This is a genomic window from Streptomyces sp. NPDC019890, from assembly GCF_044903445.1.
In the GTDB taxonomy this organism is placed as follows: domain Bacteria; phylum Actinomycetota; class Actinomycetes; order Streptomycetales; family Streptomycetaceae; genus Streptomyces.
The window spans coordinates 1-83384 of record NZ_JBJDQK010000016.1 but is presented as its reverse complement, the minus strand read 5'-3'; the positions used below and the strand labels follow the sequence as shown (position 1 = coordinate 83384).

General features: G+C 69.5%; 66 protein-coding genes and 1 tRNA gene. 24 read left to right on the top strand and 43 right to left on the bottom strand.

The window, feature by feature from the left end; translation table 11 throughout:
* Positions 1 to 149 precede the first annotated feature (149 nt).
* Both ACI2LP_RS31055 and ACI2LP_RS31050 read left to right on the top strand, forming a co-directional pair.
* On the top strand, positions 150 to 2330 hold the full coding sequence (locus tag ACI2LP_RS31055; RefSeq protein WP_404727858.1) for a RecQ family ATP-dependent DNA helicase: 2181 nt from the start codon (positions 150 to 152) through the stop codon (positions 2328 to 2330).
* A 228-nt stretch (positions 2331 to 2558) separates the two neighbouring features.
* Positions 2559 to 3188, top strand: a complete 630-nt coding sequence (locus tag ACI2LP_RS31050) for a hypothetical protein (RefSeq protein WP_404727857.1) — start codon at positions 2559 to 2561, stop codon at positions 3186 to 3188.
* Between the two features lie 198 nt (positions 3189 to 3386).
* Here ACI2LP_RS31050 and ACI2LP_RS31045 read toward each other — a convergent pair whose 3' ends face one another.
* The 3 genes from ACI2LP_RS31045 to ACI2LP_RS31035 all read right to left on the bottom strand — a co-directional run bounded on the left by ACI2LP_RS31045 (position 3387) and on the right by ACI2LP_RS31035 (position 5482).
* On the bottom strand, positions 3387 to 4001 hold the full coding sequence (locus tag ACI2LP_RS31045) for a hypothetical protein (RefSeq protein WP_404727856.1): 615 nt from the start codon (positions 3999 to 4001) through the stop codon (positions 3387 to 3389).
* Positions 4002 to 4081: 80 nt separating this feature from the next.
* The gene (locus ACI2LP_RS31040) at positions 4082 to 4783 is read right to left on the bottom strand and encodes a ribonuclease HII (RefSeq protein WP_404727855.1); all 702 of its coding nucleotides are present in this window, start codon (positions 4781 to 4783) and stop codon (positions 4082 to 4084) included.
* Between the two features lie 72 nt (positions 4784 to 4855).
* Positions 4856 to 5482 (bottom strand): TetR/AcrR family transcriptional regulator, encoded by a 627-nt coding sequence (locus ACI2LP_RS31035; protein ID WP_404727854.1) that lies wholly within the window; start codon positions 5480 to 5482, stop codon positions 4856 to 4858.
* A 121-nt stretch (positions 5483 to 5603) separates the two neighbouring features.
* Between ACI2LP_RS31035 and ACI2LP_RS31030 the strand changes: the two genes are divergently transcribed.
* Complete coding sequence (locus ACI2LP_RS31030; RefSeq protein WP_404727853.1) at positions 5604 to 7157, top strand: MFS transporter; 1554 nt, start codon at positions 5604 to 5606, stop codon at positions 7155 to 7157.
* A gap of 126 nt (positions 7158 to 7283) precedes the next feature.
* On the opposite strand, the gene ACI2LP_RS31025 is transcribed toward ACI2LP_RS31030, so the two are convergent.
* The 5 genes from ACI2LP_RS31025 to ACI2LP_RS31005 form a co-directional block, all read right to left on the bottom strand.
* Positions 7284 to 8900: a DUF4153 domain-containing protein gene (locus ACI2LP_RS31025; protein WP_404727863.1), complete on the bottom strand. Its 1617-nt coding sequence runs from the start codon at positions 8898 to 8900 to the stop codon at positions 7284 to 7286.
* A gap of 171 nt (positions 8901 to 9071) precedes the next feature.
* The gene (locus tag ACI2LP_RS31020) at positions 9072 to 9980 is read right to left on the bottom strand and encodes an ADP-ribosylglycohydrolase family protein (protein ID WP_404727852.1); all 909 of its coding nucleotides are present in this window, start codon (positions 9978 to 9980) and stop codon (positions 9072 to 9074) included.
* 12 nt (positions 9981 to 9992) lie between these two features.
* Positions 9993 to 10652 carry a histidine phosphatase family protein gene (locus tag ACI2LP_RS31015; RefSeq protein ID WP_404727851.1) on the bottom strand — a complete coding sequence of 220 codons (660 nt, stop codon included), beginning with the start codon at positions 10650 to 10652 and terminating at the stop codon, positions 9993 to 9995.
* Between the two features lie 222 nt (positions 10653 to 10874).
* The gene (locus tag ACI2LP_RS31010) at positions 10875 to 11480 is read right to left on the bottom strand and encodes a YdbC family protein (protein WP_404727850.1); all 606 of its coding nucleotides are present in this window, start codon (positions 11478 to 11480) and stop codon (positions 10875 to 10877) included.
* Between the two features lie 175 nt (positions 11481 to 11655).
* Positions 11656 to 12546: an arylamine N-acetyltransferase gene (locus ACI2LP_RS31005; RefSeq protein WP_404727849.1), complete on the bottom strand. Its 891-nt coding sequence runs from the start codon at positions 12544 to 12546 to the stop codon at positions 11656 to 11658.
* Positions 12547 to 12678: 132 nt separating this feature from the next.
* Between ACI2LP_RS31005 and ACI2LP_RS31000 the strand changes: the two genes are divergently transcribed.
* On the top strand, positions 12679 to 13200 hold the full coding sequence (locus ACI2LP_RS31000; RefSeq protein ID WP_404727848.1) for a TerD family protein: 522 nt from the start codon (positions 12679 to 12681) through the stop codon (positions 13198 to 13200).
* Between the two features lie 97 nt (positions 13201 to 13297).
* On the opposite strand, the gene ACI2LP_RS30995 is transcribed toward ACI2LP_RS31000, so the two are convergent.
* Together ACI2LP_RS30995 and nrdR are read right to left on the bottom strand one after the other, a co-directional pair.
* On the bottom strand, positions 13298 to 16186 hold the full coding sequence (locus ACI2LP_RS30995) for a vitamin B12-dependent ribonucleotide reductase (protein ID WP_404727847.1): 2889 nt from the start codon (positions 16184 to 16186) through the stop codon (positions 13298 to 13300).
* 171 nt (positions 16187 to 16357) lie between these two features.
* Complete coding sequence (nrdR, locus tag ACI2LP_RS30990) at positions 16358 to 16870, bottom strand: transcriptional regulator NrdR (protein ID WP_404727846.1); 513 nt, start codon at positions 16868 to 16870, stop codon at positions 16358 to 16360.
* A 588-nt stretch (positions 16871 to 17458) separates the two neighbouring features.
* Between nrdR and lexA the strand changes: the two genes are divergently transcribed.
* A complete protein-coding gene (gene lexA / locus ACI2LP_RS30985; RefSeq protein WP_404727845.1) occupies positions 17459 to 18244 on the top strand; it encodes a transcriptional repressor LexA in 786 nt (261 codons plus the stop codon).
* Between the two features lie 141 nt (positions 18245 to 18385).
* Here lexA and ACI2LP_RS30980 read toward each other — a convergent pair whose 3' ends face one another.
* The 5 genes from ACI2LP_RS30980 to ACI2LP_RS30960 all read right to left on the bottom strand — a co-directional run bounded on the left by ACI2LP_RS30980 (position 18386) and on the right by ACI2LP_RS30960 (position 26468).
* Positions 18386 to 20380: an ATP-dependent DNA helicase gene (locus ACI2LP_RS30980; protein ID WP_404727844.1), complete on the bottom strand. Its 1995-nt coding sequence runs from the start codon at positions 20378 to 20380 to the stop codon at positions 18386 to 18388.
* A gap of 76 nt (positions 20381 to 20456) precedes the next feature.
* Positions 20457 to 22286: an IucA/IucC family protein gene (locus tag ACI2LP_RS30975; protein ID WP_404727843.1), complete on the bottom strand. Its 1830-nt coding sequence runs from the start codon at positions 22284 to 22286 to the stop codon at positions 20457 to 20459.
* A gap of 59 nt (positions 22287 to 22345) precedes the next feature.
* Entirely contained in the window at positions 22346 to 23110 is a 765-nt protein-coding gene (locus ACI2LP_RS30970; RefSeq protein ID WP_404727842.1) for a GNAT family N-acetyltransferase, read from the bottom strand.
* A 41-nt stretch (positions 23111 to 23151) separates the two neighbouring features.
* Positions 23152 to 25065, bottom strand: a complete 1914-nt coding sequence (locus tag ACI2LP_RS30965) for an IucA/IucC family protein (protein ID WP_404727841.1) — start codon at positions 25063 to 25065, stop codon at positions 23152 to 23154.
* A 26-nt stretch (positions 25066 to 25091) separates the two neighbouring features.
* On the bottom strand, positions 25092 to 26468 hold the full coding sequence (locus ACI2LP_RS30960; RefSeq protein WP_404727840.1) for a diaminobutyrate--2-oxoglutarate transaminase family protein: 1377 nt from the start codon (positions 26466 to 26468) through the stop codon (positions 25092 to 25094).
* 267 nt (positions 26469 to 26735) lie between these two features.
* Between ACI2LP_RS30960 and ACI2LP_RS30955 the strand changes: the two genes are divergently transcribed.
* Together ACI2LP_RS30955 and ACI2LP_RS30950 are read left to right on the top strand one after the other, a co-directional pair.
* A complete protein-coding gene (locus ACI2LP_RS30955) occupies positions 26736 to 27911 on the top strand; it encodes a trypsin-like serine peptidase (protein ID WP_404727839.1) in 1176 nt (391 codons plus the stop codon).
* A 249-nt stretch (positions 27912 to 28160) separates the two neighbouring features.
* Positions 28161 to 29324, top strand: a complete 1164-nt coding sequence (locus tag ACI2LP_RS30950; protein WP_404727838.1) for a trypsin-like serine peptidase — start codon at positions 28161 to 28163, stop codon at positions 29322 to 29324.
* A 69-nt stretch (positions 29325 to 29393) separates the two neighbouring features.
* On the opposite strand, the gene hflX is transcribed toward ACI2LP_RS30950, so the two are convergent.
* The 6 genes from hflX to miaA all read right to left on the bottom strand — a co-directional run bounded on the left by hflX (position 29394) and on the right by miaA (position 37419).
* Positions 29394 to 30884, bottom strand: coding sequence for a GTPase HflX (hflX, locus tag ACI2LP_RS30945; protein ID WP_404727837.1), 1491 nt, complete (start codon positions 30882 to 30884; stop codon positions 29394 to 29396).
* Between the two features lie 182 nt (positions 30885 to 31066).
* Positions 31067 to 32536: a M1 family metallopeptidase gene (locus tag ACI2LP_RS30940; RefSeq protein WP_404727836.1), complete on the bottom strand. Its 1470-nt coding sequence runs from the start codon at positions 32534 to 32536 to the stop codon at positions 31067 to 31069.
* Between the two features lie 66 nt (positions 32537 to 32602).
* The gene (locus tag ACI2LP_RS30935) at positions 32603 to 34681 is read right to left on the bottom strand and encodes a RelA/SpoT family protein (RefSeq protein ID WP_404727835.1); all 2079 of its coding nucleotides are present in this window, start codon (positions 34679 to 34681) and stop codon (positions 32603 to 32605) included.
* A gap of 198 nt (positions 34682 to 34879) precedes the next feature.
* Complete coding sequence (gene dapF / locus ACI2LP_RS30930; RefSeq protein ID WP_404727862.1) at positions 34880 to 35797, bottom strand: diaminopimelate epimerase; 918 nt, start codon at positions 35795 to 35797, stop codon at positions 34880 to 34882.
* Positions 35798 to 35919: 122 nt separating this feature from the next.
* Positions 35920 to 36375 (bottom strand): hypothetical protein, encoded by a 456-nt coding sequence (locus ACI2LP_RS30925; protein WP_404727861.1) that lies wholly within the window; start codon positions 36373 to 36375, stop codon positions 35920 to 35922.
* 105 nt (positions 36376 to 36480) lie between these two features.
* Positions 36481 to 37419 carry a tRNA (adenosine(37)-N6)-dimethylallyltransferase MiaA gene (gene miaA, locus ACI2LP_RS30920; RefSeq protein ID WP_404727834.1) on the bottom strand — a complete coding sequence of 313 codons (939 nt, stop codon included), beginning with the start codon at positions 37417 to 37419 and terminating at the stop codon, positions 36481 to 36483.
* 182 nt (positions 37420 to 37601) lie between these two features.
* Between miaA and ACI2LP_RS30915 the strand changes: the two genes are divergently transcribed.
* Together ACI2LP_RS30915 and ACI2LP_RS30910 are read left to right on the top strand one after the other, a co-directional pair.
* The gene (locus ACI2LP_RS30915) at positions 37602 to 37865 is read left to right on the top strand and encodes a hypothetical protein (RefSeq protein WP_404727833.1); all 264 of its coding nucleotides are present in this window, start codon (positions 37602 to 37604) and stop codon (positions 37863 to 37865) included.
* 23 nt (positions 37866 to 37888) lie between these two features.
* Positions 37889 to 38140: an antitoxin gene (locus ACI2LP_RS30910; RefSeq protein ID WP_404727832.1), complete on the top strand. Its 252-nt coding sequence runs from the start codon at positions 37889 to 37891 to the stop codon at positions 38138 to 38140.
* Positions 38141 to 38263: 123 nt separating this feature from the next.
* Here ACI2LP_RS30910 and ACI2LP_RS30905 read toward each other — a convergent pair whose 3' ends face one another.
* Together ACI2LP_RS30905 and miaB are read right to left on the bottom strand one after the other, a co-directional pair.
* Complete coding sequence (locus ACI2LP_RS30905) at positions 38264 to 38971, bottom strand: class III extradiol dioxygenase subunit B-like domain-containing protein (protein WP_404727831.1); 708 nt, start codon at positions 38969 to 38971, stop codon at positions 38264 to 38266.
* 134 nt (positions 38972 to 39105) lie between these two features.
* On the bottom strand, positions 39106 to 40734 hold the full coding sequence (miaB, locus tag ACI2LP_RS30900; protein ID WP_404727830.1) for a tRNA (N6-isopentenyl adenosine(37)-C2)-methylthiotransferase MiaB: 1629 nt from the start codon (positions 40732 to 40734) through the stop codon (positions 39106 to 39108).
* A 296-nt stretch (positions 40735 to 41030) separates the two neighbouring features.
* Here miaB and ACI2LP_RS30895 point away from each other — a divergent pair, with 296 nt between their 5' ends.
* Positions 41031 to 42386: a hypothetical protein gene (locus ACI2LP_RS30895; RefSeq protein ID WP_404727829.1), complete on the top strand. Its 1356-nt coding sequence runs from the start codon at positions 41031 to 41033 to the stop codon at positions 42384 to 42386.
* 234 nt (positions 42387 to 42620) lie between these two features.
* Positions 42621 to 43619, top strand: coding sequence for a TAXI family TRAP transporter solute-binding subunit (locus ACI2LP_RS30890; protein WP_404727828.1), 999 nt, complete (start codon positions 42621 to 42623; stop codon positions 43617 to 43619).
* Positions 43620 to 43655: 36 nt separating this feature from the next.
* Here the strand turns inward: ACI2LP_RS30890 and ACI2LP_RS30885 are convergent, their stop codons facing one another.
* Entirely contained in the window at positions 43656 to 45050 is a 1395-nt protein-coding gene (locus tag ACI2LP_RS30885) for an ATP-binding protein (protein WP_404727827.1), read from the bottom strand.
* A 15-nt stretch (positions 45051 to 45065) separates the two neighbouring features.
* Positions 45066 to 45773, bottom strand: a complete 708-nt coding sequence (locus ACI2LP_RS30880; RefSeq protein WP_404727826.1) for a response regulator transcription factor — start codon at positions 45771 to 45773, stop codon at positions 45066 to 45068.
* A gap of 329 nt (positions 45774 to 46102) precedes the next feature.
* Between ACI2LP_RS30880 and ACI2LP_RS30875 the strand changes: the two genes are divergently transcribed.
* From ACI2LP_RS30875 to ACI2LP_RS30840, 8 genes are all read left to right on the top strand, one after another.
* Entirely contained in the window at positions 46103 to 46888 is a 786-nt protein-coding gene (locus tag ACI2LP_RS30875) for an amino acid ABC transporter ATP-binding protein (RefSeq protein ID WP_404727825.1), read from the top strand.
* A gap of 50 nt (positions 46889 to 46938) precedes the next feature.
* Positions 46939 to 47787 carry a glutamate ABC transporter substrate-binding protein gene (locus tag ACI2LP_RS30870; protein ID WP_404727824.1) on the top strand — a complete coding sequence of 283 codons (849 nt, stop codon included), beginning with the start codon at positions 46939 to 46941 and terminating at the stop codon, positions 47785 to 47787.
* An 83-nt stretch (positions 47788 to 47870) separates the two neighbouring features.
* Entirely contained in the window at positions 47871 to 48536 is a 666-nt protein-coding gene (locus ACI2LP_RS30865) for an amino acid ABC transporter permease (protein WP_404727823.1), read from the top strand.
* A complete protein-coding gene (locus tag ACI2LP_RS30860) occupies positions 48533 to 49450 on the top strand; it encodes an amino acid ABC transporter permease (RefSeq protein ID WP_404727822.1) in 918 nt (305 codons plus the stop codon). Before ACI2LP_RS30865 ends, ACI2LP_RS30860 begins: the two co-directional genes overlap by 4 nt.
* 155 nt (positions 49451 to 49605) lie before the next feature.
* Positions 49606 to 51201, top strand: a complete 1596-nt coding sequence (locus ACI2LP_RS30855; protein WP_404727821.1) for an FAD-dependent monooxygenase — start codon at positions 49606 to 49608, stop codon at positions 51199 to 51201.
* Between the two features lie 71 nt (positions 51202 to 51272).
* Complete coding sequence (locus ACI2LP_RS30850; protein ID WP_309506048.1) at positions 51273 to 51320, top strand: hypothetical protein; 48 nt, start codon at positions 51273 to 51275, stop codon at positions 51318 to 51320.
* Between the two features lie 69 nt (positions 51321 to 51389).
* Positions 51390 to 51923 carry a cysteine dioxygenase gene (locus ACI2LP_RS30845; protein WP_404727820.1) on the top strand — a complete coding sequence of 178 codons (534 nt, stop codon included), beginning with the start codon at positions 51390 to 51392 and terminating at the stop codon, positions 51921 to 51923.
* Positions 51920 to 52306 (top strand): rhodanese-like domain-containing protein, encoded by a 387-nt coding sequence (locus tag ACI2LP_RS30840; protein WP_404727819.1) that lies wholly within the window; start codon positions 51920 to 51922, stop codon positions 52304 to 52306. Before ACI2LP_RS30845 ends, ACI2LP_RS30840 begins: the two co-directional genes overlap by 4 nt.
* Positions 52307 to 52368: 62 nt before the next feature.
* Here ACI2LP_RS30840 and recX read toward each other — a convergent pair whose 3' ends face one another.
* From recX to ACI2LP_RS30820, 4 genes are all read right to left on the bottom strand, one after another.
* Complete coding sequence (recX, locus tag ACI2LP_RS30835; protein WP_404727818.1) at positions 52369 to 52941, bottom strand: recombination regulator RecX; 573 nt, start codon at positions 52939 to 52941, stop codon at positions 52369 to 52371.
* Between the two features lie 3 nt (positions 52942 to 52944).
* Positions 52945 to 54084, bottom strand: a complete 1140-nt coding sequence (gene recA, locus ACI2LP_RS30830; protein ID WP_404727817.1) for a recombinase RecA — start codon at positions 54082 to 54084, stop codon at positions 52945 to 52947.
* 198 nt (positions 54085 to 54282) lie between these two features.
* A complete protein-coding gene (locus tag ACI2LP_RS30825) occupies positions 54283 to 55470 on the bottom strand; it encodes an AI-2E family transporter (RefSeq protein ID WP_404727860.1) in 1188 nt (395 codons plus the stop codon).
* Between the two features lie 265 nt (positions 55471 to 55735).
* Positions 55736 to 55930: a DUF3046 domain-containing protein gene (locus ACI2LP_RS30820; RefSeq protein WP_404727816.1), complete on the bottom strand. Its 195-nt coding sequence runs from the start codon at positions 55928 to 55930 to the stop codon at positions 55736 to 55738.
* A 79-nt stretch (positions 55931 to 56009) separates the two neighbouring features.
* Between ACI2LP_RS30820 and ACI2LP_RS30815 the strand changes: the two genes are divergently transcribed.
* Positions 56010 to 56945: a hypothetical protein gene (locus tag ACI2LP_RS30815; RefSeq protein WP_404727815.1), complete on the top strand. Its 936-nt coding sequence runs from the start codon at positions 56010 to 56012 to the stop codon at positions 56943 to 56945.
* 35 nt (positions 56946 to 56980) lie between these two features.
* On the opposite strand, the gene ACI2LP_RS30810 is transcribed toward ACI2LP_RS30815, so the two are convergent.
* The 3 genes from ACI2LP_RS30810 to ACI2LP_RS30800 all read right to left on the bottom strand — a co-directional run bounded on the left by ACI2LP_RS30810 (position 56981) and on the right by ACI2LP_RS30800 (position 59035).
* Positions 56981 to 57289 (bottom strand): AzlD domain-containing protein, encoded by a 309-nt coding sequence (locus ACI2LP_RS30810; protein ID WP_404727814.1) that lies wholly within the window; start codon positions 57287 to 57289, stop codon positions 56981 to 56983.
* Positions 57286 to 58107, bottom strand: coding sequence for an AzlC family ABC transporter permease (locus tag ACI2LP_RS30805; protein WP_404727813.1), 822 nt, complete (start codon positions 58105 to 58107; stop codon positions 57286 to 57288). Before ACI2LP_RS30805 ends, ACI2LP_RS30810 begins: the two co-directional genes overlap by 4 nt.
* A 67-nt stretch (positions 58108 to 58174) precedes the next feature.
* Entirely contained in the window at positions 58175 to 59035 is an 861-nt protein-coding gene (locus ACI2LP_RS30800; protein WP_404727812.1) for an AraC family ligand binding domain-containing protein, read from the bottom strand.
* A gap of 91 nt (positions 59036 to 59126) precedes the next feature.
* Between ACI2LP_RS30800 and ACI2LP_RS30795 the strand changes: the two genes are divergently transcribed.
* The 3 genes from ACI2LP_RS30795 to ACI2LP_RS30785 all read left to right on the top strand — a co-directional run bounded on the left by ACI2LP_RS30795 (position 59127) and on the right by ACI2LP_RS30785 (position 65582).
* Positions 59127 to 63761 carry an ATP-dependent helicase gene (locus ACI2LP_RS30795; RefSeq protein WP_404727811.1) on the top strand — a complete coding sequence of 1545 codons (4635 nt, stop codon included), beginning with the start codon at positions 59127 to 59129 and terminating at the stop codon, positions 63759 to 63761.
* 202 nt (positions 63762 to 63963) lie between these two features.
* The gene (locus tag ACI2LP_RS30790) at positions 63964 to 64785 is read left to right on the top strand and encodes an Fpg/Nei family DNA glycosylase (RefSeq protein ID WP_404727810.1); all 822 of its coding nucleotides are present in this window, start codon (positions 63964 to 63966) and stop codon (positions 64783 to 64785) included.
* A 32-nt stretch (positions 64786 to 64817) separates the two neighbouring features.
* The gene (locus ACI2LP_RS30785) at positions 64818 to 65582 is read left to right on the top strand and encodes an SDR family NAD(P)-dependent oxidoreductase (RefSeq protein ID WP_404727809.1); all 765 of its coding nucleotides are present in this window, start codon (positions 64818 to 64820) and stop codon (positions 65580 to 65582) included.
* Here the strand turns inward: ACI2LP_RS30785 and ACI2LP_RS30780 are convergent.
* The 10 genes from ACI2LP_RS30780 to ACI2LP_RS30735 all read right to left on the bottom strand — a co-directional run bounded on the left by ACI2LP_RS30780 (position 65530) and on the right by ACI2LP_RS30735 (position 80079).
* Complete coding sequence (locus tag ACI2LP_RS30780) at positions 65530 to 65838, bottom strand: hypothetical protein (RefSeq protein ID WP_404727808.1); 309 nt, start codon at positions 65836 to 65838, stop codon at positions 65530 to 65532. The two genes, ACI2LP_RS30785 and ACI2LP_RS30780, sit on opposite strands and share 53 nt — an antisense overlap.
* A 108-nt stretch (positions 65839 to 65946) precedes the next feature.
* Positions 65947 to 66417, bottom strand: a complete 471-nt coding sequence (locus ACI2LP_RS30775; RefSeq protein WP_360882346.1) for a DNA starvation/stationary phase protection protein — start codon at positions 66415 to 66417, stop codon at positions 65947 to 65949.
* A gap of 163 nt (positions 66418 to 66580) precedes the next feature.
* Positions 66581 to 66964 carry a helix-turn-helix domain-containing protein gene (locus ACI2LP_RS30770; RefSeq protein WP_019889909.1) on the bottom strand — a complete coding sequence of 128 codons (384 nt, stop codon included), beginning with the start codon at positions 66962 to 66964 and terminating at the stop codon, positions 66581 to 66583.
* 109 nt (positions 66965 to 67073) lie between these two features.
* Entirely contained in the window at positions 67074 to 67583 is a 510-nt protein-coding gene (locus ACI2LP_RS30765) for a CinA family protein (RefSeq protein ID WP_404727807.1), read from the bottom strand.
* On the bottom strand, positions 67580 to 68242 hold the full coding sequence (gene pgsA / locus ACI2LP_RS30760; RefSeq protein WP_404727806.1) for a CDP-diacylglycerol--glycerol-3-phosphate 3-phosphatidyltransferase: 663 nt from the start codon (positions 68240 to 68242) through the stop codon (positions 67580 to 67582). The genes ACI2LP_RS30765 and pgsA overlap by 4 nt, the downstream gene beginning before the upstream one ends.
* A complete protein-coding gene (gene rimO / locus ACI2LP_RS30755) occupies positions 68239 to 69693 on the bottom strand; it encodes a 30S ribosomal protein S12 methylthiotransferase RimO (protein ID WP_404727805.1) in 1455 nt (484 codons plus the stop codon). Before rimO ends, pgsA begins: the two co-directional genes overlap by 4 nt.
* A 72-nt stretch (positions 69694 to 69765) precedes the next feature.
* Positions 69766 to 70608: a helix-turn-helix domain-containing protein gene (locus ACI2LP_RS30750; protein WP_404727804.1), complete on the bottom strand. Its 843-nt coding sequence runs from the start codon at positions 70606 to 70608 to the stop codon at positions 69766 to 69768.
* A 189-nt stretch (positions 70609 to 70797) separates the two neighbouring features.
* On the bottom strand, positions 70798 to 73554 hold the full coding sequence (locus ACI2LP_RS30745; RefSeq protein ID WP_404727859.1) for a DNA translocase FtsK: 2757 nt from the start codon (positions 73552 to 73554) through the stop codon (positions 70798 to 70800).
* Positions 73555 to 73670: 116 nt separating this feature from the next.
* Positions 73671 to 74354 carry a two-component system response regulator gene (locus ACI2LP_RS30740; RefSeq protein WP_404727803.1) on the bottom strand — a complete coding sequence of 228 codons (684 nt, stop codon included), beginning with the start codon at positions 74352 to 74354 and terminating at the stop codon, positions 73671 to 73673.
* 244 nt (positions 74355 to 74598) lie between these two features.
* Positions 74599 to 80079 (bottom strand): HAMP domain-containing protein, encoded by a 5481-nt coding sequence (locus tag ACI2LP_RS30735; protein WP_404727802.1) that lies wholly within the window; start codon positions 80077 to 80079, stop codon positions 74599 to 74601.
* Between the two features lie 268 nt (positions 80080 to 80347).
* Between ACI2LP_RS30735 and ACI2LP_RS30730 the strand changes: the two genes are divergently transcribed.
* A complete protein-coding gene (locus ACI2LP_RS30730) occupies positions 80348 to 83002 on the top strand; it encodes a SpoIIE family protein phosphatase (protein ID WP_404727801.1) in 2655 nt (884 codons plus the stop codon).
* Positions 83003 to 83048: 46 nt separating this feature from the next.
* Here the strand turns inward: ACI2LP_RS30730 and ACI2LP_RS30725 are convergent.
* A tRNA-Thr gene (locus ACI2LP_RS30725) sits at positions 83049 to 83121 on the bottom strand.
* Between the last annotated feature and the right edge of the window lie 263 nt (positions 83122 to 83384).

Sequence of the window (83384 nt, the reverse complement as noted above, 5' to 3'; positions counted from 1 at the left end):
CCGTTGCGTGGAGACACGCACGGCGGGTTCGGCGAGCGGCACGGAGAAACGGACCGGTGGCAACACCGGCACCGCGCTCCGTGCCGACTCAACCCACAGGCTTGCGGCCTCGTTCGCGCTTTGTCGGTGTCATCGGGTTGCATGGGGTCATGACCAACGCAGACCTAGCAGATCCCGCAGAGCTCAGGGCCTCGGCCGACTCCGTCCTCGCGCGCCTCGTCTCGGACACCACCGGCACCGCCCGGCTGCGCGAGGACCAGTGGCGGGCGATCGAGGCACTCGTCGCCGACAAGCGCCGGGCGCTGGTCGTGCAGCGGACCGGCTGGGGCAAGTCCGCGGTGTATTTCGTCGCGACGTCGCTGCTGCGCGAGCGCGGCAGCGGTCCGACCGTGATCGTCTCTCCCCTGCTTGCGCTCATGCGCAACCAGGTGGAGGCGGCGGCGCGAGCCGGCATCCGGGCCCGGACCATCAACTCCTCCAACACGGAGGAGTGGGACACGGTCCAGGCCGAAGTGGCCGCGGGCGAGGTGGATGTGCTGCTGGTCAGCCCCGAGCGGCTCAACAACCCCGACTTCCGCGACCAGGTGCTGCCCAAGCTGGCCGCCGCCACCGGGCTTCTGGTGGTGGACGAGGCGCACTGCATCTCCGACTGGGGCCATGACTTCCGGCCCGACTACCGACGGCTGCGCACGATGCTGGCGGAGCTGCCGGCCGGAGTGCCGGTACTCGCCACCACCGCGACCGCCAATGCCCGCGTCACCGCGGACGTCGCCGAGCAGCTGGGCACAGGGGCGGGCACGGACGCGCTCGTGCTGCGCGGCGCGCTGGACCGGGAGAGCCTCAGCCTGAGCGTGCTCCAGCTTCCCGATGCCGCGACCCGGCTGGCCTGGCTGGCCGATCACCTCGGCGAGCTGCCCGGCTCCGGGATCATCTACACCCTCACGGTCGCGGCTGCCGAGGAGGTCACCGCGTATCTGCGGCACTGCGGGCACACGGTGGCCTCGTACACCGGCCGCACGGAAAACGCCGACCGGCAGCAGGCCGAGGAGGATCTGCTGGCCAACCGCGTCAAGGCATTGGTCGCCACGTCCGCGCTCGGTATGGGCTTCGACAAGCCCGATCTCGGATTCGTCGTGCACCTGGGCTCGCCTTCGTCCCCCATCGCGTACTACCAGCAGGTGGGCCGTGCGGGGCGCGGCGTGAAGCACGCGGAGGTACTGCTGCTGCCGGGCCGGGAGGACGAGGCGATCTGGCAGTACTTCGCCTCGGTGGCCTTCCCGCCCGAGGAGCTGGTGCGGCGCACGCTCGACGTGCTGGGGCAGGCGGGCAGGCCGCTCTCGCTGCCGGCACTCGAGCCGCTTGTCGAGCTGCGCCGCACCCGGCTGGAGACCATGCTCAAGGTGCTCGACGTGGACGGCGCAGTGCGCCGGGTGAAGGGCGGTTGGACGACCACAGGTGAGCCCTGGTCGTACGACTCCGAACGCTATGCGTGGGTCGCGCGGCAGCGGGAGACCGAGCAGCAGGCGATGCGTGACTACGCGCGCTCGACAAGCTGCCGGATGGAGTTCCTGAGGCGGCAGTTGGACGACGAGGAAGCGGCTCCGTGCGGGCGCTGTGACAACTGCTCGGGTGTCCGATTCAGCGACAAGGTCTCCGCCACGGCACTGGACGCAGCGCGCGGGGAGCTGAGCAGGCCTGGGGTGGAAGTGGAGCCCCGCAAGATGTGGCCGACCGGGCTGGCGGCGGTGGGCGTCAGCCTCAAGGGCCGAATCCCGGAAGCGGAGCAGCCCTTCGTGGGCCGGGCACTGGGCAGGCTCTCCGATATCGGCTGGGGCAACAGGCTCCGCCCGATGCTCGCGGCACAGGCTTCGGACGGTCCGGTTCCGGACGATGTGGTGAAGGCTGTGGTGACGGTTCTTGCCGACTGGGCGAAGGGTCCTGGCGGATGGGCATCCGGTGCCCCGGACGCGCCGCCGCGGCCGGCCGGTGTGGTCACCGTCGCCTCGCACGGCAGGCCGCAGCTGGTCGGATCCCTCGGTGCCCGGATCGCCGAGGTGGGCCGGATGCCCTTGCTGGGGACCGTCGAGTACGCGCCCGAGGCGCTGGACGCACGGATCTCGCGCACCAACAGCGCCCAGCGAGTACGGGGGTTGCACGAGGCATTCGCCGTGCCGCCCCGGCTGGCCGAGGCGCTGGTCGCGGCCGACGGACCCGTACTGCTCGTGGATGACCTTTCGGACAGCGGTTGGACTTTGGCCGTGGCGGCGCGATTGCTGCGCAGGTCCGGCGCCAAGGGGGTGTTTCCGCTGGTCCTTGCGGTTCAGACGTGACTTGAGGGGGCATCGGAGGTGCAACTGGGCAGAGATAGGGCAGGGATATGAGCGTCATACCCGCCGATTCCTGCCGGTGCCGCCAAATTGCTCGTTGCCGCACGCCGACGGGGCAGCAAGAATTGGAACGCTCCCCGCGCGGCCCGTTCGCGGTCCGAAAGGGCCATGCCGCGGTGCGCCCTCACCCGACCCTGCCCGCACTGTGGGCGCGTATGCGAAGGGAGGACCGTGACCTTCGGATTCGCCCCGTCCGCAGCCACATCGCTCAGCACGGCAGCCAACTCGGCCAGCCGCCTCGCCAGAATGCTCGAGCCCGCCGAGTGGGCAGCGGCGGGGATCCCGCTGCTGCGCAACCCCCGCGAGGTGGTCAGCGGTCTGCACACCCGGCACCGGCCGACGCCGGCGTCCGCCGTCGTCGCTGTTCTCGACCACGAGGAACGGCTCACGGCCAGTGCTTCGTTCGCCCGGCGCTCCGCGCCCGTGGACGGCTGGGAGTTCCGCAACGTGCTGCTGGCCCATCTTCGCCGGGTCATTCCGCACGATCTGCGTCGCCGCACTCCCGTGCGCACCGCCGTGCTGCTCTACTGCCGCGAGGGCGACGAGCGTTGGACGGAGGAGGACGGGGCGTGGATGTGGGGGCTGCGGGACGCGTGCACCCTGCACGGGCTGCGCTGTGGTGCGTACATCACGCTGACCCGGGGTGGCTGGCAGGTGCTGGGCGAGGGCAGGGGCGGCCGTCGGCCCAACTCCCTGTCGTCGCCCGGCGATCTCAGCGACATCGTGACCGACAGTGAACCGCTGCCGCTGCGTACCGCGAGCGGCGCGACCGAGGCGCTTCGGCGCACGGCGGCTCGCTGACGGTGCCACCTTCCGGCTGCCCAGGGCCTGGGCAGCCGGATCACGACCGGACAGCGGGTCGAGGGCCGAGTGATCCGCAAGGACCCTGTGGTCCGCAGGCCCTACGGTCCGCGGGGACCGAAGGGTCCACGAAGACGGAGCGGTTCCCAAGGACCGAACGGTCCGCGAATGCCGGACGGGCGGTATTTCCCGTACGGCTCAGATGCCCGTGCCGAGCACGGTGTTGATCCGCTTGGGTTCGCCGCACACGATCAGCAGCGCGGTCGCCTTCGCCAGGGCCGCCGGCAGTGCGCGGGCGGCCTCGTCGTCGGCGCCACCGTTGATCGCGACAACCACCACGGGACGGGCCGAGGCCCGGTCGGCCGCAGCGGCGTCCGCGTAGAAGACGTCGTCCCGGGCGTCGTGCTGGGCCCAGTAGGCGGCTTCGCCGAAGGACAGCTCGTGCGCCGCCCAGGGGTGCTGTTCACCGGTCGTGAGCACCAGGACCTCGCCCGGGGCACGGCCTGAGTCGAGCAGCAGGTCGACCGCCTCGCCGGCGGCGTCGAGCGCGCCGTCCGCGGGGGCGGGGATCAGCTGGATCTGCGGTCCTGCGGGCTTCTCCGGCCGGGAAGGCTGGGACTGCCCGGCGGAGGTATGCGTACGCGGCGGCGCGGGCCGGGCGGAACCGGGGCCCGGATGTCCGGGACGCGGTGAGGCCGCGGTACGCGGACCGGGTACGGGACGGGGGGTCGGCGCGGTGCGGCCTGCGGCCGGAGTGGCGCGGGGACCCTGGGCACTCTCGTGAATCTGAGGCTCCTCGGGGATGAGAGGCATGAGTGGATGTCTATCAAATGCCGGTGCGACGAGCATCGGCGGGTGGGCACATAGGTGCGAGGCCCTGATGGGGGGCGGGTTCAGAATTCGAAGCCGAGCTGGCCCCCGCTTTCGAGTTCGGCCGCCTCTGCGGAGATGCGGACCTTCTTGAGATGCCGCCACTGGGGCAGCGCGTCGAGATAGGCCCACGAGAGCCGGTGGTGGGGCGTCGGCCCCAGCAGTGCCAGCGCCGCCTTGTGCACGGGAGAGGGATAGCCGACGTTGGCGTCGAAGCCGTAGTCGGCGAACTCCCCCTGCAACCCGGCCATCATCGCGTCCCTGCGCACCTTGGCGATCACCGAGGCGGCCGCGACCGCCACGCACGACTGGTCCCCCTTGATGACCGTACGGACCTGCCAAGGGGATCCCAGATAGTTGTGCTTGCCGTCGAGGATGACCGCGTCCGGACGGACCGGAAGCGCATCCAGCGCGCGGACGGCGGCCAGCCGCAGCGCCGCTGTCATGCCCAGCTCGTCGATCTCCTCCGGCGAGGCATGCCCCAGGGCATGCGCCGTGACCCACGACTCCAGCAGCCCGGCCAGCTCCGCACGCCGCTTCGGGGCGATCAGCTTGGAATCCGTGAGACCGGCGGGCGGCCTGCGCAGTCCGGTGATCGCCGCGCACACCGTGACCGGACCGGCCCACGCCCCGCGTCCGACCTCGTCGACACCTGCGACGATCTTGGCGCCGGTGGTGGCTCTGATCGAGCGCTCGACTGTGTGGGTGGGTGGTTCGTAGGGCATGGCGCCAGCAAGGTTACGCCGCCCCACCCCGCCGGCGACACCCGGATTCGGATCAGTGACCGTACCCGGCAGTCAGCCGCTGCTCGGGCGGAGCAGCGGCACCATCACCTGGTCGATCATCTCGGCGATGTCCTCGTCGGGCCATTCGCTCCCGCACACCTTCGAGCGGTACATCATCAGGCCCGGAATCACATCGAGGACCAGCTCGGATGTGATGTCGGCGCGTACGTCGCCACGGGTGACACCACGGCACACCACCTCACGGAAGAGCCGGTTCGACGGCTCGATGACGCCGCGCACGATCACACCATGGAACCGCTCGGCGGTGGTGGTGTCGCATTCGTGAAGTACCGAACGCATGGCAAAGCCGGCCCTCGAGTACATCGCATCCCGCACGCGCCGGCAGAGCTCGAAGAGGTCCTGTCGGATGCTTCCGTGGTCGGCGGCTTCGTCCAGCGTCGGCAGTCCGGACTGCAGAGCGTCGGCGACGAGGTCTTCCTTCGACGGCCAGCGCCGGTACACGGCGGCCTTGCCCGTCTGAGCCCCGGAGGCGACACCTTCCATGGTGAGCCCGCTCCAGCCGACCGTACTCAACTGCTCCAGCGCGGCCTCAAGGATCGCGCGTTCCAGCACGGGTCCTCGACGGCGCAGCGAGACCGGGGGCGTCTCTGCGGCGGCAGTCCAGCGCGAATTGGCCATGTTCATCTCTCCGTTGGGGACTGGAGGTTCAGTGAACGCTTGCGTTCACTGACGGGGATTCTCTACGGTGGACAAGACAGTGAACGGATGCGTTCACTAACGCACTTGTGGGGGACCCATAGTGACAACCTCTCAGTTAACAGCTCCAAGCAAGCCAGGGGCGGCCCGCAGACAGGGACGCCCCGGGGTTGCCCTCGCCGTCATCGCCGCTCTGCAGCTCATGGTGGTCCTCGACACGACCATTGTGAATATCGCCCTCCCGCACATCCAAGGGGCACTTGAGTTCACCACGACCCAGCTGTCCTGGGTGGTCAACGCCTACACCCTCACCTTCGGCGGGCTGTTGCTGCTCGGCGGCCGGGCGGGCGACATCCTCGGCCGCCGCAGGGTGTTCATCTTCGGTGTGCTGCTCTTCACCTTCGCCTCGCTGCTGTGCGGCGTCGCGCAGGAACCCTGGCAGATGCTCGCCGCCCGTGCGCTCCAGGGCGTCGGCGGCGCCATAGCCTCACCCACGGCGCTCGCGCTCATCACCACGACCTTCCGCGAAGGCCCCGAGCGCAACCGCGCGTTCGGCATCTTCGCGGCGGTCTCGGCCAGTGGCGCGGCCATCGGCCTGCTCGCCGGTGGCATGCTCACCGAGTGGCTGAACTGGCGCTGGGTGTTCTACGTCAATCTGCCGATCGGCATTCTGATCGCTGTCCTCGCGCCGGTGTTCATCAATGAGTCCGAGCGGCACACCGGCCGGTTCGACATCGCGGGCGCGCTCACCTCGACCGTGGGCATGGCGTCCCTGGTCTATGGCTTCATCCGGGCGTCCGAGGACGGCTGGACCGACAAGCTCACCCTTGGCGCCTTCGCGGCGGCGGTCGTACTTCTCACGGCGTTCGTACTGACCGAGCGGCGGGCGCGGGAACCGATCACTCCGCTGCGGATGTTCGCCGACCGCAACCGTTCAGGCACATATCTGATCATGATGAGCCTCGCCGCGGCGATGTTCGGCATGTTCTTCTTCATCGTGCTGTTCGTGCAGAACGTGCTGGACTACAGCCCCATCGCCTCCGGTCTCGCATTCCTCCCGGTCACCGTGATGATCGTGACCGCCGCCGGTATTTCCTCGAAGTTGCTGCCGAAGCTCGGGCCCAAGCCGTTCCTTACCGCGGGTGCGGTGCTCACCGGGAGCGGCATGGCGTGGCTGACCGCACTGGACCCGGGCAGCTCGTATCCGGGCGGGGTACTGGGGCCGATGCTGCTCTTCGGATTCGGCATGGGTCTGGTGTTCGTGACGGCGACGCTCACAGCAGTCTCGGGCGTTGCGCAGCACGAGTCGGGTGCGGCCTCCAGTCTGCTCAACGCCACACAGATGGTGGGTGGTTCCCTGGGGCTGTCGATTCTTATGACGGTCTTCAGCACTGCCGGCCGCGATGAGGCGAAGCGTCAACTTCCGTCGTTCCTGGCAGATTCGACGCCGGCCCAGAAGGCAGCCTTCGCGAAGACGCACGAGCTGCCGCCGCCGTGGGGGCACGAAGTGCTCGCCGAAGGCATCGCGACGGCGTTCTGGGCGGGGGTGGGTCTGGTCGGACTCGCCGTGTTGACCGCCCTGTTCGTCATCAAGGTGCGCAAGAGCGACCTGGAGGCGCTCAGCGGGTCGGCGGGCGCGGGCACAACCGCCGCCTGAGCCTGAGCCGGCCGCCCGCGAGCAGCCGCACGGAGCTGGTCGCCGTACAAGGTCAAGGTGCGGGCCGTACACCGGGGATACGGCCCGCACCTCATCTCTGTTCTCAGTCGTCAGTTGTCGTTCGCCCTAGTTGTTGTAGTCGTACGGCCCGATCTCGCCGTCCTGATCGAATTCGGCGTCTTCGTCGTACTGCCGGCGGTCTTTCTCGGCGCACGCGTACCTATAGGTGTCGATTTTCCGTTCCGCCAGGATCTTCCGTGCCCGCCACTCGCCCCAACTGGTTGCGTACCAGGGCTTGTCGATGTCCTCGAGGTTCCTCGCGATACCGTCGAGCGCGCAGGAGCGCATCGGCTCCGGCAGCTTGTCGAGGGCCGGAACAGCGTCGGCGGACAGCCCCTCGAAGTAACTGACGTCGATTTTCCCGGTGTTCTGGTAGCGCTGTACGTTCCGCTCGGCGATCATCCCGTCCGGGGACAGCAGGCCGAATACGAGGACGGCGGCCGCAGCGCTCGCGGCGACGGCGCGCGGCAGCCACTTCGCGCCGAAGAACCCGGCCGCGATGATCAGGACGATCACCAGACCGAGCCACCACTCCATCGCCGCCACCGAAACCCGCAGCCTCGTAAGCCCGTACGCGTCGACGTACAGATCCATCCGGCGCAGCGCCGACGCCACCACGACGAGCGTGAGCAGGCACAGGGTTCCGAGGACGGCTCGGACCAGGGTGCGGTCGCGGGCACCGTCGCGCGGCGCCCAGCGCAGCGCGAGCGCGATCACGAGCAGCGTGAGCAGGGTCGCCAGGAGCAGCTGCCAGAAGCCCTGGCGTGCGTACTGCGAGTACGTCAGTCCGGTCTCCCGCAGCACCGTCTCGTATCCGCCGAAGAGCACTGCGAGCTGGACGGCGATGAAGACTGCGAAGAGGAGGTCGAGCACGATGAGCGGCAACGCCCACTCCCAGCGGGCGCGGGGTCGGCCGGGGCGCACAGAGATGCGGTCCCAGCGCATCGGTGCCGCCGCGGTGTGCGCGGCAGCCAGCGCTCCCACCAGACCGAGAGCGAAGAGGAAGAAGCGCCAGGGGCCGTCGGCCACCGAGACGTCGGGGATCAGCCCGTCGAGCAAATCGGCGAAGGCGGCGTCGGCGCCCGCGAAGAGCGCGCCGAAGACGATGAGCAGCACAGCGGCCACCGCCACCGTACGCACCACGGGGCCCCACCGGCCCTGCGAGCTGCCCGCCCGCTCGCGCATTCCCGACCATCCCCAGGCCATGCCCGGCACGAGCGAGTCCAGCAGGCCGAGCGAACCGAGAAGTACGCCCGGCCAGGTACGGCCGCCGTGCAGCGCGAGAGATCCCGCAGCAAGCGCGCTGACGACCGCGAGAAAGGTCGGCCAGCCCGCGTCCCTCAGTACCGGCACGACGAGCAGCGCGAGCCCGGCAACCGCCCATACAAGGGTCCAGGGGCGGAGCCGGCGGCCTGCCGCGCGGGCCGCGAAGTGCGCAGCGAGGGCGGCAGGCACCGCCACGACCAGCAGGTTCAGTCCCAGCCCTTCGCCCAGCAGAAGTGCGCTGAACAGAGCGGTGGCCACGGCAGACCAGAGCGTCGCGGCAGGCACGGGGGCCGGTGAGCCGGGGCGTATCCGTGCACGCTTCGGCGGAAGATCTTCCGGCTCCTTGCTCTGACCGGGCTCGGAAACCGGCGGCTCTGTGGACCGTACGTCTGACACGGGACCCCCTCCCGACCGGATCGCCGCGCATGCCTGGAGGGCGGACGTACGACCGGTGTCTCGTCTGCGTACTCTCCTGATGATCAGCTCGCAGTACGTGACGGACAGGCTAGCGGCGGGGTGCCGGGCCGACTCCCCGGGGGCGCCGCCGAGGCCGGACCGCCACCCGGCCACCCCTACGACGTCAACGGCTCACTGCGCCCGGTCGGGCAGCCACTCCGGCAGGGCTTCGGTCTGCTCCAGCCAGTCGACCGGGGGCTGCCCCGACTTGCCCGCGGCGACGACTCCGCAGGCGATGGCGCAGGTGGTGTCCACGTCACCGCCCGCCTGGGCGGTCGTCCAGAAGACGCTCTCGAAGTCGCCGAGCGAACGGGCCGCCGACCACAGCGCGAACGGCACGGTGTCATGTGCACTGGATCGCCGACCGCTGCCGAGTACGGCGGCGACGGTCACGGCGTCGCCGTAGTCGAGCATGTCGCGTGCCCGGCGCAGGCCTGCCCCCACCGCGCTGCGCGGCACCAGTGCGACGACGCCGTCGAGCAGGTCCGCGGGCTCCGGCGGCCCGGCCGGATCCGCGACGAGCGCGGCAGCCGCCGCCACCGCCATGGCGCCGACCACGGCCTCACGGTGCTGATGCGTGGTGTACGAGGAGATCTCGGCCTGGTGCGTGGCCTGCTCCGGATCGCCCGCGTACCAGGCGCCGAGCGGTGCGACACGCATCGCGGAGCCGTTGCCCCACGAGCCCTGCCCCTTGAACAGCGTGGCTGCCAGCTCGCGCCAGTCGCCGCCCTCCCCGATCAGCCGGAGCAGCCGGCTGACGGCGCGGCCGTAGCCGCGATCGAAGTCGTAGTGCTCGGCGAAGGACCGGGCGAGCGCGTCCTGGTCCACCCGGTCGTGGGCCGCGAGGACGGCCAGCACCGAGCAGGCCATCTCGGTGTCGTCGGACCACTGCCAGGCTCCTGGGGGCAGCTCGCGCCGCTTCACCAGCGGATAGTTCGAGGGAACGAAGAACCGGGAGCCCAGGGCGTCCCCCACGGACAGTCCGCGCAGGCTGTCCAGGGCGCGTTCGAAGCGCCGTTCGCGAGAGGAGTCGTCGGTCATCTTCCTGCCACTCTATCCGGTGACGCCGTACGGCTCAGGGGTGCGCCAGCGTTTGAACGGCTGGTCAAGCGTGTAGCGACCGTCCTCGCCGAGCTGCAGAATCCGCATCTCGGCGTTGTCCGGGTTCGACAGCGACTCGAATTCCGCGACCGACCAGTGGAACCAGCGCATGCAGAACAGGCGCATGGTCAGTCCGTGCGTGACCAGCAGGACGTTCGGCGGATGGTCCGGCGCCTCGAAGCTCCGGTGCAGACTCTCCAGAAAGGACCCGACCCGGTCGTACACATCCGCGCCCGACTCACCCTGCGCAAAGCGGTAGAAGAAGTGTCCGTAGGCGTCCCGGTACGCCTTCTGCAGCCGTACGTCGTCCCTGTCCTGCCAGTTCCCCCAGTCCTGCTCACGCAGCCGGGGCTCCTCCCGGATCCGTACCAGCTCCGGGTCGAGGGCGAAGGCACGGAAGGTCTCATGGGTCCGGCGGTAGGGCGAGACATAGACGCTGACACGCTCGCGCCCGAACAGCTCACGCAGTCGTGCGCCCGTCTTCTCGGCCTGGGCCCAGCCGGTCGGGGTCAGCGGCAGCGCATGGTCGGGCTCGCGTTCGTACACGGTGTCATCGGCATTTCCCTCCGACTCGCCGTGCCGGACGAGGACGATGCGTCGCGGTCGTGCCATGTCTTGACAGTAGATCGGTCCGGACGACGCCGAGCAGTCGGGTCCGAGTCCATCCTGCCTATCGGCAGCTGAGGCGGGGCAGCAGATGGGCGGTCGCGGGACGCGGGGGCCCGCCGCCCCAGCGACGGACCTCAGGTGAGGCGGGCGGAGTCCGCGGTCCGCTGCGGCCGCCGGTGAGGCGGGTGGTGGCCGGTCCTCGGAGCGGGCGGCCACCACCCGGCCTCAGACCGTCCACGAGGGCTCGAGCTCCACCACATCACCGGCCAGCGCCACGACATCCGCCTCCGTCTGCGCGCGCAGCAGCAGCCGCTCCACCCGCTCCCTGCGGTACTTCCCGTGCTCGGCCGCCGACTGCCACATCGACATCACCAGGAACTCGCTCCCCGGCGCCTCCCCGAACAACCCGCGCACCATCCCGGGCGACCCCGCCATGGCCGGGTTCCACACCTTCTCCTGCATCAGCGCGTAGTGCTCGACCCGGTCCTCGCGAACCCGGCAGTGCGCGACCCGCACCACGTCCGCGTCGGTGAACCGCGGCTCGAACCCCGTCTTCACGTCAAAGCGGTAGTCGAACAGCTTCACCTGTATGTCCTTGTACGTCCCCGACTGCCCGGCCGCCAGCCGGTCATGGGAACGCGCCATGAACGAGTCGTAGAACGCCCGGCTCTCCCAGAAGCCGAAGACATGCGCGACATTCTGCCGCCCTCTGCTCCACCCACCGCCCTGTCCCCGGAATCCCGGCTCACCCAGCAGCCCCGCCCACTTCCGCTGTCCCCGCTCGAACCCACGACGGTCCACCACGGTGCAGCGAATCCACTTGACCAGCACCGCGCCATCGTACGGCGCGCAACGTGGCCCCGGTCACTCTCCTGCGGAGTGCACTCTTACCCGGTCGAGCGATTCCTCGACATTCAGTTCGATCCCGAAACACAGCAGCCAGGATCCGCACCAACTCCCCCGCCGGAACCTCAACGCGACTGCCCGCTCCGCTCGCTCCGCGCGTTCAGGACACTTCATTCAGCTCGCCCAGGGCACGCAGCCGCGCGGCATCCTCGGTATCCAGCCCGATGCCGAAGATCTCGTCCAGTACGGAGATCAGCTCACCCGGCGGCACTCTGCGCCTCTCATGCGTCCCGTTCGTGTGCGAGACACTCAATTCGCCGCGCAGCAAGGTATGACGCACCTGAGGGCCGGGCTTCTGCGCCACCACCTGACCGACGAACCGCGACTGCGGATGTGTCGAGCTGTAGTGGTTCATGACCGTGAAATCTTCGGGATAGAGCGTTTGGGGAGCGAACGCATACGCATCGGCCCACCCTTCGGGACCGAGAGTCCGCAATACGTGAATCCCTTCGTCCTCCATGGTGATCCCGTAGGTCCACCCTCCCTGCTGCACCACGACGCCATCCCGCAAGCGCACCGGCTCCAGGATTCCCCCAGCGCCGAACCCCGTATCGGCGAGCCAGGGTTCGCCGTCCACCGTGACCACCAGGACGGCGTGCGTCACAGGTCGCCTCCTGGCTGCGTTCGCGCGGACCCGGGCCCCGCGCCCGGACACCTGGAAGCCGATACGCTCCAGCACGGCGGCGAACAGGGAGTTCTGCTCGTAGCAGTAGCCACCGCGCCGCCGGCCGACCAGCTTCGCCTGCAGGCTCTTCAGATCCAGCGGCACATGGCGACCGAGCGCCACTTCCAGGTTCTCGAAGGGAATCGCCGCGACATGCGCCCGCTGAAGCTCCCGCAGCGTCTCCAGGTCCGCCGCGACCGGCCCTGCGTACCCGATACGTGCCAAGTACGCGTCCAGATCCAGCTCTTCGCTGCTCCAGATCATGATCTCCACCCCCGTGAACAATCCGGCGGCCCCGAGCGGTGCCGCCATCCCAATGATCGCCATGACGGCGCTGCACACCAATCCTTTGTCTGCCCGGGACGCGGCACGCCCTGATGCGGAGGCGTGGACGTGACAGCATGGTCAACCGATGCAGATCACCTGGCAGTTCGGTGAATCACGGGAAAGGGGAGTCCGGTGAGCAGTTTCAACAAGGGGGTCCGGAAGGCCGAGGTAACCCTGAGGTGGGATCCGAGCCCCCTCGGTCAGCCCGCGCATGATCTCGACATCGTCGCCGCGACGTACCGCGCGGACGCCCCGCACGGCGAGCCCGCGTACGTCGTGCATTTCGACAGCCGGTCGCCGGACGGCACCATCATTCTGGTCAGGGACAGCAAGACGGGTCAGGGCTTCGGCTCGGACGAGGTCATGACGCTGGAGTTCGACCGGCTGGCGGCCGCGTACGGGCGCGTCCTCGTGGGCGTGTGCATCCAGCAGCGGGACGGTCGGACAGTGTTCGCCGATGTCGCGAACGCCCTCGTGCGCGTTCTGGAGGGGCACATCGAGCTGGGCAGCAGTGACTTCGCCGCCGTCGCGGGATCCACGGCCGCCGTCGTCGGCGAGTTCACACGGAGTGAGGCGGGCGAATGGGAGTTCCACCGCACCGTCCGCGGATTCGACGCGGAGCCGCAGGAGTTCGTCGCCCTGATGGGCGGCTGACCGGCGGCTGACGGCATCAGTAGTTACTGAGCACGAGAGGGGCGCCGGCACCATGCCGACGCCCCTTCTCTCAGCTATTGCGTACCACCGCTCGCGATCAGCTGCAGCCGCTGGTCGAGCCGCAGCCCTCGCAGATGTAGCAGGAGCCCGCCCGCTGCATCTTCGTCCCGCAGGAGAAGCACAGCGGCGCGTCCGCGCTGATGCCCAGCTGCATCTCGACGAGCTCCGCCGAGGTGTGTGCCTGCTTCGGGGCCGGAACCTCCACCGGGGGAGCTGCGGCGACGGCCTTCAGGGGCTCCTGGTGACGCGGGGCGGACTGGGCCAGACCCTCCACGTCCATGTCCTCGTCGGACGGCTCGTACGAACCGGTCTCCAGGTGACGCTGACGCTCCTCGGCCGAGTGGATGCCGAGCGCCGAGCGCGTCTCGAAGGGCAGGAAGTCCAGCGCCAGGCGGCGGAAGATGTAGTCGACGATCGACTGCGCCATCCGCACGTCCGGGTCGTCCGTCATACCGGCCGGCTCGAAGCGCATGTTGGTGAACTTGGAGACGTACGTCTCCAGCGGAACGCCGTACTGCAGACCCACCGAGACGGCGATCGAGAAGGCGTCCATCATGCCCGCGAGGGTCGAGCCCTGCTTCGACATCTTCAGGAAGACCTCGCCGAGACCGTCGTCCGGGTAGGAGTTGGCGGTCATGTAGCCCTCGGCGCCGCCCACCGTGAAGGAGGTGGTGATGCCGGGACGGCCCTTGGGGAGGCGCTTGCGGACGGGGCGGTACTCGACGACCTTCTCGACCGCGGCCCGGATCGTCTCCTCGGCCTTCTCGGTGACCTCGGCCTTCTCCTTGTCCTTGGTCTTGGCGGAGAGGGGCTGGCCGACCTTGCAGTTGTCGCGGTAGATCGCGAGCGCCTTGACGCCCATCTTCCACGCCTCGAAGTAGATCTCCTCGACCTCTTCGACGGTCGCCGACTCGGGCATGTTGACCGTCTTGGAGAGGGCGCCGGAGATCCATGGCTGGATGGCCGCCATCATGCGGACGTGGCCCATCGCGGAGATGGAGCGCTCGCCCATGGCGCAGTCGAAGACCTCGTAGTGCTCGGTCCGCAGACCGGGAGCGTCGATCACATTGCCGTTCTCGGCGATGTGGGCGACGATCGCCTCGATCTGCTCCTGCTGGTAGCCGAGGCGGCGCAGCGCCTGCGGGACCGTGCCGTTGACGATCTGCATCGAGCCGCCGCCGACCAGCTTCTTGAACTTGACCAGGGCGAGGTCGGGCTCGAGGCCCGTGGTGTCGCAGGACATCGCGAGACCGATGGTGCCGGTCGGGGCGATGACGGATGCCTGGGAGTTACGGAAACCGTTCTTCTCGCCGAGGCGGATCACGTCCTGCCAGGCCTCGGTGGCGGCGGCCCAGATCGGCGTGTCCAGGTCGTCCATGCGGACGGCCTCGGCGTTGGCGTCGGCGTGCTGCTTCATGACGCGCTTGTGCGGCGCGGCGTTGCGGGCGTAGCCGTCGTACGGGCCGACGACCGCGGCGAGCTCGGCGGAGCGCCGGTACGAGGTACCCGTCATCAGTGAGGTGATGGCACCGGCGAGCGCGCGGCCGCCGTGGGAGTCGTACGCGTGGCCCGTGGCCATCAGCAGGGCGCCGAGGTTGGCGTAGCCGATGCCCAACTGGCGGAAGGCCCGGGTGTTCTCACCGATCTTCTGCGTCGGGAAGTCCGCGAAGCAGATCGAGATGTCCATCGCGGTGATGACCAGCTCGACGACCTTGGCGAAGCGCTCGACGTCGAAGGACTGGTGGCCCTCGCCGTCGTCCTTGAGGAACTTCATCAGGTTCAGCGAGGCGAGGTTGCACGAGGTGTTGTCCAGGTGCATGTACTCGCTGCACGGGTTCGAGCCGTTGATCCGGCCGGACTCGGGGCAGGTGTGCCAGTGGTTGATGGTGTCGTCGTACTGGATGCCGGGGTCGGCGCAGGCCCAGGCGGCCTCGGCCATCTTGCGGAAGAGCGTCTTGGCCTCGACCTCCTCGATGACGTCGCCGGTCATCCGGGCACGCAGGCCGAACCTGCCACCGGTTTCGACGGCCTTCATGAACTCGTCGTTCACACGGACCGAGTTGTTGGCGTTCTGGTACTGGACGGACGTGATGTCGTCGCCGCCCAGGTCCATGTCGAAGCCCGCGTCACGCAGAGCGCGGATCTTCTCCTCTTCCTTCACCTTGGTCTCGATGAAGCCCTCGATGTCGGGGTGGTCGACGTCGAGGATGACCATCTTGGCCGCGCGCCGGGTCGCACCGCCCGACTTGATCGTCCCCGCGGACGCGTCGGCGCCGCGCATGAAGGACACGGGGCCGGAGGCGTTGCCGCCGGAGGAGAGCAGTTCCTTGGAGGAACGGATCCGGGAGAGGTTCAGACCGGCGCCCGAGCCGCCCTTGAAGATCATCCCCTCTTCCTTGTACCAGTCGAGGATCGACTCCATGGAGTCGTCGACCGCCAGGATGAAGCAGGCCGAGACCTGCTGCGGCTGGGGCGTGCCGACGTTGAACCACACCGGCGAGTTGAAGCTGAAGATCTGGTGCAGGAGGGCGTACGCCAGCTCGTGCTCGAAGATCTCGGCGTCGGCGGGCGAGGCGAAGTAGTTGTAGTCCTCGCCGGCCTTCCGGTACGTCTTCACGATCCGGTCGATCAGCTGCTTGAGACCGGTCTCGCGCTGCGGGGTACCGACGGCCCCGCGGAAGTACTTGCTGGTGACGATGTTGACCGCGTTCACCGACCAGAAGTCGGGGAACTCGACGCCACGCTGCTCGAAGTTGACCGAGCCGTCGCGCCAGTTGGTCATGACGACGTCACGACGCTCCCAGACCACCTCGTCGTACGGATGCACGCCGGGGGTGGTGTGGATTCGCTCGATACGCAGACCCTTGCTCACCTTGGATCCCTTGGCTCGGGACCCTCGTGCCGGGCCGCTCGTCGTCTCTGTCATGCCGCCTCCCATATACGGGCAAAAACGCTCTGAAGTGCCCAGATCTTCCCGTGGCACAGTCTTGTCTGATGCCGCGGGCGCCGCGCACGGCGCCCGTGACAGGTCTTCTTGCCGCCCTGCTGCCGATCGGCGGGCCGATGAGGCGGGCCCTGGGGATCGGCGCGGTCGTGCTCAGTCGGCGGCGGTGGCGGGCACCGGGACCTCAAGGGTCTCGCCGGTCCCGCGCTCCTCTGCGGGAGGCCGCTCTTCGCGGAGTTCCGCGATGGCGGCCTCGAAGTCTTCGAGCGAGTCGAAAGCCCGGTACACGGACGCGAATCGCAGGTACGCGACGAGGTCGAGTTCCTGCAGGGGGCCGAGTATGGCCAGACCCACATCATGGGTGGTCAGCTCGGCGCTGCCGGTGGCGCGAACCGCCTCCTCGACCCGCTGGCCGAGCTTGGCGAGGGCGTCCTCGGTGACCGGTCGCCCCTGGCAAGCCTTGCGCACGCCGGAGATGACCTTGGTGCGGCTGAAGGGCTCGGTCACGCCGCTGCGCTTGATCACCATCAGCGAGGCGGTTTCCACCGTCGTGAAGCGGCGGGAGCAGTCGGGGCACTGCCGACGGCGTCGGATCGACGTTCCGTCGTCGGTGGTGCGACTGTCGACGACACGGCTGTCGGGGTGCCTGCAGAAGGGGCAGTGCATGGCTCTCCCAACCCTCCTTCACAGCACGACTGAATAGCCTCGACCGGCTTGTCGAAGCCCTTCGAAGCAGCCCCAAGCATAGGCGATGGCCGCGGTCTTGGCGGACCGGGGACCACAACTTCTGGGCGGCGGACACAATCCAACCACTAGATCTGGGGTTGGGTCGCGTTTTTCCGGCTCAGCGCGTGTCGCGCGGCGACGGTCGCCTACGGGAGGCGTACGAGTGGTGGCGCCGTGTCATCAAGGCGGCGCGGGACCGGCCTCGGACGGACCGAAGGCGGGCCGCGCAGGGGCCGCAGACAGGCCGACGAGCGACCAGGAACCGGCCAGGAGAGTACGGGAAAAGCACGGCTCCCTGGATTCCGGGCCGCCGGGTGCAAGACTGGAATCACCCCACCCCTCGGCACCCCGCCGGTGGAGGCTACCGCACTGGCCCGCATTGCCTTACGGTCTCATCGTTCGCACATACACCCAGGCAGGCGCCTGCGTCAGGCAATCTGCGATTTTTCACTCGAACGTGTGTTTGGCGCAACCTTTCGAAACCCACTACCGTTGTCCAGCTAGGGAGACCATTCGAGAGGGGCCGACGTGACCACCACCGCAGACAGTGCCGCCATCACTGCCCAGGACCGCTCCCAGAACCGATTCGAGCCGGTGCATGCCATGAATGACGCAGCCACGCCCTCCGAGGGGCAGAAGCCCACGCGTTCGCTGCCCGGCCGACCTCCAGGTATCCGGGCCGACAGCTCCGGACTCACGGATCGGCAGCGGCGCGTCATCGAGGTGATCCGCGACTCCGTGCAGCGTCGGGGATACCCGCCGTCGATGCGTGAGATCGGCCAGGCTGTCGGGCTGTCCAGCACCTCCTCCGTCGCACATCAGCTGATGGCGCTGGAGCGCAAGGGCTTCCTGCGCCGGGACCCGCACCGCCCCAGGGCGTATGAGGTACGCGGCTCCGACCAGCCCAGCACCCAGCCGACGGACACCAGCGGCAAGCCCGCCGCGTCGTACGTTCCGCTGGTCGGCAGGATCGCCGCCGGTGGCCCGATCCTCGCCGAGGAGTCGGTCGAGGATGTGTTCCCGCTCCCCCGCCAGCTTGTCGGCGACGGCGAGCTGTTCGTACTCAAGGTCGTGGGCGACTCGATGATCGAGGCCGCGATCTGCGACGGGGACTGGGTGACGGTCCGCCGCCAGCCCGTCGCGGAGAACGGGGACATCGTGGCCGCGATGCTGGAGGGTGAGGCCACGGTCAAGCGCTTCAAGCGGGAGAACGGCCATGTGTGGCTCCTCCCGCACAATGCGGCGTATCAGCCCATTCCGGGTGACGAGGCGACGATTCTCGGCAAGGTGGTGGCTGTGCTTCGGCGGGTGTGAGGCACCCGCCGGCTCTGACCGGGCCCCGGGACCCACTGCGCCGGTCCCGGGGCCCTGCTGTGCCCGCGAGCCCAGCCGTACGGCCTGCTGTCCTGCCGTACGGCTTGACCTGTCCTGCGCACGGCTTGACGCCCGGCCGTACTACTTGCCGTCGGCCTTGGCGGCGGCGTCGATCGCGGCCAGCGAGCGACGCACCTGGTTGCGGTCCGTGGTGTACCAGAAGTCCGGCAGCGAGGCGCGCAGATAGCTGCCGTAGCGGGCGTTGGCCAGCCGCGGGTCGAGTACGGCGACGACGCCGCGGTCGCCCGTGGCGCGTACGAGACGGCCCGCGCCCTGGGCCATCAACAGCGCGGCGTGCGTGGCGGCAACGGCCATGAAGCCATTGCCGCCGGCCTCCTCCACGGCCTTCTGCCGGGCGCTCATCAGCGGATCGTCGGGACGCGGGAACGGGATCCGGTCCATGACGACCAGCTGGCTGCTGGGCCCCGGGACATCGACGCCCTGCCACAGGGAGAGCGTGCCGAACAGGCAGGTCTCGGGGGAGGCGGCGAAGGACTTGATCAGCTCACCCAGAGTTTCCTCGCCCTGGAGCAGAATCGGCTTGTCGAGCCTGCCGCGCAGCTCCTCCGCCGCAGCCTGGGCGGCCCGCATGGAGGAAAAGAGGCCGAGCGTACGACCGCCGGCCGCCTCCACCAGGTCAGCAAGTTCGTCCATCATGTCGCCACGGGAACCTTCCCGCCCCGGCGTCGCCAGATGGCGGGCGACATAGAGAATGCCCTGCTTCGGATAGTCGAACGGCGAGCCGACGTCGAGCCCCTTCCACTGCGGACTCACGACATCAGCGGCTCCGCCGAGGGCATCGCCTGCGGTGCCCTCGGGAGCCAGGCCCAGCGAGGCCCCGACCCCGTTGAAGTCGCCGCCGAGTTTCAGCGTCGCAGAGGTCAGTACCACGGACCGTTCGGCGAAAAGCTTCTCGCGCAGCAGACCGGAGACCGAGAGCGGGGCCACCCTCAGGGACGCGCCGAAACGGTCGTGGCGCTCGTACCAGACGACGTCGTACTCGGAGCCTTGCGTGATGCGCTCGGCCACGTCGTGGATGTTCTCAACCGAGGCGAGGGCCTGCTTGCGTACGGCGTCCTCGTCCTGGACGGACTTGTCGCGGGTGCTGCCGAGGGCCGAGATGACCGTGCGGGCAGCGTCCCGCAGAGCCATCAAGGCGTACCCCAGGTCCTCGGGGATCTCCTCGAGTCGGCCGGGCAGCGCGAGCTCCATCAGCCGCTCGAAGGTCTCGGCGGCGGTCTGCAGAGCGTCCGCCGCCTTCTCGTTGACCAGCTTGGCGGCGCGGCGCACGGCACGGTTGACCTGGCCCGGCGTGAGCTCGCCGGTGGCAACGCCGGTGACCCGGGAGACCAGCTCGTGGGCCTCGTCGACGATCAGCACCTCGTGCTGCGGGAGCACAGGAGCGCCCTCGATGGCGTCGATGGCCAGCAGCGCGTGATTGGTGACGACGACATCGGCGAGCTTGGCGCGCTCGCGGGCCGCCTCGGCGAAGCACTCGGCGCCGTACGCGCACTTCGAGGCGCCGAGGCACTCCCGGGAGGAGACGGAGACCTGCGCCCACGCCCGGTCCGAGACTCCCGGGGTGAGATCGTCCCGGTCCCCGGTCTCGGTCTCGTCGGACCAGTCACGCATCCGCAGCAGATCCTGGCCGAGCTTGCTGGTGGGCGCGGCAGCCTCGAACTGGTCGAAGAGCCCGTCCTCCTCTTCCTGCGGTACCCCCTCATGCAGGCGGTGCAGACAGAGATAGTTGGAACGACCCTTGAGCATGGCGAACTCGGGGCGGCGGCGCAGCAGCGGGTGCAACGCCTCGACCGTACGCGGAAGATCACGCTCCACGAGCTGCCGCTGCAGGGCCAGCGTGGCCGTGGCCACGACCACACGCTCCCCGTGCGCCAGGGCGGGCACCAGATAGCCGAGGGACTTTCCGGTGCCGGTGCCGGCCTGGACAAGCAGGTGGGAATTGTCGTCGACAGCCTCGGCGACGGCCTCGGCCATGGTGACCTGGCCTGGTCGTTCCACACCGCCGACGGCGGTGACGGCGGCGTGAAGGAGCTCGGGGAGGGATGGCTTCGTCATAGCCGGACCAGCCTACGGGGCACCACTGACAACGCGATCGCACATCGGTTCATCGCCCGGTTCGTCCACGGGTTCATCAGACGGTGCCCAGCGGATTGGGGACCGTGCCGTGCACGGCGGCGTGGGGGCGGTCAGGGCGATCCCGGTAGCCGTCGAGATGCAACCGGTTGCGGTTCAGGCAGAGACGCTCGATACGCGGAGTGAGCAGGTCGAACGTCTCGAAACGCTCCTTGAGCTCCGGGAAACTGGCCTGGTGGCGCAGGATCTCGGCCCGTACGAGCGAGAAGAACTGCTTCTCCGGAACGCCGAGTTGTTCCTCGCAGAGGGGCGCAAGATAGCGGAAGACCCCGATGAAGAGCCCTGCGTGGATGAACTGCGTGAGGAAGGCGGGCTCCTCGGTGAGCAGGATCTGCCGCACCTCGTCGGGCATGGAAGCGTGCTCGGGCAGCGGCTGGGCGCTGACGTTCACATCATCGACGAAGTCCTTGATCGCCAGCCGTACCGGCACATCGTTGTCGTCGAAAACGACGATCGCGTTCTCTCCGTGCGGGGAGAAGACGGTGCCATAGCGGTAGAGGAAGTGCAGCAGCGGCGGGAGCAGCGCGGAGAAGAGCCGCCGGAGCCAGGCAGCCGGGGCGAGCCCGGAGCGGGCGACGAGTTCGGCGGTGAACGCCCGGCCGTGGGGGTCGGTGTGCAGCAGCGAGGCGAGGGTGCGGGCCCGCTCGCCAGGGGCGAGGCGGGGCCCCAGCGGCTCGCGCCAGATCGCTCCGAGGAGCTCCTTGTACTGGTAGGGCACCTCGGGAAGGTGGTCGTAGAGAGGGTGCTCGACGGTGACGGACGCGACCTCCCCGAGCAGGATCACGCCGCATTCGTCGCGAAGAAAAGGGTCCGTGTCGCGCAGGCCGTGCACCCAGGCGGTGACTGCGGGGGCCGCGAGGGTGCGTTCGGTCGGCAGGCCACGCCAGACCAGGGTGTTGAGGATGGACAGCGGCAGTTTGAGGGTGTGCCTGTCTGCATGATCGACGTTCACGAAGGTGCGGATGGACTGCTGCGGCAGCCGCAGGTCACCGTCCGAGGCAAGCGGAACGATGTCTCCTCGCGCGACGGCCGGGGCGAAGAGGGGCAAGAGTACCTCGTCCCACTGCCAGGGGTGCACGGGGAGAAAGAGGTACGAATCGGGGTCGAGGCCCCTGCCGCGCAGCGTGGTGGCGAAGGACTCGCGTACGGAGGCGTCCAGTTCACGGGCGTACAGATCGTCGGGTCCGGCGAGCCCGGGGACTCCACGGTAGTCGGCGAGGCTGCGGCTGACCGCGAGCCAGGGGAGCCGGGCCGGCCTGCGGGCCTCCGGCGACCAGCGGGCGGTGTCGGTGGCGGAGAAGCCGATACGGCCCTTGTTGAGCACGAGCCAGGGGTGGCCGGTCTGGTGGCCTTCGATTTCGGCGTAGCCGAGGTCGGCGAGCTCGCCTGCGGTCAGCGCGCTGTGATCGAGCCCGGTGTCGGAGAGAAGCGTGACGGTCAGCTCGCGCAGGAGGTGACCGAGGGTGGCGCCGTCGAGAGCGAGCAGGCGATGGGCCCGGGAGAGGAAGGCGAGCGGATCGGTGAAGCGCCGGGAGTCGTGCTCGATGGAGTCAGGATCGACGCGCCAGCCTCCGTACGCTCCGCGCCTGGCCCGAAAGGAGAGGCTGCTGCCGTCGTCGATCGTGAGCGTGTAGCGGCCGACGCGGGATGCCGGGACCGGCTCCGTGACCTCTTCAGGCTTGATGATCTCTTCGTAGGCGAACTCGCCGAGCATCTTGGCCAGCAGGCGGCCGGCAGCCAGGTCCCATGCCTGCGAGGTCAGGCCCGGCGGCGTGAACGGGACCACGTGCGGCTGTTCGGAGTCGTGGGTGGCAGGGAACTTCGGCACGGGGACTCCTCGAGTGGAACCGATGCGGGTCGAGCGGGGTAAGGAGGGCAGCGGGTCATTCACAGCAGGTTGCGAAGGGCGCGGTCGCGGACCATGAGCGCGGCTCGCTTGTCAGGAAGGTCGACTTCGGCGGAGAAGCGGAAGCCGGCGCTCAAGAAGGCCGAGACGGAAGGGGTGTTGCGCAGATCGGGTTCAGCGATGACGCGTGCGCATCGAGGGCGATGGTCGAGAACGAGATCGGTGACGGCTCTGAGGAGGGTCGAGCCGATACCGCGGCCGCGGTCTGCCACGCCACCGATGAGGAGGTGGATGCCGGTGTCATGCGGACGGGCGGGATAGTGCCGTGCCAGTGGGTCGAGATCGGCGCGGTAGAGCTCGAAGTAACTCATGGGGATGCCACCGAGCACCCCGAGACAGGGGACGCTGCGGCCGTCACCGTCGAGCTGGGTGCGCAGATGGGCGGCGGTGACGGAGTCGGGTCCCGCCATTTCCCAGAAGGCAGCCACGGCGGGGTCGTTCATCCAGCGGGTCATCAGTGCCAGGTCACGTTCGATGCGCACGGGGACGAGCTGGAAGGCTCCGAGCGGGGTGGTTACGGGTCCCCACTCGGCCGGGGCGTCCAGCAGGTCGCCGGCGGCCGCGGTGTCCGCCTGCTCGGGGCCGGCGGACACCTCGTCCTCCCGGAACAGTGCGAGGAACTCCTCTGGAAGCCGCAGGTCCAAGGTGTCCTCGACGCCCCCCGCGAGCTGCGGTGCGGGACCGCCCCCCGCGAGCTGGGGTGGGGGACCGGCTCCGGTGTCGGTGCTCGCATCGGTGGGAGGCACGGTGGCGCTCTCCTCTCGCAGGTCGGTCGGGTTGTGTTGCCTCAAGAACGAAGAGGGTTGGTGATGGTGACGTAGACGGACTGGGTGTCGACCGGGCCGACGAGCTCGTCGAGGCCGCGCAGCCGGGTGAGCAGATTGGCCTTGCAGCGGAGCGTGGGGGCGTCGAGGAGCTGCGCGGGCAGCGGCGAGCCGAGGGCCGCGGTCGCGGAGAGGAACTGCCGGAATGCGGCGATGAGTACATGTTCGTCGGCGAGGCGCTGCGAGCCGAAGGCTCCGATCAGGCCGAAGACATTGTTGATGCCGAGGTAGTAGGCGAAGCGCTCGTCGGTGACCTCGTCGGAGACAAAGGTGTCGCTCCTGGAGCCGATGCCGGGGAGCCTGCTCTCGAGTGCGGCACGGTGGGACTGACGGAAGTAGTAGCCCTGGTTGTCGCGGTAGCGGCCGCCGACGGGCCAGCCTTCGGGGTCGAGGATCACCAGGGTGTTCTGCTGGTGGGCTTCGAGGGCGATGCCCGCCTTGGCGTCCAGCCAGAGCACCGGGCGTACGACGTGGACGAGGTAGCGCAGGAACCACTCTGCGGCTACGGCGCCGGTGGGGCGGCCGGTGCACTCGGCAAGCCTGGCCACGATGTCGGCAAGGCGCGAGTACATCCCGGGTCGGCCCGGCCAGGGGCGGGGCGCGGCCAGACCCGCGATGCAGACAGCGTCGTCGCCGAGCCCGAACGGATTGTGGCGCAGCACGACGTCGAGCCCGGGCAGCGGTTCGCCGTCAGCTGTGTCGACGGCGAGCCAGGCAGGATCGCGCACGATGTCGAAGCCGGGGTGGGCGGCTTGCCACTGTTTGGCGAGTCCGGCGCGGAGCAAGCGGTGGACTTCGACGCCGCGGTGAAGTTCCTTGCGGAGGTTCTCACGACGGGAGTTGGTAATGCGCAGGCCGAGGGAGAGCTTGAGCATGGCCGGGGCGCCGGGCCGGTGCACGGTGCGGACCGAGGAGGTGGGATGCCAGCTGTCTCCATAGGGCCCCAGGTCGTGCAGGAGACCGGCATCGAGAAGGGCCCTGACGCCGGGTCGGTGTCGCAGTTCGCCGGCCTGCCAGGGGTGGAGCGGCAACGCAACGGTGTGGTCGGGGAGTTGGAGGTCCCCGCAGAGGCGAGCGATGAGCTGCTCGGCCGGCAGAGTGCGGCCCTGTTCGGTCCAGGCGGATTCGGTGGCCAGTACTGATCTGTCGACGGCCATCCAGTGCAAGGGGAAGGAGCCGTGCAACTCCGGTGAGTAGAGCTCGGCTTCCGCCTCGGAGAGTCCTTCGCGGCTCTTGGGCGTCGGGTGCAGCGGGTGGCCGAGCAGGAGGGACTGCTCGGCGGTGAGGAAGAGGTCCGCCTCGGGGGCGGGAGCGGGGTCCGCGCGGCGGTCGCTGATGAAGTCGGCGGTGCGCCGTACGGAATCGGCGACCCGGCCGACCAGGTCGGCTCCTTCGGTCTGGCCCGCCTCGCGGCCGAGGAGGGCTGCGACGGTGACGCCGTCGGCGGCGGGCGCGTCGGGCGGCGCTCCCTCCAGTGTCGGCAGGCCGAAGCGGTGCCATCCGCTGGGCGACCAGTACCGGACGGGGACGAGCAGTGCCGTGCCACTGGTGTGCAGGGGGATGCGCAGGGTGTGTCCGTCGGGCTGGCCGAGGTTGTTCTCCCGCACCCAGCAGCGGAGCAGATTCTCGACGGCCGCCGCGTCCGCGGCGCGGTACGGATCCGGGTGGTCGAGGAGCTCGATGTCTCCGGCCCCGGTGGACGGGCCAGTGGTGGAGGTCTGCTGTTCGCCGTGACCGGAAGTCTGTTGGCGCGGCACCGCCGCCTCAACAGTGACGCGGCCGCGCCCGTCGCCCCGTCCTGGTTCGGGGGCGGTGGAACGGCCATCGGCCTCGGGCGCATCGGGTGCGGGCGCATCGGGTGCGGGGGTGGGATTCACGGAGGTCTTCCTTGTGATCGTCCGGGTCAGTAGGACTGTCCGCCGTCGGTGCGGCGTTGCCGTGAGCGCTCGGCGGCGGCCAGGGCGTCGGCGAAGCGGTCGAGGACGGCCATGGCCTGCTCGTCGGTGAGGGTGAGGGGAGGGAGCAGCCGTACGACGCCGGAGTGGCGTCCGCCGAGTTCGACGATGAGCCCGCGTGTCAGGCACTCCTGCTGGACGGCGGCGGCAAGGGCGGGTGCGGAGGGCGGGACCAGGGCGTCCGGCGGTGCGGCGTCGGGGTCCACGAGCTCGACGCCGATCATGAGGCCCCTGCCGCGTACGTCCCCGATGCAGGGGTGTGCCGCCGCCAGCCCCTGGAGGCGGCCCAGCATGCGGGCGCCAAGGGTTGCGGCGCGCTCGGCGAGCCGGTTCTCGCGTACGAAGGCGAGGGTGGCTGCGCCCGCCGCCATGGCGAGCTGGTTGCCGCGGAAGGTGCCGGCGTGGGCGCCGGGCTGCCAGGCGTCGAGTTCGGACCGGTAGACGATCACAGCAAGTGGAAGGGAGCCACCGATCGCCTTGGACAGGACCATCACATCCGGTACGACGCCACTGTGCTCGACCGCCCAGAAGGTGCCTGTTCGCCCGACGCCCGTCTGTACCTCGTCGGCGATCAGAGGGATGGAGCGGGCGGCGGTGATCTCCCGCATTCTGCGCATCCAGGCGTCCGGGGCCGGGATCACCCCGCCCTCGCCCTGCACCGGTTCCAGGATCATTCCGGCCGGCCTGGGCACCCCGCCCTTGGGGTCGTCGAGGAGGCTCTCGGTCCAGCGTGCCCCGAGTTCGGCACCACGTTCGCCACCGACGCCGAAGGGGCAGCGGTAGTTCTGCGGGAAGGGCAGCCGGGACACCCGTACATCGGTGGCACCGCCCGATGCGTCGAGGGCGCCTGCCGTCATGCCGTGGTAGGCGCCGGTGAAGGTGAGGAGGCCGTTGCGGCCGGTCGCCGTGCGGACGAGTTTGAGAGCCGCCTCGACCGCATCCGTACCGGCGGGCCCGCAGAACTGGATGCGCGCGTCGTCGGCCAACTGCCGCGGCAGCGTGGCGAACAGCTCAGTGGTGAACGCGTCCTTGACCGGTGTGGCGAGGTCCAGGACGTGCAGCGGCGCCCCCGAGTCGATGACCTTCCTGATCGCTTCGAGCACCACGGGATGGTTGTGACCGAGCGCCAGGGTTCCCGCACCCGAAAGGCAGTCGAGATAGCGCCGACCGTCCGCTCCCTCGATCGTCAGCCCCCTGGCCCGGACAGGAACGATGGGCAGCGAGCGTGCGTACGTACGGGCCGCGGACTCGCGGAGCGACTGACGGCGCAGAATCCCCTCGTGCGCGACGGGCGGCGCCACCGGAGCAGGTTCGGTCACGGCCACGGCTGTTGGTCCTCCCGCTGTAACGGTTGCGTTGCACATCGGCACAGCGTTCGTACGCCACCCGGCCGGGCTGAACGCTCACCTTGGGCATCCCGTACGTACCAACGACGCCGCACGCTGGGGATCACGGGCAATCGGAAGATCCTTGGGGCGGACGCTCGTTGGCGACGGAACCGCGGACCTGGTGAGTGCCGTCCCCATCGGCACCGGCATAGTTGGGGGCCGCCCAACAGTTCAGAAGTACTGAAGTCCCAGGGGGATCAAGAGATGCGACCCATTCGCCCGACGCTGGCAGCGGCTTCCATCGCCGCCGTGCTCGCGCTGGCTGCCACCGCCTGTGGTCCGAGCGAGGACAACGCGGGCGACAAGCCGACCACTCCCGTGAGCCAGCCTGCCGACGACAAGATCACGATTCCGGACGATCTGAAGGACCGGCTCAAGGAGCACGGGATCGACCTGGACAAGTGGAAGAACGGCGAGTGGAAGAACTGGAACAAGGACAAGTGGCTCCGTGAAGCCCAGGACTTCGTCAATCCGATCATCGAGGGCCTGTGGGACCCGGACCGGATGCGCGAGGCCGAGAAGCCGCCGGAGAAGCCCGTCGACAACGACATCTCGGGCGACAAGGGAGTCACCGACCCGACGCCCGAGCCGGTCAACGCGCAGGCGGTGAAGGCCCCGTACCACTCCAACGCGGCGGAGGCCGGCAAGGTCCTCTTCGACGGACCCGAGGGTTCGATGGTCTGCTCCGCGACCGTCGTGAAGGACCCGGCCAACCCCGGCAAGTCCAACCTCGTGTGGACCGCGGGCCACTGTGTGCACGCAGGCAAGAAGGGCGGCTGGTACCGCAACATCGCCTTCGTGCCGTCGTACAACGACAGCGCCAAGTCCACCTCCGAGCTGGCGAAGATGACCAAGGAGCAGATCGCTCCCTACGGCGTGTGGTGGGGCGACTGGGCCCAGACCTCCGAGCAGTGGATCTCGCAGGGCGCCGCGACCGGCGGCCAGGGCGCGCCGTACGACTTCGCGGTGATCCATGTGACCCCGGAGAAGGGCAGCACGGGCAAGTCCCTCGAGGAGACGGTCGGTTCGGCGCTTCCGGTGGAGTTCAACGCCCCGGCCGTGCCGAAGATCGACAACATCACCGCCACCGGATACCCGGCGGCGCCGCCGTTCGACGGCGAGAAGCTGTTCCAGTGCTCCGACAAGCCGGGCCGGCTGTCCGTCAAGGCCAACGAGCCGACGATGTACCGCATCGGCTGCACCATGACCGGCGGTTCCTCAGGCGGTGGCTGGGTGGCCAAGGGCCAGGACGGCAAGCCCGCCCTCGTGTCCAACACCTCCATCGGCCCGGTCACGGCCGGCTGGCTGGCCGGTCCGCGCCTCGGTGACGAGGCCAAGGGCGTCTACAACGCGGTCAGCAAGAAGTTCGCGGGTCGCTGAGCACAGGCCCCACGGAGGGAGGCGGGGGTCCGCGGCTGCCAGGCCGCATGCCCCCGCCTCCCCTTTCTCGTGGACACGGCCCGCTCCGAGACTCCTCGTGGAGACTCCGTGCAGGTGGGAGCCCCTCTCAACGCCACAGCTCCGCACCGCCTTAGAGTGGTGCCGCGTCATGGGCGGCCCCGGAAGGCCGCCCTTTCGCATGACACGTTCATGGCACAGATCCATTGCACTTCAGGGGGAATCGTTTCCATGCGATCCATACGTCCGCTGCTGGCTGCCACCGGCATCGCCGCGGCCCTCGCGCTGACGGCCACCGGCTGTGGCCCCGGCGAGGGCAAGGCCGCAGACAAGCCCACCTCTTCCAGCACCGCCGCCGACACGGGCGGCGACGCCCTTCCCGCGGACCTGGCCGACAAGCTCAAGGAGCACGGTGTCGACCTCGACAAGTGGAAGAACGGCGAGTGGCAGAACTGGGAGCAGGACAAGTGGCTTCGTGAAGCGAAGGACTTCGTCAATCCGGTGATCGAGGGCCTGTGGAAGCCCCAGCGGATGAAGGAGGCCAAGGACCCCTCGAAGACGCTTGCCACGAAGGACGCCCCGGTCGACTCCGGCACCGACCCGGAGCCCCGGCCCGTCAAGGCCCAGGCCGAGAAGCTCCCGTACCACGACTACGCGGCCCCTGTCGGCAAGGTCTTCTTCGACTCCCCCGAAGGCACGATGGTCTGCTCCGGCACCGTCGTGAAGGACCCCCGCAACCCCGGTAAGTCCAACCTCGTGTGGACCGCGGGCCACTGCGTGCACGCAGGCAAGAAGGGCGGCTGGTACCGCAACATCGCCTTCGTGCCGTCGTACAACGACAAGGGCAAGTCGGAGGCCGAGCTGGCGAACGCCCGGCCGGAGGAGATCGCACCGTACGGCATGTTCTGGGCGGACTGGGCCTCGACATCGAACGAGTGGATCAGCGCGGGCGGCCCGACGGGCGCGGGCGGCGCTCCGTACGACTATGCCGTTCTGCACGTCAAGCCCGAGCACGGCACCAAGTCCCTTGAGGAGACGGTGGGCAACGCCCTGCCGGTCGACTTCTCCGCTCCGGCGGCCTCCTCCGTCGACGCGATGGGCGCCTGGGGCTACCCGGCCGCTCCGCCGTACAACGGCCTGCTCATGCACAAGTGCATCGACCGTCCCGGCCGTCTCACGCTGGTCGCGGGCACCCCTGCGATGTACCGCATCGGCTGCACGATGACCGGCGGTTCCTCCGGTGGCGGCTGGTTCCGCGTCCTGGGCAAGAAGACCGTACTGGTCTCCAACACCTCGATCGGCCCGGTCACCAATGGCTGGCTGGCCGGCCCTCAGCTGGGTGCGGGAGCCGAGCAGCTCTACAACGTGATGAGCGAGAAGTACGGCGACAAGTAGCCGACGGGATCGCACAAAACCGAAGGCCCGCGCCCCATGTGGGGTGCGGGCCTTCGGTCTTGGGACAGGTCAGTGAGTCACCGGGACATACGGCGCCAGCGCCGCGGCCAGCTCCTCGTGCACCCGCGCCTTGAGCAGCGTGCCCTCCGTGGTGTGTTCCTCGGAGAGGACCTCGCCCTCGGTGTGCACCCGCGAGACCAGCCCACCCTGCGTGTACGGCAGGAGAACCTCGACCTCGACCTTGGGCCGTGGCAGCTCGACATCGATGAGCGCGAGCAGCTCGTCGATGCCCGCACCGCTCCGCGCCGACACCGCGATCGCATGCCGCTCGATGCGCAGCAGCCGCTGCAGCACCAGCGGATCGGCCGCGTCCGCCTTGTTGATCACCACGATTTCGGGCACGTCCGTGGCGCCCACATCGCGGATCACTTCGCGCACGGCGGCCAGCTGCTCCTCCGGCGCCGGGTGTGCCCCGTCCACCACATGCAGGATCAGGTCGGAGTCCCCGACCTCCTCCATGGTGGAGCGGAACGCCTCGACGAGGTGGTGCGGCAGATGCCGTACGAACCCGACGGTGTCGGCCAGGGTGTAGGTCCGGCCGCTCGGCGTCTCGGCCCGGCGGACGGTCGGGTCCAGGGTGGCGAACAGCGCGTTCTCCACCAGGACGCCGGCGCCCGTGAGGCGGTTGAGCAGCGACGACTTCCCTGCGTTGGTGTATCCGGCGATCGCGACCGAAGGCACCTTGTTGCGCCGGCGCTCCTTGCGCTTGATCTCGCGGCCCGTCTTCATCTCCGCGATCTCCCGGCGCATCTTCGCCATCTTCTCGCGGATCCGACGCCGGTCCGTTTCGATCTTGGTCTCACCGGGACCACGGGTGGCCATACCGCCACCGCCGCCGCCACCCATCTGCCGGGACAGCGACTGACCCCAGCCGCGCAGCCTGGGCAGCATGTACTGCATCTGCGCCAGCGCGACCTGCGCCTTGCCCTCTCGGGACTTGGCGTGCTGGGCGAAGATGTCGAGGATCAGGGCGGTCCGGTCGACCACCTTGACCTTCACGACGTCCTCGAGGTGAATCAGCTGGCCGGGGCTCAGCTCACCGTCGCAGACGACGGTGTCGGCTCCGGTCTCGAGCACGATGTCGCGCAGCTCCTGCGCCTTGCCCGAGCCGATGTACGTGGCCGGGTCGGGCTTGTCACGGCGCTGGATCACGCCGTCGAGCACCAGCGCGCCCGCCGTCTCGGCGAGTGCCGCCAGCTCCGCGAGGGAGTTCTCCGCGTCCTGCACCGTCCCCGAGGTCCATACGCCGACCAGCACCACACGCTCCAGGCGCAGCTGCCGGTACTCGACCTCGGTGACGTCCTCGAGCTCAGTGGAGAGGCCCGCCACACGCCGCAGCGCGGCACGCTCGGAGCGGTCGAACTGATCGCCGTCCCGCTCTCCGTCGATCTCGTGGCTCCAGGCGACGTCCTCTTCCATCAGGGCATCGGCCCGAAGGCTCTCGGTGCGCGTCTCCGCGAAGCTCTGCTCGTCCTGGGAAGGGGATGAAGAGGAGGTCATTGGATCCTTACGTCGATCGGAAGAGTGATGAAAAGTGCCGGAGGAAAATCCCGCACGGGAAAGTCCGGTACGCCAGTCACAACGCGTAACGAGCCCGGATGATTCCCGGAGGGGTTCCGGCCCCGGCCGCGTCGCCGACCCGTTGATGGTCGCACGCACGTGCCGGGGCCGTCACCCCGATTTCAGCGGGTCCGGGGCGTCGTCGCAGCGGTGCTCCGCCAGTCTGCGTGCCCCGGCATCGCAGGCGTCCGCTTCGCGTACAGCCACTCCTGGAAGAACTTCGACAGATCACGCCCCGAGATCCGTGTGGCGAGCGCGATGAAGTCCGCGGTCGTCGCCGTCCCGTCCCGGTACTCCCGCACCCAGGCGCGCTCCAGCTGCTCGAACGCGCTTGTCCCGATCGTCTGCCGCAGGGCGTACAGAACCAGCGCGCTGCCGTCGTAGACCACCGGCCGGAAGAGGCTGATCTTCTGTCCCGGCGACGGTGGCTTGGGCGCCGCGGGCGGCCCGCCGTCCGCCCGCCACTGATCGGAGTACGTGTATGCCTCGTGCATCCGCTCCTGCAGCGACCGTCCCGGCTGCCCCGATGTCTCCTCGGCGTACATCGCCTCGTACCAGGTGGCATGTCCCTCGTTCAGCCACAGATCGGACCAGGTGCGGGGCGAGACGCTGTTGCCGAACCACTGGTGGGCCAGCTCGTGCACCATGATCGAGTCGACGTACCACTCGGGGAACGCGCTGTTGGTGAAGAGCGAGCGCTCGAACAGCGAGAGGGTCTGGGTCTCCAGCTCGTATCCCGTTGTGGCGTCGGCGATCAGCACTCCGTACGTCTCGAAGGGGTAGCGGCCGACGCGCTTCTCCATCCATTCCAGGTGCGCCGGCGTCCGCTTCAGCCAGGGCTCCAGCGTCTTGCGGTCGGCGGCGGGAATCACGTCGCGCACCGGAAGTCCGCCCGGCCCCGTGCGGGCGAGGACGGCGGAGCGGCCGATCGAGACCTGCGCCAGCTCGGTGGCCATGGGGTGCTTGGTCCGGTACGCCCAGGTGGTGGTGTCACCGTTCGCGGTCCTGGCCGTCGGCAGCCCGTTGGCCACCGCTGTGAGCTCCTTGGGAGCGGTGATCCGGAAGGTGAAGTAGGCCTTGTCGGCGGGGTGGTCGTTGGAGGGGAAGACCCGGCGCGCGGCGTCGGCCTGGTTCGCCATCGCCAGTCCGTCGGCGGTGCGCACCCAGCCCCCGGCGTCCGCGGAACCGCTGGGGTCGCTGGTGTGATGGACCGTGATCCGCAGGCGGGTGTTCCGCGCCACGGTCGTCTCCGGCTCCACCACCAGGTCCTCTCCGGCCTTCGAGAACTCGGCGGGCCGGCCGTTGACCTCCACCGAGCTGACCGTGCCGTTGGTGAAGTCGAGGTTGATGCGGTCCAGTCGCTCCGTCGTCTGGGCGTCGATCTTGGTGACCGCGTCCAGGGGCTTGGTGTTGCTGCCGCTGTAGGTGAGAGCGATGTCGTACGCAGTGACGTCGTAGCCGGGATTGCCCAGGTGCGGGAAGAGCGGATCGCCGATGCCGAGCGGTACGGGTGGCGGCAGGGCGGCGGCGACGAGGGTGGCCGCGGAGGTGGCCAGCAGGGCGGCACGCAGGCGCCGAGATGTGAGCAGCATGAGCTACGGCTATCAGCGCACCCGGCGGGGACCGTGACGGCGCGCGTCGCGCCCACCCGAACGGGGTCAGGCAGTGGCCGCCGGATGCTGAGTGCGGCTCACGTCGTACACCCCCGGCACATCGCGCATGGCCCGCATCAGGGCGGGAAGACCTGCTGCGTCCGGGAGTTGAAGGGTGTACGTGTGCCGTACGCGCTGCTGACTCGGCGGTTCGACGGTCGCCGAGACGATGGCCGCGCCCTCGGTGGCGATGGCCTCGGTGAGGTCGGCGAGCAGCCGCGGGCGGCCGAAGGACTCCGCGACCAGGGTCACTCGGCACTCGGCCGCGTCGCCCCAGCGCACCGGGACGGGCTCCCGGTCCAGGGACTTCATCCGGGCCACGGCGGGGCACTTCTCGCGGTGCACCGTCACGGTGCCGCCGCGTACGGCGAACCCGGTGACTGCGTCGGGCGGCACCGGCGTACAGCACCCCGCGAGTCGTACCGTCGCGTCCGGCAGGTCGACGACGGCGTTCGCCGCGGCGGGCCGGTCGGCGGTGACGGGCGCGGGTCTGCGGGGGGCGGCCGCCTGCACCTTCGCGCCCTCCGGATGCTCCGCGAGCCAGGTGGTGATGGCGATGCGCGCGCCGGGGGTGCGGGCGTGGTCGAGCCAGTCGGGCGAGGGTCCGGAGGCGGCGTCCTGGGCGAGCAGCAGATGCACCGTGTCACCGTCGCTCAGCACCGTACTCAGCGTCGCCAGGCGGCCGTTGACGCGTGCGCCGATACAGGCGTGCGCCTCCTCGCCGTACTGCGCGTAGGCGGCGTCCACACAGCTTGCGCCGGCCGGCAGGCCGAGCATGCCGCCGTCGGCGCGGAAGACGGTGATCTCGCGGTCCTGCGCCAGATCGGCGCGCAGGGAGGTCCAGAAGGTGTCGGGGTCGGGCGTGGACTGCTGCCAGTCGAGGAGACGGGAGAGCCAGCCGGGCCGGGTGGGGTCGGCGCGCTCGCCGTCGGCAGGCTCGGTCCCTTCGACGGGTACATACGGATTCCCGAGGGCGATCACTCCGGCCTCGGCGACCTTGTGCATCTGATGCGTACGGATGAGCACTTCGGCGACCGCGCCCCCCGGGCCGGCGACGGCGGTGTGCAGCGACTGGTACAGGTTGAACTTGGGGGCGGCGATGAAGTCCTTGAACTCGGAGATCACCGGCGTGAAGCAGGTGTGCAGCTCGCCGAGGACGCCATAGCAGTCGGCGTCCTCGCCGACCAGCACGAGCAGCCGTCCGAGGTCCGTGCCCCGCAGCTCGCCCCGCTTGAGACTGATGCGGTGTACGGAGACGAAGTGCCGTGGCCTTATGAGGACTTCGGCGGCGATGCCGGCGTCCCGCAGCACCGATCTGAAGCTCTCCGCCATGGCGTCGAGCGCGCCTGAGGCGGAGGAATTGTCGGCGATCAGCGCCCGGGTGCGTTCGTACTCCTCCGGGTGGAGGATCGCGAAGACGAGATCTTCCAGCTCGGTCTTGAGCGCCTGGACGCCGAGCCGTTCGGCGAGCGGGATCAGAACGTCACGGGTGACCTTGGCGATGCGTGCCTGCTTCTCGGGCCGCATCACGCCGAGCGTGCGCATGTTGTGCAGCCGGTCGGCGAGTTTGATCGACATCACGCGGACGTCGTTGCCGGTGGCGACGAGCATCTTGCGGAAGGTCTCGGGCTCGGCCGCCGCGCCGTAGTCGACCTTCTCCAACTTGGTGACGCCGTCGACCAGATAACAGACCTCGGCACCGAACTCGGTCCGCACCTGATCGAGCGTCACCTCCGTGTCCTCGACGGTGTCGTGGAGGAGGGAGGCGGTCAACGTGGTGGTCTCCGCGCCCAGTTCGGCGAGGATCAGCGTGACGGCGAGCGGGTGCGTGATGTACGGCTCGCCGCTCTTGCGGAACTGTCCGCGGTGCGAAGACTCAGCCAGAACATACGCCTTGTGCAGGATGGCGAGGTCCGCGTCCGGGTGGTGTGCGCGGTGCGCATCGGCGACATGGCCGATCGCGTCGGGCAGCCGGTCGCGGGCGGCGGGCCCCAGCAGCGCGGCGCGGCCCAGCCTGCGGAGGTCGATCCTGGGACGGCCGCGCCTGCGGCTGTGGGCACCAGGGTTGGTGGCCTCTGCACTCATGGGCACCTCCGGCAGCTTCGACCGGCGGTGGGTAGGGCAGGTGTGCCCTCCGGGCCGGTGCTTGATGCTACCGAGCCCACCACGTGGAGCAGTCCCGCTCTCGCTCAGCGTGAAAGGGATCACCCATTCGAGCGAAGCTCTATACGATCACGGTTTCGGTCTGTGCGCGCCGCTCCACGCGCAGTGGCCCACGCAGCGCTACCGGGGGCCGGCCGGAGTGATGAGCGCGGGGTCGATGTGCCCCTCGGCGACGATCACCGCGGGACCGGTCATCTCGATCTCGCCGTCGAGCCGCTCGGTGATCACCAGACGCCCGCCGGGAAGGTCCACGGTGTACGTGACAGGCACACCGGTGACCGCCGGGTCGGCGCCGTCCCTGCGGGCCGCCGCGACGGCGACGGCGCATGCGCCCGTGCCGCAGGAGCGCGTCTCGCCGGAGCCACGCTCGTGCACGCGCATGGCGACATGGCGCTCGCCCCGGTCGGCGACGAATTCGACGTTCACCCCGTCCGGATAGGCGGACGCCGGGCTGAAGGGGGGCGCGGAGTACAGGTCTCCGGCGTGGTCCAGGTCGTCGACGAAGGCGACCGCGTGGGGGTTGCCCATGTTCACATTCAGCGCGGGCCAGCTGCGGCCGTCGACGGTGACGGTGACGCCGTCACCGGGGAGCAGCGCGCGGCCCATGGAGACCGTGATGTCACCCACGGCGGAACCGCTGACGGACTCGGTCTTGGCGATATGCACCTTCTTGACGCCGCCGCGGGTCGCCACCGCCAGGTCGCCCGCCTCGACGAGGCCCGCGCGCTCCAGGTAGCGGGCGAAGACCCGTACGCCGTTGCCGCACATCTCGGCGATCGAACCGTCGGCGTTGCGATAGTCCATGAACCACTCGGCCTTGTCGGCCATGGCGCGCGCCTCGGGGTGCGCACCGGACCGTACGACATGCAGCAGCCCGTCGCCGCCGATGCCGGCCCGACGGTCGCAGAGCGTGGCGACGGTGGGGGCGGGCAGGTCGATGACGTTGTCCGGGTCGGGGACGATCACGAAGTCGTTCTCGGTCCCGTGGCCCTTGAGGAAGGCGATCGGCGAGGTCTGCGAGGTGCTCACGCCGTCCATCGTACGAGGAGCCTCGGACACCGCGCGTGCCTGGCCGCGTACCTGGTCCTCGTCATCCCCGTCCTCGTCATCCCCGGACACGGACGCACCGACCGTCATGTGCGTCCAGAGGCGCCCGGTTTTCAGCGGAGCCGGGCCACTCGCCAGACCGCGAGTGCGACGAGCACCACGCCCACGCCGACGTACAGGGCGATGACCCGCCAGTCGGGGCGCTCGCCGGAGCCACGCGGCGGCAGGCCCGGCCAGGTGTGGCCCACTCGGCGCGCCGCCATCACGCCCCAGCCCGCGGCGCAGCAGCTGATCAGCAGCCCCAGCATGGCGACGACCGCTCCGCCGTCCCCGGTACCGAAGGCGAGAGGGAAGGCGAACATCAGGGAACCGACCGCGGCAAGCATCACGATGGGGGCGAGCTGCCAGATCCGCAGCCTGCGCGGCGGACGCAGCTCGACCTCGACCTCGTCCGGGATCACCTCGTCCGGGATCACTCCGTGGTCGTCTGGTCCATCGGGACTCAGACGGGTCGCGCTGTCCGCTGCGTCCCGTCGTTCCTGTTCTCTGTCGCGAGGGCCGGCCTCCATCGCCACGCGCCCTCCCAATTCGGACTCCACGTCGATCGATGCTCGATGATGGCACGCCCCAGGGGGCCGAAATGACGGGCAGTGCGTCCCGATGCAATCACGTGATCAGGCTGTGACCGCTCGTTCGACCAACGTCAGCGCCTGATGCGGAAGTTCCGACCGGTGCTCGGCAGCGCCGCTCAGCCAGTGCACACGCGGGTCCCGCCGGAACCAGGAGTCCTGCCGGCGCGCGAAGCGTTTGGTGGCGCGCACGGTCTCCTCGCGCGCCTCTTGTTCGGTGCACTCCCCCACGAGCGCCGTGAGCACCTGCTGGTAGCCGAGCGCGCGCGAGGCTGTACGCCCCTCGCGGAGCCCTTGCGCCTCCAGCGTGCGCACCTCGTCCACGAGGCCTGCCTCCCACATCCGGTCCACGCGCAGGGCGATGCGCTCGTCGAGCTCGGGGCGGGCCACGTCGACGCCGATCTGGACCGTGTCGTACACGGCATCGTGGCCGGGAAGGTTGGCGGTGAAGGGCCTGCCGGTGATCTCGATGACTTCGAGAGCCCGCACGATGCGTCGGCCGTTGCTGGGCAGGATCGCCTGGCCGGCCTCGGGGTCGGCAGCAGCGAGCCGCTCGTGCAGGGCGCCGGAGCCGTGCGCGGTGAGTTCCTCCTCCAGCCGCGCGCGGATCGCGGGGTCGGTGCCGGGGAATTCGAGTGCGTCGATGGCGCCGCGCACATACAGCCCGGAGCCACCGACCAGGACGGGCGTACGGCCTTCGGCAAGCAGGCGGTCGATCTCGGCCCTGGCCAGCTTCTGGTACTCGGCAACACTCGCCGTCTCGGTGACGTCCCAGATGTCGAGCAGCTGGTGCGGGATGCCGCCGCGCTCGTCGGTCGTCAGCTTGGCGGTACCGATGTCCATCCCCCGGTAGAGCTGCATGGAGTCGGCGTTGACGACTTCGCCGCCCAGCCGCTGGGCGAGGAAAACGCCCAGATCGGACTTTCCGGCCGCAGTAGGACCGACGACGGCGATGACCCGCGGTGCGGGAGCTGCTCTTCTCACTGCCCCAGTCTCGCAAACCCGCCGACGTGTCCCCGAACGAGCGAGGTGACGGTACAGGGACGGGTTCGTTGCCTGTTGCGAGGTTCCGAACGCCGGTTTTCCGACCGGTGCTCGCGGGCGGCGCAATGGGACGCTCCGGGCGGCGCGGAACTTTGCCCACACGAGTACGCTATGGAGCAAATATGGGTGTTTTTGCACGGTTTTTTGGGTCCAAGTCGACCGCTGAGGCATCAACCGAGGAGGCGACAGCCGACACCCTGATGGCCGAGCCCGCGGCTGCGGGCGGTTCCGAGGCCGAGGCGTCGAAGGACGCGGCGGATGAGGCCACCGGGGACAAGGAGGCTGCGGCCGTCGAGACCGCATCTGCCGAGGGCGTGGAGATTCCGAAGCAGCAGTCGGCCGAGGAGGCGGCGGACAACGAAGCCGGCGAGGGCGCCCGCAAGTAGGTCCCCACGAGGGAAGGTGACCCATGGGCTTCAAGGACACATTGAAGGCCAAACTCGCCCCGGCCAAAGACAAGGTCTCTGACCTCGCGCAGCAGCACGGGGGCAAGATTGAGCACGGTCTGGACAAGGCCGCCAGGACGGTCGACCAGAAGACCAAGGGCAAGTACAGCAACAAGATCGAGTCTGGCACCGGCAAGGCCAAGGACGCCCTGGGTCGCATTGCCCACAAGGACGACGCGAAGAAGGACGACGGCACTACGCCGCCGGCTTCCTGATATTCACCGGCGGACGGCCGCGGAACGACTTGTTCCGCGGCCGTCCGCCGCTGTACCGCTGTTGGGCGGCAGTGCGCCGCCGCACGCGGCCCGATCCGCGTCGTTGTGCCGCGTTCCAGTCCGCTACGACCAGGCAGCGACGAAGTAGCCGACGCCGTAGGGCGCGTCCTCGTAGAGGAGCTGCCCGGCCAGGCCCGCGCCTTCGGCCGCCCCCGCAAGCACCTGCCAGGGAGCGCGGCCCGCCGCCTTGAGTTCGTACGCCAGTGACGCGTCCAGCGCCTTGAGCGCCTCCAGGTCGGCCGCGCCCAGGGCGCGGCCGACCCCTTCGTCGAAGTCGGCCGCCCGCTCGTCCAGATAGCCGGGAGCCTTCAGCGTGCGGCAGGCGCTGCCGTCGCCCATCACCAGCAGAGCGACCCGCTCCGCCCGGGCGCCGAGCTCGCGCCCGACGGCCAGGCAGCGCTCACTGGCGAGCGGCTCACCGACGCCGAGGCCCTCCACCGGGGCGTCGGCCCACTGTGCGCGGGTGAGCAGCCAGGCACCGACGGCAAGCGAAGGCGGCAGCGGCCGCTCCTGGCCCTCGCCCGCGCCGAGCCGTACGTCGATGTCGACACCGAAGCCGTGGAAGGAACCGGTCGCGCCCGCAGGGTGCGGGCCACGGCCGGGCTGTTCGGCGGGCCCGACCACGACGAGCAGATCGGGCCGGGCCGCGGCGAGCACCCCGAGGGCGTCGGCGCACGCGGTCCGCGCCGCGTCCAGCTCGGGCGCGGCACCAGCGGCGACCTCGGGAACGAGCAGCGGCGGGCAGGGACACACGGCGGCGGCGACAAGCATGATCGGCAGCCTAATGCGTGCTCACGAGGCGGCCGATCCGGGTGCTCGCTCGCCGCTCGGCCGCATGCGACGCGGGTCAGTCACAACCGCACTCATGCCACTCGGCCGCCGTAATCGGTCCCGTACGGCGTCCGTCAGTCGCAGCCGCACCCGGGCGCCGCGGCCGCCGGCAGCGGCTCCGGCACACCGATCTTCGGCAGGCCCAGCATCACGCCGACCGGCTTCGCGGCCTCGGCGGCGTGCCGCTTCTCCCAGGCGTCGCCCGCGCGGGTGCGCCGTACGGACATCGCAGCGCCCTCGGCGAGCAGATGGTGCGGCGCGGCGTAGGTGATCTCGACGGTCACCACATCGCCCGGGCGCACCTCCTCGTCCCGCTTGGTGCTGTGCTTGTCGTTCAATCCTGGCAAGCTCGGATTGCTGTGCTTGTCGTTCAACCCTCGCAAGCTCGGATTGCTGTGCTCGTCGTTCAACCCTCGCAAGCTCGGATTGAAGTGCACCAGACGGTTGTCGGGGGCGCGGCCGGAGAGCCGGTGAGTGGCGCCGTCCTTGCGACCCTCGCCCTCCGCGACCAGCACATCCAGGGTCCGGCCGATCTGCTTCTTGTTCTCCTCCCAGGAGATCTCCTCCTGAAGGGCGACCAGGCGCATATAGCGGTCCTGCACGACCTCCTTCGGGATCTGCCCGTCCATGGTCGCCGCAGGGGTCCCGGGGCGCTTGGAGTACTGGAAGGTGAAGGCGTTCGCGAAGCGGGCCTCACGCACCGTGTGCATGGTCTGCTCGAAGTCCTCCTCGGTCTCGCCGGGGAAGCCCACGATGATGTCGGTGGAAATGGCGGCGTGCGGAATCGCGGCGCGCACCTTCTCGATGATCCCCAGGAAACGCTCCTGCCGGTATGAGCGGCGCATCGCCTTCAGAACCGTGTCCGAACCGGACTGCAGCGGCATGTGCAGCTGCGGCATGACGTTCGGCGTCTCGGCCATCGCCGCGATCACGTCGTCCGTGAAGTCGCGGGGGTGCGGCGAGGTGAAGCGGACCCGCTCCAGACCCTCGATCCTTCCGCAGGCGCGCAGCAGCTTGCTGAAGGCCTCGCGGTCGCCGATGTCGGACCCGTACGCGTTGACGTTCTGGCCGAGCAGGGTGATCTCACAGACGCCCTCGGCGACGAGTGCCTCGACCTCCGCCAGGATGTCGCCGGGCCGGCGGTCCTTCTCCTTGCCGCGCAGCGCCGGGACGATACAGAAGGTGCAGGTGTTGTTGCAGCCGACCGAGACGGAGACCCATGCGGCGTACGCGGACTCACGGCGGGTCGGCAGCGTCGAGGGGAAGGCCTCCAGCGACTCCGCGATCTCGACCTGGGCCTCTTCCAGGATGCGGGCGCGCTCCAGCAGCACCGGCAGCTTGCCGATGTTGTGCGTTCCGAAGACGACGTCGACCCATGGCGCCCTGGTGACGATGGTGTCGCGGTCCTTCTGGGCCAGGCAGCCGCCGACGGCGATCTGCATCCCCGGCCGCTTGGACTTCATCGGCGCGAGCCGGCCGAGGTTGCCGTACAGCTTGTTGTCGGCGTTCTCCCGCACCGCGCAGGTGTTGAAGACGACGACGTCGGCGTCACCGTCGGCGCCCTCGGGGGCGCGGACATAGCCTGCGTCCTCCAGCAGGCCCGACAGCCGCTCGGAGTCGTGGACGTTCATCTGGCACCCGTAGGTGCGCACCTCATATGTTCGATTGATGTCCACGGCCTGGCTCCGGTCACTGCTGCTCATGCAACAAGGGTAGGCGGTACCTGAAGTACCTCCTGGCCCCGGAGCCCTGCGGGCAGGATCCGGCTCCGGGGGACGGGATATCCGGCAGGCCTCCGGCGCCCTGCCGCGGCGGGGCGGCGACGTGGTGCAGATCATCCCCCGCGATTTCACGGAACCTCCGCGGCGACTGCGACGCGTGTGGGATCGTACGGCCGGTTGTTACTCGCTGGTACTCGCGAGTCCCAACCCCATGACGCGTACCCCCCACCACACGCCCCGAGGACTCCTACGTGCGTAAGCCCCTGGTCAGACATGTCATGTCAGTGACACTGGCTTCCATCTCCCTGTTCGCCACCGGCTGTTCGGCCGGGACCGGTGCACCGTCCCCCGCGGCCGCCGGCGCCGAAGTTCGTCCCACCACCGTCGCGACCGCGGACCCCAGCCCCGCAAAGCAGCTCGCCGTGGCGGGAGTGCCCGAAGGAAAGCCGACCGCCCTCGCCCGCGCGGGCGGTGGCGAAAAGGCGAAGCAGTCGCCGCTGAAGGTGGCCTCCTACGACCGCACGAGTCGACGGGCCGTCATATCCACGGAGAAAAAGGCGCCTTCGGCGGCACCGACCACACCCGCCGAGAGCACTCCCGCCGTCGGTGACATCATCGCCAGCGGGCCCGCGCCGGGGGCTCCCGACGGGCTGCTCGCCAAGGTCACCGACGTGGCGGGAAAGACCGAGAAGGGCACCGAGGTCCGCACCGAGCCGGCCACGCTCGGCGCCCTGCTCGGGGACGACAAGGCCCAGGGCACAGTCCCGGTGGACCCGGCGACCGTCGACGTCGAGCCGCTGGTCCAGGGAGTGAAGGTCTCCTGGGCGAAGACCGGCAACATCCGTTTCGGCCCCCAGGGTGCGAAAGTGCCGCTCGGAAGCCTGCGGATCGATCTGGGAGCGTCGGTTCCGCTCCCGGTCACCGAGGGCGCGCCCGTGTCGGGGGCGGCGTCGGTCGCGGGCTATGTGCAGCTCGCGCCCGAGGTCGAGTTCTCCTACGACGGGTCTTCCGTCATCGCCCCCGACTCCGCCTTCCTCGGACTGAGCGGTGACTGGACCTCGGGGTGGGAGCTGAAGGGCAAGGCCGTCGCGGGCGGCAAGCCGGTGCGCATCCCGTTCGCCAAACTGCACGCGGATCCGGTGATCCAGGTCGGGCCGGTGCCGGTCGTGGTGAACCTCGACCTCACGGCGTACGTCCAGGTGGCCGCGGACGGAGCCGTCACCGTCGACGTCCGGCAGGACCTCAAGGGCGACTTCCGGATCGGCGGCAGCTATTCGAAGTCGGGTGGCTGGAAGCCGGTCAGTACTTCCGACATGACCAGCACTCCGGTGCGGGCGAAGGTGACCGCTGCCGGCCAGGTGAAGGCCGCCATGGGTGCCGAGGCCACGGTCGGGCTGTACGGCGCGGTCGGCGTCACCGGCGACCTCGCGCCGTACGTTCGCGGTGAAGCCTCCGCCGCTGCCACGCCCGGCTCCCTCGTGGGGTCCTGGAAGCTCTACGGTGGGGTGGATCTGACGGGATGGCTGCAACTGCAGCTGTCCATCTTCGGTACGCCCGTCTTCCAGCACCGCATCCCCCTGGGCTCCTTCAACAGGGAATGGCAGCTGGCACACGGGGAGGGCGCCGTCGCCTGACGTCGGCGAAGCGACCGAGAGCCCCTGCGGGAGGAATCCGCAGGGGCTCTCTCCGCTTACCTGGATCACCGCGCTCTGCCGTAGTCGGATGCCTGGACGGCCTCGGTGGTCAGCACCTTCGGCGCCTGAGAGGAGATGCGCCGCCTACTGGTTCACCTCGTCCGGTTGGCATGACGAAGGCGGCGCGGGCCTGGCCCTGGCCATTACGGGGAGTGAGCTGGCAGGATCCCCGCTATGTTCCCGGCCCTTTTCCGCATCAGCCGCCGCCGCGCCCTCCAGGGTGCCGCGGTCGCGCTCACGGTGCTCGGGCTGCTGCTGTGGTGGCTGCTGCCGTTCGGGGAGCCGGCGCCGCACGGGGAGCTGACCTTCAGCACCGGCTCGCAGAACGGCGTCTACCAGCGGTACGGCGTACTGCTGAAGGACGCACTCGCCCGTGACATGCCGGACGTGACGATAGATCTGCGGACCAGTGAGGGCTCGCAGCAGAATCTCGCGCGGGTGGCCACCGGCGAGGCCGATTTCACCATCGCCACGGCCGACGCGGTCGCCAAGTACAAGCGGGACAACAAACCGGGCGCCACGCACCTGCGCGGCTGTGCACGGCTGTACGACGACTATGTGCACCTGATCGTCCCCCGGGGCTCGCCGGTGCTGTCGGTTCGCGATCTGCGCCACAAGCGGGTGGCAATCGGGCAGGAGGGGTCAGGCGTACGGCTGATCGCCGAGCGTCTGCTGAAGGCTGCGGGGATCGACCCGAAGCGGGACATCACCGCGCTCCCGGCCGGTATCGACACCGTGCCGGGACGGCTGGAGGCGGGAGATCTCGACGCGTTCTTCTGGTCGGGCGGACTTCCCACGGCCGCCGTGGAGGAGCTGTCCGAGCGCTTCGAGATCCGGTTGGTGCCGCTTGAGGCCGATCTCGTCGAGAAGCTGCACGCCACCGGCCCTGCGACCAGCTACTACCGCTCGGCCGTGATGCCCGCCGACGCCTACCTGGAGGCGCAGAACGGAGTGACCGTGCCGACCGTGGCCGTGGCGAATCTGCTGGTCACCACCGATCGGATGGACCCGGAGATGACCGAGGGCTTCACCCGGACGGTGATCAGGAGCCGCGACCGGATCGGCAATACCGTGCACCCGGCCCAGCTGGTGGACGGGCGTACCGCTCTCTACACGGATCCGCTGCCGCTGCACGAAGGCGCGACGCGCTACTACCGGTCGGTCAAGCCGTAGCGACGTCCGCCCAGCCCTCAGCGACGTATCGCTCGCTCAGACCGTGGGCGACGTACGCGGGACCGTCACCGTCACCTTCAGGCCGCGCGGGTCGTGATGCTCGTACGCGATCGAGCCGCCGCCCGCCGCCAGCAGGGCTCGCGAGATGGACAGCCCGAGGCCCGAGCCCTTGACGTTCTGGTGGCGGCCGCTGCGCCAGAAGCGGTCGCCGATGCGGGCCAGCTCCTCGTCGGTCAGGCCCGGGCCGCGGTCGGTGATCACGATGCTGGACGTATCGCCGTTGGAGGCGACCGAAACGGTGACCTCCTCGCCCTGCGGGGTGAACTTCAGGGCGTTGTCGATCACCGCGTCGAGGGCGCTGGAGAGCGCGACCGGGTCGGCCCAGGCGGTCACCGCGGCGCCGTTCTCGGTCAGCCGGACGCCCTTTTCGTCGGCGAGAGGACGCCAGGCGGCGACGCGCTCGGCGGCCAGCTCGCCGATGTCGGTCAGGTGGAGAGCGGCGGAGGCATGCTCGGCCAGCGCCAGGTCCAGAAGGTCGTCGAGAACCTGGGCGAGGCGCTTGCCCTCGGTGCGGACCGAGGCGATCTCCTCGTTCCCGTCGGGCAGTTCGAGTGCGAGGAGTTCGATACGGAGCAGCAGTGCGGCCAGTGGGTTGCGCAGCTGGTGGGAGGCGTCGGCGACGAACGCCCGCTGCTGTTCCAGGCTTTCTTCGACGTTGTCGGCCATCTCGTTGAACGAGCGGGCCAGGCGTCTGAGTTCCGGCGGGCCGCCGGCCGCCGCGACGCGTGAGTTCATCTGCCCGGTCGCGATGTCGTGCGTGACCGCGTCCAGGATCCGTACGGGCCGCAGCACCCAGCCCGTGAGGCGGATGGCGGCGCCGACGGCGAGCAGCATCGCCGCGGACTCGCCGGCCGCGATCAGCAGCCAGCCCCGCAGCACGCGCGAGCGCAGCTGGCCCGTGGGCGAGTCGGTGAACACGACGGCGACAACGTCTCCGTCCCGTACCACCGGCGAGGCGACGACCAGCCGGGCGCCCTGCTGCCACGGCCAGACCTGCGGCGGGTCCTGGCTGCGCCGCCCCGACAGCGCCTCCTCGAATGCCTCTCGCCCCTCCCCCTCCTCGGCCACGAACCAACTGTTCTCGGGGGCGCGCGCCATGGCTTCGCCGTCGCGGTAGTAGACGCCCGCCCTGATGCCGTACGTGGCGTAGTAGCGGTTGAGCTGCTCCTGGAGCGTCGGCAGCCGCTCATCCAGTCGCGAGCCTTCTGTAGCAAATTGGGCAAGTGCCGCAAAACGGACGGTGTCGTCGATCCGGTCGACGACGACCCGCTGCTGCTGTGCGGCAGCCACACTCACGGCGAGCGGAAAGCCGAGCGCGAGCAGCACGCCCGCCATGAGGACGATGAGCAGCGGAAGAAGTCGGGTACGCACCGGGGTGTACGGGTCCTACGCGCCCGCGGGGGCGACGAGCCGGTAGCCCACGCCGCGCACGGTCTCGATCAGGGTGGGCATCCTGAGCTTGGAGCGCAGGGACGCCACATGAACCTCGAGCGTGCGGCCGGTCCCTTCCCAACTGGTGCGCCACACCTCGCTGATGATCTGCTCCCGGCGGAAGACCACACCCGGCCGCTGCGCGAGCAGCGCCAGCAGGTCGAACTCCTTGCGGGTCAGCTGCACCGTCGCACCGTCGACACTGACGCGCCGGGTGGACAGTTCGACGGTGACCGGGCCGAGCCGCAGCGCATTGTCGGCGGCGCTCGCGCCGGCCTCGTCGCCGCTCGCGGTGCGCCGGCTGACAGCATGGATACGGGCCAGCAGCTCCCCCGTGTCGTACGGCTTGACGACATAGTCGTCGGCGCCGAGATTGAGCCCGTGTATGCGGGAGCGGACATCGGCCCGCGCCGTCACCATGATCACGGGCGTCGCGGTGAGCTTCCGTATCTTGCCGCACACCTGGTAGCCGTCCTGGTCCGGCAGCCCCAGATCCAGCAGCACGACCCCGAACGCCGGCTTGGCGGGATGCGAGGCGGGCAGCACGGCGTGCAGCGCCTCCTCGCCGTTGCGGGCGTGCACCACCTCGAAGCCGTGCCTCGCGAGGACCGCGGACAGGGCAGCGGCCACGTGGTCGTCGTCCTCGACGAGCAGCAGTCTCATGGCCCCCCTCCGGTCGTGCGGTCGTCATGTGCAGTATCGCGGTCGTCTGCAGTAACTCAGTCGTGTGCAGTATCGCGGACTTGTGCAGTATCAGGGCATGGTTGCCCGAAGTACCAGGGCCACAAGACCATGCCCGCAGGGACAGTCAAGAGGCTTCCCGTCACATGCCCGGTTCCGTTACCCACCCGGTACGCCGATCACCTCCCCGTTCACACATAGTGTCCGGTTGCAGCCGGATCGTTATGCTCAATTTCCGCTCAGATGTAATGACACTGGTCGCACCGCCTCATTAACGTCCTCCCAACCGAGGAGGACGGAGCAAGAAGCCGATGAGCGGAGTTTCAGTGACCAAGGGCGCCGAGGACGCCGTACCCACCGCGGGCGACCTGGTCGTGCTGAGCAACGTCAACAAGCACTTCGGCGCGCTGCATGTGCTCCAGGACATCGACCTGACCATCGCCCGCGGCGAGGTCGTAGTCGTGATCGGGCCCTCCGGGTCCGGCAAGTCCACGCTGTGCCGCACGATCAACCGCCTGGAGACGATCGATTCCGGAGCCATCTCGATCGACGGGAAGCCGCTGCCCCAGGAGGGCAAGGAGCTCGCCCGGCTGCGCGCCGACGTCGGCATGGTCTTCCAGTCGTTCAATCTCTTCGCGCACAAGACGGTGCTCGAGAACGTGATGCTGGGCCAGCTCAAGGTCCGCAAGGCGGAGAAGAAGACCGCCGAGGAGAAGGCTCGCGCCCTGCTCGACCGGGTGGGCGTCGGATCACAGGCCGACAAGTACCCGGCTCAGCTCTCCGGCGGTCAGCAGCAACGTGTCGCGATCGCACGGGCGTTGGCCATGAACCCCAAGGTCATGCTCTTCGACGAGCCCACGTCTGCACTCGACCCCGAGATGATCAACGAGGTGCTCGAGGTCATGCAGCAGCTGGCCCAGGACGGGATGACGATGGTCGTCGTCACCCACGAGATGGGTTTCGCGCGCTCCGCCGCCAACCGGGTCGTGTTCATGGCCGACGGCAAGATCGTCGAAGAGGCCACGCCCGACGAGTTCTTCAGCAACCCGCGCAGCGACCGGGCCAAGGACTTCCTGTCGAAGATCCTGCACCACTGAGCCCCAGACCAGCTGATCACTTACATCGCGTCAACTCTAGGGAAGTCACCATGAAGCTTCGCAAGGTCACCGCCGCTTCGGCCGCTGTGCTCGCGCTCGCCCTGGCCGCCACGGCCTGTGGCTCCGACAAGAAGGACAGCGACTCGGCCGGCGGGGGCGGGGGCGGCAAGAAGATCACGATCGGCATCAAGATCGACCAGCCGGGCATCGGCCTGAAGACGCCCGACGGCAAGTACACCGGCTTCGACGTCGACGTCGCCACGTACATCGCCAAGGAGCTCGGCTACGACGCCAAGGACATCACCTTCAAGGAGACGAAGAGCGCCGACCGCGAGACGGCGATCGAGCGCGGCGACGTCAAGTTCATCGCCGCCTCCTACTCGATCAACGACAAGCGCCTGGCAAAGGTCGACTTCGCGGGCCCGTACCTGCTGGCCCACCAGGACATCCTGGTCCGCGCCGACGACAGCGACTTCAAGTCCCCCGCGGACCTGAACAACAAGAAGCTGTGCTCGGTCACCGGCTCTACCTCCGCGACGAACGTCAAGGAGAAGCTCGCCCCGAAGGCCCAGCTGCAGGAGTACGGCGGCTACTCCGAGTGCCTCACCGGCCTGGAGAACAAGGTCATCGACGCGCTGACCACCGACGACTCGATCCTCGCCGGTTTCGCCGCGCAGGAGCAGTTCAAGGGCAAGTTCAAGCTGGCCGGCTTCAAGATGAGCAACGAGAACTACGGCATCGGCCTCAAGAAGGGCGACGCCGACCTCAAGAAGAAGATCGACGCAGCCCTGACCAAGATGGTCTCCGACGGCTCCTGGGAGAAGTTCGTGAAGGCCAACTTCGGCCCGGCGAACTACAAGAACGAGCCCGCGCCGAAGATCGGCAACATCGTCAAGTAGTGCAGCAGGGCTGACGAGGCGCGCCGCCGTGCGGGCGGTGCGCCTCCCCTTTCCACACGCCACACGCGGAAGCGCGGGAGATCGTGTTCGACTTTTCTCAAGATTACGACCTACTGGGGGCCTTCTGGGTGACGGTGCAACTCGCCGTCTACTCCGCCCTCGGTTCCCTGATATGGGGAACGCTGTTGGCCGGAATGCGGGTCAGCCCGGTCCCCCTGATGCGCGGTTTCGGCACCACCTATGTAAACGTGGTCCGGAACATCCCCCTGACCGTCATCATCCTCTTCACCTCGCTGGGCCTGTTCCAGACGCTGAGCGTCACGCTCGGCGCGGAGGACTTCAAGACGATCAACTTCAGGCTGGCGGTGCTCGGCCTGATCGCGTACACCTCGGCCTTCGTGTGCGAGGCGCTGCGCTCCGGCATCAACACGGTGCCCGTCGGCCAGGCGGAGGCGGCGCGCGCCCTGGGTCTGAGCTTCACCCAGGTGCTGCGGCTCATCATCCTCCCGCAGGCCTTCCGCTCGGTTGTCAATCCGCTGGCCAACGTGCTGATCGCGCTGACCAAGAACACCACGGTGGCCGCCGCGATCGGTGTTCTCGAGGCCGCGAACCTGATGAAGACCATGATCGAGGCTGAGGCCCAACTCATGCTGATCTCCGCCATCTTCGCGTTCGGATTCATCTGCCTCACCCTCCCGACCGGGCTGATCCTCGGCTGGGTGAGCAAGAAGGTGGCGGTGAAGCGATGACATCCGTCCTCTATGACGCCCAGGGAACGCGCGCCAAACAGCGCAACGTCCTGTACACGGTGCTGTTCCTGCTCGCTCTCGGGGGCGTGCTGTGGTGGGTCTACGACAGCCTCAACTCCAAGCACCAGCTCGACTGGATCAAGTGGAAGCCGTTCTTCACCGACTCCCAGCCCTGGGAGACGTACCTCTGGCCCGGGCTCGAGAACACGCTCATCGCCGCGGGCCTCGCCCTGGTGATCGCACTGCCCCTCGGAGCGCTGTTCGGCATCGGCCGGCTCTCCGATCACCTGTGGGTGCGCATGCCGTCCGGCATCGTCGTGGAGTTCTTCCGCGCCATCCCGGTACTGGTCCTGATGATCTTCGCGAACGCGGCGTACTCCGAGTTCGAGGGCATCAGTGCCGAGCAGCGTCCCCTGTACGCCGTGGTCACAGGTCTCGTTCTCTACAACGCCTCGGTGCTCGCCGAGATCGTACGGGCCGGAATCCTGTCCCTCCCCCAGGGCCAGACCGACGCGGCCAAGGCGATCGGTATGCGCAAGGGCCAGACGATGCGGTACGTGCTGCTGCCGCAGTCGGTGACCGCCATGCTGCCCGCCATCGTCAGTCAGATCGTGGTCATCGTGAAGGACACCGCCCTCGGCGGCGCGGTGCTGACCTACTCCGAACTGCTGGCATCGGCTCGTCCGATGAGCGCCAACTACGGCGCGAACACCATCGCGTGTTTCACCGTCATCGCCCTGATCTACATCGCGGTGAACTTCACGCTGACCTCGTTCGCGAGCTGGCTTGAGGGCAAGCTGCGACGCGCCAAGAAGAGCACGGGCGCGGTACTGGGCGCCACAACCGTCGAGGACACAGCCCCGATCTCGGTGGCCGGTGACTTCAAGTCCGGCGCCGGAGGCGGCGGCATCTGACCGTACGGTTCCAACCACGGAGGCAGCGGCGCGCGGCGCCGCTGCCTCCGTCGCTTGACGCAAGCACCCGCAGTGGGTTGCATACGTTCTGTGATCGCGCACCGGCCTCCAACCGAACCTTTCCGTACGACCCTTCGGGCCCGAGGAGTCGCGCCGTGGACCCGGTGATCATCGTCGGCGCGGGCCCCGTCGGGCTCGCGCTCTCGCTCGCCCTCGCCCAGCAGGGCGTCCCCTCCGTCGTGCTCGACGAGGGCGGCGACAAGGACGAGCTGCGACCCGCCCGCACGGTCGTCCTGCGCCCCGACATCACCTCGATGGTGGAACGGCTCGGCTGCACCACTGTCCGTGACGAAGGAGCCCGCTGGGTCGGCTGGCGCTCCATGCGACGCCGGCAGGACGTACGGCAGCTCTCGTTCGGTGACGAGGGCGCCCCCGCGCCGCTGCACATCCCTCAGCACTCCCTCGCACGTGGCCTGCGGGACGCGGTCGCCGCGCAGCCGTTGATCCGGCTTGTCACCGACAGCCGAGTGGACTCACTGGAGCAGGACGCACGCGGGATCAGCGTGCACACCCGCGGACCCGGGGCGACCTGGTGGCGCGGCAGTCACCTGGTCGGGTGCGACGGGGCCAGGTCGACGGTCCGCAAGCTCCTCGGCATCCGCTTTCCGGGCCGCACCGCGGTGGAGCGGCACGCCGTCGCCGCCCTGCGCACCGAACTCCCCTGGCCGGACGAGGCGTTGCTGCACCGCCAGCCGCCGTGGCGCACGGGCGGTGAGGAGGTCACGGCCCGACCGCTGCTGGACGACGTCTGGCGGCTGGACTGGCTGCTGCCGCCGCGCGGCGAACTGGTCACCCCCGACGCCCTGGTGGCGCGCGTACGGGACACGCTCGCCGGCTGGTGCGGCCAGACACCTCCGTACGAGCTCATCGACACCGGCGTGTACACGCTGCACCACAGGCTCGCACGGCGCTGGCGGGTGGACCGGGCCTTCCTCGCGGGCGACGCCGCGCATCTGCTGGGGGCGCTCGGCACGCAGGGGCTCGACGAAGGGCTGCGGGACGCGGACAACCTGGCGTGGAAGCTGGCACACGCCTGGCACCACGGCCCGTGCGAGCCATTGCTCGACAGCTACCAGGCGGAGCGGCGGGCCGCAGTCGCCGCCCGGCTGCGCGCGGCGGACCAGTCGCTGCCGATACTGCGCGGCGGCAGCGGGCTGCGTACGTACCTCCCGGGTGCCGCGCGCGGGCACGACGCGCTGCTCACCGACGGCCATCTGGGGCACGGGCCGCTGGGCGCGCCCCCCGTGTACACGCACTCCCCGCTCGCACCCGCATACGCCCCTTCCCAGACATTCGTCGGTACGGAGACGGGCGCACCGGTCGCGGATGTGAGGGTCACCACACCGGACGGGACGAGCGCACGGCTGCGGGACCGGCTGGGGCAGGGGCAGCTGCTGGTGGTCCTCGTCGCTCCGGGCACGGGAGTGTGGGACCGGCGGCACTGGGTGAGCGCGGGCGTGATGCCGCGGCTGGCGGCGGCGGTCACCGCGCTGCCGGTACGGGCAGAGCTGTTGGTGACGGAGAGCTACCCCGGCGCTTCGGCGCACACGGTGCTGCTGGTGCGGCCGGACGGTCATCTCGTGGCGTCGTTCGCGGGGGTGCGGCCTGCGGAGCTGTACTCGGCGGCGGACGCGGCGCGCGGTGGCTCCCCGTCAGCGGAACGCAGTGACCGTACAGCGGACATCAATTGACCCTCGAGGGCGCGCATGATGTACTCCGGAGCGTGACCGACACCGATGTGCGCCTGTGGCGGAGGGTCCATATGGACCTCGTCCGCTATGCGGGCTGCGTGTGTCGGCCGTCCTGCTGAATTCGCCTGCCCTCGCGCTGTGGCCCGCCCGGCCTGCGCGCCCCTCAGCGAACTTCCAGGACGGTTTCCGTGTCCCAACCTGTTTCCGCCTCCGTACGCACGGAGTCAGCGGCGCCGACCGCCGCCGAACTGCTCGACTTCGTGCGTCGCTCTGCCGCCGACGCCGAACTCATCGCATCGCTTCCGCTCGATCCCGAGGGCCGTACGTGGGTACGGCTCGAGGGCCCTGGCGGCAGTGAGGCCTGGCTGATCGGCTGGCCGCCGGGCACAGGCACCGGCTGGCACGACCACGCCGAGTCGCACGGCGCGTTCGCCACGGCCACGGGCGAGCTGAAGGAGAACTCCCTCACCGTGCGGCTGCCCGCGAGCGGCTGGAAGACCCTGGAGCTGAACGAAGGGGTCGACCGCGAGCGGCAGTTGGGTGCGGGCAGGGGCCGGTCCTTCGGGAAGCACCATGTGCACGAGGTGCTCAACGAGTCGACGACCGAACATGCGGTCTCGGTCCATGCGTACTATCCGCCGCTGCCGCTGCTCCGGCGCTTCAGCCGGTCCGGTGCGGTGCTCCGTCTTGAGCAGGTCGAGCGTCCGGAGGACTGGCAGTGAGCGAGCATCTGGGCATAGACGAGCTTCTCGAGCGGGTACGCGAGGACCTGGACCGGGTCGACCCGAAGGAAGCCTTCGACGCGGCCGCGGAGGGGGCGCTGCTGGTGGACATCCGCTATGCCGCGCTGCGCGAGCGGGACGGGCTGATCCCGGGCGCGCTGGTCGTGGAGCGCAACGAACTCGAATGGCGGCTGGACCCCCAGGGCAGCCACCGCGCCCGGGAGGCGGTCAGCCACGACCTGCGGGTCGTGGTCATTTGCAACGAGGGCTATGCCTCGTCGCTGGCGGCGGTGTCCCTGCGCCAGCTGGGCCTGCATCGCGCGACGGACCTGGTGGGAGGCTTCCAGGCCTGGAAGTCAGCGGGACTGCCGGTCGAACGCTGACGGGGCGCGGCCGCGGTCCGGGTCGCACCGGCAGCCGCGTCGCGGGGGCGGCCCCGGCACGGTTAGAAGCCGCCGTCCTCCGGCAAGTCCGCCACATCCTCGCCCTCTTCCTCGAGCGCCCGGCGGACCACCCTCAGCGCCATGCCCTCCGGGTAGCCCTTGCGGGCGAGCATGCCTGCAAGGCGGCGCAGCCGGCGGTCGCGGTCCAGGCCGCGGGTCGCGCGGAGTTTACGTGCGACCAGTTCGCGCGCGGTCTCCTCCTCCTGGTCGGAGTCGAGCTGACCGACCGCCTCGTCGATCAGGACAGAGTCCACCCCCTTGGTGCGCAGCTCCCGCGCCAGAGCGCGCCGGGCCAGACCCCGGCCGTGGTGCCGGGACTCCACCCACGCGTCCGCGAAAGCCGCGTCGTCGATCAGTCCCACGTCCTCGAAGCGGGAGAGGACCTCCTCGGCCACCTCCGCGGGGATCTCCCGCTTGTGCAGCGCATCCGCCAACTGCTTGCGAGTGCGCGGAGTCCCGGTGAGCAGGCGCAGACAGATCGCCCGCGCCCGCTCGGCCGGGTCCTGGGGCGACAGCTCCTTCTCGGCCCTCGACGAGTCGGCGCTGTCGCCCGGCCATTCGGTTCGCCGGGCCACGGGCTAGCCCTTGGCCGCCGCCGTCTTGGCCGACTTGGCCTTGGAGGCGGGCGCGGGTACCGACTTCGCCCCGTCCCCGGCCGGAGCGGCCGCACCGGCGCCGGCACCGGCGGCGTCCGCGCCGGGCTCGGCGGTCGGGGCCTCGGGCTTGACGCCGACGCCCAGCTTCTCCTTGATCTTCTTCTCGATCTCATTCGCGAGATCGGGGTTGTCCTTCAGGAAGTTGCGGGCGTTCTCCTTGCCCTGGCCCAGTTGGTCGCCCTCGTACGTGTACCAGGCGCCCGCCTTCCGGACGAAGCCGTGCTCCACGCCCATGTCGATCAGGCCACCCTCGCGGCTGATGCCCTGGCCGTAGAGGATGTCGAACTCGGCCTGCTTGAAGGGCGGCGCGACCTTGTTCTTGACGACCTTGACGCGGGTGCGGTTGCCGACCGCGTCGGTGCCGTCCTTCAGGGTCTCGATACGGCGGATGTCGAGCCGCACCGAGGCGTAGAACTTCAGCGCGCGACCACCGGTCGTGGTCTCCGGCGAGCCGAACATCACACCGATCTTCTCGCGCAGCTGGTTGATGAAGATCGCCGTGGTCTTCGACTGGTTCAGCGCGCTGGTGATCTTCCGGAGCGCCTGGCTCATCAGCCGCGCCTGCAGACCGACGTGCGAGTCGCCCATCTCGCCCTCGATCTCCGCACGCGGCACCAGCGCGGCGACGGAGTCGATGACAATCAGATCGAGGGCGCCGGAGCGCACGAGCATGTCGACGATCTCGAGCGCCTGCTCGCCGTTGTCCGGCTGGGACAGGATCAGGTTGTCGATGTCGACGCCCAGCTTCTTCGCGTACTCGGGGTCGAGCGCGTGCTCCGCGTCCACGAAGGCCACCGCGCCGCCCGCCTTCTGGGCGTTTGCCACGGCGTGCAGGGTCAGGGTCGTCTTACCGGAGGACTCCGGGCCGTACACCTCCACCACACGGCCGCGCGGCAGGCCGCCGACGCCGAGCGCGACGTCGAGTGCGGTCGACCCGGTGGGGATGACCTCGATGGGCTCGTTCGGCCGCTCACCCAGGCGCATCACCGCGCCCTTGCCGAATTGCCGTTCAATCTGTGCGAGCGCGGCGTCGAGCGCCTTCTCGCGGTCGGTTCCTGCCATGGGTTCCACCCGATTTGCTTGAGTCGATCGCTTCACGTCAAAGACGCTAACCCCTGCCACTGACAATGGGCCCCGACGTCCGTCCAGCCTGTGGATAACTCCCGGAAACCGAGACGGAGGACCGAGGCGGAACCGAGGGCCGGAATCCCATAAGAATGGATGTTCGATTTTGGTGTCAAGCGGCACCACACGGCCGCCTCAGGGCCGGTCGTCGGCCTCCGGCCCGGCGCCCCCGCTCCGGTCGGTATCGCCTGCCTCGGTGCCCCTGTGCGCGTCGCGGTCCTTCTGCACCAGGCCGCGCAGCCGGGCCAGCGCCTGGCCGCCGCCTCGTCGCCGGTGGCCGTGGACCCGCGGGTCGTCGGTCACCGCGTACCGCTTCACATACGCGCCGAGGAACGCCTGGAGGGTGGCCACCGCCGGGATCGCGATCAGCGCGCCGACCGCTCCCAGCAGCGCCGTACCCGCGACGACCGAGCCGAAGGCCACCGCAGGATGGATGTCGACCGTCTTGGAGGTGAGCTTGGGCTGCAGCACATAGTTCTCGAACTGCTGGTAGATCACCACGAAACCGAGTACCCACAGCGCGTACCAGGGGTTGACGGTGAAGGCGATCAGCATCGGCAGCGCGCCCGCCAGATAGGTGCCGATCGTCGGGATGAACTGCGAGACCAGCCCCACCCAGACGGCGAGCGCCGGTGCATACGGCACGCCAAGGATCTCCAGCAGGATGTAGTGCGCGATTCCGGAGATCAGCGCCATGAGACCGCGCGAGTAGAGATAGCCGCCGGTCTTGTCGACGGCGATCTCCCAGGCGCGCAGCACCTCGGTCTGCTTGGCAGGCGGCAGTACGGAGCACAGCGCGCGCCGCAGCCTGGGCCCGTCGGCCGCGAAGTAGAACGAGAACAGGAAGATCGTCAGCAGTTTGAACAGCCCGCCGAGGACCGTCGCGGAGATGTCCAGCACGCCGCTCGCGCTGTTCTGTACGTACTTCCGCAGCCAGTCCGAGCGCAGCAGGCTCTCCTGGACCTCCACCCGGGAGAGCTCGGTGTGGAAGGTGTCGTTGATCCAGCGGATGACCGAGTCGATGTACCTGGGGAAACCCTCGACCATGTCGACGATCTGACCCGCCAGCATCGAGCCGAGGAGCACTATGAAGCCGGCGCCCGCGATCAGCACCACGAAGAACACCAGGAAGGTGGCCAGCCCGCGGCGCATACCGCGTGCAGCCATCCTGCCCACTGCCGGCTCGATCGCCAGCGCCAAGAAGAAGGCGATCAGGATGTTGATCAGCAGCCCGATGAGCTGGTGGAAGGCCCAACTGCCCAGCTGGAAGCAGGCGTAGAGCGCCAGCCCGAGCACCATGGCACGCGGCAGCCAGCGGGGCATGCGGGCACCGGATCCGGCCACTGGTGGGGCGGGCGGCGTGCCCGGCGGGATCACATCCCGATCAGCCGTGTGCTGTTCGGTCGTGTGCTGAGCGGTCGCCTCCTGGGCGGCCGTGTCCCGATCGGTCACGTCCTGCGCTGTGCTGTCCTGCTCGGTCTTGTCGGTCTCGGCCACCTTGCCAGTGTCGCCTACGGCCGCCGCCGCTCATCGACCGCACCGGATCTCATGGCTCGAACCGTCTCCCGCTGATCAATTCGCGGGCAGATCACTGCTTCTCGGGCGGGACGCCGACCGCCGCACAGACCCCGCGCCACACGTCCTTCGTCTCCCAGCCGGCCGCAAGCGCCTCATGCACCGTTCGGCCCCCGAGCTCGGCCATCACATGGTCGCGCGCGAAGGAGTCGGCATAGGCAGGACCGAAGTGGTCCGCCATCCGCTCCCAGAAAATCGTCAACCGCATGACGCCAGTATCCCGCCCCCGGGGGTGCGGTCCGTCCGTCCCGCATGCCGAAAGCCCTTTCCGCTCTACGGTCTGCAACATGGCTGGAACAGGAGCAACCCCCGCGCCCTCGCGCACGTCTCCCCTCTCCCGCGCCGAGCACTTCATCTGGCTGACCGCCCGGGTGCTCGAGCAGCGGAGGTTCGCGTACCACTTCCTGGGCGGCGACTCGGACACCGTCGAGACCGCCCTGGCCGCCTACCTCAACGAGGACGGCGGCTACGGCCACGCACTCGAACCCGATCTGCGCGGGCCGGTCAGCCAGCCCCTGCACACGGCGCACGCCCTGCGCATCCTGGACTCCATCGGCCGCTGCGGCGGGCTGCGCGTGGAACGGATGTGCCGCTATCTCACCGAGGTGTCGACGAGCGACGGGGCGCTGCCCGCGATCCATCCCTCACAGCGCGGCTATCCGGCCGCGCCCTTCATCCCGATCGTCGACGACCCTCCGAGCGACCTGCTTGCGACGGGCCCGGTGGTCGGACTGCTGCACCGCAATCAGGTGTGGCACGCGTGGCTGTTCCGGGCCACCGACTTCTGCTGGGCCGCCGTAGACGGTCTCGAGAAGTCCCATCCCTACGAGATCGAGGCCGCTGTCGCGTTCCTGGACGGGGTGCCGGACCGCTCGCGCGCCGAGGCCTCGGCTGACCGTCTCGGCCGACTGGTGCGTAAGCAGCGCCTCGCGGCTCTCGACCCGGACCGGCTGGAGGATTACCCGGTCGCGCCGGGCTATGCGCCGGGCGAGCACCACTTTCCGTACCACTACGCCCGTACGCCGCAGTCGCTCGCCCGCCGATGGTTCACGGACGAGGAGATGGCGCGCTCGCTGCAGCATCTCGCCGCCGAACAGCGCGAAGACGGCGGCTGGCCGGTCAACTGGCGTCAGTGGGCGCCCGGGACCGCCCTCGAGGCGCGGCCGATCGTGACGATCGAGGCGTTGCGTACGCTGCGGGCGCACGGTCACGCCATCGGATGACGCGACGCCCCGGCCACTGTCCGCGGCGCCCTCGGTCAGCCTCCGAGCGCGCGCACGCCCGCCGTGACCGCCACTGCCGCTCCGACGACCACCAGGAAGGGTGCGCGCAGAACCAGGGCGACCGCTGCTGCCGCAAGCCCCGCCGCGCGTGCGTCCAGGACGAGAGAGCTGTCCGTACTGAACGTCTGCTGCGCGGTGAGCGCTGCCAGCAGAGCGACGGGCAGCAGCGCGGCCAGCCGCTGGACGAGCGGACGTTCAAGGGCGCCGGCCGGCACCAGCAGGCCGGCCAGCTTGACGAGATAGCAGCCGACGGCGGTCGCCGCGATCGCGATCCAGATGCTCATCGTTCCTCGCTCCTCTGCTGGTTCCTCTGCTGGTGCCGGTTCTTTGCGAGCTTCTTCTCGTTCCTGGCGATCGTGCGGCCCTTGAGCCACAGGACGGCGGGCGCGGCCAGCGCCGCCGCCAGCACCGGCACCCCTGCGGGCAGCACCGGCAGGAACCCGAGCCCCAGTACGACCGCGAGCCCGGCGACGGCCCGCTCGGTCGTCGTGCGCAGCATGGGCGCGAGCAGTGCGAGGAAGACCGCCGGACCCGCGGCGTCGAGGCCCCAGGCGTCGGTGTCACCAAGGGCCTCGGCGCCCAGCGCCCCGAGGAGCGTGGTCAGGTTCCACAGCACGTACAGCGTCAGCCCGGTGACGGTGAAGCCGAGGCGTACGGCCCGCCGCGTCGGCTGGGCGAGGGCGACGGCTGTGGTCTCGTCGATGACCCAGTGCGCGGCGAGCGGACGCAGAAAGCGGGGCAGCGCGAGCAGTTGCGACAGCCGCAGCCCGTAGAAGGCGTTGCGTACACCGAGGAAGAAGGCCCCCGCTGCGGCGGTGAGCGGGTTTCCGCCGGCCGCGAGCGCGCCGACGAGCGCGAACTGCGAGGCGCCGGTGAAGACCAGCAGGCTGAGCGCACAGGTCTGCAGCAGGGTGAGGCCGGCTCCCGCGGAGGTCACACCGAAGGCGAAGCCGGAGAGGCCGACGGCGAGGCCGACACCGAGCGCGTCGCGGACGACGGCGCTGTCGGGTTTCGCCGCGGGCCGGGTGCCTGTCTCTGCGGGTGTCTCTGTCCCCGCCTGTGCAGGTGTTTCCGTCACTGTCCGTGCAGGTGTCTCTGTCATGGTTTGTGCAGGTGTCTCTGCAGCTGTCTGGGTGGGTGCCGTCTGCTCTTCTGCCACGTCCCGGACGCTACGTCGGCGCGCCGCCCCCGGTCTTGTACGTTCTTGCGCGCTCCCGCTGGTAGGCCCCCGGCGGAACCCCGACGATCCGGGTGAAATGCCGGTTGAGATGCGGCTGGTCGGTGAAGCCGACCGCGGCGGCGGCCTCCGCGGGCGCGGTTCCGGCCTCCAGAAGGCGGCGCGCGCTACGCACGCGCGCGTTGGTGAGCCAGCTGTGCGGCGGCATGCCGTATGCGGCCTTGAAGGCCCGCAGCAGCGCGAAGGGGCTGGTGCCGAGCTCGTGCGCCAGCCGCTCCAGGGACGGCGGTTCGGCCATGCGTTCCTCGAGGAGGTTCCTTGCGAGGGCGGCGGTGCGGGTTCCGGCCGCAAGCGGCGTACGCGCGGGCAGCGACTGGCCGTGGCTGCGCAGTAGCCGGACCACGGCGATCCGCAGGAGGCTGTCGGCGGCGAGCGCGTTGCCCTCCTCCGCGGCCCGGTGCACGGCAGCGATGAGCCGGGCGGTGTCCTCGTCATCGACGATGGTCTCGGCGAACCCCACGGTGCCGCGCAGGGTCGTCTCCTCCTCGGCGATGTCGGCGATCAGCTGCGAGGACGGGTAGAGCGTGGCGTACGACCAGCCTTCGGGGACCCCGGCGTGCGCGGAGTGCGGCACCTCCGGGTTGATCATGACGACGGTGCCAGGACGGGCCCGGATCGTGCCCTGCGGCATGATCACGTCCTCGATGCCGCGGCGGACCGCGCCGAGGACGAAGCCTTCATGGCTGTGCCGGGCGAAGGAGTGGCGTACATAGCGGGCACGGAGCAGGTCGAGTCCGGGCACGCCCGGAAACTGCCAGTGCCTGGCCCACTCGTCCTTACGCTCCGCAGCCATGGACCCATTCTGCGCCCTCCCTCCAAGTCCCTGACCTGCACGTCCATGTCCTGGACACCCGTTGTCAGTGGCGCGGTGCACGATGGGGGGCATGGCCAGGACTGCACTCGACTCCTTCTCTCCCGCGACCCGGAGCTGGTTCACGGGAGCCTTCAGCGCGCCCACCGCCGCGCAGGAGGGGGCCTGGCGGGCCATCGAGGAGGGCTCGGACGTGCTGGTCGTCGCCCCGACCGGCTCCGGCAAGACGCTGGCCGCCTTTCTGGCCGCGCTGGACCAGCTCGCCTCCGCGCCTCCGCCCGCGGACCCGAAGAAGCGCTGCCGTGTGCTCTATGTGTCTCCGCTCAAAGCCCTCGCGGTCGATGTGGAGCGCAATCTCCGCAGCCCGCTCACCGGGATCCGGCACGAGTCCGTGCGGCTGGGGCTGCCCGAGCCGAAGGTGCGGGTCGGTATCCGCTCCGGCGACACCCCGGCCGCCGAGCGGCGGTCGATCGCAACCAAGCCGCCGGACATCCTGATCACGACGCCCGAGTCGCTGTTCCTGATGCTGACCTCATCGGCGCGGGATGCGCTCACGGGCATCGAGACGGTGATCCTCGACGAGGTCCACGCGGTCGCCGGGACGAAGAGGGGCGCGCATCTCGCCGTGTCGCTGGAGCGGCTCGACGAGCTGCTGCCGCGCCCGGCCCGGCGGATCGGTCTGTCGGCGACGGTGCGGCCGGTGGACGAGGTGGCGCGCTATCTCTCGCCGCAGCGCAAGGTGGAGATCGTCCAGCCGCCCTCGGGCAAGGAGTTCGACCTGTCGGTGGTCGTGCCGGTCGAGGATCTGGGAGAGCTGGGCGGCTCCCCCGCCTCGGACGCCTCGTCCTCGCCCGACGGCAGCGCGGAGAAGCCCTCGATCTGGCCGCACGTCGAGGAGAGGATCGCCGATCTCGTCCAGGCGCACCGCTCGACGATCGTCTTCGCCAACTCCCGTCGACTGGCTGAGCGGTTGTGCAATCGCCTCAACGAGATCGCGTACGAGCGCGCCACGGGTGAGGCGATGCCCGAAGGGGCACCGCCGGCCGAGATCATGGCGCAGTCCGGGGCCGCGCAGGGCGCACCGCCGCTGCTCGCCCGCGCGCACCACGGCTCGGTCTCCAAGGAACAGCGCGCCCTGGTCGAGGAGGACCTCAAGGCGGGCCGGCTGCCCGCGGTGGTCGCCACCTCCAGCCTGGAGCTCGGCATCGACATGGGTGCGGTGGACCTGGTGGTCCAGGTCGAGTCGCCGCCGTCCGTCGCTTCCGGCCTCCAGCGCGTGGGCCGCGCGGGCCACCAGGTGGGCGCGATCTCCACGGGCGTGGTGTTCCCCAAGTACCGCGGCGATCTGGTGCAGGCGGCCGTGGTGACTGAGCGGATGCGCAGCGGCTCCATTGAAGCGCTGCGCGTCCCGTCCAACCCGCTGGATGTGCTGGCGCAGCAGCTGGTCGCGATGGTCGCCCTGGACACCTGGCAGTTCGACGACCTGCTGGCGCTGGCGCGCCGCGCCGCACCCTTTGCCTCGCTCCCCGAGTCGGCCTTCACCGCCGTCCTCGACATGCTCGCCGGGCGCTATCCCTCCGACGCATTCGCCGAGCTGCGCCCGCGCGTGGTGTGGGATCGAGTCGCGGGGACGGTCACGGGCCGGCCGGGCGCGCAGCGGCTCGCGGTCACCTCCGGCGGCACGATTCCGGACCGCGGTCTGTTCGGCGTCTTCCTGGCGGGTGCCGACCCCAAGAAGGGCGGCGGCCGGGTCGGTGAGCTCGACGAGGAGATGGTGTACGAGTCGAGGGTGGGCGATGTCTTCACCCTGGGCACCACCTCATGGCGTATCGAGGACATCACGCGCGACCGGGTGCTGGTCTCGCCCGCCCCCGGCGTGCCGGGCCGGCTGCCGTTCTGGAAGGGCGACCAGCTGGGCCGCCCGCTCGAACTGGGCCGTGCGGTGGGCGCGTTCCTGCGGGAGGTCGGCGCGCTGTCTGAAGAGGACGCCCGGCTGCGACTGCTGGCCGCCGGTCTGGACGCATGGGCCGCCGACAATGTCCTCGCCTATCTCGACGAGCAGCGCCGTGCCTGTGGCCATGTCCCGGACGACCGGACGATCCTGGTGGAGCGTTTCCGCGACGAGCTGGGCGACTGGCGGGTGGTGATCCACTCCCCGTTCGGCGCCCAGGTGCACGCCCCCTGGGCGCTGGCACTTGGCGCCCGCCTCGCCGAACGGTACGGCATGGACACGCAGGTCATGCACGCCGACGACGGCATTGTGCTGCGGCTGCCCGACGCGGATCTGATGAGCCTGGACCTGCTCGATCAGGACCCGGTCCACCTGGATACGACGTACGACAGCGAGCAGGCCCCGGTCGGCGCGGCGGACGCCGTCTTCGACAAGGGCGAGATCGATCAGATCGTCACCGACCAGGTGGGCGGCTCCGCGCTGTTCGCCTCCCGGTTCCGTGAGTGCGCGGCGCGTGCGCTGCTGCTGCCCCGGCGCAGTCCGGGCAAGCGCACCCCGCTGTGGCAGCAGCGTCAGCGCGCTGCCCAACTGCTCCAGGTGGCGAGCGAGTTCGGGTCCTTCCCGATCGTCCTCGAAGCGGTCCGCGAATGCCTCCAGGACGTCTTCGACGTGCCGGGACTGACCGAGCTGATGGGCGACATCGAGTCCCGCCGGGTCCGGATGGTCGAGGTCACCACACCCGAGCCCTCGCCCTTCGCCCGTTCGCTGCTGTTCGGCTATGTCGCGCAGTTCCTGTACGAGGGGGACTCGCCGCTCGCCGAGCGGCGCGCCGCCGCCCTCTCGCTGGACTCGCGGCTGCTCGCCGAACTGCTCGGTCAGGCCGAGCTGCGCGAGCTGCTGGATGTGGAGGTGCTGGCCGAGCTGGAGAGCGAGCTCCAGTGGCTCACCGAGGACCGCCGGATCAAGGACAGTGAGGGCGTCGCCGACGTGCTGCGGGTCCTCGGCCCGCTGACCGACGCCGAGTTGACCGAGCGCGGTGGCGATCCGCAGTGGGCTCGGGATCTGGCCGCATCGCGCCGGGCCATCCGGGTCCGGCTCGCGGGCGCGGACCACTGGGCGGCGATCGAGGACGCGGGCAGGCTGCGCGACGCCCTGGGCACGGCGCTTCCGGTGGGCGTTCCGGAGGCGTTCACCGAGCCGGTCAAGGACCCGCTCGGGGACCTGCTCGCCCGATTCGCGCGTACGCACGGGCCGTTCACCTCGACCCAGGCCGCGGCCCGCTTCGGCCTCGGTGTGGCCGTCACGGAGGGCGCCCTTCAGCGCCTCGCGGCGAACGGGCGAGTCGTACAGGGCGAGTTCCACCCGTCCGGCATCGGCCAGGAGTGGTGCGACGCGACCGTGCTGCGGCGGCTGCGGCGACGCTCGCTGGCCGCCCTGCGCCAGGAGCTGGAGCCCGTCCCGCCGGCCGCCCTGGCCAGCTTCCTCCCGCAGTGGCAGCACCTGGGCAGCAACAGCCTGCGTGGCATCGACGGACTTGCCCGCGCGGTGGAGCAGCTCCAGGGAGCCGCGGTGCCCGCCTCCGCCCTGGAGAAGCTGATCCTGCCGTCCCGGGTGTCCGGGTACGCCCCGGGGATGCTCGACGAGCTCACCACGACGGGCGAGGTCGTCTGGGCCGGAGCGGGCTCGCTGCCCGGCAAGGACGGCTGGATCTCCCTCTATCTCGCCGACGCCGCCCCGCTCCTGCTGCCCCAGCCGCATCCGCTGGAGCTCACCGCGCTCCACGAGTCGGTGCTCAACGCCCTCTCCCCCGGCTACGGTCTGTTCTTCCGCCAGATCGCCGACCAGGTCCGGGCCACCACCCACCCGGACGCCACCGATCCCCAACTCGCCGACGTCATCTGGGACCTGGCCTGGTCGGGGCGGCTGACCAATGACACCCTGTCGCCGCTCCGTTCGCTGCTCGGCTCGGGCCGCACCGCCGGGTCGACGGCTCATCGCGCCAGACGGACAGTGCCGCGCGGGCGGTACGGCAGCCTGGCGGCGGCGGCCCGCCCCGCCTCGCGTACGGGTCCGCCGACGGTGAGCGGCCGCTGGTCCCTGCTCCCGGCCACCGAGCCCGATCCGACCCACCGCGCCCACGCCATTGCCCGCACCCTGCTCGACCGCCATGGCGTGGTGACCCGCGGTGCGGTGGCAGCCGAGGGTGTGGAGGGCGGATTCTCCGCCACGTATCGCATCCTCTCCGCCTTCGAGGACAGCGGTCAGGCACGGCGCGGCTATGTCGTGGAGGGGCTTGGGGCGGCCCAGTTCGCGATGGACGGTGCGGTCGACCGGCTCCGCGCGGCGGCCACCGCCCGGGAGCGGGCCGAAGTGCAGACGGCGCCGCAAGCCGTGGTGCTGGCCGCCGCCGACCCCGCCAATGCCTACGGCGCCGCGCTGCCCTGGCCGGAGCCACCGACGGGGGCCGGGCACAAGCCGGGCCGGAAGGCGGGTTCCCTGGTCGTCCTGGTCGACGGTGAGCTCACCCTGTACATGGAGCGCGGCGGCAAGACCCTGCTGGCCTGGGCGACCGACCCGGATTCCGCCGCGCTCCACGCGGCGGCCGGGGCGCTGGCCCGAGCGGCCCGCGCGGGCGCGCTCGGTACGGTCACCGTCGAGCGGATCAACGGCATACCGGCCCTGACCTCCCCACTGGGCCGTGTGCTGGAGACAGCGGGCTTCCACGCCACACCCAGGGGCCTGCGGCTGCGGCCTTGAGGGGGCAGGGTGCGGGCTGCGCCTAGCGGCGGGACCACGCGGCGGAGCCGCAAAATCGGACGCAGCCCCCTTCCCGCTGTGACACTTTGCGGCTCCGCCGCGCGGGGGGCTTCGCCCCAGACCCCCGTATGCGACCTCCGGCCGCACGTCCTCAAACGCCGCACGGGCCGAATTACGCACCGCACCCCGCATCATGGATGCCATGCCCGAAGGAGACACCGTCTGGCTGACCGCCCAGCGCCTGCACCGCGCCCTCGCCGGGCAGGTCCTCACCCGGTCCGACCTGCGCGTCCCGCGCTTCGCCACCGCCGATCTCACCGGCCGGACCGTCCTGGACGTCACCCCGCGCGGCAAGCATCTGCTCACCCGCATCGAGGGCGGCCTCACCCTCCACTCGCATCTGCGGATGGACGGCTCCTGGCAGGTGTACGGCTCCGGTGAGCGCTGGCGCGGCGGCCCCACGCACCAGATCCGGGCGATCCTCGGCAACGAGGCCCACACCGCGGTCGGGTACCGCCTGCCCGTCCTGGAACTGCTGCGCACCGCCGACGAGGAGCAGGCGGTGGGTCATCTCGGCCCGGACCTGCTGGGCCCGGACTGGGACGCGGACATCGCCGTCGCCCATCTGCTCGCGGACCCTGCCCGGCCCCTCGGCGAGGCACTGCTCGACCAGCGCAATCTCGCCGGTATCGGCAATGTCTACAAGTCGGAGCTCGCGTTCCTGGCCCGCGTGACGCCCTGGCTGCCCGTCGGCGAGCTCCCCGCCGGCATCACCGAGCGGCTCGTGATCACAGCTCACCGTCTCCTGGAGGCGAACAAGAACAGCTTCGACCGCCGCACCACGGCAAGCACGGCGGCCCCGACCGGCAGCCGCCGCCCCGGTTCCCGCCTCCATGTCTACGGCCGCGAGGGCATGCCCTGTCTGCGCTGCGGCACCCCGATCCGCAAGGGCGACCAGGGCGACGGCAGCCGCGAGCGCCCCACCTACTGGTGCCCGGGCTGCCAATCCGGGCCCACCAGTTGACGACCCGTCAGATCCAGTCGTACCGTCCCGGCATGCCCCTCACGGCGTACGACCTCACCGGCCGCACCGCGTTCATCACCGGGGCGGCCAGCGGCATAGGCCGCGCCTCCGCGCGCCTGCTCGCCGAGGCGGGAGCCACCGTCCACTGCGCCGACGTCGACGAGAAGGGCCTCGACGAGACCCGCACCCTGATCGCCGACACGGGCGGCACGGCCCACACCCACCCGCTCGACGTCACCGACCGCACCCGGCTCAAGGCCGCGATCCAGAACGTCGGCCGGCTCGACATCCTGGCCGCCGTCGCAGGAATCATGCACAGCAGCTCCGTCCTGGAGACGAGGGACGAGGACCTGGACCGTGTCCTCGCGGTCAACTTCAAGGGGATTCTGTACGCCTGCCAGGAGTCGGCCCGCGCCATGATCGCCGGGGGCACCCCCGGTTCCATCGTCACCATGGCATCCGGCGCCGTGGACGCCGCGAGCGCGGGGCTGCTCTGCTACAGCGCAGCCAAGGCGGCAGTCGTCCAGCTCACCAAGACCCTCGCCACTGAACTCGGACCGCACTCCATCCGTGTCAACGCCGTCGCCCCGGGCTGGATCAGAACCCCCATGACGGACCGCCATGACGCGGCGCTCCAGCGCCAGGCCGAGGCCACGATGGCCCGGCTCTCCCCGCTCCGCCGGGTGGGCGATCCGGAGGACATCGCCCATACGGTCCTTCATCTGGCGTCCGACGCCTCCGCCTTCACGACGGGCCAGATCCTCCGCCCGAACGGCGGCGTCGCCATGCCCTGGTAGTCCCGGTCCTGGTGACCCCGTCACCGGCGACCCCTGTCCCGGTGACCCCAACCCCAGCGACCGCGCCCTTCCCCCGCGACGCGGTCACATGCACCGGCAGCAGGCTGAGCCCCCACCCGCCTGCCACCACCGCCCCCTCCACCAGTCCCGCGTGCTCCGTCACGAACAGCAGCCGCAGCACTGCCCACCACCACAGCACACCGGCCGGCAGCCCGAGGGCGACGACCGGCACGATGCCGACCCCGCGTACTGCCATGGCTGCCTCCTCCGGCCCACGCTAGACCGGCGCATTCACCCACCGGGAGGGCGCACCGGATGCAGACCCGGCGCGCACAGTGCCGGCAACCTGACGGCCGGCCGTCCCCTACTGGCTCTCCGCCTGGAACATCCAGGCATGCTTCTCCAGGTCCGCCGTGAGCCCGATGAGGATGTCCTGGCTCACCGGATCCGGATCGGCGGTCGCCACGATCCGCTCCCGCATCCGCCCGACCACCGCCCCCAGCGCGTCCACCAGCGTCTGTACGGCGTCCCCGTCCTTGACCCAGCCCTCGGGCACCGGGCCGATCGCGCTCTGCTTCGCCACCGTGGCGGCCCGCCCGTCCGGCGTCACGCCGATCGCGGACGCACGCTCGGCCACCGTGTCGGAGTGCATCCGCGCGGTGTCCACGACCTCGTCGAGCTGCAGATGGACGGACCGGAAGCGTGGCCCGACGACATTCCAGTGGACCTGCTTGGCCACCAGCGAGAGATCCACCAGATCCACGAGCGCGCCCCGCAGCGCATCGCCGACCGTCTTGAGGTCCGCCTCGGACAGGGGGCTCTTCACGACAGACATCGATGTCCTCCACTCGGTTCGCAGCTAGTGCCCACTACTACCGCCCACGATGGCACAACCGCCACAAAACGGGCATCCGGGGAAAGCAAAAACCCCGGTCCACCGCCCACAGGGGCAGTGACCGGGGCTCAGCCATGAACCAGGCCGTACAGAGCCGTACGGATCAGGCGGCGACGACGTCGACCGCCTCCGCCGGCGCCTTGATGGTCACCCGCTCCGTCGGCACACCCGCCACCGACGTCACGGAGACGGAATTGAGCATCGGGCGTACTGGCGCAGGCACCGGCTCGCTCGCCGCTGCCGACTCGGCCAACTCGGCCAGCGACAGCTCGTCGCTCACTTCCCGCATGAGCTCGGACATCCGTACGTCAAGCGCGTCGCAGATCGCGGAGAGCAGCTCGGAGGAAGCCTCCTTCTGCCCCCGTTCCACCTCGGAGAGATAGCCGAGCGAAACTCGGGCGGACGAGGAGACTTCGCGCAGAGTACGGCCCTGGCGCTGGCGCTGCCGACGCAGCACGTCACCCAGCAGGCGACGGAGCAGAATCATCGGTGGCTCCCTCCTCGGACCGCGTAGCCGCATCCTTCACGCCCCACCGTACCGCCTCGTGCCGCGGCCGTGCGGGGAGCGATGTCGTGTTCACTCAGGGCTGCAAACATCAAGTCCCCCCGTTCTGTTCCGTATCCTGTGTCCGCGCATTTTCGTGCAGTTCGCCGGAGAGCAGCTCGAGTACGCTCCGTACACTCTCTCTACGGATTTCCGCCCGGTCACCGTTCAACCGCAGAGCGGCAACTTTCTGTGCCCCGTCCGGCCCCGCGACGGCCACATAGACCGTCCCGACCGGCTGCCCGTCCTGCGCCTCCGGCCCCGCCACCCCCGTCGTCGCGATGCCCCAACGGGCCGCGAGCGCCTCACGCACACCGGCCGCCATCTGCAGGGCGACCTCGGGATCCACCGCGCCACGCTCCGCCAGGAGGGTTTCGTCGACGCCGAGAACATCCCTCTTCAGAGTGGTTGCGTACGCCGTGACAGAGCCGCGGAAGGATTTTGAGGCCCCGGGTACCGCGGTGAGCTCCGCGGCCACCAGACCGCCGGTCAGCGACTCGGCGACGGCCAGCGTCTCGCCACGCTCCGCAAGCAGCGCCAGCACCCGAGCCGCCGTGTTCACTGCTGCCCCGCCGCGGCCCGCTCGGCGGCCAGTCCCCTGCGCCTCAGCACAATCGCCTGCCGCACATAGTCGAGGCCGGTGATCACCGTCAGCACGACGGCGAGCGCCATCACCCAGAAGCGCAAAGTGGCCAGCGCCCCGGTCAGCGCGAGGACATACATCCCGACCGCCGTGCCCTGCGCGAGGGTCTTCATCTTGCCGCCACGACTGGCTGGAATCACTCCGTGCCGTATCACCCAGAACCGCATCAGCGTGATCCCCAGCTCGCGGAAGAGGATGACGCCGGTCACCCACCACGGCAGGTCCCCGAGCGCCGACAGACAGATCAGCCCGGCGGCCATGATCGCCTTGTCCGCGATCGGGTCGGCGATCTTCCCGAAGTCGGTGACCAGGTTGTACGTACGCGCCAGATGGCCGTCGAAGACATCCGTGATCATGGCGACGGCGAAGGCTGCCCACGCCCAGGCCCGCCAGGCCGGGTCGTACCCGCCGTCCTGCAGCATCAGCAGGACGAAGGCGGGCACGAGTACGAGCCGCACCATGGTGAGGATGTTGGCGATGTTCCAGAGGCTGGCCTGATTGACGGCCGCAGCGCCCAGCTTGCCACCGGGCGCGGGCCTGCCGGTGCCGCCCCTCGCGGATGCCGGCACTCCGGTCATCTGCCCGCCCCCTCAAGACACTCGGCCACCAGGTCGACACCTTCGGTACCCACGGCCTTCGCCACGACGATACGACCGGGCACAAGCCCCTCGCCCGTGGTGAAGACGACCTGGCCGTCGGTCTCGGGCGCCTGGTGTGCCGCGCGGCCCACCGCACCGTCCTCGCCGTCCACCGACTCGACCAGGACCTCGAGGGTCTCGCCCAGCCGCTCCTCGGCGCGCTGCGCGGTGAGCTCGTCGGCCAGGCGCGACAGGTACTCGAGGCGCTCGGCGATGACGTCGGCGTCGAGCTTGTTCTCGTACGAGACGGCCTCGGTGCCGTCCTCGTCGGAGTAGCCGAAGACGCCGATGGCGTCGAGGCGCGCCCCGGTGAGGAACTTTTCCAGCTCGGCGAAGTCCGCTTCACTCTCGCCGGGGAAGCCGACGATGAAGTTGGACCGCACGCCCGCCTGCGGGGCCTTGCCGCGGATGGTCTCCAGCAGCTCCAGGAACCGCTCGGTGTCGCCGAAGCGGCGCATCGCGCGCAGCACGTCCGGCGCCGAGTGCTGGAAGGACAGGTCGAAGTACGGAGCGACCTTCGGCGTCGAGGTGAGGACCTCGATCAGCCCGGGCCTCATCTCGGCGGGCTGGAGGTAGCTGACCCGGACCCGCTCGATGCCGTCGACCTCCGCCAGCTCGGGCAGCAGGGCCTCCAGGAGGCGGATGTCGCCGAGGTCCTTGCCGTAGGACGTGTTGTTCTCGGAGACCAGCATGATCTCCTTGACGCCCTGCTCGGCCAGCCAGCGCGTCTCGCCGAGGACATCGCTCGGCCGCCGCGAGATGAACGAGCCGCGGAAGGACGGGATGGCGCAGAAGGAGCAGCGCCGGTCGCAGCCGGAGGCGAGCTTCACCGAGGCGACGGGGCTGGTGTCGAGGCGCCGACGCAGCGGGGCGCGCGGCCCGGACGCGGGAGCGACGCCCTCCGGAAGGTCTTCGGGAGCCTGCGCGTGACCGGGCAGCGCCACACCGGACGCCTCCTGCCGTTCGACCGGGCTCAGCGGCAGCAGCTTGCGCCGGTCCCGCGGGGTGTGCGAGGCATGGATGCCGCCGTTCAGAATTGTCTGCAGGCGGTCGGAGATGTCGGCGTAGTCGTCGAAGCCGAGCACGCCATCGGCTTCGGGCAGTGCATCGGCGAGCTCCTTGCCGTACCGCTCGGCCATGCAGCCGACGGCGACCACGGCCTGGGTCCTGCCGTGGTCCTTCAGATCGTTGGCTTCGAGCAGGGCGTCGACGGAGTCCTTCTTGGCGGCCTCGACGAATCCGCAGGTGTTGACGACAGCGACATCCGCGTCTGCGGCTTCCTCGACGAGCTCCCAGCCGTCCGCTGCCAAGCGGCCTGCGAGCTCCTCCGAGTCCACCTCGTTACGGGCGCAGCCAAGAGTGACAAGGGCGACGGTACGGCGTTCGGGCATGGGCTCAAGACTACTTTGTCCTGAGCCACGCCCTGGCCTCGAGGGTTCTGGGCCCTCGTCGTGCTCGACCGGCTAGCCGACCTCGGGGTCGCCCTTGGTGTACGACAGTCGCTCGACCTGGCCGGTCTCGAACTCGTCTTCGACCTTCTTGCCGTTCACATACAGCTCGATCGCCCCGGCGTTCCCGAGGATCAGATCGACCCGCTCGTCGTCCTGGAAGGTCTTGGACTCGCCCTTGAGCAGCGTGCCGTCGAAGAGCAGCTTGCCGTTGTGCGATTTGGCGGAGATCCAGCTCTTGTCCTCCAGGACGGAGAGCTTGACCGTCACCTTGTCCTTCGGCACCGCCGCAATCGCGCTGTCCGACGGGTCCGGCTTCGGTTCCGCGGTCTTGGTCGGCTTCGTCGGGCTGGGCTTCTGCTGGGGCGCCGGGCCCTCCGCCACATGGTTGCCCTTGCCGCCGTCGTCCCCGCCGTTGATGAGCGTGAAGCCGACGAAGCCGATCACGGCGACGATCGCGGCGACCATGGCGGCGGTCCAGTTGGGCCGGCGTGGTTCGGGGCGGATGCGCTCGGCCTCGAAGAGCGGCGCGGCAGGCGTCGGCGAAGGACGTCCGCCGTGCTCCGCGTCGTACTGCGCGACGAGCGGATCGGGATCGAGACCGACGGCACGCGCGACCGTGCGGATGTGCCCGCGCGCGTAGACGTCGCCGCCGCAGCGGGTGAAGTCGTCCTGCTCGATCGCCTGCACGATCGGGATGCGCACCCGGGTGGAAGAGCTGATCTCGTCGACGGTCAGACCTGCGGCGATACGTGCTTCCTGGAGCACACGACCGATCGAAGGCCGGTCGTCTTCGATCGCAGGCTGGTCGTCTTCGATGGAAGGCCGGTCGTCTTCGGGGGAGTTGCCGATGGACACGGGGGCGCCTTTCGAGCGTGTAGCCACCTGCTGGAGGTTCAGTCTATGGGTGGTACGAAAGGGTGGGGCAACCGGGCGGAGGCGGTTTGTACGCCATCAGAATGGCCGGGCATCCTGATGATGGGACATCTGGCTGTCCCTCCCTCCAACTTGACGTACGACTGAGGGAAACGGTTGCTCTCGGAACAGTTACGAGTGAGACTCCCCGCGGATTACGGCGAGCACTCCATCCAGCTCATCAGGCTTCACGAGAACATCGCGCGCCTTGGAGCCCTCGCTCGGCCCGACGATGTTCCGCGACTCCATCAGATCCATCAGTCTGCCCGCCTTGGCGAAGCCCACGCGCAACTTCCGCTGAAGCATCGACGTCGACCCGAACTGAGTGGATACCACCAGCTCAGCAGCTTGGCACAACAGATCGAGATCGTCGCCGATGTCCTCGTCGATCTCCTTCTTCTGCTTGGTGCCCACGACGACGTCGTCCCGGAAGACCGGGGCCATCTGATCCTTGCAGTGCTGGACGACCGCCGCGACCTCGTCCTCGGTCACGAAGGCCCCCTGCATACGGGTCGGCTTGTTCGCTCCCATCGGCAGAAAGAGGCCGTCGCCCTTGCCGATCAGCTTCTCGGCGCCGGGCTGATCGAGGATGACCCGGCTGTCGGCGAGCGAGGAGGTCGCGAACGCGAGCCGTGAGGGCACATTCGCCTTGATCAGACCGGTGACGACGTCGACCGAGGGCCGCTGCGTGGCCAGTACCAGATGGATGCCTGCGGCGCGCGCCAGCTGGGTGATGCGGACGATGGCGTCCTCGACGTCACGCGGCGCCACCATCATCAGATCGGCCAGCTCGTCCACGATGACCAGCAGATACGGATACGGCGTCAGCTCGCGTTCGCTGCCCTCCGGCGGCTTGACCTTGCCGTTCCTGATGGCCTGGTTGAAGTCGTCGATATGGCGGTAGCCGTACGCGGCGAGGTCGTCGTAGCGCAGATCCATCTCGCGCACCACCCACTGCAGCGCCTCGGCGGCCCGCTTGGGGTTGGTGATGATCGGCGTGATCAGGTGCGGGATGCCCTCGTAAGCGGTGAGCTCGACCCGCTTGGGGTCGACGAGCACCATCCGTACGTCCTCCGGCGTCGCCCGCACCATCACCGAGGTGATCAGGCAGTTGATGCAGGAGGACTTTCCGGAGCCGGTCGCACCCGCGACCAGGACGTGCGGCATCTTCGCGAGGTTGGCCATGACATAGCCGCCCTCGACGTCCTTGCCGAGCGCCACCAGCATCGGATGCTCGTCGCCCGCCGCGTCCGCGAGTCGCAGCACATCGCCGAGGTTGACCATCTCGCGGTCGGAGTTCGGGATCTCGATGCCGACCGCGGACTTGCCGGGAATCGGCGAGATGATCCGTACGTCGGGACTGGCGACGGCGTACGCGATGTTCTTGGTGAGCGCGGTGATCCGCTCGACCTTCACGGCCGGGCCGAGCTCCACCTCGTACCGCGTGACCGTCGGACCGCGGGTGAAGCCGGTGACGGCCGCGTCGACCTTGAACTCCATGAAGACATTGCTGAGCGAGGCGACGACCGCGTCATTGGCGGCACTGCGGGTCTTGCCGGGGCCGCCGCGCTCCAGCAGGTCCAGGGACGGCAGGGAGTAGGTGATGTCTCCCGAGAGCTGCAGCTGCTCGGCGCGTGGTGGCAGGGGGTGGGAGTCGTCGGGCGCGGACTTGGTCAGATCCGGTACGGGCGACTTGGGCCCGCGCTCCTTCGGCTCGGACTCTTCGGGCTCGCGCGCGGACGGCACGGGAGTAGCGGCCCGCTGCCGCTCGGCGGTGACGTCCCGGGTGAGATCCGCGACGAGCGGCGACGGCGGCATCCCGTTCAGTACGGCACCGTCCAGGGCCGCGGCCGCCGCCGCGGCCACGTCCACGGCGTCCATCGGGCGGTCCATGGCGGGCTGCACGGAGGTCCTGCGCGGCCGCCGGCGCTTGGACAGCGCCTCCTCCTCGGCGTGGTCCGGGTCGTAGTCCTCCGGCACTTCGCTCCGGCGCGCGGACGAGCGGCGCGCGCGGCCGGGCACGGCCTGGCGCCACTGCTCCTCGTACCGCTGGTCGTCCTCGCCGTCCTCCTCCGCCTCGTGCGCGGGGTCCACGAGGCCCAGCTTGGAGCCGAGGAGCCGCAGCCGCTGCGGGATGGCGTTGACAGGCGTCGCCGTGACCACCAGCAGGCCGAAGACGGTGAGCAGCACGAGCAGCGGTACGGCGAGCACCTCGCCCATGGCGAGGATCAGCGGCTTGGACGCGGCCCAGCCGATCAGCCCGCCCGCGTCCTGCATCGCCTCCGTGCCGGCGTCGCGGCCCGGCGAGCCGCAGGCGATGTGGACCTGTCCGAGCACTCCGACGACCAGCGCGGACAGACCGATCACGATCCGCCCGTTGGCCTCGGGCTTCTCGGGATACAGGATCAGCCGTACCGCGATGGCGACCAGCAGTATCGGTACCAGCAGATCGAGCCGGCCGAAGGCGCCGGTCACCAGCATCTCGACGAGATCGCCGACCGGCCCGCTCAGACTGGACCAGGTGCCGGCGGCGATGATCAGCGCGAGAGCGAGCAGCAGCAGCGCCAGACCGTCCTTGCGGTGCGCCGGGTCAAGACCTTTCGCGCCACGCCCTATGCCGCGGAACAGCGCGCCCACGGCGTGTGCGAGGCCGAGCCAGAGGGCGCGCGCGAGGCGGTACACGCCCCCTGTCGGGGAGGGCGCGGGCTTGGGCACCGCTGCCTTCTTGGCCGCCGCCTTCTTTGCGGGTGCCTTCTTCGCGGGCGCGGTCTTCTTGGCGGCGGCTTTCTTGGCGGGCGCCGCCTTCTTCGCACCGGTCGTACGGCCGGCCCGCGGCTTCGCGGTGCCCGCCGCGCCCTGGGAACTCTTGCCGGACGTACGTGAGGCCATGGTGGTGAGGTTACCGGTGTCGACGGCAGTGGACACGTGTGCCTACTACCTCACCCCTTCGTGTCGCCCCGATGGGGGCCGGGAAGCTGACGCTCCATCAAGCCCTGGGCGGCCGTTCAATTCTGCGAGGGCAGCGCGGCCGTACCGCCGCCGGTGCCGGGCTCCAGCGCGTCGAGCGCCCGGCGCAAACCGGTCAGTTTGCGTTCGAGATGGGCCGCGGTGGCGACTGCGGCGGCGTCCGCCGAGTCGTCGTCGAGCTGTTTGGACAGCGCTTCGGCCTGCTCCTCAACTGCCGCGAGCCGCGCCGAAAGCTCGGCGAGCAGCCCCGCGGGCTCCTTGCTGCCGCCCGCGTTCGTGTGCCCGCCGCCCTCGAGCTGGAGCCGCAGCAACGCGGCCTGCTCGCGCAGTTGGCAGTTCTTCATGTAGAGCTCGACGAAGACCGAGACCTTGGCGCGCAGCACCCACGGGTCGAACGGCTTGGAGATGTAGTCCACGGCGCCCGCGGCATAACCCCGGAAGGTGTGGTGCGGGCCGTGGTTGATCGCGGTGAGGAAGATGATCGGGATGTCTCGGGTCCGCTCCCGCCGCTTGATGTGCGCGGCGGTCTCGAATCCGTCCATACCTGGCATCTGTACATCCAGCAGAATGACCGCGAAGTCGTCCGTCAGCAGCGCTTTGAGCGCTTCCTCCCCGGACGATGCCCGCACCAGTGTCTGATCGAGCGCAGAGAGGATCGCCTCCAGCGCGAGCAGATTCTCCGGCCGGTCATCGACCAGGAGGATCTTGGCCTTCTGCACCATGGCCCGCCCTCCTCGCCCCGGATGTGCACCGGGCGCCGCCCCAGGGGACGACTCCCTTGCGTCGCCCGTCCTTGTGCCGGTCATGGTAGCCGCACCCCGCCTGTCGCCACACCCTGTCACCGTGATGTCACTGTGCACGTAGCAGAAACGTAGCGCGAGACCAGAAGGTTCCCCGAATACCGCCGCCTCACACGCCTTCGGCCACACTCAGTCAACAAGCCGCACAGAGTCGTACAAGCGCTGGTCACTCCCCGCGCATCCACTGCTCCATCACTGAGAGCAAATGGTCAGGATCCACCGGCTTGGTGACATAGTCGGAAGCTCCGGACTCGATCGCCTTCTCGCGATCGCCCTTCATCGCCTTGGCAGTCAGCGCGATGATCGGCAGACCGGCGAACTGCGGCATCCTGCGGATCGCGGTCGTCGTCGCGTACCCGTCCATTTCCGGCATCATGATGTCCATCAGTACGACCGTCACATCGTCGTGCTGTTCCAGGACTTCGATGCCCTCGCGGCCATTCTCCGCATACAGCACAGACAGCCCGTGCTGCTCCAGCACGCTGGTGAGCGCGAAGACATTGCGGATGTCGTCGTCGACGATGAGCACCTTCTCACTGTCGAAGGTGAAGGTCCGCCTCGGCTCGGGCAGCTCCTGGCTGCCGATCGCACCTGCCCACTGCTCCACGCCCGCCGACGGCCCGCTCTGGCCGGGCAGCGCGCGCCGCTGCTCCATGGAGTTCAGCGCCTTGCGCCGGCGCCGGAAGAGCGCGGCCGGAGCGGCGTGCGCGTCCAGGGGCGCGGAAGACTCCTGCTGCGCCTGCAGCACCCCGTCCTCCGCACCGCCGTCGGCCGCGCCCTGCGGATCGGCCGCGCCGGGGCCGAGCTGCGGGTAGCCCTGCGGCGGCAGTTCGCTCGGGTGAAGGGGCAAGTAGAGCGTGAACGTCGAGCCGCGGCCCGGTTCGCTCGCCGCGTGGATCTCGCCGCCGAGCAGCCGCGCGATCTCCCGGCTGATGGACAGGCCCAGGCCCGTGCCACCGTATTTCCGGCTGGTCGTGCCGTCGGCCTGCTTGAACGCCTCGAAGATCACCCGCATCTTGCCGGCCGCGATCCCGATGCCGGTGTCCGTGACGGAGAAGGCGATCAGGTCGCCGTCCGCGTCCCGCAGCGAGCCCGCCTCGAGCAACTGCTCGCGGATCGACTGCGGCACATCGGCGCTCGCAGGCCGGATCACCAGCTCCACCGCGCCGCTGTCGGTGAACTTCACCGCGTTCGACAGGAGGTTGCGCAGCACCTGCAGCAGCCGCTGCTCGTCCGTGTGCAGCGTCGCGGGCAGCTCCGGCGACACCCGTACGGAGAAGTCGAGCCCCTTCTCCGCGGTCAGCGGCCGGAACGTCGCCTCCACATAGTCGACGAGCTGCACCAGCGCGATACGGGTCGGGCTGACGTCCATCTTGCCCGCCTCGACCTTCGACAGATCGAGGATGTCGTTGATCAGCTGCAGCAGATCGGAACCCGCACCATGGATCGTCTCGGCGAACTCGACCTGCTTCGGCGAGAGATTGCCCTCGGCGTTGTCCGCGAGCAACTTGGCCAGGATCAGCAGGGAGTTGAGCGGCGTACGCAGCTCGTGCGACATGTTCGCCAGGAACTCCGACTTGTAGCGCATCGAGACCGCGAGCTGCTCGGCCCGCTCCTCGAGCACCTGCCTGGCCTCCTCGATCTCGGTGTTCTTCACCTCGATGTCCCGGTTCTGCTGCGCCAGCAGCTCGGCCTTCTCCTCCAGTTCGGCGTTGGAGGCCTGCAGCGCCTTCTGCCGGTTCTCCAGCTCGGCCGAGCGCTCACGCAGCTGCTCGGTCAGCTCCTGCGACTGCTTGAGCAGCACCTCGGTCTTCGTATTGACGCTGATGGTGTTGACGCTCGTCGCGATCATCTCGGCGATCTGGTTCAGGAAGTCCCGCTGGATCTGCGTGAAGGGCTGGAACGACGCCAGCTCGATCACGCCGAGGACCTTCCCCTCGAACAGCACCGGCAGCACGATCACATACGCCGGAGAGGCCTCGCCCAGCCCCGAGGAGATCTTCAGATAACCCGGCGGCACATTGACCTGGATGGTCCGCTTCTCCTCGGCCGCCGTGCCGATCAGCGTCTCGCCGGGCCGGAAGGAGGTCGGCATCAGACCTGCGGAGTAGCCGTAACTGCCGCGCATGCACAGCTCGTACGACAGCTCCCCGCCCCCCGACACATCGGCGCCGCCTCCCGTCGGCATCGCCAGGAAGAAGGCGCCGTGCTGCGCCGAGACGACCGGCGTGAGCTCGCTCATGATGAGCGAGGCCACGTCGTCGAGGTCGCGACGGCCCTGCATCAGACCTGAGATACGGGCCAGGTTGCCCTTGAGCCAGTCCTGCTCCTCATTGGCCAGGGTGGTGTCGCGAAGGTTCGCGATCATGGTGTTGATGTTGTCCTGGAGGACCTGGATCTCGCCGGCCGCGTCGACATCGATCTTGAGATTCAGATCGCCGCGGGTCACCGCGGTGGCGACGGCCGCGATGGCACGCACCTGCCGGGTCAGGTTCCCGGCCATCTCGTTCACCGACTCGGTCAGGTCGCGCCAGGTGCCGTCGACGTCCCGCACCCGGGCCTGACCGCCCAACTGCCCGTCCGTGCCCACCTCGCGGGCCACTCGGGTGACCTCCCCGGCGAAGGAGGACAGCTGGTCGACCATCGTGTTGATGGTGGTCTTCAGCTCCAGGATCTCGCCCCGGGCATCAATGTCGATCTTCCGGGTGAGATCGCCCTTGGCGATGGCGGTGGTGACCGTGGCGATCTGACGCACCTGGCCGGTCAGATTGGAGGCCATCGAGTTCACGGACTCGGTGAGGTCCTTCCATGTACCGGAAACGCCCGGCACATGCGCCTGGCCGCCCAGTTCACCCTCGGTGCCCACCTCGCGGGCCACCCGGGTCACCTCGTCGGCGAACGAGGACAGCGTCGTCACCATCGTGTTGACGGTCTCGGCCAGCTCGGCGACCTCGCCGCGCGCCTCGACCGTCACCTTCTTCGTCAGATCGCCATTGGCGACCGCCGCGGAGACCCGGGCGATGTTACGCACCTGATTGGTGAGGTTGTTGGCCATCAGGTTGACGTTGTCGCTGAGGTCCTTCCAAATGCCGGTGACACCGCGCACCCGCGCCTGGCCGCCCAGAACACCTTCCGTACCCACCTCACGGGCGACCCTGGTCACCTCGTCGGCGAAGTCCAGCAGCTGGTCGACCATCGTGTTGACCGTCGTCACCAGTTCGAGGATCTCGCCCTTGGCATCAACGGTGATCTTCTTGGAGAGGTCGCCCTTGGCGACCGCCGTGGTCACCTCGGCGATATTGCGCACCTGCGACGTCAGGTTGTTCGCCATGAAGTTGACGGACTGGGTGAGGTCCTTCCAGGTGCCGGAGACGCCCTGCACCTCCGCCTGGCCGCCGAGGATGCCCTCGGTGCCCACCTCACGCGCCACCCGGGTGACCTGCTCGGCGAAGTTGGAGAGCTGGTCCACCATCGTGTTGAGGGTGTTCTTGAGCTCCAGGATCTCACCACGGGCATCCACGTCGATCTTCTGCGACAGGTCACCGCGCGCCACGGCCGTTGCGACCTGCGCGATGTTACGGACCTGACCGGTGAGGTTCTCGGCCATGCCGTTCACCGAGTCGGTCAGATCGCGCCACACACCGGCGACGCCGGGCACCTGCGCCTGCCCGCCGAGCCGGCCCTCCGTACCCACGTCACGCGCCACCCTGGTCACCTGCTCGGCAAAGGCCGAGAGCTGGTCGACCATCGTGTTGATGGTGTTCTTCAGCTCCAGGATCTCACCACGGGCGTCGACATCGATCTTCTGCGACAGGTCACCACGGGCCACCGCGGTCGTCACCTGCGCAATCTGCCGCACCTGCGAAGTCAGGTTTCCCGCCATGAAGTTGACGGAGTCGGTCAGTTCCTTCCAGGTACCGCTGACGCCGTCGACGCGCGCCTGGCCGCCGAGCCGGCCCTCCGTGCCCACGTCACGCGCCATCCGCGTCACCTGGTCGGCGAACGAGGACAGCTGCGCCACCATCGTGTTGACGGTGTTCTTCAGCTCCAGCATCTCGCCCGCGACATTGACGGTGACCTTCTGCGACAGATCACCGTTCGCCACCGCCGTCGTCACCTGGGCGATGTCCCGCACCTGGCCGGTGAGGTTGCGGAACGCGGTGTTCACCGAATCCGTCAGGTCCTTCCACGTACCCGCCGCACCCGGCACCCCGGCCTGACCGCCGAGCCGGCCCTCGACACCGACCTCCCGGGCCACCCGCGTCACCTCGGAACCGAACGACTGCAGCTGGTCCACCATCGTGTTGACAGTGTTCTTCAGCTCCAGCATCTCGCCGGCCACATCGACGGTGACCTTCTGCGACAGATCACCGTTCGCCACCGCCGTCGTCACCTGGGCGATGTCCCGCACCTGGGTGGTCAGATTGCGGAAGACCGTGTTGACCGAGTCCGTGAGGTCCTTCCAGGTACCGGCGGCTCCCGGCACCTGCGCCTGACCGCCGAGCAGCCCCTCGGCACCGACCTCGCTGGCCACCCGGGTGACCTCGTCCGCGAACGTACGCAGCGTCTCGGTCATCTGGTTGATGGTCTCGGCGAGTTGGGCCACCTCGCCCCGCGCGCTCACTGTGACCTTCTGCGACAGATCACCGTTGGCGACCGCCGTCGTCACCTCGGCGATCCCGCGCACCTGCGAGGTCAGGTTGCCGGCCATGGTGTTCACCGAATCGGTGAGGTCCTTCCACACCCCGGCCACACCGGGCACCGTCGCCTGACCGCCCAGTTCGCCCTCGGTGCCGACCTCCCGCGCCACCCGGGTCACCTCGGAGGAGAAGGAGGACAGCTGGTCGACCATCGTGTTGACGGTGTTCTTCAGCTGAAGCATCTCGCCGGCCACATGGACGGTGACCTTGCGCGACAGATCGCCCTTGGCGACCGCCGTGGTGACGAGAGCAATGTCACGTACCTGAGCGGTCAGCCGGTACGCCATCGTGTTCACCGAATCCGTGAGATCTTTCCACGAACCGGACATACCGCGCACCTGGGCCTGACCGCCGAGCTTGCCCTCGGTACCGACCTCCAGCGCCACCCGGGTCACCTCGTCGGTGAACGCCGACAGCTGGTCGACCAGGTTGTTGACCGTACGCGCGACCTTCAGGAACTCGCCGCGCAGCGGCCGTACGGACCCGTCCGTGCCGTCCATGCCGTGCGAGCGCAGCTCCATACGCTGCTCCAGGTCGCCCTCGGCAACCGCCGAGAGCACCCGCCCCACCTCGGACACGGGCCGCGCCAGATCGTCCACCAGCGCGTTGGAAGCGTCGATGGCGGCCGCCCAGGAGCCCTCACAGGCCCCCGTCTCCAGCCGCTCCGTCAGCTTCCCCTCGCGCCCTACCATCCTGCGTACGCGCGCCAGCTCACCCGTCAGATGCAGATTACGGTCGGCCACCTCGTTGAAAACGGCGGCAATCTCGGACATCACGCCATCGCCCGACACAGTCAGACGTCGGCGGAAATTGCCGTCACGCATCGACACCAGGGCCGCCAGCAGCCTGTTCAGGGCCGCCGTATCCACCTCGGTTGTCCCATTGCTCCGGGACCGTCCGCCTTTTGCGCGCGTGCTGTTGCCACGCGCCGCCACGCCAGACTCCACCGCGTCCCTCCCGCAGGGTTGACCGTACTGCCCGAGCTGCCTCTGGACAGCCTGCCCAGTGTTTCACCATGGCCGAACCAGGCCATAACAGTTCGGCAGCTTCGCATAGCGTCCCCGCCTCCGGAGGACGGAAACAGCCTCGACCGGCATCCACTCGGACAGCGAAGGTAAGTAACCTGGCATCCGGCTGTCCAACCGCCCCGTCCGCCCGGCGGGGGCGGTGTGGAACGAGTACTACCACCGGGCACCTGGAGGGGCAGGCCGCATCATGGCAGAGCCGGGCGTCGAGACGCGTACGAGGAGTGCTGTGATCACCGCGCGGGCGGCTGCCAGCTTCGACCCAGCCGGACGGTCCGTGGCGACCGCCCGCGCCTTTGTCCGCGACACCCTCCAGGGGTGGGGGTACTCCGATGTCGTCGACGACGCGGTCGTCCTCACGAGTGAGCTGGTCACCAACGCCGTCATCCACGCGGGCACCACCGCCGACGTCCTGTGTCTGCGCACCGAAGACGGTGTACGCGTCGAAGTCGCCGACCGCTACCCCGAGCGCGAGATCCCGATCCAGGGCACCGGGCGTTCACTCGGCAACCTCGACCGTGAGAACGGACGCGGACTGCTCCTGTGCGCCGCCCTCGCCTCCCGCTGGGGTGTCGACTACACCCCCACCCACAAGCTGGTGTGGTTCCAACTCGACCTCCCACAGCGGCCGGTCGGCACCCGCTCCGCCGGTCCCGTCCTGCCCACGGCACTCCTCCCGGTCGCCGACGAGCGTGTACGTGTCGCCGTCGCCCAGATCGACCGCACCGGCTCGATCTCCGTCTGGAACGAGGACGCCGAGCACCTCTTCGGATACGCCGCCGAGCAGGTCATCGGCAAACCCCTCACCGACTTCGCCGCCTGGCCGCAGACACCCGGCATCGGCACCGGCATCGCCGAGGCGCTCCGACTCTCCCGCTGGGAAGGCAGCTACGGCATCCGCGGCAGCGACGGCCGCGTCATCCCCGTGTACGCATCCCACCTTCGGGTACGGGACACCCACGGCGAACCCTCCACCGTCTGCCTCCTCGTACGCGACGACGAACGCGCGGTCCTGCAGACCCCGCAGCGCGCCCCCGTGACCGAGACGGGCGCCGAAAGCCACGCCGTCGACCCCTTCGAGGTCTTCATCGGCTCGCCGGCCCCCGACGACCTCGACGGTCTTCTCCAGCGCACCGTCGAACGCGCCCGCGACATGCTCGACGGCGACGCCGCCTTCCTGCTCCTCGCCACCGACGACGAGACCGAGTTGGAAGTACGGGCCACCACCGGCCTGCCCTCGGCCCGCCAGCGCTTCGCCCGCGTCCCGGTCGAAGCCGGCAGCGGCCGCTACGGCTCCGCCCGGATGCCCGCCGTCCACGAGGACCTCACGGCCGTCCCCGGCGCGGTACCGCTGCTCAACTCCACCGGCATGCGCTCGGTCGTCACCGTCCCGCTCAAGGTCGAGGGACGGCTCACCGGCTCCCTCGGCGTCGCCGCCGAGGCCGCGGGCCGTTATTCCAACGAGGAGGCCCTGCGCCTCCAGTTCGCCGCCGACCGTATCGCCCTGGCCGTCGAATCCGCCCGCCTCGGCGAACTGGAACGGCTGCGCCGCGGTTCCCTCTCCTTCCTCGTCGAGGCCTCCGACCTGCTCGCCGGAACACTCGACCGCGACCAGACCCTGGCCCTGATGGCCCAGATGACGGTCCCCACCCTCGCCACCTGGTGCGCCGTCTACACGATCGCCGACCAGGCGTCAGATCCGTATCTCAGCTATGTACTTCACGAGGACGAGGAGAGAATCGACGGCCTCAAGGCCCTTCTCTCCAAGATCGACCCGCCCGACCCGGTACCCACACCCGGCGCCCGCGTCTGGACCGCGCCCGCCGAGGCGGGCCACAAGGCGGCCCTGCGCACCTCCCGGCGCGAACTCGGTCTCGGCTCATCGCCACCGGTCTCCTCCGGCATCGGCGCCACCCTCGCCACGGCCGCCGCGGTCGGCGGCGAGACGGTTGTCCTGCCGCTGTTCGCCCGCAACCGCGTCATCGGCATGCTGACCCTCGGCAAGCCCTCCGACGACCACTTCCGCCAAGAGATCCTCGAACTCGCCGAAGACCTCTCGCGCCGGGCGGCCCTCGCCCTCGACAACGCCCGGCTGTACTCGGAGCGCATGGCCATCAGCCAGTCGCTCCAGCGCAGCCTGCTGCCGCCGGAACTCCCCCAGATCCCGGGAGTCGAGGTCGAGGTGATCTACCGCGCGGCCGGCGAAGGCAATGAAGTCGGCGGCGACTTCTACGACCTCTTCCCGATCCGCGACGGTGCGTACGGCTTCGCCATCGGCGACGTCTGCGGTACGGGACCCGAAGCCGCGGCCGTCACCGGCCTGGCCCGCCACGCGCTGCGCCTGCTCGCCCGCGAGGGCTTCGGCGGCCCCGCGGTCCTGGAGCGCCTGAATGCCGCCATCCTGGACGAGGGAGCCCGCAGCCGCTTCCTCACTCTCCTCTATGGCGAGTTGTGGCCACAGGAGGACGGCAGCGCGATCCTCAAGGTCGTCTGCGCCGGCCACCCGCTCCCGCTGCGCCTGCGCCAGGACGGCAGCGTGGAACCGGCGGCTGAGCCGCAACCGCTCCTCGGCGTCATGGACGACCTGGAGCTGTACGAGCAGATGGTGACCCTCGACCCCGGCGACGTACTTCTCTGCGTGACCGATGGCGTCACCGAACGCCGTGAGGGCACCCGCATGCTGGGCGACGACGGCCTGATCGACGTCCTCACCACCTGCACAGGTCTCACGGCGGGTGCGGTCGCCTCCCGCGTCCTGCGCGCGGTCGAGCGTTTCGCCGCGGAACCCGCCTCCGACGACATGGCGATCCTCGCGATGCGGGTACCCGAGCCCCACAGGCCCTGAACACGAAGAAGGCCCCCGCCACTTGGCGGGGGCCTTCTTCGTGGTGAGCCCCAATACGGAATCGAACCGTAGACCTTCTCCTTACCATGGAGACGCTCTACCGACTGAGCTATTGGGGCCTGTTGCGCAGCGGCAACGAGGTAGATCATACCCCGGACAGGGGACTGTTTCGAACCATCCCCTCCGACCGTTTCCCGCAGACCGCTTCCAACGGACCGCCCACCAGACCGCTTCCATCGGACCACTCCCAAGCGGCCCCCGGCGGCAACCACTTGGAGGCTGACGTCGGCCCCGGAACGCAGAAAAGCCCCGCACCAGAAGGTGCGGGGCTTCCCCACAATAATTGTTCGGCGGCGTCCTACTCTCCCACAGGGTCCCCCCT

What these genes read in the sequence shown, in the direction of transcription:
- ACI2LP_RS31055 (WP_404727858.1), top strand. Translation starts at nt 150, where the DNA reads ATGACCAACGCAGACCTAGCAGATCCCGCAGAGCTCAGGGCCTCGGCC.
- ACI2LP_RS31045 (WP_404727856.1), bottom strand. Translation starts at nt 4,001, where the DNA reads ATGCCTCTCATCCCCGAGGAGCCTCAGATTCACGAGAGTGCCCAGGGT.
- ACI2LP_RS31040 (WP_404727855.1), bottom strand. Translation starts at nt 4,783, where the DNA reads ATGCCCTACGAACCACCCACCCACACAGTCGAGCGCTCGATCAGAGCC.
- ACI2LP_RS31035 (WP_404727854.1), bottom strand. Translation starts at nt 5,482, where the DNA reads ATGGCCAATTCGCGCTGGACTGCCGCCGCAGAGACGCCCCCGGTCTCG.
- ACI2LP_RS31020 (WP_404727852.1), bottom strand. Translation starts at nt 9,980, where the DNA reads ATGACCGACGACTCCTCTCGCGAACGGCGCTTCGAACGCGCCCTGGAC.
- ACI2LP_RS31015 (WP_404727851.1), bottom strand. Translation starts at nt 10,652, where the DNA reads ATGGCACGACCGCGACGCATCGTCCTCGTCCGGCACGGCGAGTCGGAG.
- ACI2LP_RS31005 (WP_404727849.1), bottom strand. Translation starts at nt 12,546, where the DNA reads ATGGCGATCATTGGGATGGCGGCACCGCTCGGGGCCGCCGGATTGTTC.
- ACI2LP_RS30995 (WP_404727847.1), bottom strand. Translation starts at nt 16,186, where the DNA reads ATGACAGAGACGACGAGCGGCCCGGCACGAGGGTCCCGAGCCAAGGGA.
- nrdR (WP_404727846.1), bottom strand. Translation starts at nt 16,870, where the DNA reads ATGCACTGCCCCTTCTGCAGGCACCCCGACAGCCGTGTCGTCGACAGT.
- ACI2LP_RS30980 (WP_404727844.1), bottom strand. Translation starts at nt 20,380, where the DNA reads ATGACGAAGCCATCCCTCCCCGAGCTCCTTCACGCCGCCGTCACCGCC.
- ACI2LP_RS30955 (WP_404727839.1), top strand. Translation starts at nt 26,736, where the DNA reads ATGCGACCCATTCGCCCGACGCTGGCAGCGGCTTCCATCGCCGCCGTG.
- ACI2LP_RS30950 (WP_404727838.1), top strand. Translation starts at nt 28,161, where the DNA reads ATGCGATCCATACGTCCGCTGCTGGCTGCCACCGGCATCGCCGCGGCC.
- hflX (WP_404727837.1), bottom strand. Translation starts at nt 30,884, where the DNA reads ATGACCTCCTCTTCATCCCCTTCCCAGGACGAGCAGAGCTTCGCGGAG.
- ACI2LP_RS30940 (WP_404727836.1), bottom strand. Translation starts at nt 32,536, where the DNA reads ATGCTGCTCACATCTCGGCGCCTGCGTGCCGCCCTGCTGGCCACCTCC.
- ACI2LP_RS30935 (WP_404727835.1), bottom strand. Translation starts at nt 34,681, where the DNA reads ATGAGTGCAGAGGCCACCAACCCTGGTGCCCACAGCCGCAGGCGCGGC.
- dapF (WP_404727862.1), bottom strand. Translation starts at nt 35,797, where the DNA reads ATGGACGGCGTGAGCACCTCGCAGACCTCGCCGATCGCCTTCCTCAAG.
- ACI2LP_RS30925 (WP_404727861.1), bottom strand. Translation starts at nt 36,375, where the DNA reads ATGGAGGCCGGCCCTCGCGACAGAGAACAGGAACGACGGGACGCAGCG.
- ACI2LP_RS30915 (WP_404727833.1), top strand. Translation starts at nt 37,602, where the DNA reads ATGGGTGTTTTTGCACGGTTTTTTGGGTCCAAGTCGACCGCTGAGGCA.
- ACI2LP_RS30910 (WP_404727832.1), top strand. Translation starts at nt 37,889, where the DNA reads ATGGGCTTCAAGGACACATTGAAGGCCAAACTCGCCCCGGCCAAAGAC.
- ACI2LP_RS30905 (WP_404727831.1), bottom strand. Translation starts at nt 38,971, where the DNA reads ATGCTTGTCGCCGCCGCCGTGTGTCCCTGCCCGCCGCTGCTCGTTCCC.
- miaB (WP_404727830.1), bottom strand. Translation starts at nt 40,734, where the DNA reads ATGAGCAGCAGTGACCGGAGCCAGGCCGTGGACATCAATCGAACATAT.
- ACI2LP_RS30895 (WP_404727829.1), top strand. Translation starts at nt 41,031, where the DNA reads ATGTCAGTGACACTGGCTTCCATCTCCCTGTTCGCCACCGGCTGTTCG.
- ACI2LP_RS30890 (WP_404727828.1), top strand. Translation starts at nt 42,621, where the DNA reads ATGTTCCCGGCCCTTTTCCGCATCAGCCGCCGCCGCGCCCTCCAGGGT.
- ACI2LP_RS30880 (WP_404727826.1), bottom strand. Translation starts at nt 45,773, where the DNA reads ATGAGACTGCTGCTCGTCGAGGACGACGACCACGTGGCCGCTGCCCTG.
- ACI2LP_RS30875 (WP_404727825.1), top strand. Translation starts at nt 46,103, where the DNA reads ATGAGCGGAGTTTCAGTGACCAAGGGCGCCGAGGACGCCGTACCCACC.
- ACI2LP_RS30870 (WP_404727824.1), top strand. Translation starts at nt 46,939, where the DNA reads ATGAAGCTTCGCAAGGTCACCGCCGCTTCGGCCGCTGTGCTCGCGCTC.
- ACI2LP_RS30860 (WP_404727822.1), top strand. Translation starts at nt 48,533, where the DNA reads ATGACATCCGTCCTCTATGACGCCCAGGGAACGCGCGCCAAACAGCGC.
- recA (WP_404727817.1), bottom strand. Translation starts at nt 54,084, where the DNA reads ATGGCAGGAACCGACCGCGAGAAGGCGCTCGACGCCGCGCTCGCACAG.
- ACI2LP_RS30825 (WP_404727860.1), bottom strand. Translation starts at nt 55,470, where the DNA reads ATGCCCCGCTGGCTGCCGCGTGCCATGGTGCTCGGGCTGGCGCTCTAC.
- ACI2LP_RS30820 (WP_404727816.1), bottom strand. Translation starts at nt 55,930, where the DNA reads ATGCGGTTGACGATTTTCTGGGAGCGGATGGCGGACCACTTCGGTCCT.
- ACI2LP_RS30815 (WP_404727815.1), top strand. Translation starts at nt 56,010, where the DNA reads ATGGCTGGAACAGGAGCAACCCCCGCGCCCTCGCGCACGTCTCCCCTC.
- ACI2LP_RS30810 (WP_404727814.1), bottom strand. Translation starts at nt 57,289, where the DNA reads ATGAGCATCTGGATCGCGATCGCGGCGACCGCCGTCGGCTGCTATCTC.
- ACI2LP_RS30805 (WP_404727813.1), bottom strand. Translation starts at nt 58,107, where the DNA reads ATGACAGAGACACCTGCACGGACAGTGACGGAAACACCTGCACAGGCG.
- ACI2LP_RS30800 (WP_404727812.1), bottom strand. Translation starts at nt 59,035, where the DNA reads ATGGCTGCGGAGCGTAAGGACGAGTGGGCCAGGCACTGGCAGTTTCCG.
- ACI2LP_RS30795 (WP_404727811.1), top strand. Translation starts at nt 59,127, where the DNA reads ATGGCCAGGACTGCACTCGACTCCTTCTCTCCCGCGACCCGGAGCTGG.
- ACI2LP_RS30790 (WP_404727810.1), top strand. Translation starts at nt 63,964, where the DNA reads ATGCCCGAAGGAGACACCGTCTGGCTGACCGCCCAGCGCCTGCACCGC.
- ACI2LP_RS30785 (WP_404727809.1), top strand. Translation starts at nt 64,818, where the DNA reads ATGCCCCTCACGGCGTACGACCTCACCGGCCGCACCGCGTTCATCACC.
- ACI2LP_RS30780 (WP_404727808.1), bottom strand. Translation starts at nt 65,838, where the DNA reads ATGGCAGTACGCGGGGTCGGCATCGTGCCGGTCGTCGCCCTCGGGCTG.
- ACI2LP_RS30775 (WP_360882346.1), bottom strand. Translation starts at nt 66,417, where the DNA reads ATGTCTGTCGTGAAGAGCCCCCTGTCCGAGGCGGACCTCAAGACGGTC.
- ACI2LP_RS30770 (WP_019889909.1), bottom strand. Translation starts at nt 66,964, where the DNA reads ATGATTCTGCTCCGTCGCCTGCTGGGTGACGTGCTGCGTCGGCAGCGC.
- pgsA (WP_404727806.1), bottom strand. Translation starts at nt 68,242, where the DNA reads ATGACCGGAGTGCCGGCATCCGCGAGGGGCGGCACCGGCAGGCCCGCG.
- rimO (WP_404727805.1), bottom strand. Translation starts at nt 69,693, where the DNA reads ATGCCCGAACGCCGTACCGTCGCCCTTGTCACTCTTGGCTGCGCCCGT.
- ACI2LP_RS30745 (WP_404727859.1), bottom strand. Translation starts at nt 73,554, where the DNA reads ATGGCCTCACGTACGTCCGGCAAGAGTTCCCAGGGCGCGGCGGGCACC.
- ACI2LP_RS30740 (WP_404727803.1), bottom strand. Translation starts at nt 74,354, where the DNA reads ATGGTGCAGAAGGCCAAGATCCTCCTGGTCGATGACCGGCCGGAGAAT.
- ACI2LP_RS30730 (WP_404727801.1), top strand. Translation starts at nt 80,348, where the DNA reads ATGGCAGAGCCGGGCGTCGAGACGCGTACGAGGAGTGCTGTGATCACC.